The sequence below is a fragment of the Aquincola tertiaricarbonis genome (assembly GCF_000969605.1).
Classification (GTDB): domain Bacteria; phylum Pseudomonadota; class Gammaproteobacteria; order Burkholderiales; family Burkholderiaceae_C; genus Aquincola; species Aquincola tertiaricarbonis.
The window spans coordinates 1-115,343 of the sequence record NZ_JZUE01000002.1; the positions used below are offsets into that span (position 1 = coordinate 1).

The 115,343-nt window shown below is 70.5% G+C and carries 73 protein-coding genes (1 of these 73 running past the window's edge); 44 read left to right on the plus strand and 29 right to left on the minus strand.

All coding sequences use genetic code 11. From position 1 onward, the window contains the following. Positions 1 to 26: 26 nt before the first annotated feature. The 6 genes from phnX to VO99_RS02550 are packed head-to-tail and all read right to left on the minus strand — an operon-like array spanning position 27 to position 7,041. The gene (phnX, locus tag VO99_RS02525; protein WP_046111251.1) at positions 27 to 866 is read right to left on the minus strand and encodes a phosphonoacetaldehyde hydrolase; all 840 of its coding nucleotides are present in this window, start codon (positions 864 to 866) and stop codon (positions 27 to 29) included. A 22-nt stretch (positions 867 to 888) separates the two neighbouring features. Continuing rightward, complete coding sequence (locus VO99_RS02530) at positions 889 to 2,010, minus strand: TIGR03364 family FAD-dependent oxidoreductase (protein WP_046111252.1); 1,122 nt, start codon at positions 2,008 to 2,010, stop codon at positions 889 to 891. Between the two features lie 9 nt (positions 2,011 to 2,019). Next, positions 2,020 to 3,123, minus strand: coding sequence for a 2-aminoethylphosphonate--pyruvate transaminase (locus VO99_RS02535; protein WP_046111253.1), 1,104 nt, complete (start codon positions 3,121 to 3,123; stop codon positions 2,020 to 2,022). 13 nt (positions 3,124 to 3,136) lie between these two features. Continuing rightward, positions 3,137 to 4,894 (minus strand): putative 2-aminoethylphosphonate ABC transporter permease subunit, encoded by a 1,758-nt coding sequence (locus VO99_RS02540; protein WP_375136377.1) that lies wholly within the window; start codon positions 4,892 to 4,894, stop codon positions 3,137 to 3,139. After that, complete coding sequence (locus VO99_RS02545; protein ID WP_046111254.1) at positions 4,891 to 6,012, minus strand: putative 2-aminoethylphosphonate ABC transporter ATP-binding protein; 1,122 nt, start codon at positions 6,010 to 6,012, stop codon at positions 4,891 to 4,893. Before VO99_RS02545 ends, VO99_RS02540 begins: the two co-directional genes overlap by 4 nt. A 9-nt stretch (positions 6,013 to 6,021) precedes the next feature. After that, on the minus strand, positions 6,022 to 7,041 hold the full coding sequence (locus VO99_RS02550) for a putative 2-aminoethylphosphonate ABC transporter substrate-binding protein (protein ID WP_502528725.1): 1,020 nt from the start codon (positions 7,039 to 7,041) through the stop codon (positions 6,022 to 6,024). 179 nt (positions 7,042 to 7,220) lie between these two features. Here VO99_RS02550 and VO99_RS02555 point away from each other — a divergent pair, with 179 nt between their 5' ends. From VO99_RS02555 to VO99_RS02610, 12 genes are all read left to right on the plus strand, one after another. Continuing rightward, entirely contained in the window at positions 7,221 to 7,922 is a 702-nt protein-coding gene (locus VO99_RS02555; RefSeq protein WP_046111256.1) for a phosphonate utilization associated transcriptional regulator, read from the plus strand. 16 nt (positions 7,923 to 7,938) lie between these two features. Next, positions 7,939 to 8,490: a phosphonate degradation HD-domain oxygenase gene (locus VO99_RS02560; RefSeq protein WP_046111257.1), complete on the plus strand. Its 552-nt coding sequence runs from the start codon at positions 7,939 to 7,941 to the stop codon at positions 8,488 to 8,490. After that, positions 8,483 to 9,376, plus strand: coding sequence for an EamA family transporter (locus VO99_RS02565; RefSeq protein WP_232315247.1), 894 nt, complete (start codon positions 8,483 to 8,485; stop codon positions 9,374 to 9,376). The genes VO99_RS02560 and VO99_RS02565 overlap by 8 nt, the downstream gene beginning before the upstream one ends. Positions 9,377 to 9,450: 74 nt before the next feature. Then, a complete protein-coding gene (locus VO99_RS02570; RefSeq protein ID WP_046111258.1) occupies positions 9,451 to 10,857 on the plus strand; it encodes a phospholipase D-like domain-containing protein in 1,407 nt (468 codons plus the stop codon). Positions 10,858 to 10,889: 32 nt separating this feature from the next. Continuing rightward, positions 10,890 to 11,465: a tRNA adenosine(34) deaminase TadA gene (gene tadA, locus VO99_RS02575; RefSeq protein ID WP_052736044.1), complete on the plus strand. Its 576-nt coding sequence runs from the start codon at positions 10,890 to 10,892 to the stop codon at positions 11,463 to 11,465. Beyond that, positions 11,465 to 12,511, plus strand: coding sequence for an LD-carboxypeptidase (locus VO99_RS02580; protein ID WP_083440307.1), 1,047 nt, complete (start codon positions 11,465 to 11,467; stop codon positions 12,509 to 12,511). The genes tadA and VO99_RS02580 overlap by 1 nt, the downstream gene beginning before the upstream one ends. Before the next feature lie 187 nt (positions 12,512 to 12,698). Then, on the plus strand, positions 12,699 to 14,924 hold the full coding sequence (locus VO99_RS02585; RefSeq protein WP_046111260.1) for an ABC transporter substrate-binding protein: 2,226 nt from the start codon (positions 12,699 to 12,701) through the stop codon (positions 14,922 to 14,924). A gap of 21 nt (positions 14,925 to 14,945) precedes the next feature. After that, a complete protein-coding gene (locus VO99_RS02590; RefSeq protein ID WP_046111261.1) occupies positions 14,946 to 15,929 on the plus strand; it encodes an ABC transporter permease in 984 nt (327 codons plus the stop codon). Between the two features lie 14 nt (positions 15,930 to 15,943). Beyond that, positions 15,944 to 17,401, plus strand: coding sequence for an ABC transporter permease (locus tag VO99_RS02595; RefSeq protein WP_046111262.1), 1,458 nt, complete (start codon positions 15,944 to 15,946; stop codon positions 17,399 to 17,401). Between the two features lies 1 nt (position 17,402). After that, on the plus strand, positions 17,403 to 19,301 hold the full coding sequence (locus tag VO99_RS02600) for an ABC transporter ATP-binding protein (RefSeq protein WP_046111263.1): 1,899 nt from the start codon (positions 17,403 to 17,405) through the stop codon (positions 19,299 to 19,301). 195 nt (positions 19,302 to 19,496) lie between these two features. Then, positions 19,497 to 22,043 (plus strand): TonB-dependent receptor, encoded by a 2,547-nt coding sequence (locus VO99_RS02605; RefSeq protein ID WP_198156845.1) that lies wholly within the window; start codon positions 19,497 to 19,499, stop codon positions 22,041 to 22,043. An 848-nt stretch (positions 22,044 to 22,891) separates the two neighbouring features. Next, a complete protein-coding gene (locus tag VO99_RS02610; RefSeq protein WP_198156846.1) occupies positions 22,892 to 25,516 on the plus strand; it encodes a TonB-dependent receptor domain-containing protein in 2,625 nt (874 codons plus the stop codon). 66 nt (positions 25,517 to 25,582) lie between these two features. On the opposite strand, the gene VO99_RS02615 is transcribed toward VO99_RS02610, so the two are convergent. From VO99_RS02615 to VO99_RS02645, 7 genes are all read right to left on the minus strand, one after another. Further along, complete coding sequence (locus VO99_RS02615) at positions 25,583 to 26,341, minus strand: 3-hydroxyacyl-CoA dehydrogenase (protein ID WP_046111265.1); 759 nt, start codon at positions 26,339 to 26,341, stop codon at positions 25,583 to 25,585. A gap of 83 nt (positions 26,342 to 26,424) precedes the next feature. Further along, positions 26,425 to 27,078, minus strand: coding sequence for an adenylate kinase (adk, locus tag VO99_RS02620; RefSeq protein WP_046111266.1), 654 nt, complete (start codon positions 27,076 to 27,078; stop codon positions 26,425 to 26,427). Positions 27,079 to 27,198: 120 nt separating this feature from the next. Further along, positions 27,199 to 27,990: a 3-deoxy-manno-octulosonate cytidylyltransferase gene (kdsB, locus tag VO99_RS02625; protein WP_046111267.1), complete on the minus strand. Its 792-nt coding sequence runs from the start codon at positions 27,988 to 27,990 to the stop codon at positions 27,199 to 27,201. Beyond that, positions 27,987 to 28,169, minus strand: coding sequence for a Trm112 family protein (locus tag VO99_RS02630; protein ID WP_046111268.1), 183 nt, complete (start codon positions 28,167 to 28,169; stop codon positions 27,987 to 27,989). The genes kdsB and VO99_RS02630 overlap by 4 nt, the downstream gene beginning before the upstream one ends. Beyond that, a complete protein-coding gene (lpxK, locus tag VO99_RS02635; protein ID WP_046111513.1) occupies positions 28,166 to 29,224 on the minus strand; it encodes a tetraacyldisaccharide 4'-kinase in 1,059 nt (352 codons plus the stop codon). The genes VO99_RS02630 and lpxK overlap by 4 nt, the downstream gene beginning before the upstream one ends. 44 nt (positions 29,225 to 29,268) lie before the next feature. Then, positions 29,269 to 29,736 (minus strand): ExbD/TolR family protein, encoded by a 468-nt coding sequence (locus VO99_RS02640; RefSeq protein WP_046111269.1) that lies wholly within the window; start codon positions 29,734 to 29,736, stop codon positions 29,269 to 29,271. Continuing rightward, positions 29,733 to 30,383: a MotA/TolQ/ExbB proton channel family protein gene (locus tag VO99_RS02645; RefSeq protein ID WP_046111270.1), complete on the minus strand. Its 651-nt coding sequence runs from the start codon at positions 30,381 to 30,383 to the stop codon at positions 29,733 to 29,735. The genes VO99_RS02640 and VO99_RS02645 overlap by 4 nt, the downstream gene beginning before the upstream one ends. Positions 30,384 to 30,767: 384 nt before the next feature. Here VO99_RS02645 and xseA point away from each other — a divergent pair, with 384 nt between their 5' ends. Continuing rightward, positions 30,768 to 32,153 carry an exodeoxyribonuclease VII large subunit gene (xseA, locus tag VO99_RS02650; RefSeq protein ID WP_046111271.1) on the plus strand — a complete coding sequence of 462 codons (1,386 nt, stop codon included), beginning with the start codon at positions 30,768 to 30,770 and terminating at the stop codon, positions 32,151 to 32,153. A gap of 104 nt (positions 32,154 to 32,257) precedes the next feature. Next, complete coding sequence (locus tag VO99_RS02655; RefSeq protein WP_046111272.1) at positions 32,258 to 32,839, plus strand: superoxide dismutase; 582 nt, start codon at positions 32,258 to 32,260, stop codon at positions 32,837 to 32,839. A 2-nt stretch (positions 32,840 to 32,841) separates the two neighbouring features. Here VO99_RS02655 and VO99_RS02660 read toward each other — a convergent pair whose 3' ends face one another. Further along, positions 32,842 to 33,900, minus strand: a complete 1,059-nt coding sequence (locus VO99_RS02660; RefSeq protein ID WP_046111273.1) for a DUF72 domain-containing protein — start codon at positions 33,898 to 33,900, stop codon at positions 32,842 to 32,844. Then, entirely contained in the window at positions 33,897 to 34,526 is a 630-nt protein-coding gene (locus tag VO99_RS02665) for a TetR family transcriptional regulator (protein WP_046111274.1), read from the minus strand. The genes VO99_RS02660 and VO99_RS02665 overlap by 4 nt, the downstream gene beginning before the upstream one ends. A gap of 160 nt (positions 34,527 to 34,686) precedes the next feature. Between VO99_RS02665 and VO99_RS02670 the strand changes: the two genes are divergently transcribed. Genes VO99_RS02670 through VO99_RS02680 form a run of 3 tightly spaced genes read left to right on the plus strand, consistent with a single transcriptional unit; the run spans position 34,687 to position 40,574 of the window. Further along, positions 34,687 to 35,934 (plus strand): efflux RND transporter periplasmic adaptor subunit, encoded by a 1,248-nt coding sequence (locus VO99_RS02670; protein WP_198156847.1) that lies wholly within the window; start codon positions 34,687 to 34,689, stop codon positions 35,932 to 35,934. Between the two features lie 30 nt (positions 35,935 to 35,964). Next, the gene (locus VO99_RS02675; protein ID WP_046111276.1) at positions 35,965 to 39,144 is read left to right on the plus strand and encodes an efflux RND transporter permease subunit; all 3,180 of its coding nucleotides are present in this window, start codon (positions 35,965 to 35,967) and stop codon (positions 39,142 to 39,144) included. Positions 39,145 to 39,155: 11 nt separating this feature from the next. Then, positions 39,156 to 40,574: an efflux transporter outer membrane subunit gene (locus VO99_RS02680; RefSeq protein ID WP_046111277.1), complete on the plus strand. Its 1,419-nt coding sequence runs from the start codon at positions 39,156 to 39,158 to the stop codon at positions 40,572 to 40,574. Between the two features lie 6 nt (positions 40,575 to 40,580). Here VO99_RS02680 and VO99_RS02685 read toward each other — a convergent pair whose 3' ends face one another. The 4 genes from VO99_RS02685 to VO99_RS02695 all read right to left on the minus strand — a co-directional run bounded on the left by VO99_RS02685 (position 40,581) and on the right by VO99_RS02695 (position 44,550). Continuing rightward, positions 40,581 to 41,807 (minus strand): amino acid permease, encoded by a 1,227-nt coding sequence (locus VO99_RS02685; RefSeq protein WP_198156848.1) that lies wholly within the window; start codon positions 41,805 to 41,807, stop codon positions 40,581 to 40,583. After that, complete coding sequence (locus VO99_RS30730) at positions 41,765 to 42,040, minus strand: hypothetical protein (protein ID WP_198156849.1); 276 nt, start codon at positions 42,038 to 42,040, stop codon at positions 41,765 to 41,767. The genes VO99_RS02685 and VO99_RS30730 overlap by 43 nt, the downstream gene beginning before the upstream one ends. Positions 42,041 to 42,145: 105 nt before the next feature. Next, a complete protein-coding gene (locus tag VO99_RS02690; RefSeq protein ID WP_052736045.1) occupies positions 42,146 to 43,840 on the minus strand; it encodes a phosphoethanolamine transferase in 1,695 nt (564 codons plus the stop codon). After that, positions 43,840 to 44,550 carry a phosphatase PAP2 family protein gene (locus VO99_RS02695; protein ID WP_046111515.1) on the minus strand — a complete coding sequence of 237 codons (711 nt, stop codon included), beginning with the start codon at positions 44,548 to 44,550 and terminating at the stop codon, positions 43,840 to 43,842. Before VO99_RS02695 ends, VO99_RS02690 begins: the two co-directional genes overlap by 1 nt. A gap of 64 nt (positions 44,551 to 44,614) precedes the next feature. On the opposite strand from VO99_RS02695, the gene VO99_RS02700 reads away from it, so the two are divergent. Both VO99_RS02700 and VO99_RS02705 read left to right on the plus strand, forming a co-directional pair. Further along, positions 44,615 to 45,295 (plus strand): response regulator, encoded by a 681-nt coding sequence (locus VO99_RS02700; RefSeq protein WP_046111278.1) that lies wholly within the window; start codon positions 44,615 to 44,617, stop codon positions 45,293 to 45,295. Continuing rightward, positions 45,295 to 46,665 (plus strand): histidine kinase dimerization/phospho-acceptor domain-containing protein, encoded by a 1,371-nt coding sequence (locus tag VO99_RS02705; protein WP_046111279.1) that lies wholly within the window; start codon positions 45,295 to 45,297, stop codon positions 46,663 to 46,665. The genes VO99_RS02700 and VO99_RS02705 overlap by 1 nt, the downstream gene beginning before the upstream one ends. Before the next feature lie 22 nt (positions 46,666 to 46,687). Here the strand turns inward: VO99_RS02705 and VO99_RS02710 are convergent, their stop codons facing one another. After that, the gene (locus tag VO99_RS02710; protein WP_046111280.1) at positions 46,688 to 47,341 is read right to left on the minus strand and encodes a GntR family transcriptional regulator; all 654 of its coding nucleotides are present in this window, start codon (positions 47,339 to 47,341) and stop codon (positions 46,688 to 46,690) included. A gap of 167 nt (positions 47,342 to 47,508) precedes the next feature. On the opposite strand from VO99_RS02710, the gene scpA reads away from it, so the two are divergent. From scpA to VO99_RS02750, 8 genes are read left to right on the plus strand one after another with little or no spacing between them, the layout of a single operon-like run. Continuing rightward, the gene (scpA, locus tag VO99_RS02715) at positions 47,509 to 49,689 is read left to right on the plus strand and encodes a methylmalonyl-CoA mutase (protein WP_046111281.1); all 2,181 of its coding nucleotides are present in this window, start codon (positions 47,509 to 47,511) and stop codon (positions 49,687 to 49,689) included. A 23-nt stretch (positions 49,690 to 49,712) separates the two neighbouring features. Beyond that, entirely contained in the window at positions 49,713 to 50,738 is a 1,026-nt protein-coding gene (gene meaB / locus VO99_RS02720) for a methylmalonyl Co-A mutase-associated GTPase MeaB (protein ID WP_046111282.1), read from the plus strand. Positions 50,739 to 50,769: 31 nt separating this feature from the next. Beyond that, positions 50,770 to 52,302, plus strand: a complete 1,533-nt coding sequence (locus VO99_RS02725; protein WP_046111283.1) for an acyl-CoA carboxylase subunit beta — start codon at positions 50,770 to 50,772, stop codon at positions 52,300 to 52,302. Between the two features lie 17 nt (positions 52,303 to 52,319). After that, a complete protein-coding gene (locus tag VO99_RS02730) occupies positions 52,320 to 52,940 on the plus strand; it encodes a glutathione S-transferase family protein (RefSeq protein ID WP_046111284.1) in 621 nt (206 codons plus the stop codon). Positions 52,941 to 52,944: 4 nt separating this feature from the next. Beyond that, positions 52,945 to 54,972, plus strand: a complete 2,028-nt coding sequence (gene accC, locus VO99_RS02735; RefSeq protein ID WP_046111285.1) for an acetyl-CoA carboxylase biotin carboxylase subunit — start codon at positions 52,945 to 52,947, stop codon at positions 54,970 to 54,972. 44 nt (positions 54,973 to 55,016) lie between these two features. Continuing rightward, a complete protein-coding gene (gene bioB / locus VO99_RS02740) occupies positions 55,017 to 56,045 on the plus strand; it encodes a biotin synthase BioB (protein ID WP_052736046.1) in 1,029 nt (342 codons plus the stop codon). A gap of 8 nt (positions 56,046 to 56,053) precedes the next feature. Then, positions 56,054 to 56,542: a VOC family protein gene (locus VO99_RS02745; RefSeq protein ID WP_046111286.1), complete on the plus strand. Its 489-nt coding sequence runs from the start codon at positions 56,054 to 56,056 to the stop codon at positions 56,540 to 56,542. A 5-nt stretch (positions 56,543 to 56,547) separates the two neighbouring features. Beyond that, on the plus strand, positions 56,548 to 56,907 hold the full coding sequence (locus tag VO99_RS02750) for a hypothetical protein (protein WP_046111287.1): 360 nt from the start codon (positions 56,548 to 56,550) through the stop codon (positions 56,905 to 56,907). A 349-nt stretch (positions 56,908 to 57,256) separates the two neighbouring features. On the opposite strand, the gene VO99_RS02755 is transcribed toward VO99_RS02750, so the two are convergent. Further along, positions 57,257 to 58,051 carry a competence protein CoiA gene (locus VO99_RS02755; RefSeq protein ID WP_046111288.1) on the minus strand — a complete coding sequence of 265 codons (795 nt, stop codon included), beginning with the start codon at positions 58,049 to 58,051 and terminating at the stop codon, positions 57,257 to 57,259. A 150-nt stretch (positions 58,052 to 58,201) separates the two neighbouring features. Further along, positions 58,202 to 58,477, minus strand: a complete 276-nt coding sequence (locus VO99_RS02760) for a LysR family transcriptional regulator (RefSeq protein ID WP_052736047.1) — start codon at positions 58,475 to 58,477, stop codon at positions 58,202 to 58,204. Between VO99_RS02760 and VO99_RS02765 the strand changes: the two genes are divergently transcribed. Further along, on the plus strand, positions 58,470 to 58,787 hold the full coding sequence (locus VO99_RS02765) for a hypothetical protein (protein WP_157039410.1): 318 nt from the start codon (positions 58,470 to 58,472) through the stop codon (positions 58,785 to 58,787). The two genes, VO99_RS02760 and VO99_RS02765, sit on opposite strands and share 8 nt — an antisense overlap. Here VO99_RS02765 and VO99_RS02770 read toward each other — a convergent pair. Both VO99_RS02770 and VO99_RS02775 read right to left on the minus strand, forming a co-directional pair. Next, positions 58,751 to 58,945: a YqaE/Pmp3 family membrane protein gene (locus tag VO99_RS02770; RefSeq protein ID WP_046111290.1), complete on the minus strand. Its 195-nt coding sequence runs from the start codon at positions 58,943 to 58,945 to the stop codon at positions 58,751 to 58,753. The two genes, VO99_RS02765 and VO99_RS02770, sit on opposite strands and share 37 nt — an antisense overlap. A gap of 36 nt (positions 58,946 to 58,981) precedes the next feature. Then, entirely contained in the window at positions 58,982 to 61,591 is a 2,610-nt protein-coding gene (locus tag VO99_RS02775; protein ID WP_157039411.1) for an excinuclease ABC subunit UvrA, read from the minus strand. 257 nt (positions 61,592 to 61,848) lie between these two features. Here VO99_RS02775 and VO99_RS02780 point away from each other — a divergent pair, with 257 nt between their 5' ends. Continuing rightward, entirely contained in the window at positions 61,849 to 62,226 is a 378-nt protein-coding gene (locus tag VO99_RS02780) for a hypothetical protein (RefSeq protein ID WP_046111291.1), read from the plus strand. Between the two features lie 89 nt (positions 62,227 to 62,315). After that, the gene (secD, locus tag VO99_RS02785; protein WP_046111292.1) at positions 62,316 to 64,829 is read left to right on the plus strand and encodes a protein translocase subunit SecD; all 2,514 of its coding nucleotides are present in this window, start codon (positions 62,316 to 62,318) and stop codon (positions 64,827 to 64,829) included. Here secD and VO99_RS30065 read toward each other — a convergent pair whose 3' ends face one another. Next, entirely contained in the window at positions 64,830 to 65,060 is a 231-nt protein-coding gene (locus tag VO99_RS30065) for a hypothetical protein (RefSeq protein ID WP_157039412.1), read from the minus strand. A gap of 75 nt (positions 65,061 to 65,135) precedes the next feature. Here VO99_RS30065 and VO99_RS30070 point away from each other — a divergent pair, with 75 nt between their 5' ends. Both VO99_RS30070 and VO99_RS02800 read left to right on the plus strand, forming a co-directional pair. Beyond that, complete coding sequence (locus tag VO99_RS30070) at positions 65,136 to 65,501, plus strand: c-type cytochrome (RefSeq protein ID WP_046111294.1); 366 nt, start codon at positions 65,136 to 65,138, stop codon at positions 65,499 to 65,501. Continuing rightward, positions 65,498 to 66,760, plus strand: a complete 1,263-nt coding sequence (locus VO99_RS02800) for an NAD(P)/FAD-dependent oxidoreductase (protein ID WP_046111295.1) — start codon at positions 65,498 to 65,500, stop codon at positions 66,758 to 66,760. Before VO99_RS30070 ends, VO99_RS02800 begins: the two co-directional genes overlap by 4 nt. Before the next feature lie 3 nt (positions 66,761 to 66,763). On the opposite strand, the gene VO99_RS02805 is transcribed toward VO99_RS02800, so the two are convergent. Then, positions 66,764 to 67,534, minus strand: a complete 771-nt coding sequence (locus tag VO99_RS02805) for a FadR/GntR family transcriptional regulator (protein WP_046111296.1) — start codon at positions 67,532 to 67,534, stop codon at positions 66,764 to 66,766. A gap of 171 nt (positions 67,535 to 67,705) precedes the next feature. On the opposite strand from VO99_RS02805, the gene VO99_RS02810 reads away from it, so the two are divergent. From VO99_RS02810 to VO99_RS02820, 3 genes are read left to right on the plus strand one after another with little or no spacing between them, the layout of a single operon-like run. Next, a complete protein-coding gene (locus VO99_RS02810) occupies positions 67,706 to 69,142 on the plus strand; it encodes an aldehyde dehydrogenase family protein (RefSeq protein WP_046111297.1) in 1,437 nt (478 codons plus the stop codon). 19 nt (positions 69,143 to 69,161) lie between these two features. After that, the gene (locus tag VO99_RS02815) at positions 69,162 to 69,923 is read left to right on the plus strand and encodes an SDR family oxidoreductase (RefSeq protein WP_046111298.1); all 762 of its coding nucleotides are present in this window, start codon (positions 69,162 to 69,164) and stop codon (positions 69,921 to 69,923) included. A 24-nt stretch (positions 69,924 to 69,947) separates the two neighbouring features. Continuing rightward, positions 69,948 to 71,042, plus strand: a complete 1,095-nt coding sequence (locus tag VO99_RS02820) for a TRAP transporter substrate-binding protein (protein ID WP_046111299.1) — start codon at positions 69,948 to 69,950, stop codon at positions 71,040 to 71,042. Positions 71,043 to 71,051: 9 nt separating this feature from the next. Here the strand turns inward: VO99_RS02820 and VO99_RS02825 are convergent, their stop codons facing one another. Continuing rightward, a complete protein-coding gene (locus VO99_RS02825; protein WP_046111300.1) occupies positions 71,052 to 71,270 on the minus strand; it encodes a YMGG-like glycine zipper-containing protein in 219 nt (72 codons plus the stop codon). Positions 71,271 to 71,412: 142 nt separating this feature from the next. Here VO99_RS02825 and VO99_RS02830 point away from each other — a divergent pair, with 142 nt between their 5' ends. Both VO99_RS02830 and VO99_RS02835 read left to right on the plus strand, forming a co-directional pair. Then, on the plus strand, positions 71,413 to 72,225 hold the full coding sequence (locus tag VO99_RS02830) for a DUF2189 domain-containing protein (protein WP_083440313.1): 813 nt from the start codon (positions 71,413 to 71,415) through the stop codon (positions 72,223 to 72,225). Between the two features lies 1 nt (position 72,226). Beyond that, positions 72,227 to 72,442: a DUF2788 domain-containing protein gene (locus VO99_RS02835; RefSeq protein WP_046111302.1), complete on the plus strand. Its 216-nt coding sequence runs from the start codon at positions 72,227 to 72,229 to the stop codon at positions 72,440 to 72,442. A gap of 34 nt (positions 72,443 to 72,476) precedes the next feature. On the opposite strand, the gene VO99_RS02840 is transcribed toward VO99_RS02835, so the two are convergent. Next, entirely contained in the window at positions 72,477 to 74,318 is a 1,842-nt protein-coding gene (locus VO99_RS02840) for an ATP-dependent nuclease (protein ID WP_046111303.1), read from the minus strand. A 346-nt stretch (positions 74,319 to 74,664) separates the two neighbouring features. Between VO99_RS02840 and VO99_RS02845 the strand changes: the two genes are divergently transcribed. The 6 genes from VO99_RS02845 to rbsD are packed head-to-tail and all read left to right on the plus strand — an operon-like array spanning position 74,665 to position 80,558. After that, complete coding sequence (locus VO99_RS02845; RefSeq protein ID WP_046111304.1) at positions 74,665 to 75,657, plus strand: sugar ABC transporter substrate-binding protein; 993 nt, start codon at positions 74,665 to 74,667, stop codon at positions 75,655 to 75,657. A gap of 20 nt (positions 75,658 to 75,677) precedes the next feature. Beyond that, positions 75,678 to 77,216, plus strand: a complete 1,539-nt coding sequence (locus VO99_RS02850; RefSeq protein WP_046111305.1) for a sugar ABC transporter ATP-binding protein — start codon at positions 75,678 to 75,680, stop codon at positions 77,214 to 77,216. Then, positions 77,213 to 78,193: an ABC transporter permease gene (locus VO99_RS02855; RefSeq protein ID WP_046111306.1), complete on the plus strand. Its 981-nt coding sequence runs from the start codon at positions 77,213 to 77,215 to the stop codon at positions 78,191 to 78,193. Before VO99_RS02850 ends, VO99_RS02855 begins: the two co-directional genes overlap by 4 nt. Positions 78,194 to 78,214: 21 nt before the next feature. Further along, positions 78,215 to 79,225: a LacI family DNA-binding transcriptional regulator gene (locus VO99_RS02860; RefSeq protein WP_046111307.1), complete on the plus strand. Its 1,011-nt coding sequence runs from the start codon at positions 78,215 to 78,217 to the stop codon at positions 79,223 to 79,225. Beyond that, complete coding sequence (gene rbsK / locus VO99_RS02865) at positions 79,222 to 80,154, plus strand: ribokinase (protein ID WP_046111308.1); 933 nt, start codon at positions 79,222 to 79,224, stop codon at positions 80,152 to 80,154. Before VO99_RS02860 ends, rbsK begins: the two co-directional genes overlap by 4 nt. Continuing rightward, entirely contained in the window at positions 80,151 to 80,558 is a 408-nt protein-coding gene (gene rbsD, locus VO99_RS02870; RefSeq protein ID WP_046111309.1) for a D-ribose pyranase, read from the plus strand. Before rbsK ends, rbsD begins: the two co-directional genes overlap by 4 nt. Before the next feature lie 29 nt (positions 80,559 to 80,587). On the opposite strand, the gene VO99_RS02875 is transcribed toward rbsD, so the two are convergent. Continuing rightward, positions 80,588 to 80,875 (minus strand): HPF/RaiA family ribosome-associated protein, encoded by a 288-nt coding sequence (locus VO99_RS02875; RefSeq protein ID WP_310733641.1) that lies wholly within the window; start codon positions 80,873 to 80,875, stop codon positions 80,588 to 80,590. 533 nt (positions 80,876 to 81,408) lie between these two features. Here VO99_RS02875 and VO99_RS02880 point away from each other — a divergent pair. Next, on the plus strand, positions 81,409 to 115,343 hold the 5' portion of the coding sequence (locus VO99_RS02880; RefSeq protein ID WP_046111311.1) for an Ig-like domain-containing protein. It continues 6,919 nt past the right edge of the window; only the first 33,935 of its 40,854 coding nucleotides appear in the window; the start codon lies at positions 81,409 to 81,411; its stop codon lies beyond the right edge, outside the window.

The following is a 115,343-nucleotide window of genomic DNA, read 5'->3' on the forward strand; positions in this document are numbered from 1 at the left end:
GGATACAACCTATTGAAGCTTCACAGCTAGGTGGGCTGGACGGATTGGCCCTCCGGTCGCTCGCCGCGCAGCAGCCGCGCCTGGATGTCGTCGATCACCGGCAGCAACTCGGCCACGCTGTCGATCACGTAGTGCGCGCCGGCGGCCTGCAGGGCGGCGGTGGCGGCTTGGCGGCGGGCCTGCTGCTGCGCTTCGTCCAAGGCCTGCCACTCGGCCAGCGTCAGGCCGTTGGCATTGCCGCTGATGGCCAGGCCCACCGCCCAGGTGCCGGCGTGGCGGCCTTCCTCCAGGCCGACGCCGGTGTCGTCCACCTTCACCACCGTGTGCGGCGGCCACACGCCCAGGTCGGCGAAGGTGCGGTACATCATCAGCGGGCTGGGCCGGCCGGCGGCCAGGTCGCCGGCACACACCAGGTTGTCCGGCACGTATCCGCCGCGGGCGGCGATCGGCGTCACCACCTCCATGATCGGCCGGTTGTAGCCGGTGGTGCTGCCGATCTTCAGGCCGCGTGCGCGCAGGGCATCCACCGTGGCCAGGGCGCCGGGAATGAAGCCGGCATGGTCGGGCACCACCGCGGCATTCATCGGCGTGAACACGTCGTACAGATGATCCGCGTCGGCATCGGTGAAGGGCCGGCCATGGCGGGCCTGCCATTGCGCGGCGATGCGCGGCAGCCGGCCCAGCGCCTGGATGTGGTCCCACTTGGCCATGCCCATCGGCCCGCGCGCCTCGGCGATGCTGATCTGCACCCCGAACTGCTCGAACAGGCGCACGAAGGCGCCCATCGGCGCGCAGGAGCCGAAGTCGATGATGGTGCCCGCCCAGTCGAAGACGACGGCGGTGAGCTGGGAGGAGGTTGGGTGCATGAGGGTTTCCAGGCGGTGCGGCTCACCAGGCGTCGAACACCTCTTCGGCGATGCCGAAGGCGGTGCTGGCGCCGGTGCCGCTGGTGACGACGACACGCCGCACGGCATCGCACGGCGCGTCGATCAGGCAATCGGTGTGGGGCGACGACACGTACTGGCCCAGCCAGCGTTCGGTCACGCGGCCCTCGGTCAGCCGCAGCAGGCGCCGCAGGTGGTGCAGGATCAGGGCCTCGACGTCGGCACTGGCGAAGGGCTCCGGCGCGGCGCCGTAGTGGTGCGAATCGCCCACCACCAGGCTGCCGTCGGCGCTCTGCACCGCGATCAGGTGGATGCCGTGGGCCAGCGCGTCGGGCTCCTCCCGCTGCAGCTGCTGGCGCAGGGCCTGCGCGGCCGGCTGCGCGGCGAAGCCGCCGTAGCGCACCAGGCTCAGGTCGCCCATCACCGCGCCGGGCAGCCTGAAGCCCGCCTGCGGCTGCACCCGCAGCATCTGCAGCTGGCACAGGCGCAGGCCGTGCGGGGCCAGGCGCTCGGGCTGCAGGCTGGCCAGGTCGGTGTGGGTGCACAGCACGATGCGCTCGGCCTGCAGCATGCCGCGGCCGGTGTGCAGCCGCGGCGCATCCACCTGCAGCACCGCCTCGTCGAAGCGGAAGACCACGCCATGTGCCTCGGCCAGCCAGCGTGTGAGGAGGCCGATGGCGGTGCGCGATTCCACGCGCAGCTCGTGCGGGCTGTGCAGCACCGCGGCGGCATCGGCCAGTGCCAGCGCATCGGCCCGGCGGGCGGCTTCGGCCGGGCTCATCAGGCTGCAGCCGTCGGCCATGTCGCCGTGCATGAACTGTTGCAGCACCTCGGCCGCCGCAGGCCGCCGGGCCACCAGCCACAGGCCCTGGTGCAGCACCGCGATGCCGGCCTGCGGCGCCACCTCGGCCCATAGGTCGCGCGCACGGCGGGCCCGGCGCCAGGTGTCACCGGCCGCCTGGCCGGTGACGGTGATGAAGCCGAAGTTGCGGATCGAGGCGCCCACGCAGGCCGCGTCCCGCTCGACCACGCACACCCGCCAGCCGCGGCGCGCGGCGGCGTACGCATGGGCCAGGCCGACGATGCCTGCGCCGACCACCACCACGTCGAAGTGCCGTGCTGCCATCGAGCGGCTTCAGGCGCGCAGGCCCATCGCGCGCAGGGTGTGGCCCACCGCGTCCACCGCCTGCTGCATCTCCTTGCGGCCGATGGCGCCGATGCAGCCGACGCGGAAGGTGTCCACCTCGGTCAGCTTGCCGGGATACAGCAGGAAGCCCTGGGCCTTGGCGCTGGCGTAGAAGGCGCCGAAGTCGTAGCGCGCGTCGGCCGGCGCGAGGAAGGTGACGATGATGGGCGACAGGTGCTCGGGCGCCAGGAAGGTGCGCAGGCCCAGCGTCGCCATGCCGTCGGTCAGGGTGTCGAAGTTGTCGGTGTAGCGGGCCAGGCGGGCCGGCTGGCCGCCTTCCTCCTGGTACTGGGCCAGGGCCTCGGCCAGCGCCGCCACCACATGCGTGGGCGGCGTGAAGCGCCACTGGCCGGTGCGCTCCATGTAGGCATGCTGGTCGTGCAGGTCCATCGCCAGCGAATGGCTGTTGCCGGCGCATTCGGCCAGCACCTCCTTGCGCACGAAGACGAAGCCCATGCCGGGCACGCCTTCCAGGCACTTGCCGCTGGCGGCGATCAGCGCGTCGAAGCGGATCGCGCGGGCATCGATGGGCAGCGCTGCGAAGCTGCTCATCGCATCGACGACCAGCCGGCGGCCCAGGCGCTGGCACACCTCGGCCACCTCGGCCAGCGGGTTGACGATGCCGGTGCCCGTCTCGCAGTGGATCAGCCCCACGTGGGTGATGCTGCGGTCGGCCAGCAGCAGGGCCTCCAGCTCGGCGGGTGAGACGGGCAGGTGCTCCGCCCGCGTGGCCACCGTGGTGCGGCGGCCCATCAGCGTGGCCACCTTGCCCAGGCGCTTGCAGTAGGCGCCGTTGTCCAGCACCAGCAGGTGGCCGTCGCGCGGCACCACCGTGGCCACCGCCGCCTCCACGCTGAAGGTGCCGCTGCCCTGCAGGGGCACCACCGCATGGGTGTCATGGCCGTGCAGGATGTCGAGCAGGCCATGCCGCACGCGGGCGGTGAGGGCGTTGAAGTCGGCGTCCCAGGAGCCCCAGTCCTTGAGCATCGCCAGCTTGGTGCGCAGCGTGGTGGTCAGCGGGCCGGGGGTGAGCAGGATGTGGTCGCGGTCCATGGTGCAGGGTCGGTCAGGGGGCAGGGCGGCGCCAGGCCTGGGTGCGGCGGTCCACCCAGGTGCCCAGGGCCAGGTACAGCAGCGTGACGGTGCCGGACACCGCCACGATCAGCACCGCCATCGCCGCGGCGGCGCCGGTTTCGCCGGCTTCGTCCAGGTTGAGGATGGCCACCGAGGCCAGCCTGGTGTCGGGCGTGTAGAGGAACACCACGGCCGAGATGGTCGTCATCGCATTGACGAAGAAGTAGCGCGACACATCCAGCAGCGTGGGCAGGCAGATCGGCAGCGTGACCCGCCAGAAGGTCTTGTAGAACGGCACCTTGAGCGAGGCCGAGACCGACTCGAACTCGGGATCGATGGCCTTCAGCGCGGTGACCATCGTCAGGTGCCCGGTGGTGTAGAAGTGCACCACGGTGCACAGCACCAGCAGCGCGCCGGTCTGGTAGAGGCCGTGCAGCGGATTGGCCGGCGCATTGAAGAAGAAGATGGTGCCCAGGCCCAGCACCAGCCCGGGCACGGCCATCGGCAGCAGGGCCATCAGCCTCACCGCCGGCCGCGCCCAGCCCAGGCCGCGCGTCTTCTCCAGCAGGTAGGCGCCGACGAACACCAGCACCGGCCCGATCACCGCGGTGCCGGCGGCCAGCTTCAGGCTGTTGAACAGGGCATCGCCCAGCTCGGCGTCGACGATGCCGGCGATGTAGTGGTCCAGGCTGGGCGCCAGGTTGTAGGGCCACAGCTTGGCGAACGAGGCGAACACCGCCATGCCGAACATCGCCAGCATCAGTGCCGCCACGGTCATGCAGAAGGCCGTCATCGCCGCATCGAAGCCACGCGCCGGCCGCGGCACCAGGGCCACCGCGCGGGCGCCCAGCATGGCCGTCTGGCGCCGCTGCACCAGGCCGTCCACCGCGAAGCTGAGGGCGGCCGGGGCCAGCAGCAGCAGCGCCACCACCGCGCCGCGCTGGAAGTCCTGCTGGCCGATCACCAGCTTGAACACGTCGGTGGCCAGCACGTTGAAATTGCCGCCCACCACCTTCGGGATGCCGAAGTCGGTGACGACCAGCGTGAAGGTGACCAGGCCTGCCGAGACCAGTCCGTAGCGCGCCCCCGGCAGCGTGATGGTGACGAACTTGCGCAGGGTGGAGGTGCCCATCGCATCGGCCGCCTCGTACAGCCGGGCATCGGCCATGGCCAGCGCGCTGACCAGGATCATCAAGGTATGCGGGAACACCGCGAAGCATTCGGCCAGCACGATGCCCGGCGCGCCGTACAGGCCGCTGAAGCCCAGCCCCAGCCAGAAGTCCTTGGCCAGGCCCTGGTTGCCGAACCAGTAGATCAGCGAGATGGCCGACAGCAGCGAAGGCGCCAGCAGCGGCAGCAGCGTGATGCTGCGCAACAGGCCCTTGGCCGGCATGCAGCTGCGGGTGAGCGCATAGGCGAAGGTGAAGGCCAGCGGCAGCACGATGAGCGTGACCAGGCCCGAGACCCAGAGGCTGTTGAGCAGGCTTTGCCGTAGCGCGGGCGAGGCCAGGTAGGCGCCGAAGCGCGCCCAGCGCGAAGCCGGGGCCGCGGCCGCATCGCCGGGCTGGAAGGCCTGCGACAGCAGGGCCGCGAGCGGCCCCAGCAGCCCGGCGGCCAGCACCAGCGCCACCAGCAGCAGGCCGGCCTGCGAGAGCCGGTCGGTCCAGTGCATGCGCTGGCGAGGCGCTGCTGCGGCCGTGCGGGCAGGAGCGGCGGCAAGCACGGGCAGGGCCATCGGCGGCGTGCTCATGCGGCCGCGCCGGCGGAAGACGTGGCCGGGAACACCCGCAACCGGTCGGTGCGCAGGGCAAAGCGCAGGGCCGCGCCTTCACGCACGCCGAACTCCTCCATCTGGTTGAGCGAGAACTGCAGCTGCACCGGCTGGCCCGGCAGGCCGTCCACCGCCATTTCGGCCAGGCAGTTGCTGCCGGCGAATTCGATGCGCTGCACGGTGCCGCTGCAGGCGCCCGGGTGGGTCGCGTCGAAGCCTTCGACGAGGCGGTCTTCCGGCCGCAGGTACAGCGCCACCGGCGCGCCGGGGCGGAACCCGGCGGCCTGGCCCGGCGGGCACTGCAGCCGCAGCGCGCCGGCGCGGAACCAGCGGTCGCCCTCGGCCACCGCCTGCAGCCGGCTGGCCTTGCCGACGAAATCGGCGACGAAAGGCGTGGCCGGTTCGCGGTACACCTGCATCGGCGTGCCCACCTGCTCGATCACGCCATGGTTCATCACCACGATGCGATCGGCCACCGACATGGCTTCCTCCTGGTCGTGCGTGACCATGATGGTGGTGACGCCCAGCTGCCGCTGCAGCGCGCGGATCTCCTTGCGCAGCCGCAGCCGCACGATGGCGTCCAGCGCCGACAGCGGCTCGTCCAGCAGCAGCAGCCCGGGCGAGGTGGCCAGCGCACGCGCCAGCGCCACCCGCTGCTGCTGGCCGCCCGACATCTGCGCCGGGTACTTGCCGCCGCTGCCCGGCAGGCCCACCAGCGCCAGCAGTTCTTCCACCCGCGCGGCCACGGCGGCCCGGGGCTGGCGGCGGTTCACCAGCCCGTAGGCCACGTTGTCGGCGATGCTCAGGTTGGGGAACAGCGCATACGACTGGAACACGATGCCGTAGTCGCGGTCGGCCGGCGGCAGGGCGGAGATGTCGCGCCCGGCCTGGACGATGCGGCCCACGTCGTGCTGCTCCAGCCCCGCGATGATGCGCAGCAGCGTGGTCTTGCCGCAGCCCGAGGGGCCGAGGAAGCACACGAACTCGCCGCGGCGGATCTGCAGGTCGACGTCGCTCAGCGCCTGGAAGGCGCCGAAGCGCTTGCCCACGCCTTCGAGCTGCAGGTAGGGCAGGGCTTCGTCGTACAGGGTGGCCACGGCAGCGGCCTACTTCTTCGCTTCGCTCTTGGCGTCGTAGCGCTTGGACCATTCCGTGAGGATGGCGTCGCGCTGCGCGGCGGCGTAGTTGAAGTCCATCTTGATCAGCCGCGACTCGTAGTCGGCCGGGATGTGCTCCAGCTTGGGCGCCACGCCGGGCTGCGCGGTGAGCGCGAAGTTCTTGCCGTAGAGCACCATCGCGTCCTTGCTGGAAGCCCAGTCGGCCAGCTTCCTGGCGGCGGCCAGGTTCTTCGTCCCCTTGTGGATGCCGAAGGACTCCAGGTCCCAGCCCAGGCCTTCCTTCGGGAACACCAGCTCGATGGGCGCGCCCTTGGCCTTGTTGGTGTAGCCGCGGTATTCCAGCGAGATGCCGGCCACGTACTCACCGGCGGCGGCCATGTTGCAGGGCTTGGAGCCGCTGTGCGTGTACTGCGCGATGTTCTCGTGCAGCGCGTCCATGTACTTCCAGCCGCCGCCCTTGCCGCCGTCGTCGCCCCACATCTGCAGCCAGGCCACCACGTCGAAGTAGCCGGTGCCCGAGGAAGCCGGGTTGGGCATCACCACCTGGCCCTTGAACTCGGGCCGGGTGAGGTCCTTCCAGCTGGTGGGCAGCGGGATGTTGCGCTTCTTCGCTTCCACGGTGTTGAAGCACACCACCGCGCCGAAGACGTCCATGCCCCACCAGGCCGGCGGGTTCTTGGCGTCCCGGTACTTGGCCATGATGGCGTCGAGGTTCATCGGTGCATAGGGCTCCAGCATGCCGTTGCGGTCGAGCAGGGCCAGGCTGGAGGCGGCCACGCCCCACACCACGTCGGCCTGCGGATTGGCCTTCTCGGCCAGCAGCTTGGCGGTGACGACGCCAGTGGAGTCGCGAACCCACTTGATCTCGATGTCGGGGTGGGCCCTGTTGAAGGCCTGCTGGTAGGCCTTGAGCTGGTCGGTCTCCAGCGCGGTGTACACCGTCAGCTGCGTCTTGTCGGCCGCCTGGGCGGCAGCCACCATCAGCAGCCCGGCCACCGCGGCCATCATCGTCTTGCGGAAACCCATGCTTGAACCCCTTGCGTCGGTTGGTGCGAATGACCCGTTTATGTCTTGGCAACGTGACAAGCGCATGAATTCGGGGCGTCAGCAAGAACAAGGCCAACGAAAGATCGCTGATTGACGATTGAAGATTGTCGACAATCAGCCGGCTGGGGCATACTTTGGCCATGACCGACAGCGCCGCCGCACCGCCGCATCCCACCATCGCCCAATTGCAGGGCACGTCACTGGCCGACCTGGTGCAGGCCGAGCTCGAGCGGCTGATCCTGCAAGGCGTGCTGGCCCCTGGCGACAAGCTCACCGAGGCTGCGCTGGCCGCGCAGCTCGGTGTCTCGCGCGGGCCGCTGCGCGAGGCCTTCCGCCGGCTGGAGGAAGCCGGCCTGGTGCGCACCGAGAAGAACCGCGGCGTGTTCGTGCGCAGCCCGCCGATCGACGAGGTGCTGGAGATCTTCGAGGTGCGCGCGATGATGGACCAGTACATCGGCCGCAAGCTGGCGCAGTCCCTGGGCACGGCGCAGGTGCGCGAGCTGCGCCGCATGGCCGACGAGATGGACCGCGCCGCCAAGGCCGGCGATGCCGACACCTTCCATGCCAGCAACCTGCAGTTCCACGACCGGCTGCTGGCGCTGGCCGGCAACCAGAAGCTGGCCGCCACCTACCGCAAGCTCACCAAGGAGCTGACGCTGCACCGCAGGCAGAACCTGTCGGGCGAATCGATGGCGGTGTTCGCACGCGAGCACAAGCAGATCGTCAAGGCCATCGCCTCCGGCGACGCCGAGGCGGCCGGCGAGGCCATGTTCCGCCATGTGATGAACAGCCGCGAGCGCACGCTGCACAAGCACCTGCAGCAGCAGGCCGCGGCGGCCTGAGGCAGGACAGCGCAGCATGGCCCTGACGCTGGAAGACATCGAGGCGGTGTTCGCGGCCCGCGGTGCCGAGCAGTACGCCGGCGAGCCGGTAACGCAGCAGGAACACGCGCTGCAGGCCGCCTGGCTGGCCGAGCAGGCCGGTGCCGACGACGAACTGGTCACGGCCGCGCTGCTGCACGACCTGGGCCACCTGCTGGCCGACCACGGCGCCACGCCCACGCTGCGCGGCATCGACGACCTGCACCAGTACCTGGCGCTGCCCTTCCTGCGCCCGCTGTTCGGTGAACGGGTGCTGAACGCCATCGCCCGCCATGTGGATGCCAAGCGCTACCTGTGCGCGGTGCGGCCTGGCTACCACGCGGCGCTGTCCACCGATTCGCAGCGCAGCCTGCGGCTGCAGGGCGGCGTGTTCGACGCTGCGCAGGCGCAGGCCTTCATCGCCCAGCCGCATGCGCAGGAAGCGGTGGCGCTGCGGCTGTGGGACGACGCGGCCAAGGCGCCCGGCCTGGCCATGCCGCCGCTGGCGCATTACCTGGCCCGGGCGCGCCGCTGCGCCGCCGGTGGCTGAGGCAGCACCGCTGCTGCCGGGTGCCCTGGGCGGCGGCGTGCTGGCCGCGGTGCTGTGCGGCGCCGCGCTGCATGCCAGCTGGAACGCGCTGATCAAGTCGGCCGCCGACAAGTCGCTGGACACCGCGCTGATCCATGCGCTGGGCCCGGTGATCGCGCTGCCGCTGCTGCTGTTCACCGGCCTGCCGCCGGCCGCGGCCTGGCCGTACATCGGCCTGTCCGCGCTGATCCACATCGGCTACTACGTGGCCCTGGCCAGTGCCTACCGGCATGGCGACCTGGGCCTGACGTATCCGCTGATGCGCGGCGGCGCGCCGCTGCTGGTGGCCGTGGGCGGGCATGCGCTGATCGGCGAGGGGCTGTCGGCCACCGCCTGGGCCGGCGTGGCCACCGTGAGCGTGGGCGTGGTGCTGCTGGGCCTGGCGCGCAGCGGCCACACCGGACCGGAGGCCCAGCGCCGCAAGGCCATGCGAATGGCGCTGTTCAACGCGGCCATCATCGCCGCCTACACGGTGGTGGACGGCCTGGGCGTGCGCGCCAGCGGGCATGCCGGCGCCTATGTGGCCGCGCTGTTCCTGTTCGATGGCCTGCCGTACTTCGCCCTGGTGATGTGGCAGCGCCGCGCCGACCTGCCGGCCGCGCGCCGCTACATGGCGCGGCGCTGGCCGGTGGCCGCGCTGGGCACCGCGGCCTCGCTGGGCAGCTACGGCATCGCGCTGTGGGCCATGACCCGCGCGCCGGTGGCCGCCGTGGCGGCACTGCGCGAAACCTCGGTGCTGTTCGCGGCGCTGCTGGGCACCTGGCTGCTGCGCGAGCCCTTCGGCTGGCAACGCGCGGCCGGCACCGCCATCATCGTGGCCGGGGTGATGGCGCTGCGGCTGGGTTAGCCCACTGCGGCGCGGCCGCCAGGGCGGCTATCCTGCGGGGCGTTGTCGTCGTCCACGGAGTGCCACCACCGCCGATGCTGCCGGTCCTCACGCTTGCCCATTGGCTGAGCCTGCACGGCCTGGTCACCGTGATCGCGCTGCTGATCTACGTGATCACCGCCCATGTGCTGGGTCAGCGGCGCCAGCCGGCGGCCGCCGTGGCCTGGGTGCTGTTCATCCTGCTGGTGCCTTACCTGGCGCTGCCCGGCTTCCTCATCTTCGGCTCGCGCAAGCGCACCCGGCCGGTGCGGCTGGCCGGCGCCCATCCGGTGGGCGAGGCCACCAGCTGGGCCGAGCAGACCGCGCTGGCACTGCGCCAGCCGGCTGCGGCACCGTATGCGGACCTGGCCATCCATGCCGACGGCGCGGCGGCCCGCGGCGCGCTGTGGGAGGTGATCGACCAGGCCCGCCATTCCATCGACCTGTGCACCTTCATCATCGGCCGCGATGCCTTCGGTCAGGCGGTGGTGGAGCGGCTGGCCGCGCGGGCGCGTGCCGGCGTCACCGTGCGGCTGATGCTCGATGGCCTGGGCGCGCTGATGGGCGGCCGGCCCGAGCTGGAAGTGCTGAAGGCCGCGGGCGGCCATTCGGTGCAGTTCGTGCCGCCGCTGCATTCACCGCTGAAGGGCCGCACCAACTTGCGCAACCACCGCAAGCTGCTGGTGGCCGATGCCGGCCTGCCGACGCAGCGGCTGTGGTGCGGCGGGCGCAACCTGGCCAGCGAGTACTTCGACGGCGAACCCGGCAGGCCCGCCTGGCACGACCTCAGCTTCGACCTGCGCGGCCCCTTCGTGCAGCAGGCCAGCGCGCTGTTCCGCCACGACTGGCGCTTTGCCGGCGGCCGGCCGCGGCTGCCCGCGCCGGCGCTGCCTGCCTTGCCGCCCCCCGGGCCCGGCCCGCAGTGCAGCGCCCGGGCGCAGATGGTGGCCAGCGGGCCCGACCAGCTGGACGACACCATCCAGTCGATGCTGGTGACGGCCGCCTACCGCGCCCGCAGCCGGCTGATGATGGTCACGCCGTACTTCGTGCCCGACTCGTCCCTGCTGGCCGCGCTGTGCCTGGCGGCCCGCCGCGGCGTGGTGGTGGACCTGCTGCTGCCGGCCCGCTCCAACCACCGCATGTCCGACATTGCCCGCGGCCGCGCGCTGCGCGCGCTGGCCGCCGCCGGTGCACGGCTGTGGCTCACGCCGCACATGCTGCATGCCAAGCTGGTGGTGGTGGACGAGGTGCTGGCCCTGGCCGGCTCGGCCAACATCGACAGCCGCAGCCTGTTCCTCAACTACGAGCTGATGGTGGCCTTCCACGACCAGCCGGCCATCGCCGCCTTCGCCCAGTGGTTCGAGCACGAACGCCGCCTGGCCCGGGCGCACCTGCCGCGCAAGGCCGGGCTGCTGCGCGACGTGGGCGAGGGCCTGGTGCTGTGGGTGGGCTTCCAGCTGTAGGGCGTCGCATGGCCGGCTGGTAACGTAGCGGCATGTCCGCAGTGCCTTCTCCATTGCCCGCCAGCCCGGCGGATGAACATGCCATGCGCCTGGCGCTGGACCAGGCCCTGAATGCGCAGCTGGCGGGCGAGGTGCCGGTGGGCGCGGTGATCCTGCGCCACGGCCAGGTGATCGCCACCGGCTACAACCGGCCCATCACCACCCACGACCCCACGGCGCATGCCGAGATCGTGGCGCTGCGCCATGCCGCGCAGCTGCTGCAGAACTACCGCCTGCCGGAGTGCGAGCTCTTCGTGACGCTGGAGCCCTGCGCCATGTGCGCAATGGCACTGATGCATGCCCGCTTCAAGCGGGTGGTGTTCGCGGCGGCCGATCCCAAGACCGGCGTGGCCGGCTCGGTGATCGACCTCTTCGCCCAGCCCCAGCTCAACCACCACACCACGGTGCAGGGCGGCGTGCTGGCCGAGGCCAGCGCGCAGCTGCTGCGCGGCTTCTTCGCCGAGCGCCGCGCGCGGCAGAAGGCCCTGCAGGCCGCCCGCCGCGGCCCGCCCCCCATTCCCACCGGCGAGGCCACCGAGCTGCCCGCCGACCCGTCCCCCGAGCCCTGATGACCGCCACCTCCCGCAAGACCGCCGCGCCGGCGCACGACCATGCCCACCATGACCACCGTCATGGCCATGACCACCACGGGCATGCCCACGATGCCCACCGCGACCATGCCGCCCACGGCGTGCCCGACGGCCCGCGCACGCTCACGTTGTTCTCGCCCGCGGGCGTGGTGGTGCAGGCCGCGCCGGTGCGCCGCGCCGCCCGCCGCCTGAAGGCCCATGGCTTCGAGGTCACCATCGACGCCGATGCGCTGGGCAAGCACCAGCGCTTCGCCGGCACCGACGACATCCGCCTGGCCGCGCTGCACCGGGTGGCCGAGGCCGCACCCTCGGTGGCCCTGGCCACGCGCGGCGGCTACGGCATGTCGCGCCTGCTGGACCGCATCGACTGGCCGCTGGTAGCCCGCAGCATCGAGCGTGGCACGCGCTGGGTGGGCTACAGCGACCTCACCGCGCTGCAGCTGGGCCTGCTGGCCCATGCGCCGGCCGGCGTCACCTGGGCCGGGCCGATGGCCGCTGGCGACTTCGGCGCCACCGACGAGGAGGGCGGCGTGGACGACGTGACCGAGGGCTGCTTCCTGGAGGCCATGTCCGGCGAGCTGGAAGCGCTGGGCTTCCGCACGGGCGAGGGCTTCGACGGCCTGGAAGCCCGCGGCACGCTGTGGGGCGGCAACCTGCGCGTCATCAGCACGCTGCTGGGCACGCGGCACTGGCCGGCCACGCGGCGCATCAAGGGCGGCATCCTGTTCATCGAGGAGGTGAACGAACATCCCTACAGCATCGAGCGCAGCCTGCTGCAGCTGCACCAGGCCGGCGTGCTGGCACAGCAGAAGGCCGTGCTGCTGGGCGAGTTCACCGCCTGGCGCAAGTCGCCGCTGGACCGCGGCTACACGCTGAAGTCGGCCATCGAGCACCTGCGCTCCGTGTGCCCGGTGCCCATCCTCACCGGGCTGCCCTTCGGCCATGTGCCCACCAAGGTATGCCTGCCGGTGGGCGCCAGGGTGACGCTGGCCGTGCAGGGGCGGGACGCCTTCATCGGCTGGTAATCACGGGGGCCGGCGCCAGGCTGTCTCCCACGGGACATCAAGTTGTACGTACAACTCCCTGGCATGGAAGCTGCAAATCTGGCAGATGTCTTCTCCTAGAATCCGCGCCTTCCGTGGGGTGCCTGGGCCACGAGCCCGCAGTTCGCCAACGCGGCATAACGATCTGCGCAACACGCGAGGAGCATGCATGGGCATTCATGGGTGGGTTCGATGGGGCAAGGCCTTGGCGGCCGCGGCGCTGGCCGCCGGCCTGGCCGCGTGCAACAACAATCCCTGGCCTGAAGATGCCGCCGCTTCCAACACGCTGTACACCGCGGCCATCGAGAACTCTCCCCGCCACCTGGACCCGGTGGCCAGCTACTGGTCGAACGACACGCCGTTCACCTACCAGATCTATGAGCCGCCCTACGGCTACCACTACCTGAAGCGGCCCTTCGTGCTGGTGCCGAAGAGCGCGGCCGAGGTGGTCAAGCCGCACTACCTGGACAAGAACGGCCAGCCGCTGCCCGACGATGCCGACAGTGCGGTGATCGCCGAAAGCGTCTACGACATCCCGATCAAGCCGGGCATCCTGTTCCAGCCGCATCCGGCCTTTGCCAAGGACGAGCAGGGCCGCTATCGCTACCACGCGATGAAGCCGGGCGAGCTGGGCGGCCGCCGCACGCCGGTGGACTTCGAGCACACCGGCACCCGCGAGCTGGTGGCCGAGGACTTCGTCTACGGCCTGAAGCGGCATGCCACCACCCGCATCACCACGCCGATCGCCGGCATCTTCGGCGAGTACATCGTGGGCCTGCGCGAGTACACCGCGCTGGTCAAGGCCGAGGACGCCAAGCTGCGCGAAGGGCTGGATCCGTCCAGCCTGGACAAACCCTTCCTCGACTTCCGCCAGTGGCCGCTGGCCGGTGCCAGCGCACCCGAGAAGCACCTGCTGCGCATCCGCATCAAGGGCAAGTATCCGCAGTGGAACTACTGGCTGCAGATGACCTTCACCGCGCCGGTGCCCTGGGAGGCCGATGCCTTCTATGCCCAGCCCGGCATGGCCGAGCGCGGCATGACGCTGGACCGCTGGCCGGTGGGCACGGGCCCGTTCATGATGACCGAGTTCGTGCAGGACCGCCGGCACGTGATGGTGCGCAATCCCAACTACCGCGGTGAGCCGTATCCCTGCGAGGGCGACGAGATCGCCAAGGCCACCGGCCTGCTGGCCGACTGCGGCAAGAAGACGCCGTTCCTGGACAAGATCGTCGTCACGGTGGAGCGCGAGGCCGTGCCGCAGAAGGGCAAGTTCCGCCAGGGCTTCTACGACGTGGAGGTGTTCGAGCGCACCGACACCGGCAAGGACTACCTGGTGGACATGCAGGACTCCGACGCCGTGCGCCGCGAGTACACCGAGAAGGGCTTCCGGCTGGACACCCGCTCCGACGTCAACAGCTACTTCATCGCCTTCAACATGCTCGACCCGGTGATCGGCGTCGGCAGCACGCCCGAGCAGGCCGAGCGCAACCGCAAGCTGCGCCAGGCCATCTCCATCGCCATCGACTGGGAGGAATACAGCAAGGTCTTCCCGAAGAAGGCGGGCGACACCGCCATGAGCCCGCTGCCGCCGGGCATCGTCGGCTCGCGCGAGGAGGAGCCGGGCTACTTCAACCCGGTGACGCACCGCCTGGTGGACGGGAAGGTGCAGCGCCGGCCCATCGCCGATGCCAAGCGGCTGCTGGCCGAGGCCGGCTACCCCAATGGCCGCGACGCCAGGACCGGCCGCCCGCTGGTGCTCAACTACGACTACTACGCACCGCCCACGCCCGAGCGCAAGCCGGAGATCGACTGGGTGGTGCGGCAGTTCGCCAAGATCGACGTGCAGCTTGAGGTGCGCGCCACCGACAACAACCAGTTCCAGGACAAGGTGCGCAAGGGCACCTACCAGGTGTTCTGGCTGGGCTGGAATGCAGACTACCCCGACGCGGAGAACTTCCTGTTCCTGCTGTACGGCCCCAACGGCAAGACCAAGCACGACGGCGAGAACACCTCCAACTACGCCAGCGCCGAGTTCGACCGCCTGTACGGCCGCATGAAGACGCTGGACGACGGCCCCGAGAAGCAGCAGCTGGTCGACGAACTGGTGAAGATCGCGCAGACCGACGCGCCCTGGACCATGGGCTTCTTCCCGCATGCGTCGGCTGCGGTGCAGCACTGGGTCTACAACTCGCGCCCGGCCATCCTGGTGCGCGACCAGGGCCGCTACCTGCGGGTGGATGCGGCCGAGCGGGTGGCGCGCCAGAAGGCCTGGAACCAGCCGGTGTGGTGGCCCGCCGTGCTGATGGCCGTGGCGGTGGTGGTGCTGGTGGTGGTGGCCGCGCGCAGCCTGCGCCGGCGCGAACGCATGAACGCCCGTGGCGAAGTGCTGGCCTAGACGAAGCGGAGCCCTGACCCGATGCTTTCCTATGTGATGCGCCGCATCGTCTACGGCGCGCTGATCCTGCTGGGTGTGAACCTGGCCACCTTCGTGCTCTTCTTCACCGTCAACACGCCGGACGACATGGCGCGGCTGAACCTGGGCGGCAAGCGCATCACCCAGGAGGCCATCGAGCGCTGGAAGGAGGAACGCGCCTACGACAAGCCGCTGTACTTCAATGCGCAGGCCCAGGGCACGGCCCAGCTCACCGACACCATCTTCTGGGACCGCTCGGTGTCGCTGTTCGCGCTGAAGTTCGGCCGCGCCGATTCAGAGAGCGCCGGCGACATCGGCGCCGAGGTGGCCACCCGCATGAAGGTCAGCCTGCAGATGGCGCTGCCGCTGTTCGTGCTGCAGGTGATCGCCAGCACCGCCTTTGCGTTGCTGCTGGTGATGCTGCGCGGCACGCGGCTGGACGTGTGGGGCGTGGTGGCCTGCGTGGTGATGTTGTCCATCTCCAGCCTGTTCTACATCATCGTGGGGCAGTTCCTGTTCTCGCGGGTGCTCAAGCTGGCGCCGATCTCGGGCTATGCGCCGGGGCTGGATGCGGTGAAGTTCCTGGTGCTGCCCATCCTGCTGTCGCTGGTGGCGCGGCTGGGCGGCGAGGCCCGGCTGTACCGGGCCATGTTCCTGGAGGAGATCGGCAAGGACTATGTGCGCACCGCCCGTGCCAAGGGCCTGTCGGAGGCGGTCGTCCTGTACAGGCATGTGCTGCGCAACGCGCTCATCCCCATCATCACCAGCGCCGGCTCCTACCTGCCCTACGTGTTCCTCGGCAGCCTGGTGTTCGAGAGCTTCTTCGGCCTGCCGGGCCTGGGCGCCTACGTGATCGAGGCCATCGGCAAGCAGGACTTCGCCATCGTGCGCACGATGGTGTTCCTCGGCTCGCTGCTCTACATCGCCACCTATGTGCTGATCGACATCGCCTACACCTGGGCCGACCCCCGGGTGCGCCTCAGCTGACCTGCGAGCCTTCCATGCCCAAGTTCGTTCTGCTCTGGACCGACGCCGCGATCTGGCTGCTGCTGCTGGCCCTGCTGGCTTATAGCCTGATGGTGGTGCGCAAGCCCGCGCTGTCGGCCAACTGGCGCAAGGTGTTCCGCGATCCGGCGGCGCTGGCGTCTTCCCTCATCCTGCTGCTGTGCCTGGGCATCACGTTGGTGGACAGCATCCACTACCGCCCGCTGCTGCCGCCGGCACCCGGCGCCGCCGCGGACGCCGGGCCGGCCTACGACGCACGCACCCGCTCCCTGCTGGACATGCTGATGTGGGACCTGGTCGCTGCGCGGGAGTCCACCTACTCGCATCCGCTGGCCGCCGTCAGCTGGAACCGCGAATCCAGCGAGGTGGACGGCCAGGTGGTGCGCACCGCGCCGCGGCTTCAGTTCGGCGGCGCACACCTGAAGGACCCCGAGACCGAGCTGCTGGGCGACGTGGCCTGGCGGGCCGGCGTGGGCCTGCTGGCCGGCGCCCTGGCGGCCGCCTTGCTGACGGTGGCGCTGCTGGCCATGATCGGCCGTGCCCGCGGCACCGGCCTGGCCGAGACCTGGGCCGCCGTGCGACACCGCGAAGGGCAGGTGCCCTGGCATGCGCTGCTCATCACGCTGTGGCTGGTGGCCCTGGTGGTCGGCCCCAGCACCATGCTGTCCGGCCCCTACCACCTGATGGGCACCGACCGCACCGGCAACGACGTGCTGTACCAGGCCATCAAGAGCATCCGCACCGCCTTCGTCATCGGCACGCTGGCCACCGTGGCCACGCTGCCGCTGGCGGTGGTGCTGGGCATCATGGCCGGCTACTTCAAGGGCTGGGTGGACGAGCTGATCCAGTACCTCTACACCGTGCTCAGCTCGGTGCCCAACGTGCTGCTCATCGCGGCCTGCGTGCTGATGGTGCAGGTGTTCCTCGACAAGCACCCGGAGCTGTTCGAGACCGGCGCCGAGCGGGCCGACCTCAAGCTCTTCCTGCTGTGCGTGGTGCTGGGCGCCACCGGCTGGGCCGGCCTGTGCCGCCTGCTGCGCGGCGAGACGCTCAAGCTGCGCGAGCTGGAATACGTGCAGGCCGCCAATGCCTTCGGCGTGGGCCATGGCCGCATCATGGTGCGGCACATCTTCCCCAACGTGGCGCACCTGATGCTCATCGTCACGGTGCTGGAGTTCTCCTCGCTCATCCTCTACGAGGCGGTGCTGTCGTACGTGGGCGTGGGTGTCGATCCGTCGATGAACAGCTTCGGCGGCATGATCAACCTGGCCCGCTCCGAGATGAGCCGCGACCCGGTGGTGTGGTGGTCGTTCGCGGCGGCCTTCGGCTTCATGGTCACCGTGGTGCTGGCCGCCAACCTGTTCGCCGACGGCGTGCGCGACGCCTTCGATCCACGCGCGCGGACCTTCCGTGCCCGCGTGCTGCGGCGCGAACGCAAGACACAAGGGGCCTGACGTGCTGCGCATCGACAACCTGAAGGTGGAGCTGGACAGCGAAGCCGGCCTGGTCAAGGCCATCGACGGCCTGGACCTGGCCATCCGCCGCGGCGAGACTTTCGCGCTGGTGGGCGAGTCCGGCTGCGGCAAGAGCATGACCGCGCTGGCGCTGATGCGCCTGCTGCCCGACAACGGCACCGTGGCCCAGGGCCGCGTGCTGCTGGGCGACGAGGACCGCCGCGGCGAGACCGATGTGCTCAGCCTGCCCGAATCGCGCATGCGCGCGGTGCGCGGCGGGCGCATCGGCATGATCTTCCAGGAGCCTTCCACCAGCCTGAACCCGGTGATGAAGGTGGGCCAGCAGATCGTGGAAGCCATCGAGGCGCACACCGCGCTGCGCGGCGATGCGGCCCGCGCCAAGGCCATCGACTGGCTGCGCCGCGTCGGCATCCCCGAGCCCGAGCGCCGCATCGACGAGTACCCGTTCCGCATGAGCGGCGGCCAGAAGCAGCGGGTGATGATCGCGATGACGCTGGCCACCGAGCCCGACTTCGTGGTGGCCGACGAGCCCACCACGGCGCTGGACGTCACCATCCAGAAGCAGATCCTGGAGCTGCTGCGCGACCTGCAGCGCGAGCAGGGCATGGGCATGCTGCTCATCACGCACGACCTGGCGGTGGTCAGCGGCATGGCCCACCGCGTGGCGCTGATGTACGCAGGGCAGATCATCGAGGTGTCCGAGGCCGCCGACTTCTTTGCCCACCCGCGCCATCCGTATGCGCGCGCGTTGCTGAAGGCATTGCCGGATGCCCAGCGCCGCGACCAGCCGCTGGCCGCCATCGCGGGCACCGTGCCGCCGCTGACCACCACCTTCACCGGCTGCCGTTTCGCGCCGCGCTGCGACCGGGTGATGCCGCATTGCGCGACCACGCTGCCCGAGTTGTACGAGACCGCGGCGGCCGGCCAGGCGCCGCACCCGGTGCGCTGCCTGCTGTACGTGGACGATGCCCGCCTGGCCGCGCTGGCCGCCGCGGCGCCGGCCGAGGCCACACCCGCGCCGCTGCCTCCCGCTGCCGCGGCCGAGGCCACCCGCGGCCTGCCGGTGGGCGCGCCGCTGCTGCAGGTGGAGGGGCTGAGGGTGCGCTTCCCGATCCGCAAGGGCGCGCTGCAGCGCGTGGCGGGCTACTTCGACGCGGTGGACGGCGTGAGTTTCCAGGTGGGCGCGGGTCGCACCTTGGCGCTGGTGGGCGAGTCGGGCTGCGGCAAGACCACCACGGGCAAGGCCATCGTGCAGCTGCTGCGCACCCAGGCCCGCATCGAGGGCCGGGCCCTGCTGGACGGCCAGAACCTGTTCGACATGAACGGCGATGCGCTGCGCGCGGCGAGGCAGCGCATCCAGATCATCTTCCAGGACCCGTTTGCCTCGCTGAACCCGCGCATGCGCGTGTTCGACGTGCTGGAGGAAGGCCTGATGTCGCTGCGCACCGAGATGGACGCCGGTGCACGAAGAGCGCGCATCGAAGCCCTGACCGATCAGGTCGGCCTGCGCCGGGAGGCGCTGCACCGCTATCCGCACGAGTTCTCCGGCGGCCAGCGCCAGCGCATCGCCATCGCGCGTGCACTGGCAGTGCAGCCGCAGCTGATCGTGTGCGACGAGCCGACCTCCGCGCTCGACGTGTCGGTGCAGGCGCAGATCCTCAACCTGCTCAAGCAGCTGCAGCGTGAGCTGGGTATCAGCTACCTGTTCATCACGCACAACATCGGCGTGGTGGAGTACATCGCGGATGAGGTGGCGGTGATGCAACGCGGGCGGATCGTGGAGCAGGGGGCGGCGGCCAGCGTGCTGGATGCGCCGACGCAGGGGTATACGCGCACGCTGTTGGCGGCGGTACCTCGCTTGCAAATGCACCCGGCTTGACGGTCGAGCGACGCGTTGCAGCATCCCAACGACAGTTGATGATTTTGATAGGTGGTAGCCCGAATAGATAGAAATATCGATTCTTCTGGCAGAAAGATTGCTTAACAATCAGCCTGTCCCTGCGAAATTAATACTTTCAGCAATGAATGTCTTGATGCAAGGCTGACTGTGCAATCAACTGCTAGGAGAAATATGGTGAAGAAGACGGCAAGCAGTACCGCCGTGGTGGGCTTCTGTTTGCTCGCTGCGGGTGTGGCTAGTGCGCAACCGACCCAACGGGTCGAGATCACTGGCTCGGCGATCAAACGACTTGATGCCGAGGGTCCCGCGCCGGTGGATGTTTTCACCCGCAAGGACATCGCCCGCACCGGCGCCACCACGGTCTCGGAACTGGTCAAGAGCATTTCCGCGCTGGAGATTGACGACCAGGGGGAGATGACCCAAGGTTCGCCTTCAGGCTCCGGTGCATCCAATCTGCAAATGCGCGGTTTGAGCGAGCGGAACATCCTCATCCTGTTGAACGGCAGGCGCCTGCCGGTAGCAGCCATCCAGGATGGCTCCGGCTCTGGCGCGGCAGTCGACGTCAACAACATTCCGCTCAGTGCCATCGAACGGGTGGAAATCCTGAAAGACGGTGGGTCCGCCATCTACGGCGCGGATGCCGTTGCGGGCGTCATCAACTTCATCACAAAGAAGAACTACACCGGCATTGAAGCGCGCGCGGGTATCGGCCAAAGCACGCATGGCGATGCGACTGAAAAGACCGGTGGCTTGACCTTCGGTCTGGGCAACTATGACGAAGGCGGCTTCAATCTGCTTGCTGCCGTGGATGTGCTTAAACGTGACCCCCTGCCGCGCGCGGCGCGCCGCCTTACTCGCTCGGCCGACTTCCGGAATGTGGCTGGCCCCGATGCGCTGGACGGCCGTAGCACCTTTCACCCCGTTGGCAACATCGTTAGCGGCCCCGGCGCACCGGGACAGGTGCGCGATTGCCCGCCTGAGGACCTGAAAGGTGGTCTCTGCCGGTTCGATTACAGCCGGAGCATCCTCAACTCCATCAACGGCGCTGATCGTGTCAGCGCCTTGCTCATCGGCAACCTGAAGCTCGGAACTTCTACGCGCGCATTCACGGAGGTCATGCTGTCCCGGTCGGACGATACTTTCAAGTCGCAGCCGGCGCCATTTGCGTACACCGACTCGGAAGGTACCACCTACCGGCACCGCGCAATGCAATTCGGTCCCCGCACCACGGACAGGCACTCCACCCTCACCAACCTGGTGCTGGGATTCGAGGGAAGCCACTTCGGGATCGATTGGGACATCGCCGCAGGTCAGGGCACCAACAAGACCAGCAACAACGATCGCAATTTTGCCGCAGTCGACAAGACCTACGCGGCGCTGGACGACGGCACCTTCGACCCCACGGTAACGACCAATCCGCAATCGATCATCGACGCGCTCAGCCTGCGCCCAACGCGCACTGGCAAATCGGTCCTCAAGTTTTTCAATGCCAAAGGCAGCGGCCAACTGGCCGAACTGCCCGGCGGGCCGCTGGGTTACGCGGTGGGGGTCTCCTTCAACCAGGAGTCGCTGACTGACATCCCGGATGACGACCAGATTGGCAACAACGTGCTGGGCAGCATTGCCCAGGCACCTGTGAACGCCAAACGCAGCTCGCAGGCGATCTTTGGCGAGTTGTCGATTCCGATTTTCACAGGCCTTGAAGCCCAGCTGGCTGTTCGCCATGACCGTTTCACTGATGTGTCCGCCGTCGTGGACGGTGAAAGGCAGTCGTTCTCCGGCTACAGCAAGACCAGCCCCAAGGTGGCGCTGCGGTACCAGCCCAGCAAGCAGTTCATGGCGCGCGCTTCTTACGCGGGCAGCTTTCTGCCGCCCAGCTTGAAACAGCAGTTTGGTGGCGTGGACCAAGGTGCCAATTCCACCAGCGACGCGCTGATCTGCAACGCTTTCCCAACCTTGTCGGGCAACTGTGACAGCTTCCCGTACCAGCAGATCACTGGCTCCAACCCGGGTTTAAAGCCTGAAGTGGGCAAGACCTGGAACCTGGGTTTTGTCATCGAACCCATACCCCAGTTCAGCGCGGGCATCGACTTCTTCTGGATCAAGAAGCGGGACGAAATTTCGCAGCCTACGGTCGAGACGGCGGTGGTCAATGGTGCCGTTGCAATCAGCACTGCGGGCGAGGCGCAGGTCTTTACCAACAACTTGAATCTGGCATCCACCAAGGTGCGTGGTTATGACCTGCAGGTTCAGGCTCGTGCACTGAAGACGCCGTTGGGCCGTTTGTCGATCAAGAACACGCTGACGTATTACAACCAGCTGGAACAGCAGTTGTCCGGTGAACCGTCAGCAGAATACGTCGGCACGTTCCTGAAGCCCCGGTGGCGCAACACCTTGTCGGCCACGCTGGAAAACGACACATGGTCGGCCACCGCCACCGTGCGAACCACGGACAGCATGCGTGATACCGACCAGCCCTGGGGCAGTTTCGACTCCACCGAAACCCGCAAGATCAGTGGCCATGAGGAACTGGACTTGATGTTCCAGTACACCGGCGTCAAGTCGCTGACGCTGACGACCGGCGTGCGTAACCTGCTGAACCAGATGCCGCCGTACAGCGACATGGGCGCGTCGAATCAGTACGGAAGCATTGGGTTTCCCTGGATGTACAGCCCCCGGGGACGGTATGTCTTCGTGTCAGCCAACTATGCGTTCCGCTGACTGACCAGCGTACGCCTTTGCACCGCACTGCGGTGCAGACGTCTCTTGGATGCACAACGGGCCCTCGCGGCCCGTTTTTTCTTGCCCGTCAATCCGCACTACCGGCAAGCCCGGCACGGCCGTGGCGCGCGCGCACCATCAAGGTTTGTCCCAAGGCTGGCCCCGTAAATGCTTAAGGACAATCCAGACACGTAACGCAGCCAGTCGGGAACAAACAGAAACATTCGCCCAGCGTGCGCCTGTCTACGGGTGTGCTTTCACCCAGCAGCCTGCACCAACTGTGTGCACGCAATGTCGAGCCACCGTCTTGAACAATAGGTAGTCGCAGTCTTGTTCATTCCGCAGTACCGCTGTAGCCCCTCTTCGCGCCTGCCTGGCGCACCGGCACCCGCCGGTTACTTTCTCCCCACCGCCTTGTTGACCGGGACGCTTGCGCGTCGGCCCGGCGCAGGGCCGCGTGCGCACGTGTGAATTTCCGTTTTTTCCCTTAGAAAACCATGGAGGCCAGGCACCTGATCGGTAACCCCGCACCTTGATTCCTTGTTAACCGGGCATTGGCAACCCGCCTCTTGCCCGCAGGCGGCCACCAGGCTTCCTGCCATGTCATCGCATGCCACCGGCGCCACAAGCGCCCCGCAATGACATTTCTCCAGGTGGCTGGACACCTTGACTTGAACGTTAGGAGTATGAGTATGTTCAAACGCACGCAGTTACTGTCCAGCATACTGCTCGCCTTCGGCGGCACCGTTGGCCCCTTCGCCGGCGTCGCCTTGGCGCAAGAGAGCGCGCAACGCGTCGAAATCACCGGCTCGGCGATTCGCCGGGTGCAGGCGGAAGGTGCCCTTCCGGTGCAGGTGATCCGCAAGGAGGAGATCGACCGCACGGGCGCCACGTCCACGGTCGACCTTCTGCAGAAACTGCCCTCCATCCAGGGCGCGGTGACCGAGACCGCAGGTGTCGGTGGCAACAGCTACGGCTTCGCCGGCGTATCCATCCACAACCTGACCGAAAACCGCACCCTGGTGCTGCTGAACGGCCGCCGCCTGGCGCAGTTCGGTGGCCAGACCCTGACCGGCTTCGCCGCGGCGGTCGACCTCAACACCATTCCGATCGCCGCCATCGAGCGCATCGAGATCCTGTCCGACGGCGCCTCGGCCCTGTACGGCTCCGACGCCATCGCCGGCGTGGTGAACTTCATCACCAAGCGCGACACGCAGGAAGGCGACATCACCGTCGGCTACTCGCGGCCCTCCGATGGCGCCACCGAGAAGCGCGTGAACTTCTCCAAGGGCTTCGGCAACCTGGAGAGCGACGGCTACAACGTGCTCATCGCCGCCAGCGCCGACCGCCGCACCAAGCTGAACTCGACCGACCGCAAGTTCGCCAAGAGCGGCATCGTCAACTTCAACGCCAACGGCAAGACCTACCAGTTCTTCAACGGCTCGCCGCGCGGCATTCCTGCCAACACCACGGACGACGACGGCGACCTGGTCAGCCCCTACCTGCTGGCCAACGGCAGCTGCCCCGACGTGCACGTCTCGCTGGAAACGGCGCCGGGCAAGCGCGCCTGCTACTACGACTTCGTCACGCAGCTCGAGATCTACCCGGTGCGCGAGCGTGAGAGCTTCATGACCAGCTTCACCAAGAAGCTGGGCACCGACCACACCTTCGGCGCCGACCTGCTGCTGGCACGCACCAAGTCGATCTCGCGCATTGCACCGGTGCCGGGCGAAGTGCTGGTGGAAGCGGGCTCCGCGCTGCACAACCAGTACCTGCTGCCGGTGGGCATCACGGAGGACAGCGTGGCCTCGTACCGCGCCGCCGACCTGGGCAAGCGAACCAGCGACGACAAGGCCGACTTCCGCAACCTGAGCCTGAGCCTGAAGGGCACCGTGGCCGGCTGGGACTACGACACCGCGTACACCCACTCGGAAAGCATCGTCAAGGGCAGCATCTCGGGCTATCCCGGCGCCATCGCCTTCAACCGGCTGCTGACCAGCGGCCTGCTCAATCCCTTCGTGGGTCCGGGCCAGCAGAGCGCCGAAGCCCTGCAAGCCATCAACGGCGCCTCGTACAAGGGCTACTGGGACGGCGGCGAGTCCAAGCTCGACGGCGTCGAGCTGCGTGCGTCGCGCGCCTTTGGCCAGCTGGCCGGCGGCCCGATGCAGTTCGGCACCGGCATCAACTTCTTCAAGGAGCGCTTCGAGAGCAAGCCCAGCCTGTTCGCGCAGGGCGTGCTGACCAACCCGGTGACCGGCGAGCTGTGCGATCCGGACAACGACGCGCTGCCTTGTGACCAGCGCTTCGGCGATGCGTCGGCCAAGCCGCCGTACAAGTCGGACCGCCACGCCTGGGGCCTGTTCGGCGAGATGCTGTTCCCCATCGCGCGCAACTTCGAGCTGACCACCTCGGTGCGTTACGACAAGTACTCCGACTCGGGCAACTCCACCACCGGCAAGGCCGCGTTCCGCTGGAACCCGACGCCGCAGCTGCTGGTGCGCGGCTCGGTGGGCACGGGCTTCCGTGCGCCCACGGTGCCGCAGCTCAACGGTGCGCTGCAGTCCTATGGGGTGACGTCGGGCAACTACGACTGCACGCCGGAGCTGGCCGCCATCGCTGCCGCGCAGGGCGCCACCTGCCGCCCGAGCGGCACGCAGTACGACGTGTACGCCGGCGGCAACAAGGAGCTGAAGCCCGAGAAGTCGAAGCAGGCCACGCTGGGCATCCGCTTCGAGCCCAGCAGCGCGATCTCCGCCGGTGCCGACCTGTGGATGGTGGCGCTGCGCGACACCTTCGGCCAGATCACCGAGCAGGAGGCCTTCGCCAACCCGAACGCCTACGCAGGCGCGTGGACTTCGGCGGTGGACGTGGGCACGGGCACCAACTACCTGGCCTACAACCAGAGCAACCTGAACCTGGGCAAGACCTACATGAGCGGCATCGACTTCGATGTCGTGGGCCGCGTGCCCACGCCGCTCGGCACGGTCACCTCCCAGTTCGTGGCCACCTACATGCTGCGCGAGAAACAGCAGCTGGTGCCGGGCGGCGAGTACTACTCGGCCATCGGCAACAACAACGAGTCGCTGGGCACCGTCACCTTCCGGTGGCAGGGCCGCCTGACGACCTCGCTGCGCGCCGGTGCCTGGAACCACACGCTGGGCTTCAACTTCAAGACCGGCTACAAGGACGTGCCGGCCGAGGTGGAAGTGCTGGACGCCGCCGGCGTGGGCACGGGCGAGTTCGAGGAAGTGCGCCTGAAGGTCAAGCGCTACTACACCTTCGACTGGCAGAGCCGCGTGCAGCTGAACAAGCAGTTCGCCATCACCGCCGGCGTGCTGAACATCTTCGACCGCGCACCGCCGCTGTCGCTGGTGATCAGCGGCATCAACAAGGGCCAGATGGTGGGCTACGACGACCGCTACTACGACCCGCGCGGCCGCACCTTCTACATCAACGGCAACTTCGCCTTCTGATGCACCGTCCGGGCCGCACGCCCGGACGCACAGGAGCCCGCGGCCTTCACAGGCCGCGGGCTCTTTTCACTTCGGCGCCAGCCGGATCGCCCCGTCCAGCCGGATCACCTCGCCGTTGAGCATCTCGTTGGTGACGATGGCGTGCACCAGCTTGGCGTAGTCCTGCGGGGTGCCCAGGCGCGAGGGGAATGGCACGCCCGCGGCCAGCGCGTCCTGCACTTCCTGGGGCATGGAGAACAGCATCGGCGTGCCGAAGATGCCCGGGGCGATGGTCATGTTGCGGATGCCGTTGCGCGCCAGGTCGCGGGCGATCGGCAGCGTCATGCCCACCACGCCGCCCTTGCTGGCCGAATAGGCGGCCTGGCCGATCTGGCCGTCGTACGCGGCCACGCTGGCGGTGCTGATGAGCACACCGCGCTCGCCGGTGGGCTCGGGCTCGTTCTTCGCCATGGCCTCGGCGGCCAGGCGGATCATGTTGAAGCTGCCGATCAGGTTGACCGTGATCACCTTGGTGTAGAGCGACAGCGCATGCGCACCGTCCTTGCCCACCGTCTTGGCCGCGGGCGCGATGCCGGCGCAGTTCACCAGGCCCACCAGCTTGCCCAGCGACGTGGCTTTGGCCACCACGGCCTGGCCGTCGGCCTCCTGGCTCACGTCGCACCTGACGAAGGCGCCGCCCAGCTCGGCGGCCAGGGCTTCGCCCTTGTCGGCCTGCAGGTCGGCGATGACGACGGTGGCGCCGTGGGCGGCCAGCATGCGCGCCGTGCCTTCGCCCAGGCCCGACGCGCCGCCGGTGACGATGAAGACCTTGCCTGCGATGTCCATGCGTGATTACTCCTGAGATGACAGTCCTGGAATGGAAAACGCCGCCCGCAGGCGGCATTCGTCGGTGAGCGGCAGGCGGGCCTTCAGCCTAGCGCCTGCAGTGCGCGGGCGGTGATCTCGTCCACCGTGCCGGTGCCGCTGATCTTGCTGTAGCGCGGGGCCTGGGCATCGCCGGTGGCGGCCCATTGGCTGTAGTAGTCCACCAGCGGGCGCGTGAGGCTCTGGTAGACCTCCAGGCGCTTCTTGACGGTCTCTTCCTTGTCGTCCTCGCGCTGCACCAGGTCCTCGCCGGTGACGTCGTCCTTGCCGGCCACCTTGGGCGGGTTGTACTTGACGTGGTAGGTGCGGCCCGAGGGCTGGTGCGTGCGGCGGCCGCTCATGCGCTCGATGATGGCTTCGTGCGGCACGTCGATCTCCAGCACGGCGTCGATCTTGACGCCGGCCGCGCGCATGGCTTCGGCCTGCGGGATGGTGCGCGGGAAGCCGTCGAACAGGAAGCCCTTGGCGCAATCGGGCTGTGCGATGCGTTCCTTGACGAGGGCGATGATGAGGTCGTCGCTGACCAGGCCGCCGGCGTCCATCACCTTCTTCGCTTCGATGCCCAGCGGCGTGCCGGCCTTGACGGCGGCGCGCAGCATGTCACCGGTGGAGACCTGCGGGATGCCGTACTTCTGGCACAGGAAGGTGGCTTGGGTTCCTTTGCCGGCACCCGGTGCCCCCAGCAGGATCAGTCTCATCGTTGTCCTCGTTTTGCGGTGTTCTACGCTGTCAGTCGTGGAAGATAACACGCACACCCCTGCGCGAAACTGACGCGCCAGGGGTGGCGGCACGGGGGCCTGGCCCCCTTCAGATGACGCTCAAAGCGCGGCCTGCGCGGCCACCAGCGCACGCACGCGCGCCAGGTCTTCGGGCGTGTCCACACCCGCGGCAGGCGCGGCGGCGCTGCAGTGCACGGCGATGCGTTCGCCATGCCACAGCACCCGCAGCTGCTCCAGCGCCTCGATGGTTTCCAGCGGCGATGCGGCCAGCGTGGGAAAGCTGCGGAGGAAGCCCGCGCGGTAGCCGTAGATGCCCACATGGCGCAGCGCCGGCGGTGCGGGCGGCAGCGGCAGGGCGGGTGCGCCGGGGTGGCTGCCATCGCGCCACCAGGGCAGCGGCGCGCGGCTGAAGTACAGCGCACGCGACTGCGCATCCAGCACCACCTTGACCACGTTCGGATTGGCCAGGTCGGCCACGCTGTCGATGGCATGGGCGGCGGTGCTCATCACGCAGTCGCTGCGCAGCTGCAGCTGCTCGACGCAGGCGGTGATCAGGCCCGGGTCGATCAAGGGTTCGTCGCCCTGCACGTTGACCACGATGTGGTCGCCGTCCAGCCCCAGCTGCTCGCAAGCCTCGGCCAGGCGGTCGCTGCCGCTGGCATGGTCGGCGCGCGTGAGCAGGGCGCGCACGCCGTGGGCTTCGCAGGCCTTCAGGATCTCGGCGTCGTCCGCGGCCACCACCACCTGGGCGGCGCCGGCCAGCGCGGCGCGCTGCGCCGCGCGCACCACCATCGGCAGGCCGCCGATGTCGGCCAGCGGCTTGCGCGGCAGGCGCGTGGAGGCCAGCCGGGCGGGTATCAGCACGGTGAAGGGGGCGGCGGCGGCGCTCATTCCAGGTTGCGCGCTTCGCCTTCCAGCATCACCGGCAGGCCATCGCGGATCGGGAAGGCCAGGCGGTCGGCGCGGCAGGCCAGCTCGGCGGGTTGGCTGGCGTCGTCGCGCAGCATTTCGAGCGGGCCCTTGCAAACGGGGCACACCAGCAGGTCGATCAGGCGATGGTCGAGCGTCATGGGGCAGGTGGGGCGGGGCAGCCCGAAGGGGGCGGAGGCAGCAGCGGCTGCAGGGCCGCGGCCAGGCCGGGCGGAAGCGGGAAGTCTAGCGTGGCCACCCACACCCGCTGGCCCGGCGGCAGGCGATCGGGCCGCAGCTTCACCGCGTCCTTTTCGGTGATCACCACCTCGGCGTCCCGCGGCCAGGGCAGGGTGGCGAAGTCATGGTGGTCGGGCAGCGGCAGGCGCTCGATGGCCAAGCCCGCGGCTTCCAGCATGCCGAAGAAGCGCTCGGGCGAAGCGATGCCCGCCGCCGCATGCAGCGGCCGGCCTTGCAACGCGTGCAGCGGCTGCGCGGCGCCGTCGGTGGCGGCCCACCAGTCGGCCAGCGGCGTGACGCCGGCCAGCGATCGGCGCGCCAGGAAGCCCGGCAGCGGCGTGCTGGCGGCCGGCGCGTTGTACAGCACCAGGGTGCGCGGCGGGAGGGCCGGCGGCAGCGGCTCGCGCAGCGGGCCGGCGGGCAGCAGCAGGCCGTTGCCGGCGCCGCGCTCGTCGAACACCACCAGCTGCACGTCGCGCCGCAGCCGGTGGTGCTGCAGGCCGTCGTCGGACACCACGATGTCCACCGCCGGATGCGCCGCGCGCAGCGCCGCCAGCGTGGCCACGCGGTCGGCACCCACCCACACCGGCACGCCGGTGCGCAGCTGGATCAGCAGCGGCTCGTCGCCACCGTGGGCGGCACCCAGGCCGGGCTGCACCTGGGCCACCGCGTCGGTGCCACGGCCATAGCCGCGGGAGATCACGCCGGGCGTCCAGCCCGTGTCACGCAGCCAGCGCACGAGCGCGATGACGCTGGGCGTCTTGCCGGCACCGCCGACGATCAGGTTGCCCACCACCACCACCGGCACTTCGCCGGGACCGCGGTCGGCCGGCGCGGCATTGCGGCGGCGGTGCAGCGCCGCCAGGCCCCGGTAGAGCCAGCTCAGCGGCTGCAGCAGCCGCGCGCCGAGGGTAGGGCGAGGCCGCCACCACTGGCGTTGCAGCCAGGCGGCCAGCGCGCCGCCATGTGCAGGCAGGCTCACGCGCGGGCTCCAGCAGGCCGGTGCACGGGCTTGCGCCTTCAGCGCCCGGCCGGTGCCGCGGTGGGGACGCCGGTGTCCGCGCCGGGGGCAGCCTGGGTGGCGAAGGTGACGCGCGGCAGGCCGGCGCGGCGGGCCGCGTCCAGCACGTTCACCACCGACTGGTGCGCCGCGCTGGCATCGGCCGAGACGATGACCACCGGCCCCGGGCCGGCCGCGCCCAGCGCCGACGCCGCGCGGCTCATCGCGCCGGCCAGGCCTTCCACGCTGCGGCCGGGCAGCGGCTCGCCGTTGATGGCATAGCGGCCATCGGCGGCCACCGAGACCAGCACCTCGTCCGGGCGCTCGCGCATCGGCTCGGCCTGGGCCACCGGCAGGCTCACCTGCAGCTCGGTGAAGCGGGTGTAGGTGGTGGACAGCATGAGAAAGATCAGCACCACCAGCAGCACGTCGATGAACGGGATGAGGTTGATGTCCGGCTCCTCGCGCCGCGGCCGGCGGAAGTTCATGCCGGCGTGCGCACCGCAAAGCGCATCAGGTGCGGCACCAGGCGCTCGGCGGCCTGCTCCAGGTCCAGCGCATATTCGTCCACCCGGCCGCGGAAGTAGCGGTAGAACATCAGCGACGGGATGGCCACGATCAGGCCGAACGCGGTGTTGTAGAGCGCGATGGAGATGCCGTGCGCCATCTGCACCGGGTTGGCGCCGGCGCCCGCGGCCAGCGCGGTGCCCGGGGCCTGGGCGCCGAAGATCTCGATCATGCCCACCACCGTGCCCAGCAGCCCCAGCAGCGGCGCCGCGGTGGCGATGGTGCCCAGGGTGTTCAGGTAGCGCTCCAGCCGGTGCAGCGCGATGCGGCCGGCGCCTTCCAGCGACTGGCGCAGCGCTTCCTCCGTGATGCGCGGCTCCGCGATCACGCTGCGCAGCCCGGCGGCCAGCACCTGGCCCAGCGCGCTGTTGCCGCCAAGCCGGTTGACCACGTCCGGGCCCGGCAGATTGGAGCGGGTGAGGGTGAGCACCTCGTCCAGCAGCCGCGGCGGCGCCACCCGTGCCGGCCGCAGGCTGGAGAACCGTTCGATGACCAGGGCCAGCGCCACCACGGAGCAGACCAGCAACGGCCAGATCGGCCAACCCGCGGCTTGTATGATCGAAATCACGCTTCTTCCAGGGAATGCGCCGGCTGCCACAGGGGCGCCGGCCGTGAAGAGAGGCGCGATTATGGGCCCTGCCTCCCCACGTTCCGGGCCTTGCGCACAGCGCTTCGGTTCGCTGCGCGGCGGCCCATCCGCCGCGCACCCGCTTGACAAACCATCAATCCACGGCTGCTGTGGATAACTTTGTGGGCAAGTGCCTGATGGCGTCCGCAAAGGCTTGAAATCATTGGGCCGCGCACAGATTGCTGCAAATTTAGGCACATAAATAGTGTTCAAAATCAAGCACTTACTTGAGTATGACGGCCTGGTGACAGGCGTTTGGGGCCGCCAGCCCAGCAACGGCGCGCTTGTGGAGTTCTCGCACCGCGCCAGCCGGGCGCTGGCGGCATGAACCGGCCCTTCGGCGCACTGCCGGCGCGCACGGTGTGGGGCGTGTCCGCGCTGCTGCTGGCCGCGGGCGATGCGCTGGCAGCGCGCTTCGGCTCGGTTTCGGTTCGCGGCGAACTCTCCGGCTACACCCGCGCGGCCAGCGGCCACTGCTACTTCACGCTGAAGGATGCCGACGGTGCCACCGGCACCCTGCGCTGCGCGATGTTCCGCCGCGCGGCGGTGCTGCTGGACTTCCAGCCGCGCGACGGCCAGCAGGTGGAGCTGCGCGGCCGCATGGCGGTGTACGAGGCGCGCGGCGAGCTGCAGCTGGTGGTGGAGTCGATGCAGCAGGTGGGCGCCGGCAGCCTGTACGAGCAGTTCCTGAGGCTGAAGGCCCGCCTGGAGGCGCAGGGCCTGTTCAGCACCGAACGCAAGCGGCCGCTGCCGCCGTTCCCGCAGCGGGTGGGCGTCATCACCTCGATGGGGGCAGCCGCGCTGCACGACGTGCTCACCGCGCTGCAGCGGCGCGCGCCGCAGGTGGAGGTGATCGTCTATCCGAGCCTGGTGCAAGGGCCGGAGGCGCCGGCCTCGCTGGTGGCGGCGCTCACCCGCGCGGCGCAGCGCAACGAGGTGGACACGCTCATCCTGTGCCGCGGTGGCGGCTCGCTGGAAGACCTCTGGGCCTTCAACGACGAGCGCGTGGTGCGGGCGGTGGCCGATTCGCCGATTCCGCTGGTGTGCGGCGTCGGCCATGAGACCGACGTCTCGCTGTGCGATTTCGCGGCCGACCTGCGCGCGCCCACGCCCACCGCCGCTGCCGAGCTGGTGTCGCCGGCGCGGATGGATTCCCTGGCCCGGCTGGCCGCCATCGCCCACCGGCTGCAGGCCCTGGTGCACCGCCGCCTGGAGGGCCAGGCGCAGCACCTGGACCGCCGGGCCATGCAGCTGGCGCGGCCGGCGCAGGCGCTGGCCCGGCAGGCCCAGCGGCTGCAGGGCCTGGAGCACCGGCGCCAGCAGGCGCTGCGCCAGGTGCTGCAGCAGCAGGCGCTGGCGCAGCAGCAGGCCGGCGCGCGGCTGCACCGGGCGCTGGCCCAGCACTTCGGCCGGGCCGAAGCCCGGCTGCAGAACCTGGCCGAGCGCCTGCCGCGGGCGCCGCAACCGGCGCTGGCGCGGGCCGAGGCCCGGCTAGGCGCGCTGGCCGGCCGGCTGCAGGCGCTGGACCCGGCGCGGGTGCTGCAGCGCGGCTATGCCTGGGTGACCGGCGAGGACGGCCATGCCGTCACTTCCGCCGCTGCGCTGCAGCCGGGCTCGCGCATCGCCGCGGTGTTTGCCGACGGCCGCGCCGACGCGCTGGTGCAGACGGTGCACGCCGAGCGACGACCAACTCCCGACACGCCTGTGTGACATGCTGCCTTGACGGCGCGCCGCCTTTGGCGTGCTGCCTACAATGCGGCCGCCAAACCGCTCCCACCCGTCGGTAAGACCGGCTCAACAACGAGGAAATCTTCATGGAACGAGTGCTGCCCCCCCTGCCTTACGCGATCGACGCGCTGGCACCGCACTACAGCCAAGAGACGCTCGAGTTCCACCACGGCAAGCATCACAACGCCTACGTGGTGAACCTGAACAACCTGCAAAAGGGCACCGAGTTCGAAGCGATGGAACTCGAGGACGTCATCAAGAAGTCGTCCGGCGGCATCTACAACAACGCCGCCCAGATCTGGAACCACACCTTCTTCTGGAGCTGCATGAAGCCGCAAGGCGGTGGCGAGCCCACCGGCGCGCTGGCCGATGCGATCAATGCCAAGTGGGGCAGCTACGCCGCCTTCAAGGAAGCCTTCGTCAAGAGCGCCGTGGGCAACTTCGGCTCCGGCTGGACCTGGCTGGTGAAGAAGGGCGACGGCTCGGTGGACATCGTCAACATGGGCGCCGCCGGCACCCCGCTGACCACCGGCGACACCCCGCTGCTGACGGTCGACGTGTGGGAACACGCCTATTACATCGACTACCGCAATGCCCGCCCGAAGTTCGTCGAGACCTTCTTCGACAAGCTGGTGAACTGGGACTTCGCGGCGAAGAACTTCGCCTGACGTCAGCGCGGTGCCTCGGCCTGGCGCAGCACTTCCTGCGCCAGCGCCAGCACCGACAGAGGGGCCGAGCCTTCGGCCTTGTTGTTGATCGTCACGAGCACGCCGTGGCCCGCGCCCAGCGTGCCGACGATCACCCGGGCCAGCGCCGTGCGCGTGGCCTCGTCCGGCTGCTGCATGCGGTCGAAGGGCGCCCAGGCGTCCTTGGCCTGCGCATAGCGCTGGCCCCGCTGCAGGTTCCAGCGGCACACCAGGTCGCCCGGCCACGTCGCCCGCAGCATCGGCAGCTGCTGCGCCATCGGCGGCATGCGGTCGTGCAGGCCGGCGCAGTAGCGCACGCCGTGCGACTGCAGCAGCCCGGCCAGCGCGGGCGTCAGCAGCGCGGCGTTGCGCAGCTCCAGCGCCACCACCGTGTGCTGCAGGCGTGCATCGGCCCGCAGCGCGGGCATCAGCACCTGCCATAGCCTGTCCAGTGCTTCGTGCAGCCGTGGCTCGTCGGCCAGCCAGTCGGCCGGCAATGGCGACAGCTGGAACACCAGCGCGCCCAGCGTCGGGCCCAGGCCCTGCACGGCAGGCAGCAAGACCTCCTGCAGCGCTCGCTGTGCATCGAGGAAGCAGGGGTTGGCGTGCACCGGCTTGCCGCTGCCCGGCTCGCGCAGCAGTGCGTCGGTGACCAGCGCCGGCGCCTTGACCACGAAGCGGAAATCGGCCGGCACCTGCGCGGCCAGGCCGGCGTAGGTGGCCGCATCCAGCGGGCGGTAGAACGCCCGGTCCAGGCTGACGGTGCGCAGCAGCGGATGGCAGTGGTAGGCCGTCAAGCCGCGGCGGGCCAGCACCGGCGCGCCATACGCCCGGCCCCACACCAGGCCCTGCCAGCCGGGAAAGCTCCAGGACGAGGTGCCCAGCCGCAAGCGGCCGCCGAAGCGCTGCTGCAGCCGGTCGGCCAGCGACACCAGCTCGGGCGAGGGGACCGCCGCCTGCAGCGGGGCTGCGGCCTCCGGCTCCGCGGCCGGCTCATCGCCAAACAGCGACGGCGTGCCGGCCGCCGGCGGCACCGGCTTCACACGGCCGGCGGCAGTGCCGCGGCACCGCGCAGGAAGATGTCCACGGTGATGGCGCCGGTGGCCTCCAGGTCGAAGGCCTCGCGGTCCAGCAGCCAGTTGTGCAGCAGGCCGTCGACCACCGCATGCAGCCCCAGCGCCAGCTGCCGCGCCGGCACCGCGGCAGGCACCTCGCCGGCGGCCTGCGCCTGCTCGAACATCTCGGCCAGCTCGGCCACGTGGCCGCCGCGCACTTCCAGGTGGCGGTCGCGCACGGCCATCAGCTCGTCCACGTACTCCACCTTCTGCGTGGCGATCTCGATCACGCGGCGGGCGCGCTCATCGTGCGCCACCAGGTGGAACACCTCCTGCAGATGGGCCCGAAGGCCGGCCAGTCCGGTGCCCCCGGCGCCAGCGCAGGCCCTGGGGCCGCTGTCCTCCACCGGCATGCACACCCGGTCCATCATGGTGGTGAAGACGTCGGCCTTGTCCTTGAAATGCCAGTACACCGCGCCGCGGGTGACGCCGGCGGCCTGGGCGATGTCGTGCAGCGAGGTTCGCGAGACGCCCTGGCGATGGAACAGCAGCTCCGCCGCGTCCAGAATGCTGGCGCGGGTGGCGAGGGCTTCTTCCTTTGTCTTGCGGACCATGTGTTCGGCGGCGGCGTGAGGGAGGGTGGCGCATACATTCTAGGCTGTATGTATACTGGCGCCCGTTCTGGCTCCGGGTATACCCGCAGCCCTCCCGGCTTCTCCCCAGAAAAACTTTCCAAGGACGTGCATCGTGATGCGACGAGAGTCAGCTGTTGCTATGTTTTTCGGCGCATCGCAACGCGCCCGCACCCCGGGCGCCGCCCTGGCCGTGATCGGCTTGGCAGTGTTGCTGGCCGCCTGCGGCAAGAAGGAAGAGGCCGCCGCCGCGGGCGGGCCGGGCGGCGGCATGCCGCCGGCCACCGTCGGCGTGGTTGCGGTGCAGCCGCAGTCCGTGGGCCTGGTCACCGAGCTGCCGGGCCGGCTGGAAGCCTCCCGCGTGGCCGAGGTGCGTGCCCGCGCCGCCGGCATCCTGCAGAAGCGGCTGTTCCGCGAAGGCAGCGACGTGAAGGCTGGCCAGCCGCTGTTCCAGATCGACTCCGCGCCGTATGAAGCGGCGCTGGCCAGCGCGCAGGCCTCGCTGGCGCGTGCCGAGGCCAACGTGGCGCAGACCAAGGCGCAGGCCGAGCGCTATGCGCCGCTGGTGGAAGCCAATGCCATCAGCAAGCAGGAATACGTGAATGCCGTGGCGGCCCAGAAGCAGGCCGAGGCCGACGTGGCCGTGGCCCGCGCCTCGGTCAAGACGGCCAGCATCAACCGCGGCTATGCGGCGGTGACGGCGCCGATCTCCGGCCGCATCGGCCGCGCGCTGGTGACCGAAGGCGCGCTGGTGGGCCAGGGCGAGCCCACGCCGCTGGCGGTGGTGCAGCAGATCAACCCGATGTACGTCAACTTCACGCAGTCGGCCACCGAGGTGCTGAACCTGCGCCGCGCGCTGGCCGCCGGCAAGGTGAGCCAGGCTGGAGGCGACCAGTCGGCCGTGGTGCACATCCTGATGGACGACGGCAGCGAGTACGGCCGCACCGGCCGGCTGCTGTTCTCCGACCTGACCGTGGACCAGACCAGTGGCCAGGTGACGCTGCGTGCCGAGGTGCCCAACCCTGACGGCCTGCTGCTGCCCGGGATGTACGTGCGGGTGCGCATCGAGCAGGCGCAGCTGAAGCAGGCCATCCTGCTGCCGCAGCAGGCCGTCACCCGCGCGGCCACCGGCGACACGGTGCTGGTGGTGGGTCCGGACAACAAGCCCGCGCCGCGGCCGGTCAAGCTGGGCCAGAACCAGAACAACCAGTGGATCGTGCTGGAAGGCCTGAAGCCCGGCGAGCAGGTCATCGTCGACGGCTTCCAGAAGATGATGGTGCCCGGCGCGCCGGTCAAGCCGGTGCCGTGGACCCCGGGTGCCGCGTCGGCGCCGGCGGGCTCGGCCCCCGCTTCCGCCCCGCAAGGCGCCGCCAGCGCCGCCAGCAAGTAAGCCCTCGCGGCAGAGCAACGAGGGACCTCCATGGCCAAATTCTTCATCGATCGCCCGATCTTCGCGTGGGTGATCGCCCTGTTCATCCTGGTGCTCGGCGGCGTGGCGATCAAGCAGCTGCCGATCGCCCAGTACCCGACGGTGGCGCCGCCGGCCATCGTCATCAACACCGCCTACCCGGGCGCCTCCGCGCAGACGCTGGAGGACTCCGTGCTCAGCGTGATCGAGCGCGAGATGAACGGCTCGCCGGGCCTGATCTACATGGAGTCGGTGGCCCAGGCCGACGGCACCGGCGCCATCACCATCACCTTCGAGCCGGGCACCAACCCCGAGCTGGCGCAGGTGGACGTGCAGAACCGGCTGGCCCGCGCCACGCCGCGGCTGCCTTCGGCGGTGACGCAGCAGGGCGTGCGCGTGGACAAGTCGCGCAACAACTTCCTGATGTTCACCATCCTGTCGTCGGACGACCCGCGCTACGACCCCGTGGCGCTGGGCGACTACGCCTCGCGCAACGTGCTGCCCGAGCTGCAGCGGGTGCCGGGCGTGGGCCAGGCGCAGCTGTTCGGCACCGAGCGCGCGATGCGCATCTGGATCGACCCGGCCAAGCTGGTGGGCTTCAACCTGTCCACCGCCGAGGTGAACGCCGCCATCCGCGCGCAGAACGCGCAGGTGTCCTCCGGCACCATCGGCGACCTGCCGAACGTGCCCGGCCAGAGCATCTTCGCCACCGTGGTGGTGGCCGGCCAGCTCTCCACGCCGGAGCAGTTCGGCAACATCGTGCTGCGCGCCAATGCCGACGGCTCGTCGGTGCGGCTGCGCGACGTGGCCCGCATCGAGCTGGGCGGCCAGGCCTATGCCACCTCGGCGCGGCTGAACGGCCAGCCGTCCACCGGCATCGGCATCCAGCTCTCGCCCACCGGCAATGCGCTGCAGACGGCCGAGGCGGTGCGCAACCGCATGGCCGAGCTGTCGAAGTTCTTCCCCGCCGGCGTCAAGTACGAGATCCCGTACGACACCTCGCGCTTCGTCAGCATCTCCATCGAGCAGGTGGTGGAGACGCTGTTCGAGGCGGTGGTGCTGGTGTTCCTGGTGATGTTCCTGTTCCTGCAGAACTGGCGCTACACCATCATCCCGACCATCGTGGTGCCGGTGGCGCTGCTGGGCACCTTCGCGGTGCTGCTGGCGCTGGGCTTCTCGATCAACGTGCTGACCATGTTCGGCATGGTGCTGGTCATCGGCATCGTGGTGGACGACGCCATCGTGGTGGTGGAAAACGTCGAGCGCATCATGAGCGAGGAGGGGCTGTCGCCCCGCCAGGCCACGCGCAAGGCGATGGGCCAGATCTCCGGCGCCATCATCGGCGTGACGGTGGTGCTGATCTCGGTGTTCGTGCCGCTGGCCTTCTTCGCCGGCGCGGTGGGCAACATCTACCGCCAGTTCTCGGCGGTGATGGTGTCGGCCATCGCCTTCAGCGCCTTCCTGGCGCTGTCGCTCACCCCGGCGCTGTGCGCCACGCTGCTCAAGCCGGTGGAAGCCGGCCACCACCACGAGAAGCGCGGCTTCTTCGGCTGGTTCAACCGCAGCTTCAGCCGCACCGCCAAGGGCTACGAGGGATGGGTGCGCCGCATCCTTCACCGCGCCGGCCGGTTCATGATCATCTACCTGGCCATCGTGGTGGGCGTGGGCTGGATGTTCCTGCGCCTGCCCAACAGCTTCCTGCCCAACGAGGACCAGGGCTACATCATCGTCAACGTGCAGCTGCCCCCGGGCGCGGCGCAGAACCGCACGCTGGAGGTGATGAAGCAGGTGGAAGGCTTCATCCTCAAGCAGCCGGAGGTGCGCAGCATGGTCAGCGTGCTGGGCTTCAGCTTCTCGGGCACCGGGCAGAACGCGGCGCTGGCCTTCGTGGTGCTGAAGGACTGGCATGAACGCGAGGGCGAGAACATGAGCGCCAGTGCGCTGGCAGGCCGTGCCTTCGGCGGGCTGATGGGCATCCGCGATGCCTTCATCTTCCCGCTGAGCCCGCCGCCGATCCCCGAGCTGGGCAATGCCACCGGCTTCAACTTCCGGCTGCAGGACCGCTCGGGCCAGGGCCGGCAGGCGCTGGTCAACGCCCGCAACCAGCTGCTGGGCATGGCCCGCGGCAGCAAGCTGCTGGCCGGCGTGCGCCCCGACGGCCTGGAAGACGCGGCCCAGCTGCAGCTGGACATCGACCGCGACAAGGCCAGCGCGCTGGGCGTGACCTTCGATGCGATCAACACCGCGCTGTCCACGTCCATGGGCTCCAGCTACATCAACGACTTCCCGAACAACGGGCGGCTGCAGCGGGTGATCGTGCAGGCCGATGCGCCCCAGCGCATGCAGCCCGACGACCTGCTGCGGCTGAATGCCAGCAACAGCAAGGGCCAGCCGGTGCCGCTGTCGGCCTTCGCCACCACGCGCTGGGTCACCGGGCCGATGCAGACGGTGCGCTACAACGGCTACCCCACCATGCGCATTGCCGGTGATGCGGCGCCGGGCATCAGCACCGGCCAGGCGATGGACGAGATGGAGCGGCTGGCGCGCCAGCTGCCGCCGGGCTTCGGCTTCGAGTGGACCGGCCAGTCCCGCGAGGAAAAGCTCTCGGGCTCCACCGCCACCATCCTGTTCGCCTTCTCGCTGCTGGCGGTGTTCCTGGCGCTGGCCGCGCTGTACGAGAGCTGGTCCATCCCGGCGTCGGTGCTGCTGGTGGTGCCGCTGGGCATCCTGGGCGCACTGGCCGGCGTGTACCTGCGCGACTACCCCAACGACGTGTACTTCAAGGTCGGCCTGATCACCGTGATCGGCCTGGCGGCGAAGAACGCGATCCTGATCATCGAGTTCGCGAAGGACCTGCAGGCGCAGGGCAAGAACGTGTTCGATGCGGCGCTGGAGGCGGCCCACCTGCGCTTCCGGCCGATCATCATGACCTCGCTGGCCTTCATCCTCGGCGTGCTGCCGCTGGTGATCGCCTCCGGCGCCGGCTCGGCCAGCCAACGTGCCATCGGCACCGGCGTGATGGGCGGGATGATCGCGGCCACGGTGCTGGCGGTGTTCTTCGTGCCGTTGTTCTTCGTGGTGATCCGCCGCTTCTTCAAGGGCAGCGAGCGGCAGCGCCGCATCTATGCCCACGAACTGGACCAGGACACCCTGCCGCCCCCGATGCCTCCGCAAGCGGAGGGCCGCTCGTGAAAGTGCCCGCCATGACGTCTGACTTCTTCCGCCCGGCCACGCTGGCCGCCGCGGCCCTGGCCGCGCTGCTGGCCGGCTGCAGCTCGATGGCGCCGACCTATGAGCGCCCGGTGCCGCCGGTGGCGCCCAGCTACCCGGTCTCGGTGGCGGGCGACACCACCACCGGCACCCCGGCCGCCGACGTGCAGTGGCAGCAGTTCTTCGCCGATGCGCGCACCCGCCGGCTGATCGAGCTGGCGCTGCAGAACAACCGCGACCTGCGGGTGGCGGTGCTCAACATCGAGCGCACCCGCGCGCTGTACCAGGTGCAGCGGGCCGACCGGCTGCCGTCGGTCAGCGGCGCGGCATCGCTGAGCCGCGAGCCCAATGCGCAAGGCGACCAGACCAGCCTCTACACCGTGGGCCTGGGCATCACCAGCTACGAGCTGGACCTGTTCGGCCGCGTGCGCAGCCTGAGCGATGCAGCCCTGGCCACCTACCTGTCCACCGAGGAAGGGCGCAAGGCCGCGCAGATCAGCCTCGTCGGCTCGGTGGCGCGGGCGGCGCTGGCGGTGCAGGCCGACGAGGAGCTGCTGGCCATCACCCGCCAGACCCTGGCCACGCGGGAGGAGTCGCTGAAGCTGTCGCAGCTGCGCTTCGACAACGGGGTGTCGTCCGAGCTGGACCTGCAGCAGGCCCGCAGCCTGGTGGCCGCCGCGCGCGCCACGCTGAGCCAGCTGCAGCGCCAGCGCGAGCTGGACGAGAACGCGCTCACGCTGCTGGTGGGCCAGCCGCTGCCGGCCGACCTGCCGCCGCTGCTGTCACTGGCGGACACGCGCATGGTGGACAACCTGCCGGCCGGCCTGCCGTCGGACCTGCTGGCGCGCCGGCCCGACCTGCGCCAGGCCGAGCAGACGCTGCTGTCGGCCAATGCCAACATCGGCGCGGCGCGGGCCAACTTCTATCCGCGCATCACGCTCACCGGCACCGCGGGCACCGCCAGCAGCGAGCTGTCGGGCCTGTTCAAGAGCGGCTCCGGCGCCTGGACCTTCCTGCCGCAGATCACGCTGCCCATCTTCGATGCCGGCCGCAACCGCGCCAACCTGGACGCCAGCACCGCGGCACGCGACATCGCGGTGGCGCAGTACGAGAAGGCCATCCAGACCGCCTTCCGCGAGGTGGCCGACGCCCTGGCGGGCCGTGCCACGCTGGGCGAGCAGCTGCGGTTCCAGCAGCAGCAGGCCGATGCGGAGGCGGCGCGGCTGCGCCTGTCCGACCTGCGCTACCGCAACGGCGTGGCCAGCTACCTGGACCTGCTGGATGCGCAGCGCGCCCTGTTCACCGCCCAGCAGGCCACGGTGCAGATCCGCCTGGCCGAGCTGCAGAACCAGGTGAGCCTGTACCAGGCGCTGGGCGGCGGCTGGACCGAAGAGGCGACCGCGGCGCGCTGATGCCGCCTATCGGCGGCTGCCGGCCTGCAGCCGGGAGTGGTGCCGGCTGTAGCCCGCGTAGACCAGCGCGGCCACCGCCAGCATGCCGCCGAACAGCAGGTAGGTGGTCCGCGGCAGGCTGGCCACCAGGTACAGGCAGCAACCGATGGAGGCCAGCGGCACCAGCGGGTACAGCGGCACCCGGAAGCCCCGGTGCAGCTCGGGGCGGGTGCGGCGCAACACCATCACGCCGGCCGACACCACGGCGAACGCGATCAGCGTGCCCATGCTGGTGAGGTCCACCAGCGCATCCAGCGGCACCAGCCCGGCCAGCAGGCCGATGAACACGCACACCACCACGGTGTTGAACACCGGCGTCAGCGTGCGGGGATGCACCCGGCCGAAGGCCGCTGGCAGCATGCCGTCGCGGCTCATCGCGAACAGGATGCGGGTCTGGCCGTAGATCACGATGAGCGTCACGCTGAAGATGGACACGATGGCGCCGATGGACAGCACCACCGCCGGCCAGGCGGCCCCGGTGATCCTGGCGAGGATGACGGCCAGCCCCGCCTCCTGGCCCTGGAACTCGGTCCATGGCTGGGCGCCCAGGCCGGCCAGCGCCACCAGGATGTAGAGGGCGGTGACGATCAGCAGCGACAGCACGATGGCCAGCGGCAGGTTGCGGCGCGGGTTCTTCACTTCCTCGCCGGCGGTGGACACTGCGTCGATGCCGATGTAGGAGAAGAAGATGGACGAGGCGGCCGCTCCCACGCCCGCCATGCCCATCGGCATGAACGGTGCGAGGTGGGACGCGCTGAAGGCCGTGAAGGCGATGGCCGCGAACATCACCAGCACGGCCAGCTTGAGCAGCACCATCACCGCATTGACCGCGGCGGACTCCTGCGCGCCCCGCATCAGCAGCAGGCCGCACAACGCCACCAACAGCACCCCTGGCAGGTTGAACAGGGCACCATCCTGGCCGGGTGGCGCGCTGATGGCATGCGGCAGCTGCCAACCCCACAGCTGCTGCAGCAGCTCGTTGAGATACTGGCCCCAGCCGACCGCGATGGCTGCAGCCGAGACCCCGTATTCCAGCAGCAGGCACCAGCCCACGCCATAGGCCACCGCTTCGCCGAGCGTGGCATAGGCATACGAATAGGACGAGCCCGAGACCGGCAGCGTGGAGGCCAGCTCCGCATAACAGAGCGCCGTCAGGGCGGCGGTGATGCCGGCCAGCAGGAAGGACAGCAGCACGGCCGACCCGCCTTGGGCACCGCGCCGGTCAACACCACGAAGATGCCGGTGCCGACCGTGGCGCCCACGCCCAGCATGGTGAGCTGGAACAGGCCCATGCTGCGCCGCAGGCCCTGGCTTTCCGGCTCCTCCACGAAACTGTCGATGGGCTTGGTACGCAGCAGCCGCTGCAACAAGCTGGGCGCAGGGCGGCTGCCGGCTGCGGGCAGCGTTGGGGAAGAGGGAAGGGGCATGCGCGCGCTCCGGAGTGTTGGTCCGGAAATGATGCGCAATGCCTGTGCCAATGATGGAAATGATGCCCTGGCAAGTAGTAGCGCCGTCGGGATCGGGCGCCCGGCTCAGCCCGCCGCGCAGGCCGCGTAGATGTCGTGCTCCGGCCGGTACACGCTGGTGTGCACGTCCAGCAGGCCCAGCACCGAATGGAACCAGTCGTCGTGGCTGCGGCGCACGTCGGCCTGCTGGCGCAGGCAGGCGGTGTGCACGCCGCTGCGCCGCTGCCAGTCGGCCGACAGCCAGGTGATCCAGGGCACGCGCTTCTGCACGTCCGGCGCCACCGCATAGGGCAGGCCGTGCAGGTAGAGGTTGTTCTCGCCCAGCGATTCGCCGTGGTCGCCCAGGTACACCATCGCGGTGCTGGCCTCGGTCTGGCGCTGCAGCCAGCCGACGGTGGCGGCCAGGAACTGGTCGGTATAGGCGATGCTGTTGTCGTAGGCATTGACCAGGGCCTGCGGGCTGCAGTCCTGCAGCTGGGCGCTGGTGCATTCGGGCAGGAAGCGCTTGGCCTGCGGTGGCGAGCGCTTGCTGTAGGCCGGGCCGTGGCTGCCCATCTGGTGCATCACCACCACCACGCCACGGGCGCGGCGCTCGGCGGGCAGGGCGGCGATGCGCTGCTCCAGGCCCTGCAGCATCACCATGTCCTGGCAGCTGCCGTCGGGGCACAGCATCGGGTCGGTGCCCGCGCTGGTGCTCACATGCGGCACGCGCTCGCACACGCCCTTGCAGCCGCTCTGGTTGTCGATCCACAGCACCGCCAGGCCGGCATGCTGCAGCACGTCCAGCAGGTTCTCGGTATCGTGCTCGCGGGCGCCGTAGGCCTCGCGGCCCAGGTGCGAGAACATGCAGGGCACCGAGGCCGCGGTGCTGGTGCCGCAGGACCAGACGTTGCGCAGGCTGGCCACGTCCAGGCGCGCCAGTGCCGGCGTGGTGTCGCGGTCGTAGCCGTTGAGGCCGAAGTTGCCGCTGCGCCCGGTCTCGCCCAGCACCAGCACCAGCAGCGGCGGCTTGCGGCCGGCGGCATGGCTGGGGCCCAGCTGCGCGTCGCGCCCCAGCGGCTGCAGCACGCCCGCGCCGCCGTGCAGCGGCTGCGCCGCCACGCTGCCCAGCGCCCACACGCTGTTCAGCGGGCTCATCTGGTAGCGCAGCGCCTTGTGGTTGCGCATCAGCGATGCCAGCGGCTGGAACAGCGCCAGCAGCAGCGCCAGCGCCATCGCCAGGCTGCCCAGCAGCAGGCCCAGGTTGCGCAGCGCCTGCCGGCCCGCGCCGCCATGGTGCAGCGGCAGCCGCCAAAGCAGCAGCACCGGCAGCCCCCCGGCCAGCGCCAGGGTGGCCAGCAGCCGGGCGCTCAGCAGGTCGGCGGCTTCGTGGGCATCGGTCTGCAGCACGTTCACCAGCATCGAGGGGTCGATGACGATGCGGTAGGCCAGCATGAAATGCAGGCTGGCCGCGGTGACCAGCAGCAGCAGCGCCAGCGCCGGCTTGAGCGTGCGGTGCCACGCCAGCAGGCTGGCCAGCGCGGTGGTCAGCGCCATCACGATGCCGGCCAGGCCCAGGCCCAGCAGCAGGCCGCGCAGGCCCTGCAGCTGGCCCAGCGCGGCCAGTTCACGCCACAGCGCCAGGTTGCCGACGGTGGCCATCCAGGCGCTGGCGCCCAGCACCGCCCACAGCGGCGAGCGGCCGGCCACCGGCGCAGCGCGCGCAGTGGTCGGCGTGGGCAGGGCCAGCCGGGGGCCGGCGTGGTAGGGCAGGGTGGTCATCAAGGCTCCAGGCAGGAAGGTGCCGCCCGGCCTGCAGCCTGGCGGTTGAACAGGCCGTCCATCGCCCAGGCCACCACCCAGCACAGCCAGGCGGACCACAGCGTGTGGCTCATGAAGTGCGCGCCGCGCGCCTGCTGCGCCAGGCCCAGCAGCAGCCCGGCGGCCAGGGCCGCCAGCAGCCAGCCGTCCGCCTGGCCGCGCAAGCCCGCGCGCCGGAAGGCGAACCAGCCGCTGACGAAGGCGAAGCCGGCCGAGGCATGGCCGGCGGGAAAACAGTGCCCGCTGCCGCCATCGGCCGTGCCTGGCCAGCGCCAGTGCGAGAGGTACTGCGCACTGCGGCCGAACAGCGCCAGCTCCTGCGGGCAGCTGGTGCTGCTGAAGCCCTTGAGCACCGACACCGCCAGCGCCGCGGCCAGGGTGCTCACCGCCAGTTGCAGCCGGTGGCGGCGGGCCAGCCCGCGCAGCGGCCCGCGGGGCCACCACACGCCCAGGCACAGCAGCAGCGCGCCCAGCCAGCCCAGCAGCCGCCCGCCCTCGTGCATCACCGGGCCCAGCAGCCAGTGGTCGCGCAGGGCGAAGCCGGCGGCATCGCCGAAGAGGCGGGCCAGCGGCAGGTCCAGCCCGCCGGCATCCCAGGCCAGCAGCGCGGCCAGGGCCAGCAGGGTGTTGCGCAGGAGAAAGGGGCGGGAGAACGGCGCAGTGGTCGGCATGGCCGCCACGGTAGGCAGGGCGGCTTAAGGCCACCTTAAGGGCCGCGGCGCCACAATCCGCTGCATGCGAGTGCTGGTGGTGGAAGACGACGAGGGCATTGCCGCGGGCCTGGCGCTGGCGCTGCGCCAGCAAGGCCATGCGGTGGATGGCGCGGCCAGCGTGGCCGCCGGGTGGGCGCTGCTGCGGGCGGAGCCCTTCGAGCTGCTGCTGCTGGACCTGGGCCTGCCCGATGGCGACGGCAGCGAGCTGCTGCGCCGGGTGCGCGGCAACACCACCGGGCTGCCGGACGCGGCCATGCCGGTGCTCATCATGACCGCGCGCGACGAAGTGGCCTCGCGCATCGCCGGGCTGGACCTCGGCGCCGACGACTATGTGATCAAGCCCTTCCATCCCGACGAGCTGGCCGCCCGCATGCGCGCGCTGCGCCGCCGCGCGGCCGGCCGTGCGCAGCCGCTGCTGCAGTGCGGCGGCGTCACCATCGACCCCGCCACCCGCAGCGTGCTGCGCGAGGGCCGGCCGGTGGAGCTGTCGGCGCGGGAGTTCGCGGTGCTGCTGGCGCTGGTGGAGGCGCGGCCGCGGGTGCTCTCGCGGCCGCAGATCGAAGCCTGCCTATACAACTTCGATGGCGCGCTGGAAAGCAATGCGATCGAGGTGCATGTGCATCACCTGCGCCGCAAGCTGGGCGAGGGCGTGATCCGCACGCTGCGCGGCGTGGGCTACTTCGTGCCGGCGGACGCCGCCTGATGGCCGGCCGCACGCTGCTGCGCCACCTGCTGGCCTGGTCGCTGGGCGCGCTGGCGCTGGTGTGGGCCAGCTTCGTGGTGGTGGGCTTCACCACCGGCCTGCACGAGGCCGACGAGCTGACCGACGGCCACCTGGCCAGCGTGGCCGCGCTGCAGGCGGCGCTGGGCGACAGCCGCTTCGACCCCGCCCGCCGGCCCGACCCCGGCCGCGACGTGGATGCCAGCCTGAAGAGCCACGACTACCAGCAGTCGCTCAGCGTGGTGGTGTGGGATGGCCAGGGCCGGCTGCTCACCTCCACCGGCGATGCGCCGCTGCCGCCGTTCGATGCGGCCACCGGCTTCGCCGACCTGCAGCTGGGCCAGCCGGCCGCGCGCTGGCGCAGCTTCTCCCGCTGGGACGGCCCGGAGCGCCAGCGCAAGATCACGGTGATGCTCAGCGTGCAGGAGCGCGACGACCTGGCCTGGGACATCGCCGAGCAGGTGGCCAGCCCCGGCCTGTGGCTGATGCCGGCCATCGCCGTGGTGCTGGGCCTGGCGACGCGGCGCGGACTGAAGCCGCTGCACGACCTCTCGCGCGACGTGCTGGCGCTGGACGTGCACCGGCCGCAGCCGTTGCCCGACCGCCATCCGCACGAGGAGTTCAAGGGCATGGTGGCGGCCATCAACACCCTGGTGGGCCGCCAGCATGCCGCCCTGCAGCGCGAGCGGCAGCTGGCCAGCGAGCTGGCGCATGAGCTGCGCACGCCGCTGGCCTCGCTGGCGCTGCATGCGCGCACGCTGCAGGGCCCGATGGCGGAGGCCGACCGCCGCGCCTCGCTGCAGCGGCTGGAGGACGATGCGATGCGCGCCGGCGAGGTGGTGCAGCAGCTGCTGTCCCTGGCGCGCGCCAGCCGCACCGAGATGGACGAGGCCGCCCAGCCCTGCGACCTGGCTGCGCTGGCGCGCGAGGTGGTGGCCGACTATGCCCAGCGCGCCCACGACAGCGGCCATGAGCTGGCCCTGGTCGAGGAACCGGCCGGCCAGGCCTTCATGCTGGCCGGGCATCCGCTGCTGCTGGCCCTGGCGCTGCGCAACCTGATCGACAACGCCCTGGGCCACACGCCGGCCGGCACGCTGGTGGAGGTGCAGCTGCAGGCCGGCGAGCGCTGGCTGCAGGTGTGCGACAGCGGCGGGCCGGCCGGCGCGAGGACGGCGTCGACGGGGCCCGCCGCTTCCAGCGTCTACACCGCCGGGCTCGGCCTGGGCCACCGGGTGGTGGACAAGGTCGCCACGATCCATGACGCCCGCTTCGAGCAGCGGCCGCCGCCGCCGGGGTTTGCCAGCTGCTACCGGCTGAGTTTCGGGCCCGGGGGCACGCCCGCCGCTATCTGAGCGGCCGCGGCGGCGGGCTCGTTCATGCCTGCCGCGGCCGCACCGTGGCCGCGGCCAGCCCGTTGCGGAAGTGCTCGCGTGTCAGTGCCTCGGCCGCCGCGGCGTCGCGGGCCTGCAGGGCCTGCATCAGCGCCCGGTGCTCGGCCAGCGAATCGGCCAGCCGGCCTTCGCGGAACAGCGAATGGTGGCGGTTGAGCTTCATCACCTTGCGCAGGTCGATCACCACCTGCGTGCGCCAGCGGTTGTCGGCGATGTCCAGGATGCGCAGGTGGAAGGCCTCGTTCAGCGCGAAGAAGCGCTCCCGGTCGTCCACCGCCGCCTCCAGCTGCGCATGCAGCGCCTCCAGCTCGGCCATCTGCGCCGGGCTGGCCAGCCGCGCCACATCGGCGGCGGCATCGCTTTCCAGCAGGGAAAGCAGGTGGTACACGTCGGTCACGTCGCGCACCGACATCTCGGTGACATAGGCGCCGCGGCGCGGCTTCATCGTGATCAGGCCTTCGGTGGCCAGCACCTTCAGCGCCTCGCGCAGCGGCGTGCGGCTGATGCCGTATTCGCCGCAAAGGCGCTGCTCGTCGATCCAGCTGCCCGGCGCCAGGGTGTGCGAGAGGATGCCCGCACGCAGCCGCTCGGCCACGTGCTCGTACAGCGGCCTGCCATCATGGCGGCCTGCCGGCATCACCTCGGCGGGGGAGGCCTCAGGCGCAGGCTGTGACTTCTCGACGGAATTTGACATCGCCAGGGGGGATCAACATAATTCAGTTTTGAATTATGGGCGTGCGGGCGGTTGGATGTCCAGTGCGTCCGGGGCGCCGCGGTGGCGCGCCTTCCCTGCTGGAGCCTTTCATGTCCGACGCCAAACCCGATACGCCCACCTCTGCCAATGGCCTGCCGGCCTGGGAAAAGGCGGCTGCCAAGTCGGCACCCGGTGGCGACCTGTCGGCCCTGAACTGGCACACGCCCGACGGCATCACCGTCAAGCCGCTGTACACCGCGGCCGACCTGCAAGGGCTGCCGTACGCCGACACCTTGCCCGGCCTGCCGCCCTACCTGCGCGGCCCGCAGGCCACGATGTATGCGGTGCGGCCGTGGACCATCCGCCAGTACGCCGGCTTTTCCACCGCCGAGGAGTCCAACGCCTTCTACCGCAAGGCCCTGGCCGCTGGCGCCCAGGGCGTGAGCGTGGCCTTCGACCTGGCCACCCACCGCGGCTACGACAGCGACCATCCGCGCGTGACCGGCGACGTCGGCAAGGCCGGCGTGGCCATCGACAGCGTGGAGGACATGAAGATCCTGTTCGACGGCATTCCGCTGGACAAGGTCAGCGTCAGCATGACGATGAACGGCGCGGTGCTGCCGGTGCTGGCCGGCTACATCGTGGCGGCGGAAGAGCAGGGCGTGAGCCAGGACAAGTTGAGCGGCACCATCCAGAACGACATCCTCAAGGAGTTCATGGTCCGCAACACCTACATCTTCCCGCCCGAGCCGAGCATGCGGGCCATCGGCGACATCATCGAGTACACGGCGCGCAACATGCCGAAGTTCAACTCGATCTCCATCAGCGGCTACCACATGCAGGAAGCCGGCGCCAACCAGGCGCTGGAGCTGGCCTTCACGCTGGCCGATGGCAAGGAGTACGTGAAGACCGCGCTGGCCAAGGGCCTGGACGTGGACGAGTTCGCCGGGCGCCTGAGCTTCTTCTGGGCGATCGGGATGAACTTCTATCTCGAGATCGCCAAGATGCGCGCCGCCCGGCTGCTGTGGTGGCGGATCATGAAGGGCTTCGGGCCGAAGAACCCCAAGAGCCTGATGCTGCGCACCCACTGCCAGACCAGCGGCTGGAGCCTGACCGAGCAGGACCCCTACAACAACGTGGTGCGTACCACCATCGAGGCCATGGCCGCGGTGTTCGGCGGCACGCAAAGCCTGCACACCAACAGCTTCGACGAAGCCATCGCGCTGCCCACCGAGTTCAGCGCACGCATCGCCCGCAACACCCAGCTCATCATCCAGGAAGAGACGCACATCACCAACGTGGTCGATCCCTGGGCCGGCAGCTACATGATGGAAAAGCTCACCCAGGACATGGCCGACGCCGCCTGGGCCATCATCGAGGAAGTCGAGGCCATGGGCGGCATGACCAAGGCGGTGGACAGCGGCTGGGCCAAGCTGAAGATCGAGGCCGCCGCGGCCGAGAAGCAGGCCCGCATCGACTCGGGCCAGGACGTGATCGTCGGCGTCAACAAGTACAAGCTGGCCAAGGAAGACCCGATCGAGATCCTCGACATCGACAACGTGAAGGTGCGCGACAGCCAGATCGAGCGGCTGAAGGCCATCCGCGCCCGCCGAGACGGCGCCGCGGTGCAGGTCGCGCTGGATGCGCTGACCGCCTGTGCCGAAAGTCGCCAGGGCAACCTGCTCGACCTCACGGTCAAGGCGATGCGGCTGCGCGCCACCGTGGGCGAGGTGTCCGACGCGCTGGAGAAGGTGTTCGGCCGCCACCGCGCCGACACGCAGAAGGTGACCGGCGTATATGCCGCGGCCTACGACAGCGCCGAAGGCTGGGACAAGCTGAAGACCGAGATCGACCAGTTCGCGCAGGAACAGGGCCGCCGGCCGCGCGTGATGATTGCCAAGCTGGGCCAGGACGGCCACGACCGCGGCGCGAAGGTGGTGGCCACGGCGTTTGCCGACCTGGGCTTCGACGTCGACATGGGCCCGTTGTTCCAGACGCCCGAGGAATGCGCCCGCCAGGCCATCGAGAACGACGTGCATGCGGTGGGCGTGAGCACGCTGGCCGCCGGCCACAAGACGCTGGTGCCGGCCATCGTGGCGGCTTTGAAGGCGCAGGGTGCGGACGACATCATCGTCTTCGTCGGCGGCGTGATCCCGCGCCAGGACTACGACTTCCTGTACGAGGCGGGCGTCAAGGGCATCTACGGCCCCGGCACGCCGATCCCGGCCAGCGCCAAGGACGTGCTGGAGCAGATCCGCCGCGCCGTCGCCTCGGCCGGCGCGGCGGCTTGAGCCTCGCACACGCCGCTGCGCCGATGCTGCCCGCCGCCGACCAGGCGCTGGCCGATGCCGTGACCGGCCCGCCGGGCCCGGCCCAGCGCCGTGCCATCGCCAAGACGATCACGCTGCTGGAGTCCAGCCGCGAGGACCACCGCCGCCGTGCCGACGAGCTGCTGAACACGCTGCTGCCGCAGAGCGGCCGCTCGTTCCGGCTGGGCATCAGCGGCGTGCCGGGTGTGGGCAAGAGCACCTTCATCGAAGGCCTGGGCCTCTTCCTCATCGCGCAGGGCCACCGGGTGGCGGTGCTGGCCATCGATCCGTCGTCCAGCGTGTCGGGCGGCAGCATCCTGGGCGACAAGACGCGCATGGAGCAGCTGTCGGTGCATGAGCAGGCCTTCATCCGCCCCAGCCCGGCCAGCGGCACGCTGGGCGGCGTGGCCGAGCGCACCCGTGAATCGATGCTGGTGGCCGAGGCCGCGGGCTACGACGTGGTCATCGTCGAGACCGTGGGCGTGGGCCAGAGCGAAACCGCCGTCAGCGGCATGACCGACATGTTCGTGCTGCTGCAGCTGCCCAATGCCGGCGACGACCTGCAGGCCATCAAGAAGGGCGTGATGGAGCTGGCCGACCTGGTGGTGATCAACAAGGCCGACCTGGACGAAGCCGCGGCCACACGGGCGCGCGCGCAGATCACCTCGGCGCTGCGGCTCTTTGGCCACCATGGCAACCCGGCGCATGCCAGCCATGCGGTGGACGGCGCGCCGGTGCAATGGCAGCCGCAGGTGCTGCAGCTCAGCGCGCTCAAGGGCCAGGGCCTGCCCGAGTTCTGGGCCGCCGTCAGCCGCTTCCGCGAGCTGCAGACGGCCGGCGGCCGGCTGCTGCAACGCCGCCGCGCACAGGACCAGGCCTGGATGTGGGAACGCATCGAGGCCGGATTGAAGAGCCGCTTTCGCCACCATCCGGCGGTGCGGGAGGCCCTGCCCGAAGTCAACGCCGAAGTGCGCGCCGGCACGCTGGCCGCCTCGGTCGCGGCCCGCCGGCTGCTCGATCTTTTGAACTGAAAACCACGCATCCCAGGAGAGGCTGAACGCCATGCACGACATCATCGAACAGCTCGAAGCCAAGCGCGCCAAGGCGCGGCTGGGCGGCGGCCAGAAGCGCATCGACGCGCAGCACGGCAAGGGCAAGCTCACCGCGCGCGAGCGCATCGACCTGCTGCTGGACGACGGCACGTTCGAGGAATGGGACATGTTCGTCGAGCACCGCTGCACCGACTTCGGCATGGAGAACAACCGGCCGCCGGGCGACGGCGTGGTCACCGGCTACGGCATGATCAACGGCCGGCTGGTGTTCGTCTTCAGCCAGGACTTCACCGTCTTCGGCGGCGCGCTGTCCGAGGCGCATGCCGAGAAGATCTGCAAGGTGATGGACCAGGCGATGAAGGTGGGCGCGCCCGTCATCGGCCTGAACGATTCGGGCGGCGCCCGCATCCAGGAAGGCGTGGCCTCGCTTGGTGGCTATGCCGACGTGTTCCAGCGCAACGTGATGGCCTCGGGCGTCATCCCGCAGATCAGCATGATCATGGGCCCGTGCGCCGGCGGCGCGGTGTACAGCCCGGCCATGACCGACTTCATCTTCATGGTGAAGGACAGCTCGTACATGTTCGTCACCGGCCCCGAGGTGGTGAAGACGGTGACGCACGAGGAAGTGACCGCCGAGGAACTGGGCGGCGCCGTCACCCACACCGGCAAGAGCGGCGTGGCCGACCTGGCCTTCGACAACGACGTGGAAGCGCTGCTGATGCTGCGCCGCTTCTTCAATTACCTGCCGCTGAACAACCGCGAGAAGGCGCCGGTGCGTCCCAGCGGCGACCCGGCGGGCCGGCTCGACCTGTCGCTGGACACGCTGGTGCCCGACAACCCGAACAAGCCCTACGACATGAAGGAGCTGATCGCCAAGGTGGTGGACGACGGCGACTTCTTCGAGCTGCAGCCCGAATACGCGGCCAACATCGTCATCGGCTTCGGCCGGCTGGAAGGCCAGGCGGTGGGCATCGTGGCCAACAACCCGCAGGTGCTGGCCGGCTGCCTGGACATCAAGAGCAGCATCAAGGCCGCGCGCTTCGTGCGCTTCTGCGATGCGTTCAACATCCCGGTGGTCACCTTCGTCGACGTGCCCGGCTTCATGCCCGGGACCAGCCAGGAGTACGGCGGCATCATCAAGCACGGCGCCAAGCTGCTGTATGCGTATGCCGAATGCACCGTGCCCAAGGTGACGGTGATCACCCGCAAGGCCTACGGCGGTGCCTATGACGTGATGGCCTCCAAGCACCTGCGCGGCGACGTGAACTTCGCGTGGCCGAATGCCGAGATCGCCGTGATGGGCGCCAAGGGCGCAGTGGAGATCATCTTCCGCGAGGACAAGGGCGACCCGGCCAAGCTGGCCGCCAAGGAGGCCGAGTACAAGGCCCGCTTCGCCAACCCCTTCGTGGCCGGCGCCCGCGGCTTCATCGACGACGTGATCCAGCCGCACGAGACCCGCAAGCGCATCTGCCGCAGCCTGGTGATGCTCAAGGACAAGAAGCTCGACAACCCGTGGCGCAAGCACGGCAACATCCCTCTGTGAGCGAAGGAGCGCATGCCATGGCCATCACGCTGCACTACCACCCTTATTCCCGCGCCGCCGGCACGCTCTGGGCGCTCGAGGAAGCCGGCGTCCCGTACGACCTGAAGGTCGTCGACATCATGAAGGGCGAGCAGAAGCAACCCGGCCTGCTGTCGATCAACCCGATGGGCAAGCTGCCCACGCTGGTCGATGGCGACGTCGTCGTCACCGAGGCGGCCGCCATCGCGCTGTACCTTGCCGACCGCTATGCCGCCGACCGGCTGGCGCCGCCGCCCGATTCGCCGCAGCGCGGCACCTACCTGCGCTGGTCGTTCTTCACGCCCGGCGTCGTGGAGCCGGCCGTGATGGCGAAGGGCTCGGGCTGGGAGGTCAAGGAGATGTCGGCCGGCTGGGGCAACTACCAGGCGATGCTGGCCGCGGCCGAGAGTGCGCTGGTGCCCGGCCCCTTCCTGCTCGGCGAGCGGTTCTCGATGGCCGACGTGGTGTTCGGCGGCATGCTGCGCTTTCTCATTGGCTTCAAGCAGATCGAGGCCACGCCTGGCTTCTCCGCCTACGTGGCCCGGCTCGACGAGCGGCCGGCCTTCCAGCGTGCCGAGGCGCGCAACCAATCCATGCGCAAGGAGCTGGGTCTCCAGTAGCCACATGTTCAAGAAGATCCTGATTGCCAACCGCGGCGAGATCGCCTGCCGCGTCATCAAGACCGCGAAGAAGCTGGGCATTGCGACGGTGGCGGTGTACTCCGAGGCCGACCGCGATGCGCGGCACGTGGAGCTGGCCGACGAGGCGGTGCTGCTGGGCCCGGCGCCCTCGCGCGAGAGCTACCTGGTGGCCGACAAGATCATTGCCGCCTGCAAGGCCACCGGGGCGGAGGCGGTGCATCCCGGCTATGGCTTCCTGAGCGAGAACGCCGAGTTCGCCAAGCGGGTGGAGGAAGAAGGCATCGTCTTCATCGGCCCGAAGCATTACTCCATCGCGGCGATGGGCGACAAGATCGCCTCCAAGAAGCTGGCCAACGAGGCCAAGGTCAACACCATCCCGGGCTGGAACGAGGCCATCGAGACGCCCGAGCAGGCGGTGCAGATCGCCAAGGACATCGGCTACCCGGTGATGATCAAGGCCAGCGCCGGCGGCGGCGGCAAGGGCCTGCGCGTGGCCTTCAACGACAAGGAAGCGTTCGAGGGCTTCAGCTCCTGCCGCAACGAGGCGCGCAACAGCTTCGGCGACGACCGCGTGTTCATCGAGAAGTTCGTCGAGGAGCCGCGCCATATCGAGATCCAGGTGCTTGGCGATGCGCACGGCAACTGCATCTTCCTGTGGGAGCGTGAATGCTCCATCCAGCGCCGCCACCAGAAGGTGATCGAGGAAGCACCGTCGCCCTTCATCAGCGAGGCCACGCGCCAGGCCATGGGCGCCCAGGCGGTGCAGCTGGCCAAGGCGGTGAAGTACCAGAGCGCCGGCACGGTGGAGTTCGTGGTCGGCAAGGACCAGAGCTTCTACTTCCTGGAGATGAACACCCGGCTGCAGGTGGAGCACCCTGTCACCGAGAGCATCACCGGCCTGGACCTGGTGGAGCTGATGATCCGCGTGGCCGCCGGCGAGCCGCTGCCGCTGCAGCAGGCCGACGTGCAGCGCAAGGGCTGGGCGATCGAATGCCGCATCAATGCGGAAGACCCGTTCCGCAACTTCCTTCCTTCCACCGGCCGGCTGGTGAAGTACCGCCCGCCCGTCACCACGATGGAGGCCGCGGCGCCCGTGCCGGCCGAAGGCGGCGTGCGGGTGGACACCGGCGTGTACGAAGGCGGCGAGATCCCGATGTTCTACGACTCGATGATTGCCAAGCTCATCGTGCACGGGAAAGACCGCAACGACGCGATCGAGAAGATGCGCGAGGCGCTGGACGGCTTCGTCATCCGCGGCATCAACAGCAACATCCCGTTCCAGGCGGCGCTGCTGGCACACCCGCGCTTCGTGTCGGGCGACTTCAACACCGGCTTCATCGCCGAGCAGTTCCCCGGCGGCTTCCGCGCTGAAGATGTTCAGCACCAGGACCCGAAGTTCCTGGTGGCGCTGGCTGCGGCGGTGAACCTGCGCTACCTGATGCGCGCGGCCGGCCTGAGCGGCCAGATGCCCGGCCATGGCTTCGTGGTGCGCGAGGACTACGTGGTGGTGGTCAAGGGCGAGCAGGGCAACGACACGCAGGTGCCGGTGCAGGTCAAGCTCAATGGCGGCATCGCGGTCGAGGTGGACGGCAAGACCTACACCTTCGATTCCGACTGGACGCTGCGCGACATCCGCATCGCTGGCCAGTGCAACGGCCAGCCCTTCACCGCGCAGGTGGAGCGCCTGGGCCTGGTGCTGCGCATCAGCCACCACGGCACTCGGATCGACGCGCTGGTGCTCACGCCGCGCGGCGCCGAGTTCCACAAGCTGATGCCGTATAAAGCGCCCCCCGACACCAGCAAGTTCCTGCTGGCGCCGATGCCCGGCCTGCTGGCCGACGTGCCGGTGGCGGTCGGCCAGAAGGTGCTGGCCGGCGAGAAGCTGGCGGTGATCGAGGCGATGAAGATGGAGAACATCCTCTTCGCGCTGCAGGACGGCACGGTGGCCGAGGTGCTGGCGAAGAAGGGCGAAAGCCTGTCGGTCGACCAGCCCATCGTGCGCTTCGAATGAACGCGTTGAATTGAAGAGGACCTGGCTGCATGACGGCACGTGAGATGGGTGAGGAAGTGATCGCGCAACCGGTGGTGCAGCCGTTGCAATGGCAGCTGCCGCGCAAGCCGCATGCGGTGGCCGAAGCTTCCGCAGCATGGTCGGCCGAGGGCGTGCTGGCGCTGATGGAGATGCCCTTCATGGCGCTGGTGCAGCGGGCCCATGCGGTCCACCAGCAGCACTTTCCGGCGGGTGACGTGGAGCTGGCCTCGCTGCTGTCGGTCAAGACCGGCGGCTGCCCGGAGGACTGCGGCTACTGCCCGCAGTCCGTTCATTACGACACCGGCGTGGAAGCCGGCAAGCTGATGGACATGGACGCGGTGATGGCAGCCGCCCGCGCCGCAAAGGCGGCGGGTGCCGCACGCTTCTGCATGGGTGCGGCCTGGCGCTCGCCCAAGGACCGCGACATCGAGAAGGTGAGCGAGCTGGTGCGCGGCGTGAAGGCGCTGGGGCTGGAAGCCTGCGCCACGCTGGGCATGCTCACGCCATCGCAGGCTGGCGCGTTGAAGGACGCGGGCCTGGACTACTACAACCACAACCTCGACACCGCGCCCGACTTCTACGGCGACATCATCCGCACCCGCGAGTACGAGGACCGGCTCGACACCCTCGGCCATGTGCGGGATGCGGGCCTGAAGGTGTGCTGCGGCGGCATCGTCGGCATGGGCGAGACGCGGCTGCAGCGCGCCGGCCTGATCGCGCAACTCGCCAGCCTGAGCCCCGCGCCCGAGTCGGTACCGGTCAATCAGCTCGTGGCCGTGCCCGGCACGCCGTTGGCAGAGGCCGAGCCGGTCGATCCGTTCGAGGTGGTGCGGGTCATCGCAGCGGCGCGCATCACGATGCCCCGCTCGCGGGTGCGGCTGTCGGCCGGCCGCCGCGGCCTGGACGAAGGCGTGCAGGCGCTGTGCTTCATGGCCGGCGCCAACTCCATCTTCTATGGCGACAAGCTGCTGGTCACCGGCAACCCCGACGCCACCGCCGACCGCGCGCTGCTGGCGCGGCTGGACCTGCCCATCACCGCCACCCGCGGCTGAAGCACACCATGGCCACGCAACAAGACAAGCCGTTCCGCATCCTCGGCCTGCAGCAGATCGCCATCGGCGGGCCCGACAAGCACAAGCTGCGCACGTTGTGGGTGGACACGCTGGGGCTGACGGTGACCGGCAACTTCGTGTCCGAGCGCGAGAACGTCGACGAGGACATCTGCGCGCTGGGCGAGGGCGTGCACAAGGTCGAGGTCGACCTGATGCAGCCCATCGATCCCGACAAGAAGCCGGCCGTGCATGCCACGCCGCTGAACCACGTCGGCCTGTGGGTGGACGACCTGCCGAAGGCGGTGGAGTGGATGAATGCCAACGGCGTGCGACTCGCACCCGGCGGCATCCGCCCCGGCGCGGCGGGCTACGACATCTGCTTCATCCACCCCAAGGGCAACGATCAGTTCCCGATCGGCGGGGAGGGCGTGCTGATCGAGCTGGTGCAGGCGCCGCCCGAGGTGATCGCGGCACTGGGCGGGGGCCGCCAGGGTTGAACGGCATGGACGACAGCAGTCAGATCGTCATCCCCGACTCCTTCATCGCGCTGTACCAGAGCGCCCCGGGCCGCAAGCCCAGCCTGCCGCGGCTGGAACTCACCGCACGCTACGAGCTGTGCGAAGACCTGGCCACGATGCTCGTGGACCAGGCGCAGACGCTGCAGTTCAAGGACGACCTGCCCGAGGACATCGTGCTCGACCGCTGCCTGCGCGGGCTGCAGGCCGCCACCGACACGGTAACGGGCGATGAAGCCGTTTGGGTGGTACGCCGCACCGCCGAGCTGCTGAACTGGAGCTGGGCGCCGAAGGTGGAATTGCCGCCGGCCCCGGCCGGCGAGGCGCCGGACAGCGGGCTTGTCTAGACAGGTGAACCGTGCAGGCACTGGCCTGCCGGAACACGTTGCTTGGCGGGGTCGACGCCCGCAGTCAGCATCGCCACGGGCTGTACCTTTGGATTCGGGCGCCTGGACGCTGCAGGCGCCGCACCACCGCCGCCCGGCGGCAGATGTCCATGACGACCCCACGCCCCCCACCGTCTTCGCGCTCCCGCTGCTCATGTGCTGCGCTTCTCTGGCCCTGGCCGCTGATCCGAAGGACCGGCGCATCGAATAGCCGGCCGCGGCCGACACGCCGGCCTCGCTCACGCTGATCGCACGCGAAGGCAAGGTCGGCCGCGACGGCCCGTTCTACGACGACTACCGCCCGCAGCTGCTAGACAGGTGACTCGCCCGGCTTCCACCATGCCGGCTGGCAGTCCACGTACAGGCTGCACTGCGGCACCTGCACCGTGCCGCCCGACCACTCACGCCGCACCACCGGCCGGAAGCCCCGGCTGATCGCCACCCGCTCGCCGTGGTTGGGCGAGCGGTAGCGTTTGGAGCGGCGCACCTGGCCGCCCACCGTCAAGGGCTGGCCCTGGGCGTCGCGCGTGGTGTAGGCCGGCGTGTGCAGCCAGTGCGGTTCGAAATGCACCGGCTGCAGTTCGTCGTCCTGGGTCCAGTAGTACACCCGGCCGCCGTACGTGGCATGGCACCAGCGCTCCCAGGCGCGCGGGCTGTAGGGGCTGAAGCCGATCTCCTCGCCGGCCAGCGCCACCCACAGCACATGCACCCGCTGCGCGTGGTAGGCGAGGGTGCGGCGTTCCAGCACGTCCAGCGGCAGTTCGCTGCGCTGGATCTCGATGGCCACCGGCACGCCGCGGATCATCGCGAACACGTCGGCCACGTTGCTGCCGATGTCCTTCTCCAGCTCGACGCCGGCCACGTCCGCGGTGGCCTGCAGCGCGGTGAAGATGGCCTGCTTGCATTCACGGTGCTGGGTGCTTTCGCCCAGGCTGCGCACGCAGTCGCCGGGCTCGGCTTGGTGGCGGAAGTGGTGCACGCGGATAGCCCCCTTGACCAGCAGCGCCGGCTGGCCGCAGCCCGCACAGCGGAACGGCCCGTGCACCCGATGACTGTGGCCGGCCTGTACCTTGCGGCCGTCGGCTTGGCGGAGGGCGGTGAGCATGGGGTCTTGAACGGTTGCACAAGGGCGACGTGGTCGATTTTGAACCATACGCCAGCGCCTCATTCCGCGGCCATGGCCATGGCCGACCTTGAACGTGAAGCCGACCAGGAAGCTGGTGGCGGCACACCACGCCCGCGTGCGCTGCAGGCTTCACGCCTCAACGTAGAACGGTGTCAACAGCCAGTCTATCCAGCACCGCGCGCACGCGCTCAGGCAACAGGCAAGCGTGCCGGCCGTGCCTTGCGCACAGGCCGGCTGCACGGCCAGGGCGTCGAAGTCGACCAGCAGTTGCCGGCATCGCTCGGACAGCAGCGTGCCGTCCACGGTCAGGCGAACGGTTCTCGTCGTGCGCTGGAACAGCCGCACCTGCCATGCCTGCTCCAGCCGGGCGACCGACTTGGCGACGGTGGACGGCGCGATGCCCATGTCCCACGTGTGCGCCTGGCCCTTGTCGGTGACGCACCCGCTGGTCGGACAGCGATTCGCGGGCGCGCAGGCGGGGCGGGCCCTCGCTTGGTTCAACCTGCTGCTGTTCGCGGGTGTGTTCTTCTGGCAATGGGGCTTTGGTCTCGTGATTGCCTGGCTGCAGCCTGTGCTGGGGGTGGCCGATGCCTACCGGTTGGCGATGCTCATGCTGGCGTTGCTGTCGGCCCTGGGCTACCTCGTCTTCATGTCGAGATCCGGGCCGGGGTCGCGCTCTCAGCCCCGCCGGCCCAGCGCCTTCTCGATCTTCTGATCGGTCTTGTACTGGCTCAGCGCATACACCGCCCAGATGGTGGCAGGCAGCCAGCCGATCAGCGTGACCTGCAGGACCAGGCAGATCACGCCGGCAATGGGCCGGCCGATGGTGAAGAAGGTGAGCCAGGGCAGTAGGAGGGCGATCAGCAGGCGCATGGACGTGTTTGTGCAATGAAGGGGTGATGCCCCATCTTAAGCACCGCCCACCAGCGGCCGCAGGTAGGGCCCGGTGCGGCTGCCCTCGGCCTTCGCCACCGCGGCCGGCGTGCCGGCGGCCACGATGCGCCCGCCCTGGTCGCCGCCGCCCGGGCCCATGTCGATCACCCAGTCGCAACCCGCCACCACGCGCAGGTCATGCTCCACCAGCACCACGGTGTTGCCGGCTTCCACCAGCTGCTGCAGCTGGGCCATCAGCCGGTCGACGTCGGCCGGATGCAGGCCGGTGGTGGGTTCGTCCAGCACATACAGCGCATCGCCGCGCTGGGCCCGCTGCAGCTCGGTGGCCAGCTTGATGCGCTGCGCCTCGCCGCCCGACAGCTCGGTGGCGGGCTGGCCCAGCCGCAGGTAACCCAGACCGATGTCCCGCAGCAGCGCCAGCGGACGGGCCACCGCGGCATCCTCGGCGAAGAAGTCCAGCGCTTCCTCCACCGTCATCGCCAGCACCTCGGCGATGTTGCGGCCGCGCAGCGTCACCTGCAACGTGGCCTCGTTGAAGCGCTGGCCGTGGCAGGTGGGGCAGGGCGCGTACACGCTGGGCATGAACAGCAGCTCCACCGAGACGAAGCCCTCGCCCTCGCAGGTGGTGCAGCGGCCCTTGGCCACGTTGAAGGAGAAGCGGCCGGCGTCGTAGTGCCGCCGGCGCGCGGCCGGCGTGGCCGCGAACAGCTTGCGCACCGCATCGAACAGGCCGGTGTAGGTCGCCAGGTTGGAACGCGGCGTGCGGCCGATGGGCTTCTGGTCGACCTGCACCAGGCGCTTGATGCGCTTCAAAGCGGCTGCGTCGACACGGCCCTCGGCCCGCACCGCCACCTCGGCCTGCAGTGGATCGGGGTCCTCGTCCGCGGGCGGCACGGCCGGCTCGCCGCCCAGGTGCGCCTGCACCAGGCCCACCAGCGCCTGCGTCACCAGGCTGGACTTGCCGGAGCCGGACACGCCGGTCACCGCCGTCAACGCACCCAGCGGGAAGCTTGCCGCCACGTTGCGCAGGTTGTTCAGCGTCACGCCCTGCAGCGCCAGCCAGTCCGCCGGCGCGCGCGGCGTGCGCCGCACTGCGGCTTCTTCGGCGAAGAGGTAGCGCGCGGTGTGCGACGCGGCCACCTGCCTCAGGCCCTGGGGCGGCCCGCTGTACAGCACCTGGCCGCCGCGTTCGCCGGCGTCCGGGCCCACGTCCACCAGCCAATCGGCGCGGCGCATCATGCCCAGGTCGTGCTCCACCACGAAGATGGAATTGCCGGACTGCTTGAGCTGCTCAAGCGCCGACATCAGCGCCTCGTTGTCGGCCGGGTGCAGGCCGGCGGAGGGCTCGTCCAGCACGTACACCACGCCGAACAGGTTGGAGCGGATCTGCGTGGCCAGCCGCAGCCGCTGCAGCTCGCCGGGGGACAGGCCCGGCGTTGCCCGGTCCAGCGACAGGTAGCCCAGGCCCAGCTGCTGCAGCGTGCGGATGCGCGACAGCAGCTCGGCAGCGATGCGCTGCGCGGCGATGCGCTTTTCCTCCGACAGGTTGGGCGTGCGCCGCGCGTCGTTGGCCGCCGCATGGGCCGAGCCGCCAGCGGCCACGCGGCGTGCGGTGTCGGCGCGGGCGGCCTCGCGGCTGAGCACCGGGTTGCGCCGCGGCGCCTCGGTCTTGAACTCGCCGCGGGCCGCGGGCGCCAACGCCTCGGCCACGCCATCCAGCGGCATCTGCTGCAGCGCGCCGATGTCCAGCCCGGCGAAGGTGACCGACAGCGACTCGGGCTTGAGCCGCTTGCCGTGGCACAGCGGGCAGGGGCTGGCCCGCATGTAGCGGGCGGCGCGACGCTTCATCAGCGCGCTGTGGGAATGGCTGAAGGTGTGCAGCACATGCTTGCGCGCGCCGATGAAGGTGCCCTGGTAGCTGGGCTCCAGCTTGCGGCGCAGGGCCTCGCGCGTCTGCGCGGGCGTGAGGCCGGCGTACACCGGCACCGTGGGCTGCTCGTCGGTGAAGAGGATCCAGTCGCGTGTCTCGCGCGGCAGGTCGCGCCAGGGCACGTCGACGTCGTGGCCCATCGTCACCAGGATGTCGCGTAGGTTCTGGCCCTGCCAGGCCGTGGGCCACGCGGCCACCGCGCGCTCGCGGATGGTGAGCGAATCGTCCGGCACCATGGTGCGCTCGCTCACCTCGAACACGCGGCCGACGCCGTGGCACTCGGGGCAGGCGCCTTGCGGCGTGTTGGGCGAGAAGTCTTCGGCGTAGAGCATCGGCTGCCCGGGCGGGTAGCTGCCGGCGCGCGAATACAGCAGCCGCAGCGAGCTCGACAAGGTGGTGACGCTGCCCACCGACGAGCGTGCATTGGGCGTGCCGCGCTGCTGCTGCAGCGAGACCGCGGGCGGCAGGCCATCGATGCTGTCCACGTCCGGCACGCCCACCTGGTCGATCAGCCGCCGCGCATAGGGCGAGACCGACTCGAAATAACGCCGCTGCGCCTCGGCGTAGAGGGTGCCGAAGGCCAGCGACGACTTGCCCGAGCCCGACACGCCGGTGAACACCACCAGCGCATCACGCGGGATGTCGACGTCCACGTCCTTCAGGTTGTGTTCACGCGCGCCACGCACGCGGACCATGGCGGCTGCGGCGTGCGGTGGCGGGGGTGGCAAGGAATCTGGTTGCAAGCGGGCGGTCCCATGAAGCGGCAGCGTGTAGTGGGCAATCATCGGGCCGCCCATCCAGTAATTGACATAATCTTGATTGTGGCAGCAGAACCATCCCGACGACACGCGCTCCAAGCGCCTCCGATGCCATCGCCTACAGTCCCGGCGTGAACCGCCCGCACCAATCCCTTCATGCCCCGGCGCCGGCCGCCGCATGGCTGCGTGCGGCGATGTTCGTGCTGCTGGCGTGGCTGGGCGTCCTGTGCGCAGGCCTGGGCGCCAGTGTCGGTCTGGCGTCGCACACACTGGCGGGCAAGCTGTCGGCGCATGTGCAGCCCATGCAGCGGCCGACCAGCGCCTCCGGGGCGTCGCAGGTCACGCGTTCGGCGCGTCGGCACGATACCGCGCAGGTTGCCGCAATGCGGTTGCCGGACGCGCGCTGGACCCACGCCGTGCTGGATGCCGGCATGGACGCGCTGCCCTCGGCCGTCTTCCGCCTGCCGGTGCTGGCGCAGCAGGCCGCCCAGCCGCCGCCGGTCACCGGGCCGCCGCGGTCGCGGCAACCCGCGCGCGCGCACCGCAGCCGCGCACCGCCTTCGCTGGCCTGACGACCCGCGCGCACCGCTGCGCGCGAACTTCGCCTTCCTGAAGCCGGCGTGCCCGGGCCCTGGCCCGCGTGCGCCCGTCAAAGCCATCGATGAAAAACTCACCCTCCCTGGTGGCCCTGTACCTGGCCATCATCCTTGCCGGCCTGCTGTTGGCCTTGCCCAACGTGCTGCCCGCCTCCCTGCTGGAGCGCTGGCCCGCCTTCCTCCCGCAAAACACAGTGGCCCTGGGCCTGGACCTGCGCGGCGGCTCCCACCTCGTGCTGGAAGTGGACGGCAGCGAGCTGCGCCGCGAGCGCCTGCGCACCCTGGGCGAAGACGCCCGCCGCCTGCTGCGCGAAGCCGACATCCCTTGGCGCAGCGTGGAGCCGGCCGAACGGGGCGTGGCCATCACCTTGCGCTCGGCGGCGCAGCAAGACCGTGCGCTGGAACTCATGCGCACGCTGTCGCAACCCGTCGGCGCAGCGCGGCAGGACCTGGCAGTGTCGCGCCGTGGCGGCGACGCCGTCGACGTGCTGCTCACCGAGGAGGGCCTGCACCAGTCGGTCGGCCGCGCCGTGGAGCAGAGCCTCGAAGTGATCCGCCAGCGGGTGGACCAGGTGGGCGTGGCCGAGCCCACCATCCAGCGCATCGGCGCCGACCGCATCCTGGTGCAGTTGCCCGGCCTGCAGGACCCGGCGCAGCTGCGCGCCCTGCTGGGCTCCACCGCCAAGATGAGCTTCCATCTGCTGGGCGACGGAAACGGCAACGGCATTGACGGCGTGCGCACCCTGCGCGATGCCCAGGGCAACAGCTACCCGGTGAACCTGCGGGTGGAGCTGGGCGGCGACCGTCTCTCCGACGCCAGCGCCGGCTTCGATCCCGAGACCCGCGAGCCGGTGGTCAACTTCCGCTTCGACCGCACCGGCGCGCGTGAATTCGCGGCCATCACGCAGGCCAACGTGGGCCGGGCCTTCGCCATCGTGCTGGATGGCCAGGTGCTGAGCGCGCCGGTCATCCGCGAGCCCATCACCGGCGGCTCGGGCCAGATCTCCGGCAGCTTCACGGTGCAGGAGGCCACCACGCTGTCGGCGCTGCTGCGCGCCGGCGCCCTGCCCGCCAAGCTCACGGTGATCGAGGAGCGCAGCGTGGGCGCCGACCTGGGTGCGGACGTGATCGAGCGTGGCGTGCAGGCCGGCATCGGTGCCTTCGTGCTGGTGTGCCTGTTCCTCTTCCTGCTGTATGGCGGCTGGGGCCTGGTGGCCAACGTGGCGCTGTCGCTCAACGTGGTGCTCACCGTGGCCGGCATGAGCCTGCTGGGGGCCACGCTCACCCTGCCCGGCATTGCCGGCATCGTGCTGGGCATCGGGCTGGCGGTGGATGCCAACGTGCTGATCAACGAGCGCATCCGGGAGGAGACCCTGCGCGGCCGGCCCGCGCTGGCCGCCATCGACGCCGGTTTCCGGCGGGCCTACGCCACCATCATGGACAGCAACGTCACCGCGCTGATCGCCACGGTGCTGCTGTTCTGGTTCGGCTCCGGTCCGGTGCGCGGCTTTGCGGTGACCATGGCGCTGGGCATCGTCATCTCGATGTTCACCGCGGTGTCGGTGGTCAAGGTGATGATGCTGTCCATCGCCCGCCGCCGGCGGCTGAAGACCCTGCAGATCCGGCCGCTGCTGGGCTTTCGCCCGGTGCCCGACGGCACGCGCTTCGACTTCATGAAGACCCGCTTCATCGGCTTCGGACTGGCGGCGGCGATGGTGCTGGGCTCGTTGCTGCTGCTGCTGCGGCCGGGGCTGGATTTCGGCATCGACTTCCGCGGCGGCATCCAGGTGGAAGTGGCCACCAGCGCCCCGGCCGACCTGTCGCGCTACCGCGCGCAGCTCGACGGGCTGGGCCTGGGCGAGGTTTCGCTGCAGACGATGGACGGTGAAGGCCGGCTGCTGGTGCGGCTGGAGCAGCAACCCGGCGGCGAAGCCCGCCAGACCGAGGCGGTGGAGCGGCTGAAGACCGCGGTGCAGGCGATCGACCCCGGGGCCCGCTTCGAGCGCACCGAGGTGGTCGGCCCCAAGGTCAGCGGCGAGCTGGCCACCGCCGGCGTGCTGGCCGTCATCCTCGCCAGCATCGCGATGCTCATCTACATCTGGGTGCGCTTCGAGTGGCCGTTCGCGGTGGGCGCGATCCTGACGCTGGTGCTGGACGTGGTGCTGACGCTGGGCCTGTTCGCATGGACGGGGCTGGACTTCAGCCTCACCGCCATCGCCGCGCTGCTGACGCTGGTGGGCTATTCGGTCAACGACAAGGTGGTGGTGTACGACCGCATGCGGGAAAACCTGCGCGCGCGGCGCGAGCTGCCGCTGCGCGAGGCCATCAACCTGTCGATCAACCAGACGCTCACGCGCAGCCTCTACACCTCCGTCACCGCCTTCCTGGCGGTGCTGCCGCTGGCGCTGTGGGGTGGCGCGGCGGTGGCCAGCTTCGCGGTGCCGATGGCCTTCGGCATCGTGATCGCGGCGGCCACGTCGGTGTTCATCGCGGCGCCCATCCTGCTGCTGCTGGGCGACTGGCGCGGCCGTCGGGGCAAGGCGATGTTTGCGGCCGCCGCGCCGGCACCGGCGCTTTAGTCAGGCGTGGGCGGCCTCCAGCCCCACCAGCGGCTGGTAGGCCGCCGTCTCCATGTTCATGCTGCGCACGAACGACGCCGGATCAACGTCCTGCCTGTGGTAGCGGCAGCTGCGCTGGCTGACGCCATGCCAGCCGAGATCGTCGCTGGCGCACAGGATCTCGCCCGGCACCCACACCGGCAATTCGGCATGGCCGATGACGGGCGGGCGGGCGGGGGCAGACGATGTCAATGCGGGTTGGCCCCGGCAGCGGCGCGGCCGGCCGCGGGCGCGGCAAGCAGTAAGCTGGACCGAAGGAAGTCAACCATGTCGCCATCGGCCGCTGCACCGTTTGTCTACCGGCTTCGTCGCACCGCGGCGGGGCTGCTGCTGGCGGCGGCCGCCGTGGCGGTGCAGGCGCAGCCCGCCCCGGCAGCTGACGCATCGCGCATCGCACTGCACGCGCTGGCCGCCACCTGCGCCAACTGCCACGGCAGCGAAGGCCGCCCGGCCGACGCAGCAATGCCGCCGCTGGCCGGGCTGCCGCAGGCCTTCGTGGTGGCGCAGATGCGGGCCTTCCGCAGCGGCGAGCGACCGGCCACGGTGATGCACCAGATCGCCCGCGGCTACACCGAGGCGCAGGTGCAGGCCCTGGCCGGCTACTTCGCCAGCCTGCCGGGGCCGGCGCGGTGAGGCGACGCAGCTTCATCGCCGGCGGCGCGCTGGTGGCCGGCGTGGGCTGCGCCGGCGTGGCGCCGCGGGCACCGGCACGGGTGGTGGTGATCGGTGGCGGCTTTGGCGGCGCCACCGCGGCGCGCTACATCCGGCTGCTGTCGGAAGGGCACGTGCAGGTCACGCTGGTGGAGCCGCAGGCGGCCTTCGTCTCCTGCCCAGTGTCCAACCTGGTGGTAGGTGGGCTGAAGACGCTGGCCGACATCACCCTGCCCTACGACACCCTGGTGCGGCGCCATGGCGTGCAGTGGCTGCGCGACAGCGCCGTGGCCATCGACGTCGATCGCCGCAGCGTGCAGCTGGCCGGCGGCCAGCGCATCGGCTACGACCGGCTGGTGCTGTCGCCCGGCGTGCAGCTGATGCATGAGCGCATCGAGGGCCTGCCGCAGGCGCATGCCGAAGGACGCGTGCTGCATGCCTGGAAGGCCGGGCCCGAGACCGCCGCGCTGCACCGGCAGCTGCAGGCCCTGCCCGATGGCGGCGTGTTTGCCATCACCGTGCCGCTGGCGCCCTACCGCTGCCCGCCCGGGCCCTATGAACGGGCCAGCCTGGTGGCCGACTGGCTGCGGCTGCACAAGCCACGCGCCAAGGTGCTGGTGCTGGACGCCAACGACGACGTGGTGTCCAAGCCCGCGCTGTTCAAGCAGGCCTGGGCCGAGCTGCATGCGGGCCGCCTGGAGTACCGGCCGCAGCATGCGCTGGCCGGCGTGGACGCGGCGCGCGGCCTGCTGCGCTTCGAGGTGCAGGCCGACGTGCGGGCCGACGTGCTCAACGTGCTGCCGCCAATGCGGGCCGGCGACATCGCGGTGGCCAGCGGGCTGGCCACGGTGAACGGCCGCTGGTGCCCGGTGCACTGGCGCAGCTTCGAGTCGGTGCATGCGACCGGCGTGCATGTGCTGGGCGATGCGGTGCAGGCCGCGGCGCAGATGCCCAAGTCGGGCCACATGGCCAACAACCATGCCAAGGTGGCCGCGGCCGCCATCGTCGCCGAGCTGGCCGGCCTGCCGCCGCCGGCCGAGCCGATGCTGACCAACACCTGCTACAGCCTGGTGAGCGCGACCGAGGCCATCCACGTGGCCAGCGTGCACCGCTACGACGCGGCCTCGCAAACCTTCAACGTGGTGCTGGGCTCGGGCGGCGTGTCGGCCATGCGCTCGGCGCAGGAAGCGCGGCTGGCCGAAGCCTGGGCGCGCAACACCTGGGCCGACATGCTGGGCTGACGCTCAGATCGACGGCTCCAGCGCCAGCATGCGCACCCGCGCGTTCTCGACATGGGCACGCATGCAGCGGCGGGCGCCCTCGGCGTCCTGCGCCTCGATCAGCGCATACAGCGCGCGGTGCTCGTCCAGCGCCTCCTGCGTGCGGCGCCAGGGCTTCATGTGGGCCAGGTGGCGCCACAGGTTCACCGCGCGGCTCACGTCGTACTCCAGCATCTTGAGCACGCCCACCAGCCGCGGGTTGGCGGTGGCCTGGGCGATGGCCTCGTGGAAGCCGTAGTCGAAGTGGTGCGCCACGTCGCCGCGCGCATGCGCCTGCTCGAAGCCGTCGAGCATCTGCCGCATGCGGGCCAGGTCGGGCGGCTGGCGGCGCAGTGCGGCCAGCGCGGCGCATTCGGGCTCCACCATCAGCCGCAGCTCGATGCCATGCAGGATGTGGCTCAGGTCGGCCGCCGTGCTGCGCGCTGACTGGCTGGCCGAGGCCGCCGCAGCCGGCTGCGTGGCCACGTAGCTGCCCGAGCCGCGCACCGACTGCACCAGCCGTTCCGCACGCAGCCGGTCCAGCGCCTGTCGCACCACCGGGCGCGAGACCTGGAAGGCCTCGGCCAGCGCCAGCTCCGACGGCAGCCGGGCGCCCGCGGCCAGCTGGCCGGTCATGATCGAGTGGAACAGGCTGTCGTACACCCGTTCGGCAAAGCGCTCGTTGCGCAGCGGGCGCACGGGTGCCACCGCCGGGCCGCTGGCGTGCGCATCGTCGGAAGCTTCGTGTCGAGACATGGCTGCAGGGGATGCAAAAGCTGTCTGCCAGGCTGACAGCATGCGGTGCGGACTGGGCCCGGTCGCTCAGGGAATCCACCGAGCAAAAGCAGTCAATCGCACTGACAACTTGCCCGGGCCCGAACCTATGATGGCCCGCACCCCCATGAAGAACACACGCAGGAGACCAGCGTGAAGCAGCACTTCATCGACAACCGCGCGGTGGCGCCTTCCAGCGGCGAGCGCATCCCGGTGCTCGATCCCTCCGACGGCCAGCCCTTCGAGGAACTGGCCCGCGGCAATGCGGCCGACATCGACCTGGCGGTGCAGGCTGCCCGCCGCGCCTACGACGTCGGCCCCTGGGGCCGCATGCCCGCGGCAGAACGCGGCCGGTTGCTGCAGCGACTGTCGGCCAGGCTGGCCGACCATGCCGAGGAACTGGCCGCCCTCGAGGCCCGCGACTGCGGCAAGCCGCTCAAGCAGGCCCGCGCCGATGCGGCGGCCATCGCCCGCTACTTCGAGTTCTATGCCGGCGCAGCCGACAAGCTGCATGGCGAAACCCTGCCCTACCAGGCCGGCTACACCGTGCTGACGCTGCGCGAGCCGCACGGCGTCACCGGCCACATCGTGCCCTGGAACTATCCGCTGCAGATCTTCGGCCGCAGCGTGGGCGGCTCCCTGGCTGCGGGCAATGCCTGCGTGGTCAAGCCGGCGGAAGATGCCTGCCTGTCGCTGCTGCGCGTGGCCGAGCTGGCGGCCGAGGTGGGCTTGCCGCCGGGCGTGCTGAACATCGTCACCGGTTATGGCCATGAGGCGGGCGACGCACTGGTGCGGCATCCGGGCATCGACCATGTGTCCTTCACCGGCTCGCCCGCCATCGGTCAGGTGGTGGTGCGGGCCGCTGCCGAGCACCACACGCCGGTGACGCTGGAGCTGGGCGGCAAGTCGCCGCAGATCGTGTTCGACGATGCGGACGTGGACAGGATGCTGCCGGTGGTGATCAATGCCATCGTGCAGAACGCCGGCCAGACCTGCTCCGCCGGCAGCCGGCTGCTGGTGCAGCGCAAGTTGTATGGACAAGTGCTGGAACGCCTGGGCGAGGCCTTCGGCCGCCTGCGCGTGGGCAGCGCCACCATGGACCTGGACTGCGGGCCGCTGATCCGCCGCAGCCAGCTGCAGCGCGTGGCCGGCTTCATCGACGAGGCGCGTGCGGACGGCCTGCCGATCGTGGCCCAGGGCCGCATCGAGCCCGGCGTGCCGGCCGGCGGTTTCTACCAGGTGCCCACGCTGCTGCGCGACGTGCCGCCCGGCCACCGGCTGGCGCAGCAGGAGGTGTTCGGCCCGGTGCTGGCCGCCCTGCCCTTCGACACCGAAGACGACGCGGTGCGCATCGCCAACGGCACGCCCTACGGCCTGGTGGCCAGCGTATGGACCCGCGACGGCGGCCGCCAGCTGCGCATGGCGCGGCGGGTGCGGGCCGGCCAGGTGTTCGTCAACAACTACGGCGCCGGCGGCGGCGTGGAGCTGCCCTTCGGCGGCGTGAAGGCCAGCGGCCATGGCCGCGAGAAGGGCTTCGAGGCGCTGTATGCCTTCACCGTGCTCAAGACGGTGGCCATCCAACATGACTAGACAAGCAGGAGACCAGCGAATGCGTGTGCAGGGCAAGTCCATCATCGTCACCGGTTCGGGCGGTGGCATCGGCGAAGGCATCGCGCGGCGCCTGGCCGCCGAGGGCGGGCGCGTGGTGGTCAACGACGTGAACGAGGCGGCCGGCCGCCGGGTGTGCGAGGCCATCGTGGCCGAAGGCGGCAGCGCCACCTTCGTGAAGGCCGACGTCACGAAGACGGCAGAGATGCAGGCGCTGGTGGCCGCCGCGGTGCAGGCCTTCGGCCGGCTCGACGTGATGGTGAACAACGCCGGCTGGACGCACCGCAACCGGCCGATGCTGGAAGTGAGCGAGGAAGAGTTCGACAGGCTCTACGCCATCAACGTCAAGAGCATCTACCTCTCCGCGCTGCATGCGGTGCCGGTGATGCGCAGCCAAGGCGGCGGCAGCATCATCAACATCGCCTCCACCGCCGGCGTGCGGCCGCGGCCCGGCCTGACCTGGTACAACGGATCGAAGGGCGCGGTGATCACCACCAGCAAGTCGATGGCGGCCGAGCTGGGCCCGGACAACATCCGGGTCAACTGCATCAACCCGGTGTTCAACCCCGATACCGCGCTGTCGGCGGAGTTTGCCGGCGGCCCGGTGGACGAGGCCCGACGCGCCAGGTTCCTGGCCACCATCCCGCTCGGGCGCTTCAGCACCGCGCTGGATGTGGCCAATGCCGCGCTGTACCTGGCCAGCGACGAGGCCTCGTTCATCTCGGGCGTGTGCATCGAGGTCGATGGCGCCCGCTGCGTCTAGTCCAACAACACAGGAGACCCCCGCATGCAACGCAGGAAGTTCATCACCCGCAGCGCCCTCGGCGCCACCACCGCCGCCACCCTGGCCGCACCGGCGCTGGCCCAGGGCCAGCACCCCGAGATCCGCTGGCGCCTGGCCAGCAGCTATCCGAAGACGCTGGACACCATCTACGGTGCGGTGGACCTCGCCGTCAAGCGCGTGGCCGAGCTGACCGACGGCCGCTTCAGGATCAGCCTGCACGGCGCCGGCGAGCTGGTGCCGCCGCTGCAGGTGCTGGACGCGGTGATGGACGGCACCGTGGAAGCCGGCCACAGCGCCAGCTACTTCTACATCGGCCGCGACCCCGCCTTCGGCTTCGGCACGGCGATGCCCTTCGGCCTGAACACCCGCGGCCAGAACGCCTGGCTGTACGAGGGCGGCGGCAACGACGTGCTCAACGAGTTCTATGCCGGCTTCGGCCTGTACCACCTGCCCATCGGCAACACTGGCGCCCAGATGGCCGGCTGGTACCGCAAGGAGATCAAGACGGTCGACGACCTCAAGGGCCTGAAGTTCCGCATCGGCGGGCTGGGCGGCATGGTGCTGTCCAAGCTGGGCGTGGTGCCGCAGCAGCTGGCCGCGGGCGACCTCTACCCGTCACTGGAAAAAGGCGTGATCGACGCGGCCGAGTTCGTGGGCCCTTACGACGACGAGAAACTGGGCCTGCACAAGGTGGCCAAGTTCTACTACTACCCGGGCTGGTGGGAGGGCTCGGCCACGCTGCCGCTGTTCATCAACCAGAAGGCCTGGGCGGCGCTGCCCGCTGCCTACCAGGCGGCGGTGAAGGCGGCCTCGGCCGAGGCCAACCAGTGGAGCACCGCGAAGTACGACATCGGCAACCCGGCGGCGCTCAAGCGGCTGGTCAGCGGCGGTGCGCAGCTGCGCGCCTTTCCGAAGCCGGTGATGGATGCAAGCTTCACCGCGGCCGGGCAGCTCTACCAGGAGCTGGCCGAGAAGAGCCCGGCCTTCCGCAAGATCCACGCGCACTGGTCTAAGTTCAGGGACGAACAGCTGCTGTGGCAGCAGTTCTGCGAGCAGCCGTTCGACACCTACATGGCCAGCACGCGCCGGCGGTCCTAGCCTGCGCGATCAGCTGCAGCGGCCGCCGGCGCCCAGCACGCCACCCACCACCGCACCGCCCACGGTGCCGGCGGTGCTGCCGCCGCTGAGCACCGAGCCGGCGACGCCGCCTACGCCGGCGCCCACAGCGGTGCCCTTCTGGCAGTCGCTCATGCTGGAGCAGCCAGTGGCCAAGGCCGCCGTCACCAGGCCAGCCACCAGGATCGCGCCACGTTGAAGGGTGTTCATGCAGGTCTCCTTGAAAGTGATGCAGGGAGCTTAGGAGCGCCCGCGCGCGAGGGCCAGAAGCACACGCCGCAGTGCCGTGTAAGACAGTCCCCACACCGGTTGGCTTTGGCATGACGCGCATCAAGCCCGCCCCGGCCGCTGCATGCCAGCATGGCGGATGACCCGACCGCTCGCGCCCCGCGCCCTCCAAGACTCCCGACGCCTGGGCGTGCGCCCGGTGCCGGTCCTGCAACCGTTGCGCTGGCTGGCATTGGGCTGGCGCGACCTTCGACGCTGCCCCCTGCCCGGCCTGCTGCACGGGCTGGCGCTGGCCGTCTTCGGCATTGTGCTGGCCCTGGTGGCACACCGGCACTTCTGGCTGCTCACCGGGGCCTTCACCGGCTTCCTGCTGGTGGGTCCGCTACTGGCCACGGGCCTGTATGCCATCAGCCGCGCGCTGGAGCATGGCGAGCCCGCCGCCCTGGCCACGGCCATGCGCGCCTGGTATCCCGACGACGGCCGGCTGGTGGTGTTCGGCGTGCTGCTGGCCTTTGCCGGCACCGGCTGGGTGGTCACCTCCGCCGGGCTGATCACCGGGCTGTCGCCGCATCCGATCGACAACCCGATGGACTTCCTGCGCCATGTGGTGCTGGCAGAGCACGGCCATGTGTTCGAGGCCTGGGTCGCGCTGGGCGCGTTGCTGGCCGCGCCGGTCTTCGCCTCCAGCGTGGTGGCCATGCCGCTGCTGCTGGACCGCCGCGTGGGCGTGCTCGGCGCGGTGCTCACCAGCTGGCGGGTGGTGCTGGAGAACCCGGTGCCAATGGCCCTGTGGGCGGTGCTGCTGACCGCACTGACGGTGCTGGGCATGCTGCCGCTGCTGCTGGGGCTGGTGTTCGTCGCGCCCTGGCTGGCACATGCCAGCTGGCATGCCTATCGGGACCTGGTGGTGCCCGCCGGCTCCGTGGAGCACGCCTGACATGTTCGGCTACAGCGAAGAGCAGTTCGCATGGTTCGGCATGACCTTCGGCCTCGGCGCCTTCATGCTCTACATGGTGTTCATCATCCTGAACCTGGCCCGCGAATCCAAGGCCGGCCGCTTTGGTACCTTCGTGCTGCTGCTGGGGCTCGGCCTGGGGCTGGTGGGCTTCGCGGCCAAGGGGGTGATCAAGTTCTTCCTGTCGGGCATCGAGTGAAGCCGCGCCACCGTCAATCTCCGGCTGCCGGCTGTCAGTCAGAGTTCGAATTGGCTTCTGCACCCATAGCGACCAGCATGGCAGTTTGCCTGCGCTGAGCACTCTTGAAGAGTGCCGCCACCAGGTCCAGCTTTTCCGGCACTTCTTTTTCCGCCGATGCGGACAGATCCGCAAGAGGGACCAGGCGATGCAGTTCGCCTTTGGTGAGCAACATGGCGCCGCCCTGCCGTTGCGCAAGTCTTCGGAAGAATTCTTCCGCGACTGCACTCAGTTTGCGGTGCTCGGTTTTTGCTTCCCAGATGACACGAGCAGCGTCGGACGCAGCCCCGCGCCAAGCGCGATGATCTTCGGCTTGCCCATCGAATACAAGGCTGATCAACACTTCATCCAGCACCTCGGTGATGAGCGCATGAACCTGCGCCGCGAAGAGGTCTTCGGATGGATATCTGGAACGCGCAAACCGTTCAAGAAGGTCTGGAACGACGAAGTAGTTTTCCGCTTCATACCGCCTCCAGTAACGCAGCTTCAATGCGCCGTAATCGCGATCAGGCCGATTTCGCCCATCGTTGTCAAGGATGCCGAGCCCCTCAAGATCAGGCAAGAGATTGCGTAATCCGTTGAAGTGGTCCAACGGGGTAATACCAAATCCACCTTCCACCCGCTCCAGTTCCGCGTCGAAGTCCTGCAGCGGGAAATTATTCTGGACATAGAAGGTGTTGATGCGCTCGTCCCAAACCTGAGCAGCCTCGTGATTCAGGCGGGTGGCCAGTGCACGAAGCATATCCACATCGGTGCCGCCCTCCGCGTAGAGCACATACCCGCGCTGGCGCGCCTTGACGTAGTGCTCAGCGCCGAAGTGCTTCAGGCTGTTCCGAATATCGTCCTTTCTGGCCAGATCGTCTGCGCGACCTTCGAGAAGCAACGTCAGGTTCTTGTCCAGCGCCTCGTCCAGAATTACTTCGGAGTGCGTGACCATCACAACCTGTGAGCCGTTCTCGCTGGCAATATCGCGGAGCAAGACATACACCTGCTTCTGACGCAGTATCTCCAGGTGCGCATCCGGCTCGTCAACAAGCAACACGCTGCGCTTGTGCGAGAACAAATAGGCAAACACCAGCAGCATCTGCAGCATGCCGCGGCCGGCCGAGGAGATGTCGAGTGCTTCCTTCACGCTATCTTGGCGATATGCCAGTGTGATGCTGCCACGTGACGTTTCCTCGGGGGCACCCAAGTCCACCTTGAAAAGGCGCCGCATCAGATCGACGATGCGCTGCCAATCACCAACCGATGTCCGCGCCACAGCCAGGCAGAGGTTGCGAAGCACGTCTGCTGTTCTGCCCTGACCCAACAGCACGTCGACCCGCCCCGGCTGCAGAATGGGCTCCTCCGTATCAAGCCCCGACATCGGGTAAAGCAACTCGACTCGCAGGGAGGATGCATAAGCCAGCAGCTTCAAATTGCCCATGACGGAGGGGTCCGGAGTGCAATAAACCAGTTCGTCGCCTTGGTTTCTGAACCGCATGGTCAACGGGTGCACGTGGCCCTCGAATTCAACGCCCACCGTGATGTTCAGTGCAATGTCCTTGCTTCCTTTGCGCACCTGCGTGTTGTGCCAAAAGAAGCGCGTGCGGGTCACAGGGACGGCAACGATGCTCAGGCGGTTGAGCGACGTCGCCGTGCGTTCCTTCGCGGATGATTCTCTGCGCACGTCATACCAGGTTCTCACCGCCTGAGACCAAAGCGCCATGGCCTGGATCGCGCTGGTTTTGCCGCAGTTGTTCGGACCTATGAGGACGGCAGGATGGTCAAGCTCAATTCGTTGCCTTGCACCGAAGCGCTTGAAATTCTCGATCTCTATGTAGTGCAGAAGGCGCATGGCGAATTAGGTGCAGGCAGCATGCGTGCTGCTGTCTGTGGCTTGATTGGCGCGCCCGCTGCGAGCCCGCCGCCATGTGATGGTAACGAGGGGCCCGCCATTTCCCGGGGGCCGCCGGTTCACGGAGGCTGCTGCAGCGCGCAACACCGCGGCGTCAGGCGTTCCTGCGCTCCATGGCGCCGCCGCCCTGCTCCCGGTTCAACGCCTAGATGCATCAGGGAAAACGACGAGCATCCAGAAGCGCGCAAACGTTTGCGCAAACGTTTGCGCGTACTAGACTGCACGCCGCCGGCCGACCAGGCGCACGACAGTACGGCACCGCTCATCCCGACTCAGGAGACAAGACATGACCTCACGCATTCCGTCCGCTGCTGCTTCCCTCTTCACCCGCCGCCGCTGCGCGCAGGTGTTCGGCGCCTCCGCGGCGCTGGTGCTGTCGGCCGCGCTGCTGCCGGCCGCCCACGCCGCCGACAAGCCCAAGGTCGCGCTGGTGATGAAGTCGCTGGCCAACGAGTTCTTCCTGACCATGGAGCAAGGCGCCAAGGCCCACCAGAAGGAAAACTCGGGCAAGTACACCCTGGTGGCCAACGGCATCAAGGACGAGACCGACACCGCCGCGCAGATCCGCATGGTCGAGCAGATGGTGGCGCAGAAGGTCGATGCGCTGGTGATTGCGCCGGCCGACAGCAAGGCCCTGGTGCCGGCCATCAAGAACGCCATCGACAAGGGCGTGCTGGTGGTCAACATCGACAACCGCTTCGATGCCGCCGCGCTGAAGGAAAAGGGCATCAAGGTGCCCTTCGTCGGCCCCGACAACCGTGCCGGCGCCAAGCTGGTGGGCGATGCGCTGGCCAAGACGCTGAAGTCCGGCGACAAGGTGGGCATCATCGAAGGCGTGTCCACCACCTTCAATGCGCAGCAGCGCACGCTGGGCTACCAGGACGCGATGAAGGCCGCGGGCATCACCGTGGTGGGCGTGCAGTCGGGCCAGTGGGAGATCGACAAGGGCAACACCGTGGCCGCCGGCATGATGCGCGAGCACCCCGACCTGAAGGCCCTGCTCGCCGGCAACGACAGCATGGCCCTGGGCGCCGTGGCCGCCGTCAAGGCCGCCGGCAAGACCGGCAAGGTGGCCGTGGTGGGCTACGACAACATCAGCGCGATCAAGCCGATGCTGAAGGACGGCCGGGTGCTCGCCACCGCCGACCAGTACGCCGCCAAGCAGGCCGTGTTCGGCATCGAGACCGCGCTCAAGGCCCTGGCCGACAAGACACCGCAGGCCCAGATGCCCGAAGAGGTGAAGACCGACGTGGTGCTGGTCACCAAGGACAGCAAGTAAGCCGCGAAGGCACGCAGGCCATGGAGCGCACGCCGCTGCTGGTGCTGGAAGGCATCGGCAAGGACTACGCCGCCACCGTGCTGGACGGCGTCAGCCTCTCGCTGCAGCGCGGCGAGGTGCTGGCGCTCACCGGCGAGAACGGTGCCGGCAAGAGCACGCTGTCGAAGATCGTCTGCGGGCTGGTCGATCCCACCCGCGGGCGGATGACGCTCGACGGCCAGCCCTACGCACCCGCCTCGCGCCGCGATGCCGAGCGGCACGGCGTGCGCATGGTGCTGCAGGAGCTGGGCCTGGTGCCCACGCTCACCGTGGCCGAGAACCTGCTGCTGGGCGCGATGCCGCACACCGCCGGCTGGTTGAAGCTCGGCGAGATGGCCCGGCGTGCGCGCTTGCAGCTGGCCCGCATCGGCCTGGACGACCTCGACCCGTGGACGCCGGTCTCGCGCCTGGGCATCGGCCACCAGCAGATGGTGGAGATCGCGCGCAACCTGCACGACGACACCCGCGTGCTGATGCTGGACGAACCCACCGCGATGCTCACCCCGCGCGAGACCGACCGCCTGTTCGAGCAGGTGGCGCAGCTGGTGGCCGCGGGCGTGTCCATCGTCTATGTGTCGCACCGGCTGGAAGAGCTGCAGCGCATCGCCCACCGGGTGGCGGTGCTGCGCGACGGCCGGCTGGTGGACGTGCTGCCGATGCCCGGCCTGCGCGAGGAGGATCTGGTCGAACGCATGATCGGCCGCACGCTGGTCGAGGACAGCGGCCGCGGCCGCCGACCGGCCGGCCCGGTGCGGCTGCGGGTGCAGGGCCTGGCGCGCGGCAAGGTGGTGCAGCCCACCAGCCTGGAATTGCGCGGCGGCGAGATCCTGGGCCTGGCTGGCCTGGTGGGCTCGGGCCGCACCGAACTGCTGCGCCTGATCTACGGCGCCGACAAGGCCGATGCCGGCAGCGTCGAGCTGCTGCCCATCGACGGCGGCGCGCCGCGCACCTGGCGCACGCCGGTGCAGGCGGTGAAGGCCGGCGTGGGCCTGGTCAGCGAGGATCGCAAGGCCGAAGGCCTGCTGCTGCCGCAGTCGATCCGCGTCAACACCACGCTGAGCGACCTGGGCGCGGTGTCCCGCCGCGGCTGGCTCAAGCCGGCGCTGGAAGGCAGCCGCGTGCGCCAGCTGGTGCAGATGCTGCGCGTGCGTTCCAGCAGCGAAGAGCAGCCGGTGGCATCGCTCAGCGGCGGCAACCAGCAGAAGGTGATCTTCGCCCGCTGGCTGCACCGCAACTGCGAGGTGCTGTTGCTGGACGAACCCACCCGCGGCGTGGACATCGGCGCCCGCGCCGACCTGTATAGCCAACTCGAACGCATGGCCGCCGAGGGCCGCGCGCTACTGGTGGTGTCCAGCGACCTGCGCGAGCTGATGGCGCTGTGCGACCGCATCGGCGTGATGAGCGGCGGCCGCCTGGTGCGCAGCTTCGAGCGCGGCGAATGGACCGAACAATCCCTGCTGGCGGCGGCCTTCTCGGCCGCTGCGCCGGCCGATGAAGCAATGAGCAGCGAGCCCGCATGAGCAGCACCCCCCTGACGACCTCCCCCACCCGCGCCGGCGCGCTGCGCAGCGAGCTGGCCACCTACCTCGGCCTGGCCGTGGTGCTGGTGGCCATGGTGGCGCTGTTCGGCACGCTGAGCGACTACTTCTTCAGCACCGAGACCTTCATCGCCATCGTCAACGAGATTCCCGCGCTGGCGGTGATGGCGGTGGGCATGACCTTCGTGCTGATCGTCGCCGGCATCGACCTGTCGGTGGGCTCGGTGCTGGCGCTGAGCGCCGCGCTGTGCGCCACCGCCATCCTGCAGTGGGGCTGGAGCGTGCCGGCCGCCTCGTTGCTGGGCCTGGGTGCGGGCATGCTGGCCGGCACCATCCTGGGCTCCGTCTCGGTGGCCTTCCGGCTGCCCTCCTTCATCGTGTCGCTGGGCATGCTGGAGGTGGTGCGCGGCGGCGCCTACCTGGTCACCGATTCGCGCACGCAGTACGTGGGCGAGCGCATCTCCTGGCTGGCGCAGCCGTGGCTGGGCAATGTGTCGGCGGCCTTCGTCATCGCGGTGGCGCTGGTGATCGTGGGGCAGCTGGTGCTGAGCCGCACGGTGTTCGGCCGCAGCGTGGTGGGCATCGGCACCAATGAGGAAGCCATGCGGCTGGCCGGCGTCGATCCGCGGCCGATCCGCATCGCGGTGTTCGCGCTCACCGGCCTGCTGGCCGGGCTGGCCGGGCTGATGCAGGCGGCGCGGCTGGAAGCGGCCGACCCGAATGCCGGCCAGGGCATCGAGCTGCGCGTGATCGCCGCGGTGGTGATCGGCGGCACCAGCCTGATGGGAGGCCGCGGCTCGGTGGTCACCACCTTCTTCGGCGTGCTGATCATCGCGGTGCTGGAAGCCGGCCTGGCCCAGGTGGGCGCCAGCGAGCCGAGCAAGCGCGTGGTCACCGGCTGCGTGATCGTGGCCGCGGTGATCGTGGACACGCTGCGGCAGCGCCGCCGCGGCGGCTGAAACTCCAACACCGGAACACCCATGGCCACCATCAAGGACGTCGCGCTGCGCGCCGGCGTGTCGGTCACCACCGTGTCGCATGTGGTCAACGGCACGCGGCATGTCAGTGCCGATGGGCGCGACCGTGTCGAGCAGGCCATCCGCGAGCTCGGCTACGTGCCCAGCGCGGTGGCGCGCAGCCTGAAGCGCAACACCACGCACACCCTGGGCATGGTCACGCCCAACAGCTCCAACCCCTACTTCGCCGAGATCGTTCGCGCGGTGGAAGACCGCTGCTTCGGCGCCGGCTACACCCTCATCCTGTGCAACACCGACGACGAGCCGCGCCGCCAGAGCATGGTGCTGCAGGTGCTGGCGCAGCGGCGCATCGACGGGCTGATCGTCGTCTCCTCCGGCGACGACGCCAGCCTGCCGGGCCTGCTGGCCGGGCTGGAGATGCCCACGGTGCTGCTGGACCGCGAGATCGACACCCTGCCCTGCGACCTGGTGGAAACCGCGCACATGAACGGCGCGCTGCTGGCCACCCGCCACCTGGCCACGCTGGGGCACCGGCGCATCGCCTGCATCGGCGGCCCGCGCGGCCTGGTGCCCAGCGAGCAGCGCATCGCCGGCTGGCGGCTGGCCCTGGCCGAGATGGGCGCCGCCACCGAGGCCGAGGCCGATGCGCTGCTGTGGCACGGCGACTTCACCAGCGAGAGCGGCTATGCCTGCATGCATGCGCTGCTGCGCCACACGCCGCGGCCCAGCGCGGTGTTCGTCGCCAACGACCTGATGGCCATCGGCGCGCTGTGCGCCGCGCACGAGTGCGGCATCGACGTGCCGGGCGACATCTCGGTGGTCGGCTTCGACGACATCGAGCTGGCCCGCTTCAGCAGCCCGCCGCTGACCACCGTGGCCCAGCCCAAGCAGCGCATCGCCGCGCTGGCGGTGGACATGCTGCTGGAACGCATCGAAGGCCGCCGCGCCGACACCCGCAAGGTGGTGCTGCAGCCCGAGCTGCGCGTGCGCGCTTCCAGCGGAGCCGCGCCATGACCGTCGACATCGTGGTGCTGGGCAGCCTGAACATGGACCTGCTGATGCGGGTGCCACGGGCGCCGCTGGCCGGCGAGACGCTGCTCGGTCGGTCGCTGCAGCACCTGCCTGGCGGCAAGGGCGGCAACCAGGCGGTGAGCTGCGCCCGCCAGGGCGCTCATGTGACCATGATCGCCCGCGTGGGCCGCGATGCCGATGGCGATGCCCTGTGCGCCGCGCTGGCGGCCGACGGCATCCGCCTCGACGCGGTGCAGCGCGATGCCACGCAGGCCACCGGCGTGGCGCTGGTGATGGTGGAGGACAGCGCGCAGAACCGCATCGTCGTGATCCCCGGCGCCAACCTGGCGGTGTCGCTGGACGAAGCGGCGTTCGCGGCGGCGCTGCAGGGCGCTGCCTGCTTCGTCACCCAGCTCGAATCGCCGCTGCCGGTGGTGCTCCGCGCCATCGCGCTGGCGCACGAGGCCGGCTGCCCGGTGGTGCTCAATCCGTCGCCGATGCAGCCGCTGCCCGACAGCGTGTGGCCGCAGGTGGCCACGCTGGTGGTCAACGAGGTGGAAGCCGCCGAATACACCGGCCTGCCGGTGGCCGATGCGGCCGGCGCGGTGGCCGCGGCGCGTGCGCTGATGCAGCGCGGCGTGGGCCGCGTGGTGGTCACGCTGGGTGCGCAGGGCGCCGTCAGCGTGGACGCCCGATCGGCCTGCCTGCATCCGTCGATGCCGGTGCAGGCGGTGGACACCACCGCGGCCGGCGACACCTTCACCGGCGCACTGGCCGTGGCCTTGGCGCAAGGCGCCAGCCTGCAGCAGGCGGCCGCCCGCGGTGTGCAGGCGGCGGCGCTGTGCGTCACCCGCGCCGGTGCCCAACCTTCGATTCCGCGGGCCGCCGAAGTGGATGCGATGCCCGCGCCTCCTGCCTGGACCGACCTATGAAACGCACCCTGCTGCTGCATGCCGAACTCTCGCGCGTCATCGCCTCCATGGGCCATGGCGACGCATTGGTGATCGGCGACGCCGGCCTGCCCATCCCCGACGCGCCGCAGTGCCCGGGCGGCCCGCAGCGCATCGACCTGGCCGTCAGCCGCGGCGTGCCGGCCTTCGACGAGGTGCTGGCCGCAGTGCTGTCGGAGCTGCAGGTGGAGCGGGCGCTCGTGGCCACCGAAGCCTGCGGCGCGGGCGGCGCCCTGCCCGCCTGGGTGGCGCCGGTCGACGCCAGCGTGCAGGCGGTGAGCCATGAGGACCTGAAGCTGGCCACCCGCGGCGCGCGCGCCGTGGTGCGCACCGGCGAATTCACGCCCTACCGCAACATCGTGCTGTACGCCGGCGTGGTGTTCTAGGCCCGCGCGGCCAGCACTGCGGGAGGCTCCTATCCTTCGGCCCGCGGCCGGGCGCGCTGCAGCCGCCGGAAGTCCTGGCCGCGGCGGGCCTGGCGCAGCAGGAAGCGTGCAGCCCGGGCCAGCGCCGCATCCAGCGCGCTGCGCCAGTCGGCGGCCACCGAGCTGACCACCAGCTCGCCCGCACCGTCCGTGCGCCAGGCCACCTGGCAGCGCTTGTCGATGCCGCCGCGCGGTCCGTTCACGTCCGACAAGGCCACCTGCACCCGCGGCACCCGCGCCTTCAGGCGCCGCAGCACGAAACGCAGCCGTCGCTCCACCAGGCCGCTCAGGCCATCGGCTTGCGGGTCGCGGGATTGGATGATGAGCCCGCACGGTAGGCCGCCGCACCCTTCGGACAAAGCAGTGTTTTGCCGAACGGGGCATCGAAGAAACGTGATGGCGGGCCGCGTGCCAACGCTCGTCCATCCCCGCGCTCCAGTCGTTCGGCCTGCCCGCCCAGCTCGCCCTGTACCCCAAGGCCGTACGTCGGCAATGTCCACACGCGAGGCCCGAGCCACTTGTAAGCTGAACGGCACTCACCTCATCAGAAGCTGTCCGGTCCCGTCAGAACCCGCCTGGGCGCTCACCGCATCCGCACCCCCTGGATGCTGGATGGGCAAGCCCTGAAACAGGCCGCTGCCCTCGGTGAAGGCCCACCGGGGGCCTTGCGCATGGCTCCAAATGACCATTGGCGCGCCATGCCGCCGTCGCTAGGATTTCTTACACGGTTGCAGTTGTTTGCGATCGGAAACTTTTTCAATAACTCGGCCCGCCCGAAGCAGGCGGTCCCCGGCAGTACGAGGGTGGCGGGATGGGGCAGCGCAAGGGCAGCAAGGGCTCGGCAGAGCGTCAGCGCGTGGATGCGCGCATGGAAACCGGCCGGCTCCCCAGCCGGACCTTGCTGCAGCGGCTGCTGCGGCGGGCCACGCAGGAGCTGGCGCCCGCGGAGGAACTGCCCGGCAAGCTGGTCTTCGAGACGGTCGAGCCCCGTGTGCTGCTGTCGGCCGATCCGGTCAGCGCCGCGGCCGCAGCCGCCCCCGCGCCTGCAGCGCCCGAGGTGCAGGGCCGCATCGAGGTGCCGGGCGAGGTCGATCAGTACAGCTTCACGCTGGCCAGCGACGTGCGGCTGGTCTTCGACTCGCTCACGCCGGCCACCGACATCCGCTGGCAGCTCGAGGGCCCCGCCGGTACCGTGGTGTCGCCGCACACGCTGCGCCAGGCCGATGCCGGCAATGCTCCCCAGGCCGATGCGCTGTCGCTGGCCGCCGGCAGCTACACCCTGTCGGTGGACGGCGTGGGCGACACGGTGGGCGACTACCGCTTCCGCCTGCTGGACCTGGCGCAGGCCCAGCTGCTGCCGCGTGGCCAGGCGGTGGAAGGCACGCTGGATTCGGCGCGCGAGACCGACCTGTACCGCTTCGATGCCAATGCCGGCCAGCGCTTCTTCATCGACCGCACCGAGGGCGACGACGCCACCTGGCGACTGCTGGGCCCCGACGGCAAGCAGGTGCTCGATGCCCGCGGCCTGGCCCATGACATCGACACCTTCACCGCGCTGCAGACCGGCACCTACACCCTGCTGATCGAAGGCCAGGTGCAGCGGCCCGCCGATGCGGTGACGGCCTATGCCATCACGCTGCACCAGGTGCCGGACAAGAACGCCAGCCTGGTGCTGGGCCAGGCCCGCGAAGCCAGGTTCGATGTGCCGGGCCAGAGCCTGGCCTTCGACTTCCAATTGGACGGCCGCCGCCAGGTGCTGTTCGACCTGCTGTCCGACACGTCCGCCGCCACCTGGTGGCTCACCGGGCCGCATGGCGAGGTGGTGTCGGCCAGCGCGCCGCGCACCGTGGCCTTCAGCGATTCGCGCGACTTCGGCGGCTTCACCGGCTGGGATCCTTCGCGCACCGACCGCCAGGCGCTGGACCTGGACGCCGGCCACTACACGCTGCACTTCGAGGCCGCGGGCGACGCCCGGCCGCACTTCCACTTCCGCCTGCTCGACCTGGCTTCCACCGACGCCACCTACCGCCGCGCCATCTCGCTGGACGAGGTGGTGGACGACACGCTGGCCACCGGGGCCGAGACCCACCTCTACCACTTCGATGCGCAGGCCGGCGACCAGCTGCTGTTCGACATCCTCTCGGCCACCAGCTATGACGCGCAATGGCGGCTCTTCAATGCCCAGGGCGACCAGCTGTTCTCGCAGTACCTCGGCAGCGATCAGGCGCTGACCCTGGCCGCCAGCGGCCACTACACGCTGGTGGTGGAAGGCCGGCGCAACCGCGCCGATGCCAACCAGCTGCAGTTCGCGGTGCGCCGCCAGGGCGGCACGCCGCCGCCCGCGCCCACCGGCAGCGGCTATGAGCTGGGCAGCGAGGCTTCCGGCACGCGCAACAGCAGCGGCGAGGTGGCCCGCTACACCTTCACGCTCGACCAGACGCGCCGCGTGGTGCTGGACTCGCGCAGCAACAACGACATGGTGTGGCAGCTCACCGGCCCGCGCGGCACGGTGTCGCGCGCGCTGTGGCGCGATGCCGCGTCGTGGTCGGCCAATCCGGTGATGACGCTGGAAGCCGGCACCTACAGCATGGCCGTCAGCGGCGAGACGGGCGCCTACGCCTTCGCCCTGCTGGACCTGGACGGCGCCGGCACCACGCCGGTGGCCCTGGGCGAGGAAGCCAGCATCACGCTGTCGCCGGGCAACACCTCGGCCCTGGTCTCGTTCGAGGCGCAGGCCGGCAGCGCGGTGTTCGTCGACCTGCTGTCGGCCACCCGCCCCAATGCGCACTGGCGGCTGATCTCGCCCAGCGGCCAGCAGCTGCTGGCGCAGACCGCCGGCGACATGAGCAGCCTGCCGCTGCCCGACACCGGCCGCTACACGCTGTTGATCGAGGGCCAGCGCAGCGAGACGGTGGCCAACACCGTGCGGCTGCGCGTCACGCCGCTGCAGGACACGGTGCGGCAGATGGACTTCGGCGAGACGGTGCTGGCGCCGCCGCGCGCGGTGGCCGGCGCGCCGGTGGCGGGCAACGGCGGCGCGTTGGCCTTCGACCAGCAGCAGGCCGTGGTGGTGGACGAGCCCGCGGTGGACCTGCGCGGCGACTTGACGCTGGAGACCTGGGTCCAGCCGCGCGCCTGGTCCGACACCTGGATGCCGGTGGCGGTGCGTGGCGATGCGGCCGCGCAGCGCAGCATGGGCCTGTGGCTTAACGCGGACGGCTCGGTGCGCTGGGAAACCCGCGATGCCGGTGGCGCCCGCGTGGTGACCAGCGCCGCCGGTCTGGTGCAGCTGGGCCGCTGGACCCACCTGGCCGGCGTGGTGGACCGCAGCGGCGCACAGCCCGCGCTGCGGCTGTACGTCGACGGCCAGCTGCGGGGCAGCCTGGCGCTGGCGTCGGCGGCCCCGGCCGTGGCGGTGCAGGGCGCGCTGCGCCTGGGCGCGGACATCGAGAACGCCGGCGACCACGGCTTCTTCGACGGCGCCATGGACGAGCTGCGGCTGTGGAACACCGCCCGCAGTGCCGCCCAGATCGAGGGCCAGCGCGGCGCCACCGTGGCCGCCGATGCGGCAGGCCTGGTGCTGCGGCTGGCCTTCGACGGCGCGCAGGTGCAGGACGCCGGCCCGCTGTCGCTGCCGGTGCAGCGGCTGTCGCCAGTGGCGGTGCCCGCCGGCACCATCGCCGGCCTGCTGGGCACGCCCGGCGAGAAGGATCGCTACAGCTTCATGCTGGAGGGCGGCCGCCGCATCGCGGTGGACGTGCTGCAGAACCTGGGCAACGTGCGCTGGCGTCTGGACGGCCCCGAGGGCCGGCAGATCGGCCCGCGCGGCTTCGACAACACCGATGCCGGCGACGGCCATGCGGTGTTCGACCTGGTGGCCGGCCGCTGGACGCTGACCGTCGAATCCACCGGCGGCGACACCACCTCGCCCTATGCGCTGCGGCTGCTGGACCTGGCCCAGGCCGCGCCCATGGTGCCCGGCACCGCGGTGCAGGGCCTGCTGGAGCGCGGCAGCCAGACCGTGGCCTACAGCTTCCAGGGCGAGGCGGGCCAGCGCTTCTACTTCGACGCCATCAGCGCCGGCAGCACCCTGGGCCGCTACCGGCTGGTCAAGCCGGACGGCAGCGCGCTGTGGACCAGCGGCCTGCGCGGCGACCAGGACCACTTCACCCTGCCCGCCACCGGCACCTACGTGCTGCTGGTCGAGGGCGGCCGCCAGGCCTGGCAGCAGGCCACGCCCTTCCGCTTCAACCTGGTGCCGGCGCCGTCCCCGGTGGTGGACGTGGTGCTGGGCCAGTCGCGCGGCACGGCGCCGGTGCTGGTGGCCGGGCCGGTGGGCCAGGCGCTGCGCGACGTGGCCGACACCCGCGTGAGCGTGGCCAACGGCCCCGACGTGGACCTGCGCGGCGACCTGACCATCGAGGCCTGGATCCGCCCCGACCGCTTCAACGGCAGCTGGATGCCGATCGTGGCGCGTTCCAACGGCACCGCGGCCACGCGCAGCTATTCGCTGTGGCTCAACAGCGCCGGCTACCTGCACCTGAGCACCGCCGACGCCAACGGCAGCAACCGCACGCTGGACACCGCGGCCGGCAGCATCCAGCTGGGCCAATGGACGCATGTGGCCGCGGTGATCGACCGCAGCGCCGCCACGCCGCAGCTGCGCCTGTACATCAACGGCGTGCTCGCCTCCACCGGCACGCTGGACGGCCAGCCGCCGGCCGACAACGGCGCCGCGTTGATGGTGGGCGGTGCGCTGGACGGCGGCCTGTTCGACGGCGCCATCGACGAGCTGCGCCTGTGGCGCGGCGTGCGCAGCGCGCAGCAGATCGACGGGCTCAAGGGCAGCGCCCTCACCGGACAGGAATCCGGCCTGGCGGTGTACCTGCCCTTCGACAGCCTGCAGGACGGCAGCAGCCCCAGCGGCCGGCCCGGTGGCCCGGCGGCCAGCGTCAGCAGCCTGTATGCCGGCCTGCCCGGCACGCTGTCGGGCCTGCTGGCGGTGCCCGGCCAGGTGGACACCTACCGCCTCACCGTGGACCAGCGCCGCCTGGTGGTGCTGGACACGCTGGGCGAGCCCTATGGCCAGGTGAAGTGGCAGCTCAGCGGCACCGGCGGCCTCTCGCGCGGCGGCTGGCTGGCGAACACCGACGGCCATGAAGGCCACACGCTGCTGGACCTGCAGCCCGGCGTCTACACGCTGACGCTGCGCACCGAGGGCGATGCCCGCTCCCCCTATGCCCTGCGGCTGCTGCCGCTGGACCAGGCGCCCCTGCTCACCGATGCCCAGCCGGTGTCCGGCGAACTGGTCCCCGGCAGCGCCACCCAGGCCCATGCCTTCAACGCCGCGGCCGGCGAGCGCTTCTACTTCGACCTGCAGGCGCTGGCGCTGCAGGGCGGGCGGCTGCGGGTTCTCACGCCCCACGGCGACCTGCTGGTGGACCAGGGACTCAACGGCGATGCCGGCGTGTTCGAGGCGACCACCGCCGGCCGCTACACCGTGCTGCTGGAAGGCGCGCGCGGCAATGCCGACCAGCGGGTGGCCTACCGCTTTGCGCTGCACCGGGTGCAGGACACGGTGCTGCCGCTGCAGATCGGCCAGCCGCAGGCACTGACGCCGCCGTGGCGCGGCAGCGGCGCTGCCGCCGGCCTGGACTTCGGCAGCCACTGGCATGTGGCGGTGCCGCCCAGCCCGGCGCTGGATGCGCGCCGCACCGTGTCGATGGAAGCCACGGTGACGGTGGACAGCTTCGCCGCCAGCTACATGCCGGTGCTTTACCTGGGCCGGGGCGATGCCAGCTACGGTCCTGGCCGCAGCTGGGCGCTGTACGTCACCAGTGGCGGCGCGCTGCACCTGAGCACCAGCGACGGCCAGGACCAGTACCTGACCACCGCCAACGGCCTGGTGAAGGCCGGCGTGGCCACCCGCATCGCCGCCACCATCGACCGCGTGAACGGCGTGATGAAGCTCTTCGTCGAAGGCGACGAGGTGGCCAGCATGGTGGTGCGCAAGGCCGACATGGTGTCTTCGCCCAGCCGCGGCCTGCAGATCGGCCGCAGCGACGAGTCGTGGAGCGGACTGGCCGCCTTCGACGGCCGCATCACCGACGTGCGGATATGGAACGTCGCCCGCACGCCGGACGAGATCGGGACCAGCAGCGGCCAGCCGGTGGACCCGGCCACGCCCGGCCTGGTGCTGAGCTACGGCCTGCATGAAGGCGCCGGCACCGCCGTGGCCGACGGCGGCCCGCTGGGCCTGCACGGCGAGGTGGTGGACGGCCTGGCCGCCGTGCCGGGCGCCGTGGCCGGGCGCATCAGCCAGCCGGGCCAGAAGGCCACCTACACCTTCGAGGTGACCACGCCGCGCAACGTGGTGATGGACGTGCTGGGCGACAGCGGCTTCCTGTGGTCGCTGGACGGCCCGCGCGGCCGGCTGGTGGACCAGCGCTCGCTGCGCAACACCGATGCCAACGACATCGGCGGGCTGGACGGCTGGTCGGCCGACCCGGGCGCTTCGCAGCGCGTGGTGTTCACCCTGGTGCCCGGCAGCTACAGCCTGACCATCGACCCGCCGGGCGATGCGGTGGGCGACTTCGCCTTCCGCCTGCTGGACCTGGCCAGCGGCCTGCAGCCGCAGCCGGTGCAGACCGGGCAGGACGTCACCGGCACCCTGGCCTGGGGCGCGATGACCCAGGCCCATGCCATCGACGTGACCGCCGGCGACCGCCTGGCGCTGGACAGCCTGGGCGTGCCCAGCGGCCACAACGACCTGCGCTGGCGCCTGATCGCGCCCACCGGCGAGCAGGTCTACAGCGCCTCCTTCGCCAGCGACAGCGGCACGCTGCAGCTGCAGCAGACCGGCCGCTACGTGCTGCTGGTCGAAGGCGGCCGCGCCGACACCTGGCCCAAGACCTACCGCTTCCGGGTGGAGCACCGCGGCAACACCCTGGCCGAGATGCTGCCCGGCACCCACTGGCAGGACGACTTCGACGGCCCGCAGCTGTCGGCCGACTGGCAGGCCGGCCGCGGGCCCACCACGCTGGGCGAGCGGCCGCTGCCGGCCGCCGTCTTCGAGACGCTGGACGGCGCCACCGTGCTGCGGCTGCAGAACAGCGTGGCCAACGGCACGCTCGAAGCCATGTCCAGCCGCCTGCTGGCGCCGGCGGACAACTTCCGCTGGGAGGTGCGCTTCAACACCCTGACCCAGGCCCCCGGCGTGGCCTGGGACGAGCCCATCGGCCTGTACCTGGCCGACGCGGTGGACGCCAGCCGCTGGACCGCCGTGGCCCTGCGCAGCAACCCCGACGGCCAGGGCCGCGTGTTCCGCAGCGATGCCCGGCCCTTCGACGGCTTCGGCGAGACGGCCTTCGACTTCGCCAACAACACCTGGTACCGGCTGCGGCTGGAAGGCGGCCCCGGCCAGCGGGTGCGCGCGGTGCTGCTGGACGACCAGGGCCAGGAACTGGCGGCGCGGCAGTTCAGCTTCACCACCGCCACCTTTGCCAACGGGCTGCGGCTGGGGCTGTACCAGGCGTCCACCACCGGTGGCAGCCTTGCCAGGACCGACGTGGCCATCGACTGGGTGAAGCTGGACAGCACGCCCACCGTGCCGCAGCCGCTGGAGCTGGGCGCGCTGGCCGAGGGCCAGCGCAACAGCAGCCAGCAGCGCGACAGCTGGAGCTTCGAGCTCACCAGCACCACCCGGGTCATCATGGATCCGCGGGTGGATTCCAGCGCGCTGCGCTGGTCGCTGGACGCCCAGGGCCGCGGCACGCTGTTCGAGCGCAATTTCCAGGAGCGGGCCACCGATGCCCCGGGCAATCCGGTGATGGAGCTGCCGCCGGGGCGCTACACCGTGCACATCCACGGCAACACCACCGGCAGCTACGGCTTCCGGCTGGTGAACCTGGGCGCGGCGCTGCCGCTGACGCCAGGCCAGGCCCAGAGCGTGACGCTGTCGCCCGGCCATGCCACCGAGGTGCGCTACTTCGATGCGCAGGCCGGCCAGCGCTTCTACTTCGACCCCCAGGGCGCCACCAGCAACCAGGCCAGCTGGCGGCTGGTCTCGCCCACCGGCGACCTGCTGTTCAGCCGCGCCATCGACAGCGACGTCGACACCCTGGCCCTGCCGCTCAGCGGCCGCTACACCCTGGTGTTCGAGGGCTACCGCACGGCGGGCGCCGAGCCCAACGTGCTGAACTACGGCGTGCAGCCGGTGGCCGACCATGCGGCCACGCTGGTGCTGGACGCGGTGACGAGCCACACCTTCAACACGCCCGGCGGCGTGGCGGTGTACACGCTGGACCTGCAGACCGCGCGCCGGGTGCGCATGGACAGCCTGTCGCCCAGCACCTTCCGCTGGTCGCTCACCGGGCCGCGCGGCACGGTGGTGGCTCCCACGCAGCTGCGCTGGTCCGACAGCGCCGACCTGGGCGGCGCGCTGCTGGAACTGCCGCCCGGCATCTACACCCTGACCGTCGATCCCGCGGGCGACACCGTGGGCAGCTTCGCCTTCCGGCTGGTGGACGTGGCCGGCAGCACCGTGGCCCAGGCCACGCCCGGCACCGCGCAGGAGGGCACGCTCAGCCCGGGCAACCGCTCCGACTTCTACCACTTCAGCGCCAACGCCGGCGACCGCTTCTTCTTCGACCAGCAGGCCGCGCAGGCCACCGGCGGCCGCGTGCGGCTGTGGGGCCCCTACGGCAACCTGGTGTGGGACACCGCGATCGGCACCGACGTGGACGTGTTTCGCCTGGCCGATGCCGGCCGCTACACCCTGGCCTTCGAAGGCGCGCGCGACGAGAGCGCGGCCAACACCTACCGCTTCAACCTGCAGCCGCTGCCCGACCGGGCGCCGGTGCCCATCACCGCCCTGGAAGGCAAGCCCGGCGCGGACCTGACGGTGGAGGACGTGATCGTCACCGCCGTGGGGGGCGGGCCCATCGGCTCCGGTGGCCGCGTGACGGTGAGCTGGACCGACGTGAATGCCGGCGAGTTGCCGGCCGATGGCGCCTGGGTGGACTGGCTGGTCCTCACCCGGGTGGACACCGGCGAGGTGATCGAGACCCGGCGGCTGCCGCGGCCGGCCGCGGACGGCCCGCTGGCCAGCGGCGGCCGCCAGCCGCGCAGCGTGGAGATCACGCTGCCCGAAGGCGCCCGCGGCGCCGGGGCGCTGCGCTTTTCCGTCACCACCGACGTGGACAACACGCTCAGGGAGCACAACCGCGCCGGCCGCGCCGAGACCAACAACCAGACCGCGACGGTGGCGAATTCGGTGCTGGCCAGCTACCCGGACCTGGTGCCGCAGCAACTGCGGGTGGAGCCGGCCGGTGGCGGCTGGACGGCCGGCGCCAGCGTGACCGTGCGCTGGGAGACGGCCAACACCGGCCAGCGCCCGGCCCAGGGGTCCTGGCAGGAAACCCTGGTGGTGCGCAACCTGAGCAACAACCAGGTGCTGCTGACCCGCACCGTGCTGCACGACGGCAGCACGCTGGAAGGCAACGGCGCCAGCCTGTCTCGCAGCGAGACCTTCGACTGGCCGGCCGCCGGTGCGCAAGGCCGCATCCGCTTCGAGGTGACGGTGGACAGCACCGGCCTGCTTGCGGAGTCCAACCCTGCCGGCAGCGGCGAGACCAACAACATCGCCCAGCTGCTGGTGCCCAATGCGCCCGACCTGGTGGTGCAAGGGCTGGAACGGGTGGGCGGCGCGCAGTCCGGCGACACCGTCACCGTGCGCTGGCGCGACGTGAATGCGGGCAACACCGCGGTGCCGGGCAGCTTCCGCGACCGCCTGCGGGTGGTCAACACCACCACCGGCGAGGTGCTGTTCGACCAGGCCCTGCCCTACGACGCCACCGTCTCCGGCCTGCTGCTGCCCGGCCAGTCGCGCGAGCGCCTGGCCACCTTCCAGCTGCCGGTGGGCAGCCGCGGCGCCGGCGCCATCAGCGTCACCGTCACCGCCGATGCCAGCCCGCAAGCCGCGGGCACCGTGCTGGAGGCCAATGCCGCCAACGACGCCGAGAACAACAACAGCGCCACCCTCGGCTTCAATGCGCTGCTGTCGGCCGCGCCCAACCTGTCGGTGGTGATCGACGAGGCACCCGATACCGGCCGCGGCGGCACCACCGTCACGGTGAAGTGGACGGTGACCAATGGCGGTGCCCTGCCCGCCACCGGTCGCTGGGTCGACCGGCTGCTGCTGACCACCGACGGCAATCCGGCGCATGCGCTGCTCACCATCGACGTGCCGCACGATGGCCCGCTGGGCACCACCGCCAGCTACCAGGCCAGCGCCCAGGTGCCGCTGCCGCTGCAGCGCAACGGCATGCTGCGCTGGGTGGTCGTCACCGATGCCACCCAGCAGGTGACCGAGCCCGACACCCGGGCCGACAACACCTCCCAGCCGCGCGCCATCAGCCTGGTGGCGCCCTACACCGACCTGGCGGTGCAGCTGGTGCAGGCGCCCACCGTGGCGCTGGCCGGCGCGGCCATCGAGGTGGCCTGGCGCGTGGCCAACGGCGGCGACACCGCCGCCACCGGCAGCTGGAAGGACCGGGTGGTGCTGTCGCAGGACGACGAGTTCGGCAATGCCGACGACATCGTGCTGGGCACCGTCACCGTGATCGGCCCGCTGGCCGCCGGCGCCAGTTATGGCCGCCGCGAGAACTTCCTGCTGCCGCCCGACCTGCAGGGCCCGTGGAAGGTACTGGTGCGCACCGACCTGGACGGCGCGCTGTTCGACGACGGCCGGACCTCCGACAACCTGCGCGCGGCCGATGCGGTGCTCACCGTCCGTCCCGCGCCGGCGCCCAACCTGGTGGCGCAGGGCGTGAGCGGACCGCTCACGGCGCTGGCCGGCGGCACCGCCACCGTCACCTGGGAGGTGCTCAACGGCGGCGAGGCCGCCGCCACCGGCCCCTGGGTGGATTACCTCTACCTCTCCGCCGACGGCCAGCTGGCCGGCGCGGTGCTGCTGGGCACCAAGCAGCGCAGCGGCAGCCTGGCCGCCGGCGCCAGCTATGCCGACAGCCTGCAGGTGCAGCTGCCGGCCTGGGCCGATGTGCAGGCACGCTTGATCGTCGTCACCGATGCCGGCGGCAAGGTGTTCGAGGCCGGGCGCGACAGCGACAACACCCGCGTGGACGGCACGCTGGGCCTGCGCCACCTCAACCTGCAGGCCGGCGGCCTCACTGCGCCGGCGCGGGTGGATTCCGCCCAGCAGCTCACCGTGGGCTTCGACGTCGTCCAGTCGGGCACCGCTGCAGCCAGCGGCACCTGGACCGACCGGCTGTACCTCTCCCGCGACGGCACCGTGGATGCCGGGGACCGGCTGCTGGCCAGCCACACCGCCACGCGCAGCCTGCTGCCCGGCGGCGGCTACCACGTCGATTTCGACGTCACCATTCCCATCGATGCCGAAGGCGCCTGGCAGCTGATCGCGGTCACCGACGACGGCGACGCACTGCGCGAGCTGGGCCACGAGGCCGACAACCGCAGCCTGCTGTCGCTGCAGGCCGACCTGCAGGCCTATGCCGACCTGCAGGCCTTCGACATCGTCGCGCCGACGCAGCTGATCGCCGACCCGGCGCGGGTGACGGTGAGCTGGAGCGTGCGCAACCCCGGCACCGGCGCCGGCATGACCGACGCCTGGACCGACACCGTGGTGCTGAGCACCAACACCGTGTTCGGCGATGCCGACGACATCCTGCTGGGCAGCTTCCGCCACGAGGGCGGGCTGGCCCAGGGCGGCGTATACAGCCGCACCGAGACCATGTTCGCGCCGCCCGGACGCAGCGGCCGATTCCATGTGCTGGTGAAGACCGATGCGGAGAACCAGGTCTTCGAGCACGGGGGCGAGGCGGACAACACCGACTCGCCCGCCGCCCCGCTCGACCTGATGACCCGACCGTATGCCGACCTGGAGATGGGCGGCGTGTCGGCGCAGGCGAACGCGCAGTCGGGCGGCACGGTGGCGGTGACTTGGACGGTGACCAACCGCGGCATCGGCCGCACCGACACCGACCGCTGGACCGACGAGGTGGTGCTGACCAGCGACCCCGCCGGGCAGCACATCGTCAAGGCGATGGGCTTCCAGCACATCGGCGTGCTGGAGGTGGGCGGGCACTACACCCGCACCGGCGTGGTGTCGCTGCCCGACACCTTCAGCGGCACGCTGTACGCCTTCGTGCGCACCAGCGGCCCGTTCGAGCTGGTGTACACCGACAACAACCGTGCGGCCGCGCCGCAGCCGGTGCAGGTGGCCCAGTCGCTGCTGCCCGACCTGCGGGTGATCGCCATCAGCGGCCCGGCCGACGCCCACGAGGGCGACACCGTCGAGGTGACCTGGGAGGTGCTGAACGACGGCGACGCCCGTGCCGCCGGCAGCTGGACCGACACCGTGGTGCTGGTCAAGGCCGGCGCCGATCCGGCCGACCCGGCCACGCCGCGGCCCATCACGCTGGGCAGCTTCACCCATGCGGCCGGCCTGGGCGCCGGCAACAGCTACCTGCGCACCGAGCGCTTCAAGCTGCCCAGCCGCATCGAAGGCGGCTGGCAGATCCGGGTGACCACCGACGCCGGCAACTCGGTGTTCGAAGGCGCCACCGAGCCGGCCAACAACACCACGCTGGACGATGCGGTGCTGATGCTGTCGCTGCTGCCGCGGCCGGACCTGCAGGTGCAGAGCGTCACCGCGCCGGCGCAGGCCACGGCCGGCCAGACGGTGGCGGTGACCTTCACCGTGGTCAACCGCGGCCCGGTGGCGGCCACCGGCGTGTGGCACGACCAGGTGTGGTTCTCGCCCAGCGGGACGATGCAGGGTGCGGTGCTGCTGGCCACGGTCATCAACGACCAGGCCCTGCCTGCCACCACCGGCAGCTACAGCACCACCGCCTCGGTGGTGATGCCCGAGCGCTACCGCGGCGGCGGCCACTTCCTGGTGGTGGCCGATGGCGGCAATGCGGTGGAGGAATATCCGCAGGCCAACGAGCGCAACAACAGCGCCTCGCGGGCGGTGAACGTGGTGGCCCAGCCCAGCGCCGACCTGCTCACCAGTAACGTCGTCGCGCCCTCGCAGGGCGTGTACGGCGGCGAGATCACGGTGCGCTGGACGGTGACCAACGTCAACGACACGCCGACCAACCGATCGAGCTGGACCGACACCCTCTGGCTCACCCGCGACAGGACCCGCCCCAGCCCCGGCCCGCGCTCGGTGCTCACCGCCGACGGCACGCCGATCCAGATCCCGGGCAACGCCGCCATCCTGCTGGGCAGCAGGACGCACGTGGGCGCGCTGTCCAAGGACGGCAGCTACGACGTGGAGCTGACGGTGCGGCTGCCGCAGCAGATCGAGTCGGGCACCTGGTACCTCACGCCCTGGGCCGATGCCTACGACGCGGTGCTGGAAGACACGCTGGACATCCACGTCAACGCCGACGATCCCAACGAGGAGAGCGGCAACAACTACAAGGCCCGGGCCATCGACATCCTGGGCACGCCGGTGCTGCCGCTGCCCGACCTGCAGGTCACGGCGGTGAGCACCAATGCCACGTCGGACCAGCCGGGCTCGGTGGACCGGCCCTTCGAGGTGACCTACACCGTGCGCAACGAGGGCGAAGGCCCGGCCAACGGGCCGTGGACCGACACCGTGGTGCTGCACGACACGCCGAACCTCAACGACCCGGCGGCCAAGCGCTGGGTGCTGGGCACCTTCGATCGCCCGGCGGGCCTGGCCTCCAAGACGGGCTACACCGTCACCAGGAGCTTCGACCTCTCGCCGGCCGCCAAGGGCTGGTACGTCACGGTGCTGGCGGACACCGATCCGCTGCGCACCATCGCCGAGACCATCGAGAACAACAACGGCCGCACCGTGGCCGCCGAGGTGCAGGCCCGCCCGGCGGACCTGAAGGTCATCACGGTCGGCACGCCGGCGCAGAACTTCTCCGGCGAGAAGGCGCTGATCAGCTGGACGGTGCAGAACGTGGGCGCGGCCGTGTGGTCGGGCACCCGCGCCTGGACCGATGCGGTCTTCATCTCGCCCGACCCGGTGTTCCAGCCCAACAGCAGCCGCACCCGGCTGCTGGGCACGGTCACGCATCCGGCCGGCAGCGGCCTGGCCAGCCAGGCCAGCTACCAGGCCTCGGCCGAGCTGGCGCTGCCCGCGGGCTTCGACGGTCCCTACTACGTCTACGTGCTGACGGACTACCAGCCCAACAGCTATCCCTCGCCCGAGCCCGAGACCGGCGGCAACGGCGATTCGCGCGGCCGCTACCTGGGCACCGTGTACGAGGCCGCCAACACCGCCAACAACCTGGGCCGCGGCGACATCCAGGTGACCTACCGCGAGCCCGACCTGAAGATCTCGCCCATCACGCTGTCGGCCACGCCGGTGATGTCGGGCCAGACGGTGACGGTGAGCTTCAGCGTCACCAATGCCGGCACGCGGGACACGCGGCAGTCCATCTGGACCGACCGGGTGTACCTGTCGCGCGATCCCTCGCTGGACCCCAACGACCTGCAGCTGGCCAGCTTCATCCGCTACGGCGGCCTGGCGGCGGGGCAGTCCTACCAGCGCGATGCGGTGGTCACCATCCCGGGCGACACCGAGGGCCCGTGGTACCTCATCGCCTTCACCGACAGCAACGTGATCGGCGCCGAGCGCACCGGCCAGGCCGCCACCGTGGGGCTGGGCCAGGTGCAGGTGGGCCAGGACGCGGTGCCCGAGTTCCGCGACGAGGGCAACAACATCGCCGTGAAGGCGGTGGACGTGGTGCTGTCGCCGGCGGCCGACCTGCGGGTGACGGTGGTCACGCCCTCGGCGGCGAAGTACACCCGCGGGCAGCCGATCGACTTCAGCTACACCGTGCGCAACGTGGGCGGCGCGGCCACGCCGGCCGATGCCCGCTGGCTGGACCGGGTGTACCTGTCGGTGGACGGCAACTTCGATCCCAACACCGACCGGCTGCTGGGCCAGATCGAGCACCAGGGCGCGGTGGCCGCCAACGGCGGCTTCTACGAGCGCAGCGGCAGCTTCCGCCTGCCCAACGACCTCACCGGCTCGTACTACCTGTTCGTGGAGACGGACCCCATCACCAGCCCCGGCAGCCAGCCGCGCGGCGCGGTGTTCGAAGGCGGCCTGGAAGGCAACAATGCCGGGCGCAGCGCCGACCCGGTGCTGATCCAGCTGCCGCCGCCCTCGGACTTGCAGGTGCGCGCGGTGCAGGTGCCGCCCACCGGCCAGACCGGCGGCACGGTGAAGATCGGCTGGGACGTGCGCAACGACCACGGCGCCACCGTCAGCGGCCGCTGGACCGATGCGCTGTACCTGTCGCTGGACGACAGCTGGAGCCTGGACGACGTGCTGCTGGGCACGCTGGAGCAGGACCGCACCCTGGCCGCCGGCCAGGGCTACCACGCCGAGAAGACGGTGACGCTGCCGCCGGCGCGCGAAGGCCAGTACCGCATCGTGGTGCGCACCGACCTGCGCGACCAGGTGGTCGAAGGCGTGGACGAGCGCAACAACGACGGCCTCAGCACCGACAAGATCAACCTCACCGTGCCCGAACTGGCGCTGGGCGACAGCGTCAGCACCACGCTGTCGCCCGGCCAGGAGCGGCTGTACAAGGTGGTGGTGCCCGCCGGCCACACGCTGCGGCTGACGCTGGACGGCGTGGACGACGTGTCCGCCAACGAGCTGTACGTGCGCTACGCCGACGTGGCCACGCCGGCCAGCTTCGACGTCGGCAGCACCGGCGTGCTGGCCGCCGATGCCCGCGCCACCGTGCCCACCACCCAGCCCGGCACCTACTACGTGCTGGTGCGGGGCCGTTCCGGCCCGGCCGCCTCGCCGGTGACGCTGCAGGCCAGCAGCCTGCCGTTCCAGGTCAACGACATCACGGTGGACCAGGGCGGCGACAGCCGCTGGGTCACCACCACCATCACCGGCGCGCGCTTCGCGCCGGGCACGGTGGTGAAGCTGGCGCGCGCGGGCATCGCCGAGGTCGAGCCCACCGCCTTCCAGGTGATCGACGCCACGAGGATCATCGCCACCTTCGACCTGCGCCATGCGCCGCACGGCCTGTACGACGTGGTGGTGACGCATCCGGACGGCACGGTGGCCACCCTGCCCTACCGCTACCTGGTGGAGGCGGCGCTGCCGATCGACGTGTCCATCGGCCTGGGCGGCTCGCGCGTGCTGCCGGCCGGCCAGACCGGGGTCTACAACGTCACGCTGAAGAGCCTGACCAACGTGGACACGCCCTACGTGTACTTCAACGTGGGCGCCAGCGAGCTGGGCGACAACGCCAAGGTGTTCGGCCTGCCCTACGTCACCTTCTCGTCCAACGTGCGCGGCGGGCCGGACAACGGCCAGCGCACCGACGTGGCCTGGGCCACGCTGGACAGCGAGACCAACACCACCGGCCGCCTGCTGGCCGCCGGCTATGCGCTGGACCTGAGCGGCGGCGGCAACGTGGGCTTCAGCTTCACCGTCACCTCCTACCCGGGGCTGAAGGCGCTGTACGACCGCGACTTCGAGGGCTACAAGCGCGCGCTCTACGAGGCGCGGCCCGACATCGCCAAGCTCGATCCACTGAAGGACGGCGTGGGCTCGCTGGGCAGCGACCTGGCGGCCTACTTCAGCGACCCGAACGCGAAGCTGAACGACGACTGCGTCGACCTGTTCATGCCCTTCCTGTTCAACGTCAGCGCGGCCGCCACGCCGCTGACGCGCGATGAATTCGTGATGCTGCAGACCCAGCAGGCGCTGCGGCTGCGCGACGCCATCCTGCAGGACCCCACCGCCAATGCCGCGCTGGTGAACCTGGCCGCCGGCAGCGGCCGCTGGGTGGACGCCTACCTGGGCGCGCTGGAGGAAAGCGGCCTGCTGCGCCAGGAGGACCAGGCGCCGCCGATCCGCGAGGACGCCAAGGTCATCAGCCTGATGGCGGTGCTGTCCAGCGGCGTGCTGGTGGGCCCGGCCGGGCACGAGATCGCCGGTGCGCCCAGCCTGGCCGCCTTCTTCGAGCAGGTGCACCGCTGGTACGGCGATGCGCCGCGCACCATGTCGCCGCTGGTGGGCGTGGACCTGCGCGAGAGCATCGACTGCGGCGAATACGGCATCCCGGTGCCGAAGATTCCCACCGCCGACATGTTCGACATGAAGCTGTCGCGGCCCACGCATTTCCAGGCGCTGAACATCTTCTCGCCCGGCCGCGGCGCCGGCGCCGACCTGACGGTGGACCCCGGCTTCTCCTCGCTGCAGTCCAGCGACCGGCTCACCGCGCTGGAGCTGCAGGCGCTGTTCGACCGCATCGCGCAGAAGGTGGAGGGCGCGGCCATCGTCGGCCCCACCGGCCAGGGCGACCGCCAGTACGTGCCGGCGGACACCGCGCTGCCGTACACCGTGCGCTTCAGCAACCCCGCCGAGGCCGCCATCACCGCCAACGAGGTGCGCATCGAGACGCGGCTGGACGACCACCTGTCGCTGCGCTCCTTCCGCCTGGGCGACCTGCGCATCGGCGGCATCAACGTGAGCATGCCGCCCGACCGGGCCAACTACCAGGGCGACATCGACCTGCGCAACTCGCTGGGCTTCATCCTGCGCATCAGCGCCGGCGTGGACCCGGTGAGCCGCACCGCCAGCTGGGTGCTGCAGGCCATCGACCCGCTGACCGGCGAGGTGATGCGCGATGCCACCCGCGGCCTGCTGCCGCCGGACAACAGCCAGGGCCGCGGCGCCGGCTTCGTCAGCTACTCGGTGCAGGCCGCCTTCGGCGCCACCACCGGCCAGACCATCAGCGCCAAGGCGCGCGTGGCGCTGGACACCCGCGCGGTGATGGAGACCGCCGCCGTCACCCACATGCTGGATGCCGGCGCGCCGGTGACCACGCTGAGCGCGGTGCCGATGGGCGCGGGCAGCCCCGACGTGCTGGTGAAGTGGCAGGCCCAGGATGGCGCCGACGGCTCCGGCCTGCGCCACACCAGCGTCTACGTGCGCACCGACGGCGGCGACTGGACGCTGTGGCTGCGCCAGGTGCCCCCCGGCACCACCGAGGCCCTGTTCCAGGGCCAGGCCGGGCACAACTATGCCTTCATGGCACTGTCCACCGACCTGGCCGGCAACCGCGAGCGCCCCGCCAGCGGCGGCGTGCCCGACGACGGCACCCAGGTGGAGCTGGGCGAGCTGCCGGACGCCGGCACGCCCACGCAGGACACAGGCACGCCGCCGGCGCCCACCAATGCCACCTCCACCAACGCGCTGTTCACCCAGGCCGAGGCCCAGCTGCCCGCGCAGCCGGCCGACCGGCCCGCGCTGTTCGAGAAGGTGCTGGCACCTTTCGGCGCCGAGCAGTTCGCCACCGGCATCGGGCTCAGCATCTCCGGCATCGGCCCGCTGGCCATCACCGAGCGGCCGGACGGCAGCTTCATCGTCTCCGGCGGCATGAACCGCGGCGCGCTGTACCTGTTCGACCAGGACGGCGGCCATGCGCTGCAGCCTGCGGTGGCGCTGGACCAGCCGGTCTACGACTTCGGCTGGGATGCCAACGGCGGCCTGTGGGCCACCACCGGCGGCGGTGCGCTGCTGGAGCTGGACCCGGTCACGCTGCAGATCATCAACCGCTACGGCGACGGGCTGACCCAGTCGCTGGTGTTCAGTGCCGCCGAGGGCGTGTTCTACGTGTCCTCCGGCGACGGCATCGAGCGCTTCGACCCGGTGAGCCGGCGCTTCACCCACTTCAGCAACGTGCGGGTGGACGACCTGGCCATCGCGCCCGACGGCACGCTGTGGGGCACCGGCTGGCCGCGCCGCGGCGAGGTGCTGAGCTTCAATGCGCTGGGCAAGGCCTCGGTGCAGTTCCGCCTCGACGGCGCGCTGGATTCGCTGGCCTTCGGCCGCGCCGGCACGCCGCTGCAGGGCCTGCTGTTCGTCAGCAGCCGCATTCCCTCGGGCAGCGCCGCAGGCGCAGCCCTCCACATGGTGGACCTGTTCACCCGCCGCAGCGTCATGCTGGGCCAGGGCGGCCCCAGCGCCGAGCAGCTGCTGGCCACCCGTGACGGCCGGTTGCTGATCGCCAACGGCAGCCAGGTGGACGTGGTGGCGCCGCTGGTGGCGCCCTCGGTGCTGCGCACCGGCCCGGTGGCCGGCAGCCTCGTGGCGCTGCCGATGGCCAGCATCACCGTCACCTTCGACCGCGACATGCGCCGCGGCGATGCGGGCATGCCGGACTCGGTGCTGAACCCGGCCAACTACCGGCTCACCGATTCGCTGGGCCGGCGGGTGCAGCTCGCCGCCGTGAGCTACGACGCGGCCACCCGCACCGCCACGCTGCGCTTCGAATCGCCGGAGCCCGACCACTACCAGCTGGTGGTGGACAAGCGCATCCGCTCCACCGGCGGGCTGGAGCTGACGGCGCCATACACCCTCGCCTTCACCGCGGTGCAGGACTTCTCGCCGCTGGTGAAGGTGGAGTTCGTGGCCACCCGGGCCGACCGCTCCACCGGCCAGGTGAGCTTCGACGTGCGGGTGACCAACCTCACCGCCTACGAGCTGCGGGCGCCGCTGCTGGCGCTGGACCCCGCGCGCTACTTCGCGGGCAGCGCCGTGGGCGCCGCAGTGCGGCCCGACGGCCTCTGGCTGCTGGACATCGCTGCCGGCCTGCCCGGCGGCGTGCTGGCCGCCGGTGCCTCCACCCTGGTGCACACCGTCACCCTGAACAACCCGCTGGGCCAGCATGTGGAGATGGGCAGCGGCGTGTATGCCCTGCCCTACCCGAACCAGGCGCCGGTGTTCAGCAGCGTGCCGCCGCAGCAGGCCCAGGCCGGCACCGCCTGGCAGTACGCCGCGCAGGCCGCCGACGCCGACGGCGCGGTGGTCACCTATGTGCTGCTGCAGGGCCCGGAGGGCCTAAGCCTGGATGCGCAGACCGGCGTGCTGCGCTGGACGCCCACCGCCGACAGCCTGGCGCAGACGCCGGTGGTGCTGCGCGCGTATGACACGCGCGGCGGCTACGCCACCCAGGTGTTCACCATCGAGGTGGCGGGCGGCAACCGCGCGCCCACGCTCGACCTGCCGCCCAGCGTGCGCCTGCGGGAAGGCCAGGCCTGGAGCCTGGGCGTGGCCGCAAGCGATCCCGAGGGCCGCGTGCTTTCGTACTGGGTGGACCAGCTGCCGCCGGGCGCGCGCTTCGATGCGCAGCGCGGCGTGCTGGAGTGGACGCCCGGCTTCGATGCCGCCGGCGACTATCCCGACGTGCGCTTCTCGGTCAGCGACGGCCGCCAGACCGTCACCCGCAGCGTGCGCTTCATCGTCGACCAGGTGAATGCGCCGCCGGTGCTGGCCGGCATCCCCGACCGGCTGGTGCGCCAGGGCGACCCGGTGCGCTTCGCGCTGCAGGGCACCGATGCCGATGGCGGCGCGCCGAGGTACAGCGCGCTGGACCTGCCCGCCGGTGCCACCCTGCATGCGGTGACCGGCGAATTCCGCTGGACGCCCGGCTACGAGCAGAGCGGCACCTTCAGCATCCGCTTCCGGGCCACCGACGACGCCGGCGGCAGCACCGAGCGCCTGGTGCGCCTGACGGTGCTGGAAGCCAATGCCGCGCCGGTGTTCGACAGCTTCAGCAACCTGTCGGTGCTGGAAGGCCAGCCGCTGGCGCTGCGGCTCTTCGCCTTCGATCCCGACAACCCGCGCTTCGTGCCCCAGGTGCGCCTGGCCGACGGCGAGCTGTCGCCGCCGGAGGCGACGCTGCCCAGCGTGAGCTACGGCGTGGCCGGGCTGCCGCCCGGCGCCGAGTTCGACACCGTGACCGGCCTGCTGCGCTGGACCCCCGGCTTCACCCAGGCCGGCAGCTGGCAGGTGACCGTGACCGCCACCGACGATGGCGGCGGCACCGGCACGCCGATGAGCGCCACCGCCACGGTGACGCTGCTGGTGCGCAATGCCAACCGACCGCCGGTGCTGCCGGAGATCCCGACCCAGCACGTGGCCAAGGGCCAGGTGCTGAACCTGCCCATCGCCGCCACCGATGCCGACGGCAACCCGGTCACGCTGAGCTTCGACCAGCTGCCGCGCTTTGCCACCTGGACGCCCGACGCCCAGGGCGGCGGCCTGCTCACGCTGGCCCCGGGCGCCCGCGACCGCGGCGACTACGTGGTGACGCTGACCGCCCGCGACGATGGCGACGGCGGCGGCGCCAAGGCCGCGCTCTCTACCAGCCGCAGCTTCGTGATCTCCGCCGATTCCGACGCCGAGCCGCCGCTGCTGCAGCCCACCGGCCCCAAGGTGGCGGTGATCGGCCAGGCGCTGCAGTTCACGCTGCGCGCCACCGACCTCGACCAGGATGCGCTGGGCTTCAGCCATGCCGGCCTGCCGCCGGGCGCCACGCTCACGCCCGGCACCCAGTACGGCACCGCCGTCTTCCGCTGGACACCCACGGCCGCCCAGGCCGGCGTGCATGACCTGCAGTTCACCGTCACCGACAGCACCGGCCTGAGCGACCAGCTCAGCGTGCGCGTCCTGGCCCGTGCCAGCAACGCGGCGCCGCTGCTGCTGCCCGTGGGCGACCGCAGCGTGGCCGAAGGCGAGCTGATGCAGCTGCAGCTGGCCGCCCGCGACAGCGATGGCGACCCGCTGACCTGGAGCGCCACCAACCTGCCGCCCGGCGCGGTGCTGGACAGCGCCACCGGCCTGCTCACCTGGCAGACCAACCTCTTCTCCGCCGGCCGCTATGCCGGCGTGGTGCTCACGGTGAGCGACGGCGCCAGCAGCAGCAGCGAGACCATCGCCATCACCGTCACGCCCACCAACCAGGCGCCGCTGCTGGCGCTGATGCCGCCGCTGGGCGGCCAGGAGCAGCAGCAGCTGCAGTTCAGCCTGGTGGCCACCGACCCCGATGGCGAGGGCCTGCTGTACAGCGCGCTGTCGCCGCTGCCGGCCGGCGCCTTCTTCGACACCGGCAGCGGCCGCTTCCAGTGGACGCCCGGCCACGACCAGGCCGGCGACTACACGCTGGTCTTCGCCGCCCGCGACGCCGCGGGCGCCCAGGACACGGTGGAGGTGCGCCTGTCCATTGCCGATGCCAACCGCGCACCGGTGCTGGCCTTCAGCAACCACCAGGTGCAGCTCGGCCAGACGCTGCAGTTCGACGTCGGCATGACCGACCCGGACAGCGGCGCCGTGCTGACGCTGCTGGCCAGCGGCCTGCCCGACGGCGCCTCGGTCGATGCGCAGACCGGCCGCTTCAGCTGGACGCCCAGCGCCGGCCAGATCGGCGACCACCTGGTGATGCTGCGCCTGACCGACGGCCGCAGCATCGTCGAGCGCGGCCTGGCGCTGCGCGTGGCCGCCCAGCCGCAGGGCCCGGACGTGACCATCGTGCTCACGCCCAGCTTCCCGGCGGTGCCGGGTCAGCCGGTGGCCATCACGGTGCTGGCCGACGCCTTCTCGGCGCTGGCCGGCCGCAGCCTCACCGTCAATGGCGCCGCGCTGGCGCTGGACGACAGCGGCCGCGCCTTCTTCACCGCGCCGGCCAGCGGGCTGTTCCAGCTGGTGGCCACGGCCACCGACATCGACGGCTTCACCCGCAGCACGCAGACGCTGCTGCGGGTGAAGAACCCGCTGGACCTGGGCGCGCCGGTGGTGGCGCTGGACCCCACGCTGCCCGGCAGCCGGCTGGCCGGTGCCACGGTGCTGCGCGGCCAGGTGGCCGATGCCAACCTGGAACACTGGGTGCTGGCCATCGCGCGCAGCGGCAGCGACGACTGGGTGACGCTGGCCGAAGGCCACGCGCCGCTGGACGGCGCGCTGGCCACGCTGGACCCGCGCCGCTTCGAGGCCGGCTTCTACCAGCTGCGGCTGTCGGCCACCGACATCGCCGGCCGCAGTGCCGAGACCCTGCGCACGCTGGAACTGGCCGCCAACGACGCGGCGGTGCACTTCGTGCATGCGGTCACCGACTTCCAGGCCACGCTGGGCGGCAAGACGCTCGACCTCACCCGCCGCTACGACTCCCTGGCCGCGGCGGATGCCGGCAGCTTCGGCAACGGCTGGCGGCTGTCGCTGCGCGACCTGCGGCTGGACACCGACCTGGCGCCCACCGGTGCCGAAGCCAGCGGCGTGCATGCGCCGCTGCGGGCCGGCTCACGCGTGGTGGTCACCGCGCCGGACGGCCAGCGCGTGGGCTTCACCTTCCAGCCGCAGCAGGTGCTGCTGCCCGGCACCAGCTACTTCCTGCCCCGCTGGGTGGCCGACGACGGCCATGCCTGGCAGCTGGAATCGGCGCCGCTGCCGCTGCAGCGCGCGGCCGGCAGCTTCTATGCGCTGGACGACGGCGCCGCCTACAACCCCGCGGCGCTCGGCGCCGAGCGCGCCCAGTACACCCTGGTGGATGCGCAGGGCACCCGCTATGCCTTCACGGTGCAGGACGGCGTCACCGCCATCACCTATGCCGACGGCGTGCGGCTGCAGGTCAGCGACAGCGGCATCAAGGGCCCGGGCAACGAGGCCATCGTCTTCACCCGGGATGCCCAAGGCCGGCTGGTGGGCGTGACCGCGCCCGACGGCCGCGGCTGGCAGTACGCCTACGACGGCCACGGCAACCTGGTGTCGGCCCGCGACCTGTCGGCCGGCCTCTCCGAGCGCTATGCCTACAGCCAGCCGGACGACCACCGGCTCACGCTGGTGGCCGGTGCCGGCGGCGGCCGGGTGGTGGAGTACGGCAGCACCGTCACCACCCGCACCCTCACCGCCGACCTGGGCGGCGCGCTGCGCTACCTGGGCCAGGCCTTCAGCGGCGTGCTGTCCGCGGGCGGGCAGGACCTGTACAGCCTGGCGGTGCGGCCCAGCGAGGTGGCCCTGCCGCAGGGCGGTGCCTTCCTGCTGGGCGTGGAGCTGACGGCCGCGGGCGGCAGCCTGGCCCCGGCGCTGCCCCAGGTCGACGGCCTGCAGGCCATCGCCTCCGCCACGCAGGGCGGGCGCAGCTTCGCCATCTTCCGGGTGACAGAGGACGGCCTGCGCACGCTGCGCGTGGCCGCGGCCGGCGGCTCGGGTGGCTACACGCTGCGGCTGTTCGCTGCCGGCGACGTGGACGGCAACCAGCGGGTGGACGGTGCGGACGTGGCCGCCTTCATGGCCGCGCGCGGCAGCCTGCCGGGCGGCAGCGGCTGGCAGGCCGGGGCCGACATCGACCGCGACGGCGACGTGGACGCTGCCGATGCGGCGCTGCTGTTCGGCAACCTGGGCTTCTCGCCCAACCAGGGTCCGACGGTGCGCAACGGCGCCGGCTTCACCCACATGTCGCTCAGCACGCAGGTGGCCGTGTCCACGCTGATCGACGACCCCGAAGGCGACCCGGTCACCTTCCGCATCGTCGGTGCCGCGCATGGCGTGGCCCGGCTGTCGGGCGACGGCCTGCGGGTGCTGTTCCGCCCCGACGATGGCTTCGCCGGCGACGCCAGCTTCAGCATCGTGGCCGACGACGGCTACACCCAGAGCCTGCTGCACGCCTTCACCGTCAAGGTCAGCGATGCGCCGCTGGTGCGGCTGGACTTCGCCCACCGCCGGCCCGAGCTGCAGCTGGGCCACCTGGACCGCCCGGTGGTCATCGGCGACTTCGCCGACCAGCAGGGCGTGGAGCTGCCGCCCGACTACTACCTGCTCAGCAGCATTGACGAGAGCGTGCTGCGCAAGGTGCGCGAGGACACCGTGGTGGCGGTCAAGGAAGGCTTCGCCGCCCTGGTGGTGCGGCGCGGCGACATCCAGGCGGCCACCGCCGTGGTGGCCGGCCGTCCCAATCCGTTCGAGGAGGTGCAGCTGGCCAGCGGCATCGACGTCTACCCGCACGGGCTGACGCTGGTGCCGGTCACCGGCCAGAAGCCGCTGCTGGTGACGCTGGACGGCCGCAACGTCTCTGCGGCGCAGGCCGGCGCGCTGTACTTCAGCGGCAACGGCGCGCTGGTGTCCACCAGCCTGGACGGCCTGGTGAAGGCCGGCGCGCTGGCGGGCGACACCCAGGTCACCGTCATCTACAAGGGCGCCGAGTTCGTGGTGCCGGTGCGGGTGCAGGCGCCCGCCGTGGGCCAGGCGGTGCTGGGCAGCCAGGGCGGCGCGGTGGCGTCGGCCGACGGCCGCGCGGTGCTGGCGGTGGGCCCGGGTGCGCTGGGCGCGGACGTGTCCGTCTCCATCACGCCGGCCACCACGCTGCCGATGCCCATGCCGGCCGAGTTCGGCCTGCTGGGCAGCTTCCAGATCGACTTCGGCGGCCAGCTCGACGTGCCGGCGCAGCTGGCCATCAAGGTGCCCGACACGGTGCCGGTGGGCAAGACGCTGTACCTGTTCCGCGCCGCCAAGCTGCCCGACGCCAGCGGCAACCTGGTGGACATGTGGTTCCAGGACGAGATCGCGGTGGTGGGTGCCGACGGCTATGCCCGCACCAGCTCGCCGCCCTACCCGGGCGTCACGCCCTCAGGCCTGTACGTGCTGGGCGATCCGTCCAGCCGCGTGGCGCTGGCGCGCGGGGTGCTCACCGTCAACGTACCGGTGGGCATCATCCCCATCATCAGCGGCGGCGGCATCGGCGGCATCGCCACCGTGGCGCCGTTCATCGCCATCAGCATGGACGTGTCGCAGCTGACGGTCACCGCCATTCCGCCCGACAGCCTGCCCGTCACCACCACGGTGGGCGTGCAACTCAATCCGGCGGCGGTGACCAACGTGGCGGTGACGCTGGAGCGTCCGCCGCAGGCCACGCCGCGCAGCCCGGCGCTCACCGGCATGCAGCTGGAGTTCCGCCAGGTGGGCGGCACCACCCGGCCGGTGATGGTCATCACCGGGCAGCAGCTGCAGGGCAGCCCGGCCAGCAGCCTGGGCTCGCGCCTGGTGGTGGTGTTCCAGCAGCAGGGCCAGATGTTCGAAGCCCCGGTGGTGCAGCCGCTGCAGGTGGTCAACGGCCAGCAGCAGATCGTGGTGGAGCTGCCGCCCACCGTGATCGCCGGCGTGGCCAAGGTGGCCGTGGTGCGCATCGACACGGTGCTGGGCGTGGGCCCGTGCACCGGCGAATACGAGGAGCAGGAGCGCGCCTACGCCAGCAATCCGCTGACGCTGCCGGCCACCGGCAACTACGTCGTGGCCGCGCTGCGGCTGGAGCAGCAGGTGGCGGTGATGACGCAGGGCGACCCCTTCGCTCCGCAGCCGGCGCAGACCATCCAGACCGTGGCCCGCATCCCGGTGCCGGGTTATCCGCGCGACACCGCGCTCACCGGCGACCACACCCGCGCCTACGTCACGCTGTCCGGCGTGCCCGGGCACGAGGGCGTGGCCGTGATCGACCTGGTGGCCATGCAGTGGGCCGATGCCGATCCCGGCAATGCCGACGCCAGCGGCGCCAATCCGATCGACATCATCCGGCTGCCCAATGGCTCGCGCCCGTTCTGGATCGAGATCGATCCGGCCGGCCGCCTGGCCTACGTGTCCAACGAGGACCCGGTGGGCGGCGAGACCGGCACCGAGGGCGCGATCTACGTCATCGACGTGGATCCGCAGTCGGCCACCTTCCACCAGGTGCTGCGCACCATCACGCTGCCGCAGGCGCCCAAGGGCGTGCGCCACGTGCTCATCAGCGAGGACGGCAAGCGCCTGTACGCCGCCGCACCCAACCGGGAGGACTTCAGCACGCCGGCGATGGACCACAGCTTCGTCTACGTGATCAACATCGACGAAGCCGACCGGCCGCAGGATCCGCAGGCCGGCAACCCGCGCCGCTACGGCGAGGTGATCGCGCGCATCGACACCGGGCAGCACACCTATGCGCTGCAGCGCACCGGCGATCCGCACCGCATCGCCTACACCAACCGCCACGACGACAGCGAGGCGCTGGGCTTCATCCACGTCACCTCGGATTCGCCCACGGGCTTCAGCGCCACCACCTCGACCCACGAGATGACGCTGGGCTCGACCAACGACACCTTCGACGCCAACAACGGCGTGTCCATCCTGGTGATTCCGGCCGATGCCTTCGAGGCCTCGATCGGCAGCCATCCGGAATACGTGCTGGTGGGCGCCTTCAACCGCTTCATCCAGGGCGTGCCCTCGCAGGACCCCAATGCCAACAGCGGCCAGCCGCCGTCGGGCAGCAACATCGGCATCTTCCGCGACGGCGAGCTGGTGGCGGCCACGCTGCCCATCCCGCTGGGGCTGATCGACAACCTGGCCTTCGGCGCCGGCCACAACTTCATCTACGCCGGCTTCCGCGGCGTGCGGGTGCAGGGCGGCGGCGAGGGCGCGGTGCTGGTCTACAACGCCGTGGCGCTGCTGGGCCAGGTGGAATACCAGATCGAGCAGCTGGGCGACATCGGCCGCTCGCGCATGCAGAAGTACCCGATCGAGCAGCTGCTGGGCAACACCATCCTGCCGCTGCAGGAGAACCTGCAGGGCCTGTCCAACGGCATCGACATTCGCGCCGACTACCGCATCCTGCTGGCCAATGCCGCGGCCAGCCGCTACGTGTACGGCGTGCCCTACCTGATGAATGCCAACGGCGAGTACGTGCTGGACGCCAACGGCCAGAAGATCCCCTCGCCCAATGCGCCGCTGGGCACCGGCGGCGCGCCGCAGGGCCTGGAGTCGCATCCCACGCAGGTGGGCGCGGGCCCGCGCATCTGGAACCAGTTCGACCTCGGCCGCACCATCGGCATCGCCGAGCGCAACGACTTCGGCATCAGCGACCTGCTGGCCGAGCTCACCGAGCCGCAGACCTGCCCCGACCCGCACAGCAATTCGCAGGTGCAGCTGGATTCCGGCGTGGTGACCGAGACCCATGACCTGGTGGGCAGCACCGTGCTGGGCCGCGAGCAGCACCTGACGCTGGCCTACGACTCGCTGGCCGCCGATCCCAGCCCCATCCTCAACTTCTCTTGGGAGGGCATCGGCGCCGAGCTGCAGGCCTGGATGGCCAGCCATCCGCAGGAGCTCACCGACGCAGGCAATGCGCTGCTGTCGGTGCAGATCATCTTCAACGGCCGCACCCAGACCCTCACCGGGCCGATGCAGTACTGGTCCATCGCGCCGGGCACCAACCACTTCAGCGTGGCGGTGCAGACCGACCTGGGCAGCCTGCAGACGGGCTACTACGGCTACACCATCCGTGCCAACTTCGCCGGCAAGGACCGCATCTCCAGCGGCGCGCTGCTGCATGTCAATGCCAGCGACAGCGGCTTCGGCCGCGGCTGGGGCATCGACGGCGTGCAGACGCTGTACGAGGCCGAGGACGGCAGCATCTCGCTGGTGGACGGCGACGGCAGCGCGCAGCATTTCGCGCGGCAGCAGCTGCCGGGCTACGACGCCTCCAGCTGCGCGCCGGGCGTGGCCGAGAGCTACAGCACCCTGCCCTCCGACTTCTCCACCTTCGAGCGGCTGACCGACGGCAGTTTCCGCCGCACGCTGCGCGACGGCACGGTGTACCTGTACAGCGCGCAGGCCATCGACGCCGCCGGCAAGCTGCAGCCGGGCCGGCTGCAGTCGGTGCGCGACCGCTACGGCAACGAGACCCGCTACGCCTACGACGCCGCCGGCCTGCTGCAGTCCATCACCGACCCGGTGGGCGGCGTCACCCGCTTCGGCTACAGCGGCCAGCAGGTCAGCGAGATCGTGGATGCGGCCGGCCGCACCACGCGGCTGTCCTACAGCGGCCGCGACCTCATCGCCATCACCGACCCCGACGGCTCGATGCGGCGCTTCGGCTACGACGCCAAGGGCCACATGACCAGCGAGGTGAACAAGCTGGGCGGCGTGGAGAGCAACACCTACGGCAACCATGGTCGCCTGGTGGAGGCACTGCGGCCCGACGGCAGCACGATGAAGGTGCAGCCCTGGCAGGTGAACGGGCTGATCGACCCTGCCCTGACCGCCAGCAAGGACAACCCCGCGCTGGTGACCACGCAACGGCTGGAGCAGTTCACCGCCACCTACGAGCTGCCCAACGGCAACACCCGCACGGTGACGCTGGACGAGCGCGGCCTGGTGCTGCAGGAACAGGACGAGCTGGGCCTGCTGGAGAAGTTCGTCCGCGACGACTTCGGCCGCGTGATCGAGCACACCAATGCCGAAGGCCATGTGGTGCGCTCCACCTACGACGAGCGCGGCAACCGCCTGAGCTACAGCGACGACGAATCCGCCCCGGGCGCCGCCACGCGCCTGACCTACGACGGCCGCTTCAACCAGGTGACCTCGGTCACCGACGAGCTTCACCGCACCACCCACTACACCATCGACGACAAGGGCAACAACCTCGCCACCCGCCACCCGGACGGCAGCACCTGGCTCTACAGCTACCTGCCGCAGGGCATGATGAGCTCGATGACCGACCCGATGGGCCGGCAGACGATCTACCGCTACGACGCGCAGGGCCGGCTGGCGCTGACCATCAACCCCGATGGCACGATGCGCCGCTACGGCTACGACGCGGCGGGCAACACCACCGCCATCACCGACGAACTGGGCCGCGTCACCCGCTACGTGTACGACGCGATGAACCGCGTGGTGACGCTGATCGAGGCCGACCCCGACGGCGCCGCCGGGCCGCTCGGCTCGCCGGTGACCACGCATACCTATGACGCGGCGGGCAACGAGCTCACCCGCACCGACCCGCGCGGCGGCGTCACCACCCGCACCTACGACACCCGCGGCCGGGTGCTCACCGTCAAGGCCGCCGAGGGCGGCGTGACCACCTACGTCTACAACAACGCCGAGAACCTTGAGAAGGTGATCGATCCGCGCGGCTACGAGACCCGCTACGTCTACGACCTGCGCAACCGGCTGAAGGAGGTGATCGACCCGGAGAACGGCCACCGCCACTACGGCTACGAAGGCGGCGAGCTGGCCCACAGCGTGACCGACGAGAACGGCCACACCACGCACTACGAGTACGACGCCCGCGAGCGCCTGGTGGAGACCCGCGACCACCTGGGCCGCACCACCACCATGCTGTACGACGCGGCCGACAACCTGGTGCAGGTGACCGACGACCTGGGCCGCACCACGGTCTACGGCTACGACGCGATGGACCGCCGCACCTCCATCACCGATGCGCGCAACAAGACACGCACGATGCAGTACGACGCGGTGGGCAACCGCACGGTGGAGACCGACGAGCTGCTGCGCACCACGGTCACCGAATACGACCGGATGAATCGGGCGATCCGCCGCACCGACGCCGAGCAGGGCGTGACCGAGTGGCGCTACGACCTGGCAGGCAACCTGGCGCAGGAGATCGATGCGCTGGGCCGCGTGACGGCACACGAGTACGACCAGCTCAACCGCCGCATCCGCACCATCGCCGCCGACCCCGACGGCGAGGACGGCCCGCTGGCCTCGCCGGTGACGCGATATGCCTACGACGCCGCCGGCAACCTGGTGGCCGAGACCGACGCGCGGGAGCACACCACCACCCACGGCTACGACCTGCAGAACCGCCGCGTCTGGAGCCGCGATGCGCGGCAGCAGACGGTGCACACCACCTACGACCTGGCCGGCAACGTGGTGCAAACGCTGGATGCGCTGGGCCGCAAGACCACGGCCGAGTACGACAAGCTCAACCGGCTGAAGAAGACCACCGGCCCCGATCCCGACGGCAGCGGCCCGCTGGCCGCGCCCGTCACCCTGCGCAGCTACGACGCGGTGGGCAACCTCACCCGCGTGGTGGACGCCCTGGAGCGCGAGACCGTCTACATCTACGACGAGGTGGACCAGCTGGTGGAAGTGGTGGATGCGCTGCAGCAGCACACCACCTACGGCTACGACCGCGTGGGCAACCGCACCCGCGAGACTGATGCCGCCGGCCACACCACCTTCTACGACTACGACGAGCTGCACCGCCTGACCCATGTGCGCGAGCAGGGCGACGACGGCGCCGAGCGCATCACCGAGCATGTGTACGACGACGTGGGCAACCATGTGCGCACCGTCGACCCGCGGCATCACGCCACCGAGCAGCGCTACGACCGGCTCAACCGCCTGGTGGAGGAGCGCGATGCCGAGAACGGCGTGACCGTCATCGCCTACGACAAGGTGGGCAACGTGCTCTCGCGCACCGACGCGCAGGGCCGGGTCACCCGCTACCAGTACGACGCGCTCGACCGCCTGGTGCGGCTCACCGAGCCCGACCCCGACGGCAGCGGCGCTTCCACCTCGCCAGTGACGCGCTACGCGTACGACGCGGTGGGCAACCTGGTGGAGACCATCGACCCGCTGAACCGCCGCACCATCCGCAGCTACGACGAGCTGAACCGCCAGACCGGCGTGACCGATGCGCTGCTGCACACCGCCACGGTGGAATACGACGCGGTGGGCAACGTCACCGCCACGGTGGACGCGCTGGGCCGCCGCACCGTCTATGCCTATGACGGCCTGGACCGCCGCATCAGCGTGACCGAGCCCGATCCCGACGGCAGCGGCGCGCAGGCCGCGCCGGTGACCCGCTATGCCTACGACGCGGTGGGCAACCTGCTGTCCGTCACCGACCCGCGCAACCATGTCACGCGCCATGTCTACGACGACCTGGACCGCCGCATCCGCACCGTGGACGCGCTGGAGCGCGTGACCCGCAGCGAGTACGACGCGGTGGGCAACGTCACCAGGACCGTCGATGCGCTGGGCCACGAGACCAGCTACGTCTACGACGCCTGGTACCGCCTGGTGCGCATGACCCAGCCCGACCCCGACGGCCTGGGCGGCGTGGCCGCGCCGGTGACGCGCTACACCTACGACGACAACGACAACCTGCTGTCGGTGACCGACGCCCGCAACCACGTCACCCGGCATGAGTACGACAAGCTCGACCGCCTGGTGGCCACGGTGGATGCGGAGAACGGCCGCAGCCTGCGCAGCTACGACGCGGTGGGCAACCTGCTCACCGAGACCGATGCCCTGGGCCGCGTGACCACGCATGCGTACGACGCGCTGGACCGCCGCATCCGCACCACCGATGCCGACCCGGACGGCGCCGGCGAGCAGCCGGCGCCGGTGACCCGCTACGTCTACGACGCCGTGGGCAACCTGGTGGAAAGCATCGATGCCGAGGAACACCGCAGCTTCTACGGCTACGACGCGCTGAACCGCCGCACCAGCTTCACCGATGCGCTGCAGCGCACCGCCATCACCACCTACGACGCGGTGGGCAACGTGCTCAGCCAGCAGGACGCGCTGGGCCGGGTGACCGGCTACGAGTACGACCGCCTGGACCGCCTGGTGAAGATGACGCAGCCCGATCCCGACGGCAGCGGCGGCGCCGCCGCGCCGGTGACGCGCTATGGCTACGACGCCGCGGGCAACCGCGTGAGCGTGACCGACGCGCTGGACCGCAGCACCCAGTTCGTCTACGACGCGCTGGACCGCGTGGTGGAGGTGATCGACCCGCGCAGCGGCAGCAGCTTCACCGTGTACGACGAGCGGGGCCTGGTGAAGGAAACCCGCGACGCACTCGGCCGCATCACGCGCTTCGAGTACGACCCGCTGGGCCGGGTGACCGCCACCTTCCAGCCCGACCCCGACGGCGAGGACGGCCCGCTGGCCGCGCCGGTCACCCGCTACCGCTACGACGCGGTGGGCAACCTGCTGGCGGTGACCGACCCGATGAACGAGGTGACGCAGTTCGGCTACGACAAGCTGAACCGCCGCACCAGCACCACCGATGCGCTGCAGCACACCCGCAGCCAGGTGTATGACGCGGTGGGCAACGTGGTGGCCAGCATCGACGCCGCCGGCCGCCGCACCGACCTGGCCTACGACCGGCTGAACCGGCTGGTTAGCGTGACCTCGCCCGACCCCGACGGCGAGGCCGGCGCGCAGGCGCGGCCCACCACCCGCTACGCCTACGACCGCGTGGGCAACCTGGTGGCCACCACCGATGCGCTGGACCGCACCACCCGCCATGTGTACGACGCGCTGTACCGCCGCGTGGAAGTGGTGGATGCGCTGCAGCAGCGCAGCTTCGCCGCCTACGACGCGGTGGGCAACCTGCTGTCCACCACCGATGCGCTGGGCCGCACCACGCGCCATGCCTACGACGACCTCGACCGCCTGGTGAGCACCACGCTGCCCGACCCGGACGGCGAGGCCGGCGCGCAGGCCGCGCCGGTGACCACCTTCGCCTACGACGCCGTGGGCAACCTGGTGGCCACCACCGACGCGCTGCAGCACACCACCCGCTACCGCTACGACGCGCTGGACCGCCGCACCCATGTGATCGACCCGCTGCAGCACGAGACCGTGACCCGCCATGACGCGGTGGGCAACGTGCTGTCCGTGACCGATGCGCTGGGCCGCACCACCCAGTACGCCTACGACGCGCTGAACCGGCTGACGACGTTGACCCAGGCCGACCCCGACGGCGACGCCGGCCCGCAGGCCGCGCCCGTCACCCGCTATGCCTACGACGCCGCCGGCCGCCTGCTGGCGGTGACCGATCCGCTGCAGCACACCACCCGCTACGGCTACGACGCGCTGGGCCGCCGCACCACGGTGACCGATGCCCGCCAGGGCCTGAGCACCACGGTGTACGACGCGGTGGGCAACACCGTGGAGACCATCGACCCGCTGAACCGCCGCACCGTCTACCGCTACGACGGCCTGGACCGGCTGGTGGAGACCGTCGACGCCGAAGCGGGCCGCACCACCATGGCCTACGACGCCGCCGGCCGCCTGGTGGCCAGCACCGACGTGCTGGGCCGCACCACCACCCGCAGCTGGGATGCGCTGGACCGCCTGCTCGCCATCACCCTGCCCGACCCCGATGGCAGTGGCGCGCAGGCCGCGCCGGTCACCCGCTACGGCTATGACGCGGTGGGCAACCTGCTCACCGTCACCGATGCGCTGGACCGTGTGACCACCCGCGGCTACGACGCGCTGGACCGCGTGGTGAGCATCACAGATGCCGCCCAGGGCGTGGCCACCACCCGCTACGACGCGATGGGCCGCGTGCTGGCCGAGACCGACGTGCTGGGCCGCACCACCGCCTATGCCTACGACGCGCTGGGCCGCCGCATCGGCATGGTGGCGCCGGACCCGGACGGCCCGGGCGGCTCCCTGGCCGCCGCGGTCACCGAATGGCGCTACGACGCCGTGGGCAACCTGGTGGAACGCATCGATCCGCATGGCGAGAGCGAGAAGACGGTGTACGACCGGCTGGACCGCCGCATCGAGCGCCTGGACGACGCCGGCGGCAAGACGCGCTGGACCTGGGATGCCGCCGGCCGCCTGACCGCGCTGGCCGATCCCAACGACAACACCACCACCTACCAGCACGACGAGCTGGGCCGGGTGACGCTGGAGAAGGACACGCTGGGCCACGAGCGCAGCAGCACCTGGGATGCCGCCGGCCGCCTCACGCGCCGGGTGGATGCGCTGGGCCGCATCACCGAGTTCGGGTACGACGACCTGGACCGCCCGACCGAGGAGCGCTGGCTGGACGCCGGCGGCGCGCTGGTGCGCAGCATCGTGCGGCGCTTCGATGCCGCCGGCCAGCTGCTGAATGTCACCGATCCCGACACCGACACCAGCTTCCGCTACGACGGCCTGGGCCGCCGCATCCAGACCGATACCGCCGCCGCGCCGGGCCGCCCGCGCCTGGTGCTGGACAGCCGCTACGACGCGGTGGGCAACCTGCTGGTCGAGACCGAGACGCTGGACGGCCAGCCGGGCGCCACCACGGCGCATGGCTACGACCGGCTGGACCGCCGCACCAGCAGCCTGCGCAGCGG

What these genes read in the sequence shown, in the direction of transcription:
- phnX (WP_046111251.1), bottom strand. Translation starts at nt 866, where the DNA reads ATGCACCCAACCTCCTCCCAGCTCACCGCCGTCGTCTTCGACTGGGCG.
- VO99_RS02530 (WP_046111252.1), bottom strand. Translation starts at nt 2,010, where the DNA reads ATGGCAGCACGGCACTTCGACGTGGTGGTGGTCGGCGCAGGCATCGTC.
- VO99_RS02535 (WP_046111253.1), bottom strand. Translation starts at nt 3,123, where the DNA reads ATGGACCGCGACCACATCCTGCTCACCCCCGGCCCGCTGACCACCACG.
- VO99_RS02540 (WP_375136377.1), bottom strand. Translation starts at nt 4,894, where the DNA reads ATGAGCACGCCGCCGATGGCCCTGCCCGTGCTTGCCGCCGCTCCTGCC.
- VO99_RS02550 (WP_502528725.1), bottom strand. Translation starts at nt 7,041, where the DNA reads ATGATGGCCGCGGTGGCCGGGCTGCTGATGGTGGCTGCCGCCCAGGCG.
- VO99_RS02555 (WP_046111256.1), top strand. Translation starts at nt 7,221, where the DNA reads ATGACCGACAGCGCCGCCGCACCGCCGCATCCCACCATCGCCCAATTG.
- VO99_RS02560 (WP_046111257.1), top strand. Translation starts at nt 7,939, where the DNA reads ATGGCCCTGACGCTGGAAGACATCGAGGCGGTGTTCGCGGCCCGCGGT.
- VO99_RS02570 (WP_046111258.1), top strand. Translation starts at nt 9,451, where the DNA reads ATGCTGCCGGTCCTCACGCTTGCCCATTGGCTGAGCCTGCACGGCCTG.
- tadA (WP_052736044.1), top strand. Translation starts at nt 10,890, where the DNA reads ATGTCCGCAGTGCCTTCTCCATTGCCCGCCAGCCCGGCGGATGAACAT.
- VO99_RS02580 (WP_083440307.1), top strand. Translation starts at nt 11,465, where the DNA reads ATGACCGCCACCTCCCGCAAGACCGCCGCGCCGGCGCACGACCATGCC.
- VO99_RS02585 (WP_046111260.1), top strand. Translation starts at nt 12,699, where the DNA reads ATGGGCATTCATGGGTGGGTTCGATGGGGCAAGGCCTTGGCGGCCGCG.
- VO99_RS02590 (WP_046111261.1), top strand. Translation starts at nt 14,946, where the DNA reads ATGCTTTCCTATGTGATGCGCCGCATCGTCTACGGCGCGCTGATCCTG.
- VO99_RS02595 (WP_046111262.1), top strand. Translation starts at nt 15,944, where the DNA reads ATGCCCAAGTTCGTTCTGCTCTGGACCGACGCCGCGATCTGGCTGCTG.
- VO99_RS02615 (WP_046111265.1), bottom strand. Translation starts at nt 26,341, where the DNA reads ATGGACATCGCAGGCAAGGTCTTCATCGTCACCGGCGGCGCGTCGGGC.
- adk (WP_046111266.1), bottom strand. Translation starts at nt 27,078, where the DNA reads ATGAGACTGATCCTGCTGGGGGCACCGGGTGCCGGCAAAGGAACCCAA.
- kdsB (WP_046111267.1), bottom strand. Translation starts at nt 27,990, where the DNA reads ATGAGCGCCGCCGCCGCCCCCTTCACCGTGCTGATACCCGCCCGGCTG.
- VO99_RS02630 (WP_046111268.1), bottom strand. Translation starts at nt 28,169, where the DNA reads ATGACGCTCGACCATCGCCTGATCGACCTGCTGGTGTGCCCCGTTTGC.
- VO99_RS02640 (WP_046111269.1), bottom strand. Translation starts at nt 29,736, where the DNA reads ATGAACTTCCGCCGGCCGCGGCGCGAGGAGCCGGACATCAACCTCATC.
- xseA (WP_046111271.1), top strand. Translation starts at nt 30,768, where the DNA reads ATGAACCGGCCCTTCGGCGCACTGCCGGCGCGCACGGTGTGGGGCGTG.
- VO99_RS02655 (WP_046111272.1), top strand. Translation starts at nt 32,258, where the DNA reads ATGGAACGAGTGCTGCCCCCCCTGCCTTACGCGATCGACGCGCTGGCA.
- VO99_RS02665 (WP_046111274.1), bottom strand. Translation starts at nt 34,526, where the DNA reads ATGGTCCGCAAGACAAAGGAAGAAGCCCTCGCCACCCGCGCCAGCATT.
- VO99_RS02670 (WP_198156847.1), top strand. Translation starts at nt 34,687, where the DNA reads ATGTTTTTCGGCGCATCGCAACGCGCCCGCACCCCGGGCGCCGCCCTG.
- VO99_RS02675 (WP_046111276.1), top strand. Translation starts at nt 35,965, where the DNA reads ATGGCCAAATTCTTCATCGATCGCCCGATCTTCGCGTGGGTGATCGCC.
- VO99_RS02680 (WP_046111277.1), top strand. Translation starts at nt 39,156, where the DNA reads ATGACGTCTGACTTCTTCCGCCCGGCCACGCTGGCCGCCGCGGCCCTG.
- VO99_RS30730 (WP_198156849.1), bottom strand. Translation starts at nt 42,040, where the DNA reads ATGCCCCTTCCCTCTTCCCCAACGCTGCCCGCAGCCGGCAGCCGCCCT.
- VO99_RS02690 (WP_052736045.1), bottom strand. Translation starts at nt 43,840, where the DNA reads ATGACCACCCTGCCCTACCACGCCGGCCCCCGGCTGGCCCTGCCCACG.
- VO99_RS02695 (WP_046111515.1), bottom strand. Translation starts at nt 44,550, where the DNA reads ATGCCGACCACTGCGCCGTTCTCCCGCCCCTTTCTCCTGCGCAACACC.
- VO99_RS02700 (WP_046111278.1), top strand. Translation starts at nt 44,615, where the DNA reads ATGCGAGTGCTGGTGGTGGAAGACGACGAGGGCATTGCCGCGGGCCTG.
- VO99_RS02705 (WP_046111279.1), top strand. Translation starts at nt 45,295, where the DNA reads ATGGCCGGCCGCACGCTGCTGCGCCACCTGCTGGCCTGGTCGCTGGGC.
- VO99_RS02710 (WP_046111280.1), bottom strand. Translation starts at nt 47,341, where the DNA reads ATGCCGGCAGGCCGCCATGATGGCAGGCCGCTGTACGAGCACGTGGCC.
- scpA (WP_046111281.1), top strand. Translation starts at nt 47,509, where the DNA reads ATGTCCGACGCCAAACCCGATACGCCCACCTCTGCCAATGGCCTGCCG.
- meaB (WP_046111282.1), top strand. Translation starts at nt 49,713, where the DNA reads ATGCTGCCCGCCGCCGACCAGGCGCTGGCCGATGCCGTGACCGGCCCG.
- VO99_RS02725 (WP_046111283.1), top strand. Translation starts at nt 50,770, where the DNA reads ATGCACGACATCATCGAACAGCTCGAAGCCAAGCGCGCCAAGGCGCGG.
- VO99_RS02730 (WP_046111284.1), top strand. Translation starts at nt 52,320, where the DNA reads ATGGCCATCACGCTGCACTACCACCCTTATTCCCGCGCCGCCGGCACG.
- accC (WP_046111285.1), top strand. Translation starts at nt 52,945, where the DNA reads ATGTTCAAGAAGATCCTGATTGCCAACCGCGGCGAGATCGCCTGCCGC.
- bioB (WP_052736046.1), top strand. Translation starts at nt 55,017, where the DNA reads ATGGGTGAGGAAGTGATCGCGCAACCGGTGGTGCAGCCGTTGCAATGG.
- VO99_RS02745 (WP_046111286.1), top strand. Translation starts at nt 56,054, where the DNA reads ATGGCCACGCAACAAGACAAGCCGTTCCGCATCCTCGGCCTGCAGCAG.
- VO99_RS02750 (WP_046111287.1), top strand. Translation starts at nt 56,548, where the DNA reads ATGGACGACAGCAGTCAGATCGTCATCCCCGACTCCTTCATCGCGCTG.
- VO99_RS02755 (WP_046111288.1), bottom strand. Translation starts at nt 58,051, where the DNA reads ATGCTCACCGCCCTCCGCCAAGCCGACGGCCGCAAGGTACAGGCCGGC.
- VO99_RS02765 (WP_157039410.1), top strand. Translation starts at nt 58,470, where the DNA reads ATGCCCATGTCCCACGTGTGCGCCTGGCCCTTGTCGGTGACGCACCCG.
- VO99_RS02760 (WP_052736047.1), bottom strand. Translation starts at nt 58,477, where the DNA reads ATGGGCATCGCGCCGTCCACCGTCGCCAAGTCGGTCGCCCGGCTGGAG.
- VO99_RS02770 (WP_046111290.1), bottom strand. Translation starts at nt 58,945, where the DNA reads ATGCGCCTGCTGATCGCCCTCCTACTGCCCTGGCTCACCTTCTTCACC.
- VO99_RS02775 (WP_157039411.1), bottom strand. Translation starts at nt 61,591, where the DNA reads ATGGTCCGCGTGCGTGGCGCGCGTGAACACAACCTGAAGGACGTGGAC.
- VO99_RS02780 (WP_046111291.1), top strand. Translation starts at nt 61,849, where the DNA reads ATGTTCGTGCTGCTGGCGTGGCTGGGCGTCCTGTGCGCAGGCCTGGGC.
- secD (WP_046111292.1), top strand. Translation starts at nt 62,316, where the DNA reads ATGAAAAACTCACCCTCCCTGGTGGCCCTGTACCTGGCCATCATCCTT.
- VO99_RS30070 (WP_046111294.1), top strand. Translation starts at nt 65,136, where the DNA reads ATGTCGCCATCGGCCGCTGCACCGTTTGTCTACCGGCTTCGTCGCACC.
- VO99_RS02805 (WP_046111296.1), bottom strand. Translation starts at nt 67,534, where the DNA reads ATGTCTCGACACGAAGCTTCCGACGATGCGCACGCCAGCGGCCCGGCG.
- VO99_RS02815 (WP_046111298.1), top strand. Translation starts at nt 69,162, where the DNA reads ATGCGTGTGCAGGGCAAGTCCATCATCGTCACCGGTTCGGGCGGTGGC.
- VO99_RS02820 (WP_046111299.1), top strand. Translation starts at nt 69,948, where the DNA reads ATGCAACGCAGGAAGTTCATCACCCGCAGCGCCCTCGGCGCCACCACC.
- VO99_RS02825 (WP_046111300.1), bottom strand. Translation starts at nt 71,270, where the DNA reads ATGAACACCCTTCAACGTGGCGCGATCCTGGTGGCTGGCCTGGTGACG.
- VO99_RS02830 (WP_083440313.1), top strand. Translation starts at nt 71,413, where the DNA reads ATGCCAGCATGGCGGATGACCCGACCGCTCGCGCCCCGCGCCCTCCAA.
- VO99_RS02835 (WP_046111302.1), top strand. Translation starts at nt 72,227, where the DNA reads ATGTTCGGCTACAGCGAAGAGCAGTTCGCATGGTTCGGCATGACCTTC.
- VO99_RS02840 (WP_046111303.1), bottom strand. Translation starts at nt 74,318, where the DNA reads ATGCGCCTTCTGCACTACATAGAGATCGAGAATTTCAAGCGCTTCGGT.
- VO99_RS02845 (WP_046111304.1), top strand. Translation starts at nt 74,665, where the DNA reads ATGACCTCACGCATTCCGTCCGCTGCTGCTTCCCTCTTCACCCGCCGC.
- VO99_RS02850 (WP_046111305.1), top strand. Translation starts at nt 75,678, where the DNA reads ATGGAGCGCACGCCGCTGCTGGTGCTGGAAGGCATCGGCAAGGACTAC.
- VO99_RS02855 (WP_046111306.1), top strand. Translation starts at nt 77,213, where the DNA reads ATGAGCAGCACCCCCCTGACGACCTCCCCCACCCGCGCCGGCGCGCTG.
- VO99_RS02860 (WP_046111307.1), top strand. Translation starts at nt 78,215, where the DNA reads ATGGCCACCATCAAGGACGTCGCGCTGCGCGCCGGCGTGTCGGTCACC.
- rbsK (WP_046111308.1), top strand. Translation starts at nt 79,222, where the DNA reads ATGACCGTCGACATCGTGGTGCTGGGCAGCCTGAACATGGACCTGCTG.
- rbsD (WP_046111309.1), top strand. Translation starts at nt 80,151, where the DNA reads ATGAAACGCACCCTGCTGCTGCATGCCGAACTCTCGCGCGTCATCGCC.